Origin of the sequence: Pseudomonas sp. TMW22091 (assembly GCF_022496705.1) — a bacterium.
GTDB lineage: Bacteria > Pseudomonadota > Gammaproteobacteria > Pseudomonadales > Pseudomonadaceae > Aquipseudomonas > Aquipseudomonas saxonica.
The window spans coordinates 575,211-690,179 of the sequence record NZ_SCFI01000001.1; the positions used below are offsets into that span (position 1 = coordinate 575,211).

The following is a 114,969-nucleotide window of genomic DNA, read 5'->3' on the forward strand; positions in this document are numbered from 1 at the left end:
CTGCTCAACGATTTGGCCCGCAAGGGCGCCGACCTGAATGCCGAAGATGCCGTGGGCAATACTGCCGCCCGGCTGGCGAATGGCGAAATACGCATGCCGGCATCGCACTGATCACAAGCAGGTGGGCTATCATCGCGTTTTTTCCGTGGAGTTCAGATGGCCAAGCCAAAGCGCATATACGGCTGCACCGAGTGCGGCGCAACCTTTCCCAAATGGGCCGGGCAATGCGGCGAATGCGGCGTTTGGAACACCTTGGTCGAAACGGTTGTAGAAAGCGGCGCCGCCGCGCCACCCAGTGGCCGCACCGGCTGGACGGGACAGCCGGCGCAGCTCAAAACACTGGCCGAAGTCAGCATCGAAGAGCTGCCACGCTTCTCCACCGCTTCCGGCGAGCTGGATCGAGTGCTCGGTGGCGGTCTGGTTGATGGCTCGGTGGTACTGATCGGCGGCGACCCCGGCATCGGTAAGTCGACCATTCTCCTGCAAACCTTGTGTCATATGGCCGCCCGCATGCCAGCGCTGTACGTGACAGGGGAAGAATCTCAACAGCAAGTGGCCATGCGTGCCCGGCGTCTGGGTTTGCCACAAGACAAACTCAAGGTCATGACCGAGACCTGTATCGAAAGCATTATCGCCACGGCCAAGCTGGAAAAGCCCAAGGTCATGGTGATCGACTCGATTCAAACCATCTTCACCGAACAACTGCAATCGGCACCCGGTGGCGTATCGCAAGTGCGTGAAAGTGCGGCACTGCTGGTGCGCTACGCCAAGTCCAGCGGCACAGCCATTTTCCTGGTGGGTCACGTGACCAAAGAAGGCGCACTGGCCGGACCACGCGTACTGGAGCACATGGTCGATACCGTGCTGTATTTCGAAGGCGAGTCTGACGGTCGTTTGCGTTTGCTGCGGGCGGTGAAAAACCGCTTCGGCGCCGTCAATGAACTCGGCGTGTTCGGCATGACCGACAAAGGCTTGAAGGAAGTCTCCAACCCTTCCGCAATCTTTCTGACTCGCGCTCAGGAAGAGGTGCCGGGCAGCGTGGTCATGGCCACATGGGAAGGCACGCGGCCCATGCTGGTGGAAGTGCAGGCGCTGGTCGATGACAGCCATATGTCCAACCCGCGCCGCGTGACCTTGGGCCTGGATCAAAATCGTCTGGCCATGCTGCTGGCCGTATTACACCGTCACGGCGGCATTCCGACCCACGATCAGGATGTATTCCTTAACGTGGTGGGGGGCGTAAAGGTGCTCGAAACTGCCTCTGACCTGGCCTTGATGGCGGCGGTGATGTCCAGTTTGCGTAACAAGCCTCTGCCACATGATCTGCTGGTGTTTGGCGAAGTCGGGCTTTCGGGTGAAGTGCGGCCCGTGCCTAGCGGGCAGGAGCGCTTGAAGGAAGCGGCAAAGCATGGCTTCAAACGCGCCATCGTGCCTAAAGGTAACGCTCCCAAAGAATCGCCGCCGGGCCTTAAAGTCATTGGAGTGACGCGTTTGGAGCAGGCGCTGGATGCGTTGTTCGAATAACGGTTGAAAAGTGCAGCGCCGCCTACCGAAAATCTGCAAAAGAAGGCTCTAGACCAACCTCAGGGGGTGGTCTTTAGTGCTGAGAGCGCTAAACTCCAGAGGCAATCCTTCTTGTCCAACTGGCCGGAATATAAAAATGAATAATAAAAATAGCTTGCTCCGCCACATCCCGTGGCTGGTGCTGGCAATTGTGGGAGCCTGCGCCCTTGGCGTAGTGGCATTACGCCGGGGCGAGGCAATTAACGCTTTATGGATCGTGGTGGCAGCCGTTGCCATCTATCTGGTCGCTTATCGTTATTACAGCCTGTTTATCGCCACCAAAGTGATGCAGCTGGACCCTTTGCGCGCAACGCCAGCCGTCGTTAATAACGACGGCCTGGACTATGTGCCAACCAACAAACACATTCTTTTCGGTCACCACTTTGCGGCAATCGCCGGAGCCGGGCCTTTGGTCGGGCCGGTATTGGCCGCGCAAATGGGCTACCTGCCTGGCACGCTCTGGCTGATCGCCGGTGTGGTACTGGCCGGGGCCGTGCAGGACTTCATGGTGCTGTTCATGTCCACCCGCCGCAACGGTCGCTCCCTGGGCGACATGGTGCGCGAGGAAATGGGCAAGATTCCAGGCACCATTGCACTATTCGGTTGCTTCCTGATCATGATCATCATCCTCGCGGTGCTCGCGCTGATTGTGGTCAAGGCACTGGCTGAAAGCCCGTGGGGCATGTTCACGGTGATGGCTACCATCCCGATCGCCATGTTCATGGGCATTTACATGCGTTACATCCGCCCGGGCCGCATTGGTGAAATCTCGGTTCTCGGCGTGCTGTTGCTGCTGGGTTCCATTTGGCTGGGGGGCCAGATTGCAGCCAGCCCGGACTGGGCCCATGTGTTCACCTTCACCGGTACACAAATCACCTGGATGCTGATCGGCTATGGCTTTGTGGCCGCAGTACTGCCCGTATGGCTGGTACTGGCACCACGTGACTACCTGTCAACGTTCCTGAAAATCGGCACCATTGTTGCGCTGGCCATCGGTATTCTGGTCACCATGCCCGAGCTGAAAATGCCGGCACTGACCCAATTCATTGATGGCTCTGGCCCCGTGTGGAAAGGCGGCCTGTTCCCCTTCCTGTTCATCACCATTGCCTGTGGCGCAGTGTCGGGCTTCCATGCCCTGATCGCCTCGGGCACCACACCCAAACTGCTGGATAACGAAACCAACGCCCGTTACATCGGTTACGGCGGCATGTTGATGGAGTCGTTCGTGGCCATCATGGCAATGGTTGCTGCTTCGGTGATCGAGCCGGGTGTGTACTTCGCCATGAACAGCCCTGCCGCAATTGTCGGCGGTGATGTGGTGACCGTGGCTCAAACGGTGAGCAGCTGGGGCTTTGCAATTACCCCGGATGCCCTGACAGCGCTGGCTCATGACATTGGTGAAACCACCGTTCTGGCACGTGCCGGCGGCGCTCCGACCCTGGCGGTGGGTATCGCTCAGATCCTGCACAACGTGTTGCCGGGCGAAAACACTATGGCGTTCTGGTATCACTTCGCCATTTTGTTTGAAGCCTTGTTTATCCTGACTGCGGTTGATGCGGGCACCCGTGCCGGGCGCTTTATGCTGCAAGACCTGTTGGGCAGTTTTGTTCCTGCTCTCAAGCGCACCGAGTCGTGGCCTGCCAACCTGCTGGCGACGGGCCTGTGTGTCGCCATGTGGGGTTACCTGCTGTACCAGGGCGTGATCGATCCATTGGGTGGCATCAACACCTTGTGGCCGTTGTTCGGTATCTCCAACCAGATGCTCGCGGGCATCGCGCTGATGCTGGCCACGGTTGTACTGATCAAAATGAAGCGCCAACGCTATATCTGGGTGACCTTGGTGCCTGCGGTCTGGCTGCTGATCTGCACCACGGTAGCGGGCTTTATCAAACTGTTCGACGCCAACCCTGCGGTGGGCTTCCTGGCCCTGGCCAAAAAGTACAGTACCGCGCTCGACGCTGGCCAAGTGATTGCCCCGGCGAAAAACATCGACCAGATGCAACACGTGATTATCAACGCCTACACGAACGCCGGTTTGACCGTGCTGTTTCTGTTCGTGGTGTTCAGCATTCTGTTCTTTGCGATCAAAGTGGGTGTTGCCTCCTGGGGCACCAAAGAGCGTACGGATAAAGAAGCCCCGTACCACACAATTCCGGACGCTTGAACATGTTCAATGACCTGAGTCGCCTCGGTAAATACCTCGGTCAGGCTGCCCGCCTGATGGTCGGCATGCCTGACTACGACAACTACGTCGAGCACATGAAAACCAAGCACCCGGACAAACCGGTGATGAGCTACGAGGCATTCTTTCGAGAGCGTCAGGAAGCGCGTTATGGCGGCAAGGGTGGGCCAAAATGTTGTTAGCCCGCTAATCCGCGTTGCATGACATCAGTGGGAGCAGCCAGTCTGCTCCCCTTTTTATTTCTGCTGTTCGGGAGACTTCAGCATGTCTGCGCCAATCCCCGTTACCATCCTCAGCGGTTTTTTGGGAGCTGGTAAAACCACCCTGCTGCGTCATTTGCTCAAGGCCGAACACGGGCTGAAAATCGCCGTGATCGAAAATGAATTCAGCGACGCAGGCATCGACACCCAATTGCTGGGCGACGAGCCTGTGCAAGTCATGACCCTGTCCAATGGCTGTGTGTGCTGCACCATTTACACCGACCTGACCAAAGCCCTGTACTTGCTGCTTGAGCGACTGGACAGTGGCGAGATCGCCTTTGATCGACTGGTCATTGAGTGCACCGGGCTGGCCGATCCGGCCCCTGTTGCACAAACCTTCTTTATTGATGAAGAGCTGCGCGAACGTTACCTGCTGGACGGCATTATTACCTTGGTGGACGCCGCCCATGCCGATGTCCATCTGGCGCAAACCATCGCCCAGGCGCAGATTGGCTTTGCAGACCGGTTACTGGTGAGCAAGCGCGACCTGGTGGATGACGCCACCTATGAAGCGCTGTGCGAGCGCCTGACGCGGATTAATCGCCGGGCACCGATTCGTGTGGTTGATCATGGTTGTATTGATCTGGCTGAACTGCTGGATGTGCGCGGATTTAACCTAAACGCAGATGTGGGCGGCGGGCTGAACTTGCGCCCGGTGCAGCCGATGAAAACGGCAGATCGCATTTCAAGTTTGGTACTGCGAACAGAGACGCCCCTGGATATCGACAGCCTTAGCGCGTTTATGAACGAGCTGCTGGAGGAGCATGGGCCGCAATTGTTGCGTTACAAGGGCGTGCTGAACATTGCTGGTGAGGATAGGCGCTTGGTATTTCAGGGCGTGCTCAAGCTTTACGGCTTTGACTGGGACACCGAATGGGCCGAGGGTGAGCCGCGTGAAAGCGTGATGGTATTTATTGCCGATGACTTGCCAGAGGCCAAGATCCGCGAGGGGTTTGCACGGCTGGAGGGCTGAGTCGCGGCCTGCCCTCACCCCAACCCTCTCCCGGAGGGAGAGGGGGCTGATTTGAGTTGTTGCGCAAATCGGGTTTGGGCTTGAGTCCCTTCTCCCTCAGGGAGAGGGAGCTGAAGTGTGGAGTTGCGCAACACCGCTTGTACTTTTAGTCCCCTCTCCCCCTGAGAGAGGGCTAGGGTGAGGGGCTGCGCAACACCGCTTGCGCTTTTCGTCCCCTCTCCCTCTGGGAGAGGGCTAGGGTGAGGGGCTCTTGACTGAAATAGAGGTCAGTGGCTCTTCATGCCCGCCGCGGTCATGAACAGCCGGATCAGCATGGCAAATACAAACAGACTCGCCACACTGGCCGTCCAGATCAGTACCAACCAGCCAATGCGTTGCCACAGTGGCTTTTTCTCGGCCTCTTGCACCTCGTTCAGATAATCCTTGCCAGCCATGTTCAGGCCTCCTCTTGGGCAAAGGCTGCGGCCCTCAGGCCGCAGCGGCATTGACGTCTAGTGGTAACCGTCTTCGTGAGTCACTTTGCCCCGGAACACGTAGTAGCTCCAGAAGGTGTAACCCAGGATGAATGGAATGATGAACAAGGTGCCCACCAGCATAAAGCCCTGACTCTGCGGTGGTGCAGCTGCATCCCAGATCGAGATCGACGGCGGAATGATGTGTGGCCACAGGCTGATGCCCAAACCGCTGTACCCCAGAAAGACCAATACCAGCGTCAGCACGAACGGTGTGTAGTGAGCATTGCGGGCAATCGCCTTGATCAGTCCGTAAAAGGTGACCAATACCAAAATCGGCACCGGCAGGAACCAGAACAGGTTAGGCAAGGTGAACCAGCGGGCGGCAATGTCCGTATGGGTCAGCGGTGTCCACAGGCTGACAACCCCCATGATCACCAACAACGCCAGCGCCAGAGGTTTGCCCAACTTGTGCATGCTTGCTTGCAGCGGCCCTTCGGTCTTCATGATCAACCAGGTGCAACCGAGCAAGGCATACGCCACGATCAGCGCAAGCCCGCAGAACACGGAGAACGGCGTTAACCAGTCCAGCCCGCCGCCCGCATACTGGCGATTGACTACCGGAATACCATCAATGAAGGCCCCCAGTGCCACGCCCTGAAAGAACGTGGCAACCAGCGAACCGCCAATGAATGACATGTCCCAGATATGACGTTTCTCGGGGCGCGCCTTAAAGCGGAACTCAAAGGCCACACCGCGAAAGATCAAACCCATCAGCATCAAAATCAACGGCAAGTACAACGCCGACAAGATGACCGAATAGGCCAGCGGGAAGGCGCCAAACAGCGCGGCGCCGCCCAGAACCAACCAGGTTTCGTTGCCGTCCCAGACAGGCGCAACGGTGTTCATCATCACGTCACGGTCTTTCTCGCCCTTGATAAAAGGAAAGAGGATGCCGATCCCGAGATCGAAACCATCCATGACCACATACATCATGACGCCGAAGATGATGATGATTGCCCAGATAAGTGGCAGATCAATTCCCATGACTCAATTCCCCTTAGGCAGGCTGTCGCTATGGCCTTCTTCTGTACCCTCATGGGCAGCAGAAAGAGGACGTGCAGGCGTGCGCGGCTGACCTGGCCCACCTTCGTTATGTTCGTCACCTTCATGGGTAACAGGGCCTTTGCGCACCAGACGCATCATGTACCCCAGACCCACACCGAACAGCGAGAAATACACCAGCACAAACAGGATCAGAGTGACGCTCATCTGCGTAACGCTATGGTTGGACGAGGCATCTGCGGTACGCATCAGCCCGTACACCACCCACGGCTGACGGCCGATTTCAGTGGTGAACCAGCCTGCCAGAATGGCGATCAGGCCCGAAGGTCCCATCCACAGCACCAACCGCAAGAAGTGACGGTTGTCGTACAGCGTGCCGCGTTTACGCAACCACAGGCTCCACAGGCCGATAAAGATCATCAACATGCCCAAGGCAACCATGATGCGGAAGCTGAAGAACACGATGGTCGAGTTCGGACGGTCCGCAGCCGGGAAGTCTTTCATGGCCGGGATTTGTTCATCCAGACTGTGGGTCAGGATCAGACTGCCCAAATAAGGCACTTCGATCTTGTAGTCAGTGGTTTCGGTTTTCATGTTCGGGATGCCGAACAGGATCAGCGGGCTAGGCTCTCCGGGTTTGTTTTCCCAGTGACCTTCGATGGCGGCAATTTTCACCGGCTGATATTTCAGTGTGTTCAAACCGTGAGCATCACCGATGAAGGCTTGCACAGGGGCAACCACCAGAGCCATCCACATGGCCATCGAAAACATGCGGCGAATCGCTGGGGTATTACGCCCGCGCAACAAGTGCCAGGCCCCCGACGCACCCACAAAGAAGGCAGTCGCTACAAAGGCTGCTGTTGCCATGTGCGCCAGGCGGTACGGGAAGGAAGGGTTGAACACCACCGCCAGCCAGTCCACCGGAATCACTCGACCATCGATAATTTCGAAGCCCTGAGGGGTCTGCATCCAGCTGTTGGACGCCAGAATCCAGAAGGTCGAGATCAGCGTGCCGACAGCGACCATGATGGTCGAGAAGAAGTGCATGCCACGACCAACCCGGTTCCAGCCAAACAGCATAACGCCCAGAAAACCGGCTTCAAGGAAGAATGCGGTGAGTACTTCGTAGGTCAACAAAGGCCCGGTTACAGCTCCCGCAAAGTCAGAGAAGCGTGACCAGTTCGTGCCGAACTGATACGCCATGACCAAGCCGGACACCACGCCCATCCCAAAGTTGACTGCAAATATCTTCGACCAAAAGTGGTACAGATCACGGTAGGTATCGTCACGGGTTTTCAGCCACATGCCTTCGAGCACCATGAGATAACTGGCGAGACCGATGGTAATGGCGGGAAAAATAATGTGAAACGACACGGTAAACGCGAACTGAATTCGGGCGAGATCGAGAGCCTCCAAACCGAACATATGTCTTCCTCTATCAGGTATCAGGTCGTTCAGAACTCCGGCAGGACACCGGAATCCAACTGCCCAGCGGGCGATGGTTTTGGCGAATCAGGCTTCGCTCTCATAAACCAATACTCAAAGGGATCTGGCCGTCTGGCCACTCCAGTAAGCCTTTAAACGCTTTGATCTGGATCAAGCATTGAAGCAAGAGTAGTCCAATATCGGCATGACGCTAATGTGGTTTGTTGTCGCGTGACAGGTTGCCCCAGGCCTTGAAATAGACCGTTGCCAGAACTGTAAGAGCGCCAAAAGGACGCACTTTTTCATCGCCCTGACGACCCGTTTATACACGCGGCCAATCAAGTCATTGTTTGTTACATAAAAATGATAATCTCGGCATACCCCGCCCCTTGCCACGATGTCCTCAATGACCAGCCAGCCTCTTTTGCTCCGTCACCACCGGCCGTTTGTGGCCTTTTGGTTTGCCCGTATCTTCACTGCCAGCGCCTTTCAAATGCTGACCGTGGCGATTGGCTGGAACCTTTACCAACTGACTGGCAGTGTGATGGACCTTGGCTGGGTCGGTTTGATCGAATTCGCGCCACGCCTTCTCTTTATGCTGCACACCGGGCATGTGGCCGATCGCTATGACCGGCGCAAAGTGGCGGCCCTGTGTCAGTCCTTGCAAGCCATGATCGCGTTGACCTTGGCGATCAGCAGTGCAACTGACCACATCACCCGTGAAATGATCTTTGCGCTGGCCTTTGCACTGGGCGCGGCACGCTCTTTCGAGATGCCCGCAACCCAGGCATTACTGCCCTCGATCGTACCGGCCGAACTGTTCCCGCGTGCCGTCGCGGCGGCGCAGGCCGCACAACAGTCGGCCACTATTGTTGCGCCCGCGGTGGGCGGGTTGCTGTATGCGTTTGGCAGCGTGTGGGTGTATGGCCCCAGCGTGGCGCTGTACCTGATTGCGGCCCTGCTGATGAGCACCCTGCCCGCCCGCCAGTTACCGCTCACTAAAGCCAAGGCCACGCTGGACTCGCTGTTGGCGGGCATTCGCTTTATTCGCAGCCGTCCGGACGTACTTGGCGCGATCTCTCTTGATTTGTTTGCGGTGCTGCTGGGCGGCGCGACGGCATTGTTGCCGGTATTTGCCAAAGACATCCTGCTCACCGGCCCTTGGGGGCTGGGCATGTTGCGCTCGGCTCCGGCAGTCGGCGCTTTGCTGATGTCCTTATGGCTGGCCCGCTTCCCGGTGTACCGCAAGGTGGGGCGCGTCATGTTTACCGCCGTGGGCATATTCGGAGTCGCCACCATCGCCTTCGGGCTGTCGACGTCGTTCTGGTTTTCACTGGCCGTATTGGTGGTACTGGGCGCCGCAGACATGATCAGCATGGTGATCCGCGCTTCTTTTGTGCAGCTCGAAACCCCGGATGAAATGCGCGGCCGCGTCAGCGCCGTCAACGGGGTATTTATCGGTGCGTCCAATCAACTGGGCGAGTTTGAATCCGGTGTGACAGCGCATTGGCTGGGCACTGTGCCCGCTGTGGTGCTGGGTGGGGTCGGCACGCTGGTCGTCACGGGGCTGTGGATAAAACTGTTCCCTGGGCTGGCCAACCGCGACCGGATGGTGGAACCCGCTAAAAAGTAGCCCCCTCTCGAAGCAGCTGCCGAAGGCTGCGTCCGATTGCGAAGCGATCGCACACGTTGTTGACTTTACGACGACTGCGTCGCTGATCGCAGCCTTCGGCAGCGGCTACAGGTTTGTCAGGGCATTACGGCGGGCCTTGCCGCACAGTTGCTCCACCAGCGTCAGGGCAAAGGCCAGTGCCGCCGTCGAGCCTTGCGCCGTGATGCAGTTGCCATCGACTACCACGGGTTGATCAACGTAGTTGCACCCCGAGAGTTGATCGCTCACCGATTCAATGCAGGTCATGCGCCGTCCTTTAAGCACCCCGTATGCCTGCAACACCAACACGGGGGCCTGCGCAATGGCGGCATAAAAGCGACCCGCCCGTGCGTGTTCCTTAACCATTTGCATCAAGGGCTGATGCGCCGCCAAATGCTCACACCCCACCACGCCACCCGGCAATACGATCAAGTCAAACGGCTGCGCCAGCAGGTCGACCAGCATGCCGTCGGCCGTCAGTCGGGTGCCTCGGGCGCAGGTCAACATGCGCCGCCCTTCAACACTGGCGACCACCACTTCTATGTCGGCGCGACGCAGCACATCGATCAGGGTCACGGTTTGCAGGTCATCAACACCTTCGGCTACAGGTATCAGGGCTCTATAGGTCATAAGCGTTCTCACACAGAGGTTCTGTGAGCTTAGGCCAGCTTCACTTTATAAACAGCCGCGCACCCAACCGAGTGTGCGGCGGCACCAGTGAGGTGTTACTGAACTCAAACCAACCTTCGTTTTTGTTACCCAGATCGAAGGTATACAGGTAACCCGTGGTGGTTCCACCCCGCTGACAGTCATCCAGCCCAGTGCCCCGGTTGCAAACAGGGGCACGAACACCGTCGATTTTCTGGCCATTGAGCGTCACATTCGGCTGGCCGCCATAGCCCCGTTCAAGCACATACACCTTGATATTCGGGCCATTGTGATCGCATCGGGTTTGCTCCCGAGCGTCGGAAACATCCTCTACGGCGCAGGTTCGCGACACCACCTTGAGAATTTCAACAGCACTCAACGGCATGGCCGGCGCAGCGTGCAACATGCCACTGGCCAGCAGCCCGAAAAAGACAAAAAAACCTGTGAGCGTACGCTTCATAAATCCCCCCAAAACTTGGCACGCAGTATGCCTGTGCCCTCCTCGTTACAAAACATCGCCCGCTGGGGTAACCAAGGCAGCCAGACGCCCACGCTGCTGGTATGATGCGCGGCTTTTTCCGAGCGACAGATAATCTTCAGATCCAAGAGGTCTGTGCTTTGCTGTTGAAAACGTTTTAATTACGGCGCATTGGGCGCCACGGGGACTGGCATGCTGGAAAGGCTGTTTCAACTCAAGGCACACAATACCAACGTGCGCACCGAGATACTTGCGGGTATCACCACGTTTCTGGCGATGGCCTACATCCTGTTTGTGAACCCGAGCATTCTGGGTGAAACAGGCATGGATAAAGGCGCGGTCTTTGTGGCCACCTGTCTGGCGGCCGCTATTGGCTCCGCCGTCATGGGCCTGATCGCCAACTACCCGATTGCCCTCGCGCCGGGTATGGGCCTGAATGCCTTTTTCACCTACACCGTGGTGCTGCACATGGGCCACACCTGGCAAGTGGCGTTGGGTGCGGTGTTTATTTCGGCGGTGCTGTTCTTCCTGTTGTCGATCTTCCGTATCCGCGAATGGATCATCAACAGCATCCCGCTGCCGCTGCGCTCGGCGATTGCGGCCGGTATCGGTCTGTTCCTGGCACTGATCGCCTTGCATAACGCCGGTATCGTTGTTGCCAACAACGCCACATTGGTGGGCATGGGCGATCTGACCCAGCCTAAAGTGGTTCTCGCGTCCCTCGGCTTTGCCCTGATCGTCGCCCTTGAAGCCCTGAAAATGCGCGGTGCCGTGCTGATCGGCATTCTGGCCGTGACCATTGTTTCGATTCTGATGGGCGTGACCGAGTTTGGTGGCGTGGTGTCGATGCCGCCGTCTCTGGCGCCGACCTTCCTGCAACTGGACATTAAAGGTGCGCTGGACATTGGCTTGATCAGCGTGATCTTCGCCTTCCTGTTCGTTGACCTGTTCGACAACTCGGGCACCCTGATTGGTGTTGCCAAGCGCGCAGGCCTGATGGGCAAAGACGGCCACATGCCAAAAATGGGCCGTGCCCTTATTGCTGACAGCACCGCGGCCATGGCCGGTTCGCTGCTGGGCACCTCGACCACCACCAGCTACATCGAGTCGGCAGCAGGCGTGAGCGCCGGTGGCCGTACCGGTCTGACCGCTATCGTGGTTGGCATCATGTTCTTGCTGGCCTTGTTCTTCTCGCCACTGGCTGCCAGCGTTCCTGCCTTTGCTACTGCCCCGGCGTTGATGTTTGTGGCCGTGCTGATGATGAGTGGCCTGGCTGAAATCGACTGGGAAGACATCACCGTTGCCGCGCCGGTGGTCATCACCGCACTGGCCATGCCGTTCACCTACTCCATCGCCAGCGGCATCGCCTTCGGCTTTATTTCCTGGACGGTGATCAAGTTGCTGTCGGGCCGCGCCCGCGAGCTGAACGCGCCGTTGATCATTCTGTCGATTCTGTTTGTGGTCAAGCTAGGTTGGTTCCCCGCATGAGTGCTTTGCCGTTTGATGCTGCTACCTACGCCGTTGAGCTAGAGGCCAAGGCCAATCGTCTGCGCGAGTTGTTGGCGCCCTTTGATGCCCCCGAGCCTTTGGTGTTCGACTCGCCCCTCAAGCACTTTCGCCTGCGCGCCGAATTCCGTCTGTGGCGCGAAGGCGGCGAGCGTCACTATGCGATGTTCGCCCAGGACGACAAACGTACGCCGATCCTGATCGAAGACTTCCCGATTGCCAGCCTGCGCATCAATCAATTGATGCCGCAGCTCAAAGCCGCTTGGCAAGCCAGCGCGGCCCTGAGCCACAAGCTGTTTCAGGTGGAGTTTCAGACCACGCTGGCGGGCGATGCGATGGTCACGCTGTGCTATCACCGCCCGCTGGACGAGCACTGGCACAAGGCTGCCGAGCAATTGGCCAAAGACCTGGACATCAGCGTGATTGGTCGTTCCAAAGGCAAGCGCACGGTGATTGGTCGCGATTACGTGGTCGAGAAGCTGGACGTGGCGGGTCGCACCTTCACTTATCAACAGCCTGAAGGCGCGTTTACCCAGCCCAACGGCACGGTCAACCAGAAGATGCTCAATTGGGCGTATGAAGCACTGGGCGAACGTTCGGATGATTTGCTGGAGCTGTATTGCGGCAATGGCAACTTCACCCTGCCGCTGGCGACCCGGGTGCGCAACGTACTGGCGACTGAAATCAGCAAGACCTCAGTGAATGCCGCGCTCAATAACCTGCGCGATAACGCTGTGGATAACGTCACACTGGTGCGGTTGTCGGCAGAGGAATTGACCGAAGCGTTGAATGACGTGCGTCCGTTCCGTCGCTTGCAGGGGGTAGACCTGAAGGGCTACGAATTTGGCAGCGTGTTCGTTGACCCGCCGCGTGCGGGCATGGACCCGGACACCTGCGAGCTGACCCGTCGTTTTGACAACATTCTGTATATCTCGTGCAATCCGCTGACATTGGCCGAGAACATTGCCCAACTGCACGATACGCATCGTATCGAGCGTTGCGCCGTGTTTGATCAGTTCCCGTGGACTCACCACATGGAGTCGGGTGTGTTGCTGGTTCGTCGGTAAGGCACCGCTACCCTCACCCCAACCCTCTCCCAGAGGGAGAGGGGGCTAATGTGTGGTGATTTTAAAGCCGCGTGCGGTCTGCTTTCAGTCCCCTCTCCCTCTGGGAGAGGGCTAGGGTGAGGGTTTGCTTTTAAGCTTTTAGATAGCGCAACACCGAATCACAGATCATCTCCCGATGACGCTGTTTGATCTGATCATCCGACAAGTCGATCTGGAATATCTCACCCAGCGTGTAGCGGTTCGACACCCGATAAAAACAGAACGAACTGACCAGCAGGTGAACGTCCAGTGCATTGAGCCCTGCCCGAAAAACACCCTGCTCAACGCCTCTGCGTAATATCCCGTCAAGCGCCTGCACAATCGTGTCGTTGGTCGCCTTGATCCCTTCCGAGCGCTTGATGTACTCGCCCTTGTGAATGTTTTCGACACTGACCATCCGCACAAAATCAACATGCTGGTCGTGATGATCGAAGGTGAACTCCACCAGCCGATGAATCGCCTGCACCGGCTCAAGCTCGTCGAGAGGCATCTGACTCTCAATGCCCCTGATGTCCCCGTATAACTTCTCCAGAACCTCAACGTAGAGCTGCTCTTTACTGGTGAAGTAGTAATAGATCATGCGCTTGGAGGTACGCGTGCGCTCGGCGATGGCGTCCACCCGCGCACCGGACAAGCCTTGCTGGACAAACTCCACCAAGGCTTCCTGAAGGATATTTTCCCGAGTCTTTTGCGGGTTGTTCTTACGGCTTTTACGCGGTTCGGCAGCCGCAGCCTGCGCGTCGGCTTCTGGTTTCAAAGTCATTGGAGGCTCACGGCCATCGAAAGATGGCGGCGATTATGGGCCGCCCCGACCTGCGAGGGAAGACGCCCATCGTATGAGTCCATGCCTTTACAGCTTGGCCTGGCGAACAGCGCCGCTGCGTGATTTGGCCATAGCCGCCAAACGCACCGCCACGTTAGCCGCACCATAACCGGCATAGCCATTTTTGCGCTGTAGCAGCTCGAAAAAGAATCGCCCTTCAAATGGCTCGGTGTACACATGGAACAACTCGCCACCCTTGGCGTCACGGTCATACAGCACGTTGTAATAGGCCAGTTCGCTCAAAAACTCATCATCAAAATCAAAACGGGCCGCCAAGTCATCGTAGTAGTTGAGCGGGATGTCGAGTAACGGTACGCCCGCCTCTTTGGCGCGGCTGACTTCAGCAAACAGGTCGTCGCATTCAAACGCAATGTGGTGCACGCCCGAGCCGCGATAACTCGACAAGGCATGGGAAATGGCTGTGTTTCTGTTTTCGGAAATATTGAGCGGTAAACGGATTGAGCTGCATCGGCTGCGCAGCGCACGGCTTTTAACCAGACCGTAAGGGTCGGGCAACACCACTTCATCGTCGGCCTCGAAATCGAGCACGCTTTTGTAAAACAGCACCCAACTGTCCAGGCTATCCGCCGGCAACGCCATCGCCATATGGTCGATGCGCTTGAGCCCAGCCTGCGGTGTAGTGGCAGCACTCAAGTTGAAGTCCGACTCGTACAACGGTTTACCGGCAGCGTCTTTGTCTACCAGGTAAATCAGGCTGCCATCGGGCGCACGCACGGCCGCCAGCTCCAGCTCATTGGGCCCGACCAACCCACGGTAGGGCTGGCCCTTGTACGCCACCGCCCGCGCCAACGCGCTGGCACTGTCTTGCACCCGAATCGCCGTGGCACACAACGAAGGGCCGTGGGCTTCAAAGAAGTTATGGGCAAATGAATAGGGCTCGGCATTGAGGATCAGATTGATGTCGCCCTGGCGCAGCAAACTGACATTTTTCGAGCGGTGCTGCCCCACTTTGCTGAACCCCAAGCGCTCCAGCCAGTGGGTCAGTTTGGCGCCCTGACTTTCATCCACCGCGAATTCGAGGAACTCGACACCGTCGTAGTCGCTGGCCTTGGGCGGCGCAAACAACGGCTCCAGGACGGGCGCCGGAGCGGCCTGTTCAATGAGCCGCTCGCGGGTTTTCTCTTCGAGATAGAGCAACGAACGGAACCCGTCGGCCGCATTGGCACGGGTCGGCGCGGCGCGAAAACCGTCGTTGAAGATTTCCAGCGATAACGGCCCGGTGTAGCCAGTTTCAATGATCGGCGCCAAAAAGCCCGGCAAGTCGAACTCGCCCTGCCCCGGAAAACAGCGGAAATGGCGACTCCACTCCAGCACATCCATCGCCAGAATCGGCGCGTCGGCCATTTGCACAAAGAAGATTTTGTCACCGGGGATCTGTGCAATCCCAGACGGATCACCCTTGAGCGACAAGGTGTGGAAGCTGTCGAGCAACACGCCCAGATTCGGGTGGTCGATCTGGCGAACCAGGTCCCAGACCTGTTGCCAGGTGTTGACGTGTCGCCCCCACGCCAGCGCTTCGTAGCCAATGCGCAGGTCGCGCGCGCCAGCACGCTCGGCCAGCAGGCTCAGGTCATCCAGCAGAATCTGCCGGTCGCCCACTGAGTCGGCGGCCGCGTTACTGCACACCAGCACCAGATCAGTGCCCAACTCCTGCATCAAATCGAACTTGCGCTCGGCGCGATCCAGGTTGCGTGCCAGCCGATCACGGCGGCAGCCTTCAAAGTCACGAAAGGGCTGGAACAGGCTGATGGTCAGCCCCAGATCGGCACACATCTGGCGTATTTCACGCGGGCTGCCGTCGTAATACAGCAGGTCATTCTCGAAGATTTCGACCCCGTCAAAACCCGCCGCCGCGATGGCGTCCAGCTTTTCCGGCAGGGTGCCGCTCAAGGAAACAGTGGCAATCGAGCGCTTCATTTATAACTCCCCGGCAATGGCATGGCCGCTAGACGACGGCAATTCTTGATAGCCTGATTATTAAGGGCACTCTATTATTGAGCAATCACTGTGTACCAACCAGTTAGTTTTATGTGCGATTATCGAACACTATGCCCTGTGGTGAATTGACGGTTTTTTATCCAGTCGCCACCATCAAACCCGTATGACTTGCTGCACATGTGCCACACCAAAACAACAATTCCAAGAAACGGGTAAACACCTCATGGTCCCTTCTCAGACTGCACGTACCACGCCTGCCCAGAGCGTTCCGCACCCTGGCATCGGGGGCAAGATCCGCGGTGCCATGGCGAGCGGCAAGACCCGCTGGGGAATGCTCGCGCTGGTCTTTTTCGCCACCACGCTGAACTTCATCGATCGCGCCGCACTGGGTGTGATGCAACCGGTTCTGGCCAAAGAGATGAGCTGGACGGCGATGGATTACGCCAACATCAACTTCTGGTTTCAGGTCGGCTATGCCATTGGCTTCGTCCTCCAGGGCCGCTTGATTGACCGCATCGGCGTCAAGCGTGTGTTCTTCTGCGCCGTGCTGCTATGGAGCCTGGCCACCGGCGCGCACGGTCTGGCCACCTCAGCCGTCGGGTTCATGATCTGCCGCTTCATTCTCGGAGTGACCGAAGCCGCCAACTACCCGGCCTGTGTAAAAACCACGCGCCTGTGGTTCCCGGCTCAGGAACGTGCGGTGGCCAGCGGTATCTTCAACGCCGGGACTAACGTGGGCGCCATGTTTACCCCCATGATGCTGCCGCTGGTGCTGCATGTCTGGGGCTGGCAGGCCGCGTTTCTGTGCATGTCTGCGCTGGGCGGTATCTGGCTGATCTTCTGGGGCCTGAAGTACTTCAACCCCGAAGACCACCCGACCGTTTCCAAGGAGGAACTGGCGTATATCCAGCAAGAAAAAGAGCCAGAGCAAACCACCGTTTCGTTCTCCACCATCCTGAAGATGCGCGGTACGTGGGCCTTTGCACTGTCCTACGCCATGACCGCGCCGGTGTTCTGGTTTTACCTGTATTGGTTGCCACCCTTCCTCAATCAGCAATACAACCTGGGCATCAGTGTCACGCAGATGGGCATACCGCTGATCATCATCTACATCACCGCCGACTTCGGCAGTGTGGGTGGCGGCATCTTGTCTTCGGTCTTGATCAAACGGGGTATGGCGGCAGTCAAGGCGCGACTGGTGTCGATGGCAATGTGCGCCGTTGCGATTATTGGCGTGGTCTTGGCCGCCGGCTCCAGCAACCTCTGGATGGCCGTGGGTGCCATCGCGCTGGCGCTGGGCGCGCACCAGGCCTGGACGGCCAACGTGTGGAGCATGGTGATGGACTACACGCCTAAGCACATGATGGGCACGGTGTTCGGCTTTGGCGGCATGTGCGCCGCCATCGGCGGTATGTTTATGACCCAGTTTGTCGGCTATGTGCTGACCGTCACAAACAACAACTACACCGTGTTGTTCACCATGATTCCAGCCATGTATTTTATTGCGCTGGTCTGGATGTACTTTATGGCTCCGCGAAAAATCCCGCAGGTCTGATACGCGAGTTCAATCGAACCTCTTGTGAGCGTTGGGCTAAGCCCGACGCTCGGCACGCCATCCTTCAATAGAGGTGCTCGATGACACTGCCCACGCCACTTTCAGGTGTTAACCACCCTCTGAAAGGGATTCTGCTGATTGTCACAGCCACTGCGCTGTTCTCCAGCCATGACGCACTGTCCAAATACCTCAGTGGGATCTACCCCGTGGTGATGGTGGTGTGGGCGCGTTATCTGGTGCACACCGTATTGATGGCGGGGATTTTTCTGCCCCAGTCCGGGCTGAGCGTATTGCGCAGCACTCGGCCGCTGCTGCAAGTGCTGCGTGCCATCTGCCTGCTGGGTTCGGGGTTGTTCTTCACCTACGGCTTGCTGTTTATTCCTCTGGCGGAAAACACCGCCGTGAACTTTATCGCCCCGTTGCTGGTGGCGGCATTGTCCGGCCCGTTGTTAGGCGAAAAGGTCTCGAAGGGCCAGTGGCTGGCGGTGGTGTGCGGGTTTATCGGCGTGGTGGTGATCATCCATCCCGGCGGCGCGCTGTTCACGCCCGCGGTTTTGCTGCCGATGGCTGCGGCGCTTTGCTTCTGCTGTTACCAGATCCTGACGCGCAAACTCAGTGCCTACGACAGCCCGACCACCAGCAACTTCTTTGCCGGGCTGTTCAATGCAATCGTGATGAGCGCGCTGGTGCCCTTTTTTTGGCAGACCCCCACGTTTATTAACGGCCTGGCCATGCTGGCGCTGGGCACCTTGGGCATGACCGCGCACTTGCTGCTCACGCAGTCTTTCAGGGTGGCTGCACCGGCGCTGCTGGCGCCGTTCAGCTATTGCCAGATTGTGTTCTCCGGCCTATTGGGGTGGTTTCTTTTTGGCCACATGCCCGACCTGTCAGCCCGCATCGGCATCGCCATTATTTGCCTGAGCGGGCTGGCCGCGGCGTGGCAGCAACGTCGCGCACGTGGCTAAGCGTTAAAAATCGAAAAACACCGTTTCGCCCGCACCCTGAATATAAATGTCAAAGCGATAAGCCGGTTTGCCATTCACTTCGCAGCGCTGTGCGATCAAGGTTTCACGCCGTTGCGGCTGCTCAATCAGGTTGAGCACCGGGCACTTTGCGTTGGCCTCTGGCTCATCACTAAAGTACAGGCGCGTCTGTAAATGGATGTTGATGCCACGGGCAAACAGCGACACGTTGATATGCGGCGCCATCGGCACACCGCCAGCCGTGTTTACCACGCCCGGCTTGATGGTGTTCAACGTCCACTCACCGGCATCAAACGTGGTGGCAGTGCGGCCAAAACTGTTGAACGACTTTTCCGAATCAAACACTTCGTCGTAGCGCCCTTCATGGTTGGCTTGCCACAGCTCCAGAAAAGAGTCGCGCACCAGATGGCCATTACCGTCATAGACATTACCCAGCAGCACAATGTGCTCACCCGGTGCGTCGGGCTTGGCCATTTCGTTCCAGACCTCCTCGGGGCGCGGCGGATTACCGGCAGCGGACAGCGCCAGACCGATATGGACGTAAGGGCCAGCCGTTTGCGAAGGCGTTTCCGGTAGCAGTTCGATAGGCATGATCTAGCTCCTCAGCGATTTTCGAAGTGAGTCTGACGCTGGCCGCGCAGCACGATATCAAAGCGGTACGCCAGGCAATCCATCGGATTGGCGGCCCCCATGTCCAGACGGGCGATCAGGCTTTGCACCGCTTCGGGGTTGGCAATCGACTTAACAATCGGGCACATCGCAATCAATGGATCGCCTTCGAAATACAACTGGGTGATCAAGCGTGTGGCAATCGACGGGCCACTGACCGAGACGTGAATATGCGCCGGACGCCAGTCATTAGGGCCATTGCGCCACGGGTAGGGGCCGGGTTTGACCGTACGAAAGCTGTAATAGCCCTGGCTGTCGGTCAAGGTACGGCCCACACCGCCAAAATTAGGATCGAGCGGAGCCAGGTAGCGGTCATTCTTGTGGCGATAACGGCCACCGGCGTTGGCTTGCCACATCTCCACCAGGGTGTTGGGAATCGGCTTGCCGTACTGATCGCAGACGCGACCCGAGACCAGAATCCGCTCGCCTATCGGCAACCCGCCATTGTTGAAATTGAGCAGCAGGTCATTGTCGAATTGGCCGAATTTCAGATGGGAAAAATCAGGCCCGCTGGTTTCGCTGACCGATTGAGGGATGCTCACCAACGCCTGGCGCGGGGAGCGGGCGATGGAGGTTTTGTAATCCGGGGTCAAGGCTTTGGGGTGCCAATTGCGGTCACGAATGACAAAGCGCCGGCTGTCTGCATCAGACATGTCGATCTCCTGTTGTTTTTATAGGCTGCACGGTAAGCCAGCAGTTTAAACAACAGGCGAACAAGGACTACTGAAAAGGCCCGCCCCATCCATAACCATTCAGTTATGGATAAACCCCTGCGGCATACGCCTGCCCCAGCTCACGGAGCACCTCGATGCACCCTTGCGCAGCCAACGACACCGGCACATGGGCGTTGCGACAAATGCCGATAGAACCGCCCGGCTCACGCTGCCCCACGTCCAGTTCGTAAAACTCGCCACTGGCCAGATCCATGCGCACCGCATCCAGTGGCGCGATCCAGACGGCGTCGTTACACAGCACATAACGGCGGCTCAAGGTGACGGACAAGGTTTCCAGGCGCTGGCGGGACGGGTTGATGCCGCATTGCACAAACAAGCTGTCGGCGTACGCGCGTATGGTCGTATTGGCGAGCGGCAACACCAACGGGTAATGTTCCAGCAGGCTTCGATCCAGCGGCTCGCGGGTCAACGGGTGTCCGGCTCGAACCACCAACGTCATGGACTCGCTGTACAGATGTTCGAAATTCATTCCCTGAATTTCCGGGCTGTCGGTCATTCGCCCCACCACCAGATCCACATCCCCTACCCGCAATTGCGAGAGCAAATAAGCGCTGGGCCCCGTCACCACACTCACCACCAATGAGGAATACTGACGATGCAGACGGCGCACCAGTTCAGGAATCAACACGCTCTCCACGGTCGACAGCACGCCAAGGCGCACCACCCCGCCCGCATATTCGCCGCCGCGCAGCGCATTGACCCCTTCGCGTAACGCTTGCACCGATGGTGTCGCGTAACGCAGGAAGGCTACCCCGGCCTCAGTCAGGCTTATTCCGCTTTTACTGCGTACAAACAGACTGACCGTCAGTAAGGCTTCCAACTCCTTGAGGGTCTTGGACATGGCCGGCTGACTCACCGCCAACACATCCGCCGCCCGCGCCAGACTGCCTTGGCGTGCCATTTCCAGAAAGCACACCAGATGACGGTATTTGATGCGGGTATCTATATTCACAGGGATAACAACTCCGGGCGCGATCTGCGGTTCAGGCGCTATTCAACCACTTGAGCCGGAGGTCTGGAACTGTCATAACCCCTTTGAGTCTTTTTAAAGGACTCCACCCAAGAAACGTCTGACAGCCGGGCTGGCGCAGTCAGGTCTCAGCAACAACACTTATAGACACGATTTATCAGAGGATTCCTCCATGCTTTGGAAAAAAGGCCGTCGTAGCGACAACGTTGAAGATGTGCGCGATCAAAGCACTGGCGGCGGCGGTGGAGGCATGCGTTTCGGGGGAGGCAAAGGCCTGAGCTTGATGGCGGTGGTGGTGATTGTCGGCTTCGGCCTGCTGACCGGCCAGGACCCCATGCAGATTCTCGGGCAATTAAGCGGCCAGCTGACCGAGCAATCCGCCCCCCAAGTGACTCAGCAAGCTGGGCATGCGCCGCCGGCCAATGACGAACAAGCCGATTTTGTACGCGCCGTACTGGGCGATACCGAGGACACATGGGCACAGGTTTTTCAGCAGTCGGGTCGCAACTATAAAAACCCGACACTGGTGTTGTTTCGTGGGCAGGTCGGTTCGGCCTGCGGCTATGCCACAGCAGCCAGCGGCCCGTTCTATTGCCCGGCTGACCAGAAGGTCTACCTGGACATGAGCTTCTTCCAGGAAATGGCGCAACGCTTCAAAGCCTCGGGCGACTTCGCGCAAGCCTATGTGATTGCCCATGAAGTGGGCCATCACGTGCAAACCTTGCTGGGCATCTCCTCAAAAATGCAGATGGCTCGCCAGCAAGGCCAGCGCATGGAAGGTGACGGCGGGTTGTTGGTGCGTCAGGAACTGCAAGCCGACTGCCTTGCCGGGGTGTGGGCCAATCTGGCGCAAAAGCGCCATAACTGGCTGGAGGCTGGCGACATTGAGTCGGCGCTGAACGCCGCCAATGCCATTGGTGATGACCGCCTGCAACAACAAAGCCGCGGCCGCGTAGTGCCGGACTCGTTCACCCACGGCACCTCGGCGCAGCGGGTCAAGTGGTTCAAGACCGGGTTTGCTCAAGGCAATATCAATCAATGCGACACCTTCTCGGCAAGGGCCCTGTAAATGGCACTGCGCGTGATCGCTTCGCTGATGGGCGTGCTGATGGTGAGCGCGATGGTTCATGCTGCCGAGCATGGGGTTAAGGTATTAAGCCCCGAGCACATGAACATCGGCCCCGGCGAGTTGAGTGTCGGCGTCAGCCAGGACTGGAAACAACCACTGCCCGGCGTGCAACGGGCGCTGATTGTCATTCACGGGCGCTTGCGCAATGCCCAGACCTACTTGCACAGCGCTGAACAGGCAGCGACTCAGGCCGGGCAGTTATCCACAACCCTGATCATCGCGCCGCAGTTTCTGAATCAAACCGATATTAACCGTCACGCTCTGCCGGACGCCGTGTTGCGCTGGCAGGGTAACGACTGGATGGCCGGGGCTCCCGCCCTTGGGCCGCAACCCCTCAGTTCGTATGCGGCGCTTGATCACATTCTTGAGCGACTTGGCGACCGCAAACGCTTCCCGGAGTTACGCGAAGTGGTGATTGCCGGGCATTCAGGCGGTGCCCAAGTGGTGCAACGCTACGCCCTGACAACTCAGGCCGATACGGCGTTGAAAGCCAAAGGCATCAAGGTGCGTTACGTGGTTGCCAATCCGTCGTCCTACGCTTATTTCACGGCGCAGCGGCCCGTTCCAACCTTTGATCAGGCCAGTTGCCCAGGCTTCAATACGTGGAAATACGGGCTTATAGACCTGCCCGCGTATGCCAAAGGGCGGAAGCAGCAGGCGCTTGAACAGGCCTACGTTGAGCGCGACATCACCTACTTGTTAGGCGCTAAAGACACTGACCCCAATCATCCGGCGCTGGATAAAAGCTGTGAGGCCGAGGCACAGGGTGCATTCAGATTGGTACGCGGCAAGAATTACGTTGAATACCTGACTCAACGCCATCCACAGGGGCTCAATCAACGATTGGTTGAAGTGCCCGGCGTTGGGCACAACGGCGACCAGATGTTCACCTCACCCAAGGGGCAGAAGGCGTTGTTCGGGCACTGAGCCGGACGCCGTAGCAGTTGCCGCAGGCGACGTCCGATTGCGCAGCAATCGTAAATTCAGACGCCTGAGTGTCCCAGTAAGATCCGGGGCTTAATTATTACGATCGCTGCGCAATCGGACGCAGCCTTCGGCAGCTGCTACGGGGATGTAACCAACGCATGGAGCTCGATGCAGTCCTGCACATGCCAGTCCGTCAGCTCCGGCCAAGGATTGACCGGCACGTTGACCAGCACGGTTTTACAGCCCGCCGCGCGCCCGCAGTCCAGGTCAAAACGGTAATCGCCCACCATCACCATCCGGGCAGGCTCCACCTGCCATGCTCGCGCCAGTTTCAGCAGGCCGTCCGGGTCAGGTTTATGCATCGCACACTCACGCCCCAGCACATCTTCAGGCTTAAAGCAGTCGGCCAAGCCAATGGCCTGCAGGGTGATCAGCGCCAGCTCCCGCGCATTGCGCGTCAATATCCCAAGGCGATAACCCCGCCCAGCCAGATCGCGCACCAGTTCAACCGCGCCGGGTGCAGCTTTGGATGCCTTGGCCAGCTCACGCTCATGCTCAAGCAACCACGCGTGTTTGGCTGCGGCTTGCTGCGCTGGCAAGGCATTGAGATGAGTCAAAATATCCTCATCCGCCGGGATACCCAACGCCCGGCGAATCTCGGCAAAGTCATGCACAGCAACGGTCAGGGTGCCATCCATGTCAAACACCCAATGGCTGATGTCTTTGAGCGTCATGCCCAGTCCTTGCGATGGCGAATCAGGCCTTCCTGCGTCACCGATGCGACCAACTGGCCCGCACGGTTATAAACGCTGCCACGGGAGAATCCCCGCGAGTTGCCCGCCCAAGGGCTGTCCATCGCGTAGAGCAGCCAGTCATCGGCACGCAAGTCGGCATGAAACCATAGCGCGTGGTCGAGGCTGGCAACCTGCATGTCTTTTTGCCACACGCCTTTGCCGTGGGGCAGCAACGAGGTGGTCAGCAAGCCGAAGTCCGAAGCATAGGCCAGCAGGTATTTGTGCAGGGCCGGGGTGTCGGGCAGCGTGCCGTCGGCACGAAACCACACGTATTTGATGGGGTCAGAGACCGCAGGGTTGAACGGGTCTTCGCCAACGACCGGGCGAAACTCGATCGGTTTTGCGCACAGCAATTTTTCGCGCATCGACTCCGGGATCAGGTGCGCACGCTGGCGAATCATCTCCAGCTCGGACGGCAGGTTTTCCGGGCCAACCACATCGGGCATTGCTGTCTGATGCTCAAACCCCACTTCGTCGTACTGGAACGAAGCGCTGCTGGTGAAAATCGGCTGGCCCTTCTGAATGGCCGTTACCCGGCGGGTGCTGAAACTGCCGCCGTCGCGCACGCGGTCAACCTGATAAACCACGGGCAGGCTGGCATCGCCGGGGCGCAAAAAATAACCGTGCATTGAATGCACGTGGCGGGCGTCTTCAACCGTCTGGCTCATGGCCGACAGCGATTGCCCAAGTACCTGACCGCCGAACAACTGGCGAAAGCCCAAGTCCTGACTGCTGCCACGAAAGAGGTTTTCTTCGATCGGCTCCAGCGTCAGCAAATTGACCAGATCATCCAACACTTGGCTCATTCCGATTCTCCTCACACAAAGCAGTAGCGCCGTACATCGGAGGACGGCGCTCAACAAAATTTCGACTTGCGTCGCTCTACATCGACCTAGCCGTGCAGGGTTTCCAGCCATTGTGCCCGCGAAATGCGGTACAGCACATGCGACCTTAATGGATGCCCTTGCGCCAGGCGCGGGTGTTCAAAATCACCTTCGCGGTCGTGGTGCATACCAATCGCTTGCATGACCTTTTGTGACGGCAGATTCGCTTCACTGGTGAATGACACCACCTGATCCAGCGCCAAACGATCAAACCCGCAGCGCAAGGCCGCCCAGGCAGCCTCGCTGGCGTACCCCAACCCCCAGTGCTCTCGCGCCAGCCGCCAGCCTATTTCAACCGCCGGGGTAAACGCAGCGGCAAAACTGACATTCGCCAGCCCGGTGAAGCCAATGAACTCGCCGGAGTCCTTGCGTTGCAGCGCCCAAAAACCGTAGCCGTGCTCAGCAAAATGGCCGCGTATGCGGCCTATCAAGGCGGCACTTTCGAGGCGGCTCAAGTGCTCAGGGAAATAGCGCATCACCTGAGGGTCAGCACACATCGCAGCAAACTCGGGCAAATCAGTGTCGCGCCAGGGGCGCAACAACAAACGAGGGCTTTCGAGTTCTTTGATCTGCTCCATCAGGCCTCTCCGATTGGTGACCGGGCTTTTCAACTGTTGAGCAGTGTACAGCGCTGTTAATATTCCGCGCTCGCTCAGACGTGAATTCCCTATGCCTGTACCGCTGATATACCACGATGATTACAGCCCTGAATTCCCGGCAGAGCATCGCTTTCCGATGGACAAGTTCCGTTTGTTGCGCGATCACCTGATCGACACCGGGTTGACCCGTGATGCCGAGCTGTTGCGCCCCGAACTGTGCCCTGTGGATATCCTCGCGCTGGCCCATGACCGCGCCTACATCGAGCGCTATATGGCCGGGGAGTTGGCGCGTGAGGATCAACGTCGCCTGGGCCTGCCGTGGAGCGAAGCCCTGGCGCGTCGCACTATTCGCGCTGTAGGCGGCTCACTATTGGCCGCCGAACAGGCCCTTGAGCATGGGCTGGCCTGCCACTTGGCCGGCGGCACTCACCATGCGCATTACGACCACCCGGCGGGGTTTTGCATTTTCAATGATCTGGCGGTCATCAGCCACTACCTGCTGGAAAGCGGCCGGGTCAATCGGGTGCTTATTTTTGACTGCGACGTGCATCAAGGTGACGGTACAGCGCGCATTCTTGAACATACGCCAGACGCCATTACGGTTTCCCTGCACTGCGAAAAGAACTTTCCGGCGCGCAAGGCGCAAAGCGACTGGGACATCGGCTTGCCAATGGGTATGGGCGATGCTGAATACTTACAAGTGGTCGATGAGGCACTGAACTATTTGTTGCCGTTGTACCAGCCGGATCTGGTGCTGTATGACGCCGGCGTCGACGTGCACAAAGACGATGCCCTGGGTTATCTGAAACTGACGGATGCGGGCGTCGCCGAGCGCGATGAGCGCGTGATGCGTCATTGCCTGGGCCGCGATATTCCGGTGGTCGGCGTGATTGGCGGTGGTTACAGCAAAGACCGCAAAGCCTTGGCACGGCGCCATGGAATCTTGCATCACAGTGCACAAAAGGTCTGGCTGTCATCAGGTTGTCATTGAGGCGTGATTTTTTACCCACAATGCCTGTGGAACTGCCTGTGGATAACCTGAGTGAAAGCCCTTGCAGGCCACAGACCATATAGCCTGCACAGCACTGTATGTTTTTCGTACAGCTGCACACACCTATCCTCGTAGCAGCTGCCGAAGGCTGCGTCCGGCTGCGCAGCAGTCGTATAAACCGCGAGCTTTGACTGAGCGACCGCTGCGCGCTCGGACGCAGCCTTCGGCAGCTGCTACGGGAGATCTGCGACCTGCTCAGGTAGAATGCCCGACTTATTTCGCCGATTTGCAGCCTTGTCATGACTCAGCCTACCTCCTCTGCTTCCCGTCACGTCGCCATTATTGGCGGGGGCCCTGCCGGTTTAATGGCCGCCGAAGTGTTGAGTCAGGCAGGCGTACACGTGGACCTCTACGACAGCATGCCGTCCGTGGGCCGCAAGTTTTTGCTGGCTGGCGTGGGCGGCATGAACATCACCCACTCCGAAGCCTACCCGGCCTTCCTGTCCCGCTATGCCGAACGTGCGCCGCAGATGGCCCCGCTGCTGCGGGCATTCGACGCTGATGCCTTGTGTCAGTGGATTCACGACTTGGGTATTGAAACTTTCGTCGGCAGCTCAGGCCGTGTCTTCCCCACCGACATGAAAGCCGCCCCGCTACTGCGCGCCTGGCTCAAGCGTTTGCGCGACAGCGGTGTGGTTATCCACACCCGCCATCGCTGGCTGGGCTGGGATGCCGAGGGTCAGTTGCGCATCGACAGCCCCGACGGCGAAAAGCGCTGCAAACCCGATGCGGTCATTCTGGCGCTGGGCGGCGGCAGTTGGGCCAGACTGGGTTCCGATGGTGCGTGGATGCCGCTGTTGGCTGAGCACAAGGTCGAGCTGGCCCCATTGCAGCCGAGCAACTGTGGCTTTGATGTACAAGGTTGGAGTGAGGTGCTGCGCACTAAATTCGCCGGGGCACCGCTGAAAAACATCGCCATCGCACTGGAGCACAGTACCCCGCGCTTGGGCGAGTGCGTGATTACCGCCAGCGGGATTGAAGGCAGTTTGATTTACGCCTGGTCAGCACCGATTCGAGAGGCTATCAACCAACAGGGCAGCGCAACGATCCTGATCGACCTGCTGCCGGGCAAGGCTGTGGATAAAGTAGCCGCCGCACTGGCCAAGCCTCGCGGCTCGCGCTCGATGAGCAAGCATATGCACAGCCAGTTGGGACTTGATGGTGTAAAAGCGGCGCTGTTGCGTGAACTGGCCTACGCTGAAGACTTCAACGACCCGGCACGACTGGCCAAAGCGATCAAAGCGCTGCCCCTCAAACTGGTGAAGGCGCGCCCACTGGACGAGGCCATCAGCAGTGCGGGAGGCGTGCGATTTGAGGCGCTGGATAAAAACCTGATGCTCAAGCCATTACCCGGCGTCTTCTGCGCAGGCGAAATGCTCGATTGGGAAGCCCCCACCGGCGGCTATTTGCTCACGGGCTGTTTTGCCAGTGGCCGCGCCGCCGGGTTGGGGGTTTTAAGCTGGCTTAACGCTTAACGCTTAACGCTTAACGCTTAAGGCTTAAGGCTTAAGGCTTGCGCTTGCGCGGGCCGGTGTTGAACACAGGCACTTTGCGCACCGGCTTGACCGATGGCTCGGACGGCGCAGCTTCACCGCTGTCGACCCACTTGCCCAGGTTGCGCTTACCACCACCGCCCGAGGTTTTCGGCTTCTTGGGCTTCTTCGGCTTTTTGATCACCTGCCCGCTGGCATCGGTTTCGGGCACACGGTGCTCAGGCTCAAAGTCCTGCTGCTCATGGCGTGGCAAGGTCTGGCGGGTCAGCATTTCAATGGCCGACAGCATGTTCACTTCATCGGCGCACACAAACGAAATGGCTTCGCCCTTCTGCCCCGCACGGCCAGTGCGGCCGATACGGTGAATGTAGTCTTCGGCCACAATTGGCATGTCGAAGTTGATCACCAACGGCAAGTCTTCGATGTCCAGACCACGGGCTGCCACATCGGTCGCCACCAGAATCTGTACTTCGCTGGCCTTGAAACGATCCAGCGCACGCTGGCGCGTCGCTTGAGGCTTGTCGCCGTGAATGCCATCCGCATTGATACCCAGCGCTTGCAGCTTGCCGACCAGTTCGTCCACGCCGTTACGGGTCTTGGCGAATACCAGCACCTGTTTCCAGTGCTGGGTGCGCAGCAGGTGCAAAAACAGCTCCGGCTTACGCTTTTTATCCACCGGAATGATCCACTGCTTAACGCTGCTGGCCGCCACGTTACGCGGGCTGACTTCGATGCTCAGCGGGTTGTCGAGCATCTGCTCGGCCAACAAGCGAATCGGGTCTGAGAACGTCGCCGAGAACAGCAGGGTCTGACGCTTTTTCGGCAGTACGCGGTAAATGTCCTTCAGCTCTTCAGTAAAGCCGAGGTCGAGCATGCGGTCTGCTTCATCAAGAATCAGCGTTTGCAGTTGAGTGAACTTGATGGCTTTTTGACGGTAAAGATCGAGCAGACGTCCCGGTGTAGCCACCAGCACATCTACGCCTTTGCGCATTTTCATCATTTGCGGGTTGATGCTGACGCCGCCGTACACCGCATAGGTGCTCAACGGCAGGTGTTCAGCGTACTGGCGAATGCTCTCGTGCACCTGCTCGGCCAATTCGCGGGTCGGTACCAGCACCAGTGCACGCACCATGTTACTGGCGACTTTCGGCCCTTCCATGGTCAGCGACTGCAACAACGGCAGGGCAAAACCCGCGGTTTTGCCGGTGCCGGTCTGGGCTGCGGCCATCAGGTCACGGCCTGCCAGCACTGCGGGGATCGCTTGGGCCTGAACCGGGGTTGGGGTCTTGTAGCCGAGCGCCTCAAGGGCGCGCAGCAAGGGCTCGATGAGGCCAAGGGTGGCGAATGTCATGGGAATACCGTCGAAAAAGGTCAGCGCAGAGGTGCAATGGCGCGCAGTTTACCCTAATTCAGGCGGGATTCTTCTTACGCCACTGCGGCAACCCGATCAACACCACAGCGCTGATGATGACCGCCATCGCCAGGCACTCTTCTACACCGATGGTTTCGCCGGCGAAGGCAATGCCCAACATAACCGCCACGGCCGGGTTGACGTAGGCGTAGCTGGTGGCAGCGGCCGGGCGCACGTTTTTCAACAGGTACATATACGCACTGAAAGCGATGATCGAGCCGAAGAACACCAGATAGAGCAGCGCGCCCCAGCCAGCAGCGGTGGGCATATGGGTCATGCGCTCGCCACTGAGCAGGCTGGCCGCCAGCAGCATGGCACCTGCCGCAAGCATTTCAGCCGCGCTGGCCATCGGTCCGACGGGCAGCGGCAAGTGTCGGCTCCACACCGAGCCAAATGCCCACGCGGCGGCGGCAAAAATCACCATCGCGGCGCCTATCGGACTGGCTTGCAGGTTGGAGCCCAGATTGAGCATGCCGATGCCGATCAATCCGAGAATGATGCCGGCCCATTCCAGACGGGTATTGCGCGCGCCCCAGAAGTAACCGAACAGCAGGGTAAACAAAGGCACGGTGGCCACGGCCAACGCGGCGACGCCTGACGCCACGCCGGAGTGTTCGGCCAACGTGACGCCGCCGTTGCCGCAGGCCAGCAGCAGAAAGCCGATCATGGCTGCCGAACGCCACTGGATGGCCGTCGGCGAAGGCGCCCCGCGCCAGCGCATATAGGCGTACATCAAGCTGCCTGCAATGAGAAAACGCACGCCGGCCATCATCAACGGCGGCCAGGATTCAATACCGATGCGGATGGCGAGATAGGTCGAGCCCCAGATAACGTACAAGGCGAAAAAAGCACCGATCAGTTGAAGCGGAAAACGGCGTGCGGCAGGCATGAAGGCAGCTCAAAGGCAGAGGCAGGGGACTGGGGAGTTTAGACAACGAAGGAAGAAATAATAAGTAACAGAACGCACCAAAAGTGACCGTACACTTTTCTTTCAAAATCAAAAGCGCCCTCACCCTAGCCCTCTCCCGGAGGGAGAGGGGACTAAAGGCAAAAGCAGATCCGTGCAACACCCCACATCAGCCTCTCTCCCTTAAATGCAGTGGGAGTTAAAGGCAAAAGCAGATCTGCGCAACACCGCCAATCAGCCTCTCTCCCTTGAGTGCAGTGGAAGTTAAAGGCAAAAACAGATCTGCGCAACACCGCCAATCAGCCTCTCTCCCTTGAATGCAGTGGGAGTTAAAGTCGAAAGCAGATCTGCGCAACACCGCCAATCAGCCTCTCTCCCTTGAATGCAGTGGGAGTTAAAGGCAAAAGCAGATCTGCGCAACACCGCCAATCAGCCTCTCTCCCTTGAATGCAGTGGGAGTTAAAGGCAAAAGCAGATCTGAGCAACACCGCCAATCAGCCTCTCTCCCTTGAGTGCAGTGGGAGTTAAAGGCAAAAGCAGATCTGCGCAACACCGCCAATCAGCCTCTCTCCCTTGAGTGCAGTGGGAGTTAAAGGCAAAAGCAGATCTGCACAACACCGCCAATCAGCCCCCTCTCCCTCTGGGAGAGGGTTGGGGTGAGGGTGCTGTTAAAAACCGCGATAACGCTTCAGGTGTTCCGTCACTTTCGCCGCCGGGACTTTCTGCAAGCCGCGCAACAGTTCGTGATTCAACTCACGCACACCATGTTGCTGGCGCAATCGCACAGCCAGGTGAGTGGTCAGGTTAGCGGCCATTTCAGCGTCGGCCATGGCCCGGTGAGCCTGACCCGTGTGAGGCAAGTTAGCGAACGTGGTCAACGTCCCCAGCTTGTGATTGGGAGCTTCAGGCATCAAGCGGCGCGCCAAAAGCAAAGAGCAGGCAAAATTCTGCAAGCGGGTGCGCTTGATGCGCCCCATCTCGAAATCCCAGAACTTTTGGTCGAAGGCCGCGTTGTGCGCCAGCAGTGGCGTGATACCGACGAATTCATTGACCTCATTCATCACCTGCTCAGCCGATGGCGCCGTACGCAACATGGCGTTGCTGATACCCGTGAGCTGCTCGATAAACCCCGGCACTCGCACGCCGGCATTCATCAGGCTTTGATAACGCTCAACAATACGTCCCTGCTCAAGAATCACCACGGCAATTTCAGTCGCCCGGCAACTGCTGCTCGGAGAGATGCCGGTGGTTTCAAAGTCAATTACCGCAATGCGTTCCAAAGCTGATCAATCCTGTAAAAATGGGGCGTTATTTCAGCAGCAAGCTGCCTTCAATCGGCACATAGCGCGTAGCAGCGCGAATCAATGAGTTGGCGGTAAGGCCAGGCACACCATAGGCCACGGTTTCGACCCCGTGTTTGCTGGCGATACGCTCAAGCAACAGGTCGAAGTCACCATCACCCGAAGCCAGCACCACTTCATCGACATTGGCCGCCGAGTCCATGATGTCGATGGTGATCCCTACGTCCCAATCGCCCTTGGCCGAACCATCGCTGCGCTGGATGTAAGGTTTGAGTTTCACCGTGAAACCGAGGTTGCGCAGTATTTGCTGAAATTGCTGCTGTTTGCTGTCACCCCGATCAATCGCATAGGCATACGCCTCGACGATTTCACCGCGTTTGCTGATATCAGCCCAGAGCGCGGCGTAATTGAAATGGCAGCCATAAGCTTGGCGAACCGTGTAATAAAGGTTCTGCACATCCGCAAAGACCGCAATTTTTTTCACCGGCAAACCTCTGGGAGCCCGGACTTTCGGGCAATGAGCTAAATAACAAGGCAGCAGTATGCCAGCCTGCCGAACCTTTGCGCGGATAAACCGCTCAGCTGTAGGTTCATGCTGATCCTGAGCAACATTTGCTTAAAGTTGTAAATTCATCGGTTAAAGTGACACACCGCTTTTGACTGCCGATACCCAACCATGAACCCGATGACTGTTCTTCGCGACGCCCTTTACTTCACCCAGCGTAATCTGGGCCAGATCGTCATGCTGTGCTTGCCGCTGATTGTTCTTGAAACGATCATCACGCAGATGGTCAGCAGCGCTTCGGGGCCGGATGCGTCACCCGGTTATGACCTGCTGGTCGGCTTGCTGGTGTACCCGCTGTATACGGGCGCCCTGATTCTGTTTCTGGATGCTCGCAGCCGTGGCGAATCGCCCCGTAATAGTGACCTGCTGGCGCGCGCGCTGTCCCTCTGGCCCAACTTCGCCTTGTTATCCGCCATCAGCACGCTGGCCATTGTGCTAGGGCTATCGATATTGGTTCTGCCCGGTATTTTCATGACCATCGTCTTTGCATTTTCCGAGTACCGACTGGTATTACGCGGTGAAGGGCCACTGGCAGCGTTAAAGTCCAGCGTGCTGATGAGCCGAGGGCATTTCTGGCAGATATTTACGTGCGTGGCGGCCGTACTGGCACCGCTGATGCTGTTAAAAGAACTGACCTTTTCAGCGTTCCCAAAGGATGAAAACCTGTTCTTGTCACTGGCGCTTGATAGCCTCTACAGCTTCTTGCAGCTGTTTCTGACAGTCGTTGTATTCCGCCTGTTTATGCTAATCAGCGAATCGTTTGACAGCAAATGAGCACGATTCCTTATTGATCGCTCCTTGGGTGTCGAACGGTCGTCCGGTATGCTCGCCAATTCCTTGCTACGTCATAAGCCGAGCCCATGCCCCGTTTCCTGCGCCACATCCTGTTAGGTTTGCTGCTGCTCGCAGGGGTGCTGGCGAGCTTGATCTACAGCCTGACGTGGCGCCCCGAGGCCAAAGAGGTGCTGGCGCTTTCGTGCCCGACCACCGCCCCGGTACTCACGCAGGGGCAAGCGCTGAAGGTCATGACCTGGAACGTTCAGTATCTGGCGGGCAAGCGCTACGTCTTCTGGTACAACCTGGCGGACGGCAGCGGCCCCGACACACAGCCCACCCGCGAAGACATGGCTTACAGCCTGGATGAAGTGTCGCGGGTCATACGTGATGAGCGGCCCGACCTGGTGCTGCTGCAAGAAGTCGATGAAAACGCCAAGGCCAGCGATTACCAGGATCAACTGGCGCTGCTGCAAGAACGTTTGGTTGACCTGTATCCGTGCAGCAGCCAGGCCTTTACCTGGAAAGCCGACTTCGTGCCCGACCGGCATATTTTCGGCAGCGTGGGCCGCAAACTTGTCACCCTGAGCCGCTTTCAGATCGAACACGCCGAACGCTTGCAACTGCCCGTGGCCGATGCCAACTTCATCAGCCGCCAGTTCCAGCCCAAGCCTGCACTGTTGCTGAGCTATCTGCCGTTGAATGATGGCGGTCAGTTGATCGCCATCAACACTCAATTCGATGCTCCGTCTCACGACAACAGCACTGTGCAGCGGCAAGTACAAGCCACGGCTGCCGTGCTCGACAAGTTTGAAAGTCAGGGCACGCCGTGGTTGATTGGCGGCGATTTCAACTTGCTGCCCATAGGCCAGTTTCTGCGCTTGCCTCCCCCTTTGCGCCAACACTACTCGCCTGACAGCGAACTGCACTTTCTGTGGGAACGGTATCCGATGATCCCGAGTAACCCGGATGCCACGGGAATAAATCGCGAGCTATGGTTGACCCACTTCCCCAACGACCCACAGGTTGATGGCCCGGATCGCACCCTCGATTACCTGTTCTACAGTCCAAAACTGCAGCGCCTTGATGGCTATGTTCGCCAGGAAGATACCTTGACCATTTCCGATCACTTGCCGGTCATGGGCCAATTTTTGATGCCTTCCGATTAACCCTCGTCAGGTCTATCAGGTTTTGCGCGGCTTGATCCTCGCCGTAGGCTCAGCGATCAACGGGTCATCAGGCCAATAGTGTTTGGGGTAGCGCCCCTTCAAATCCTTCTTTACCTCTGCATAGGTGCTACGCCAGAAGTTGGCCAGATCTTGTGTCACTTGCACCGGACGCCGGGCTGGCGACAGCAAATGCAGTTTCACCACATGGCGCCCACCTGCAATTCGCGGCGTATCGGCCAGGCCGAAGAGTTCTTGCAAGCGCACGGCCAGTATCGGTGGGTGCTCGCTGTAGTCCAGACGCACTGATGAGCCCGAAGGTACTTTGATGTGATGCGGAGCCAGCTCATCAAGACGCTGCCCCAAAGGCCACTTCAACACGTTATGCACAATGCTCGACAGGTCGAGGCTGGCAAAGTGACTTAACCGCGATACCCGCCCCAGATAAGGTGCCAGCCACTCTTCCAGAGTGGCCAGTAAAGCGGCATCGCTGACATCCGGCCATTCGCTTTGCCCCTGCCCCTCTAGATCGAGCTGACGCAACAACGTGACTCTGGCCTGCCACTGCCGCAGCTCGGGCGTCCACGGCAACAGCTCAAGGCCTTTGCGCCGCACCAGATTGACCAATGCCTGGGTGCGTGCTGTTTCATCGAGACCGGTCAACGGTTCTCGGCTCAGTACCAATTCGCCCACTTTGCGCTGGCGTTCAGCGCGCAGTACGCCTTCGCGTTCGTCCCAGTCGAGTTGATCTACCACGCTGACCTGCTCGCTCAGCACCCCGTCCAGCAAGGCAGGATCAAATTCGGCGGCCAGATAAATGCGCTCTTCACGCTGGCCCTGGCGACTTCCCAAGTCAGCAATCACCAACCAAGGCTGTTTCATCAAGCCGTCAACTTCGCCGAACAGTGCTGCGCGACCATTGGCCAGCCGATATTCCGCACCACCCGGTTTGCGCTGCTGAGCAACGCGGTCGGGGTAGGCCAGCGCCAGCAAGGCGCCCAGCCAGCGCGGATGCTCTGGATCGGCCACCGGCTGCGTGGCTTGGCCCCGTAACATGCCCCGATACTGGCGGGCCAGTTGCTTGGCCCGCTGCACACCGCCCTGCCCGCCGCGTACTGCACGGCTTTCGCCAGACAGCAAGGCGAGACGGCTGTGAACATCAGCCCCGGCGCCCCGCAGAATATCGCGCTCACCCAACAAGGCCGCGACGTCACACGCCATGTCAGCCAACCCGAGCGCTTGCCCACGCAACAACAAATGAGCGATGCGCGGATGTGCCGGCAATTCGGCCATTGCTTCACCGTGGGGCGTCAGTGTGCCGTTGCGCAGCGCGCCCAAGCGCTCCAGCAATTGCTGAGCCTGTGCATAACTGGCGGTGGGCGGCACATCGAGCCACACCAGTTCATGCGGGGCCACGCCCCAGCGCGCCAGTTGCAACGCCAACCCGGCGAGATCGGCCTGCAGAATTTCTGCGCTGCCATAAGCCGCCAATTGTGCATGCTGGTCTTGCGACCACAGGCGATAACATACACCCGGCTCCAGGCGCCCGGCCCGGCCCGCGCGCTGGGTAGCACTGGCTCGGGAGATGCGCTGTGTGTCGAGGCGGGTCATGCCGCTGCCCGGATCGAAGCGCGGCACCCGCGCCAGCCCGGCATCGATCACGACCCGAACACCATCAATGGTCAGGCTGGTCTCCGCGATATTGGTCGCCAACACCACCTTGCGCGCACCGCTGGCCGCAGGCTCGATGGCGGCGCGTTGGGCGGCCAGGTCCAATTCACCATGCAAAGGGCAAAGCAGGATGTCACTGCGCGAGCCCAGCGCCTCAGCCAGCTGTTGATTGACTCGACGAATTTCCGCCTGACCGGGCAGGAACACCAACAGGCTACCGCTTTCGTCGTTGATGGCATCCAGGACGGTTTGCACCACGCGCGGCTCGATAAATTCACCCGGTACAAACGGTCGCCCCCAGCGCAGGGCCACCGGGTACATGCGGCCTTCACTGCTTACAACCGGGGCATTGTCCAGCAAACTGGACAACCGCTCGCCTTCCAGAGTGGCGGACATCAGCAAGATTTTGAGTGGCTGCTCATCGCGAAACAGCTCACGCCCATTGAGGCTCAAAGCCAACGCAAGATCCGCATCCAGACTACGCTCATGGAACTCGTCAAAAATCAGCAAGCCCACGCCCTCCAGGGCCGGGTCGTGCTGCAAGCGGCGGGTCAGGATGCCTTCGGTGACGACTTCGATACGGGTATTGGGCCCAACTTTACTGTCCAGTCGAATCCGATAGCCCACGGTTTCGCCGACCTTTTCGCCCAACTCACTGGCCAAACGTTCAGCCGCCGCTCTGGCTGCAAGGCGCCGGGGCTCGAGCATCACAATCTTCTGCCCGGCGAGCCACGGCTCATTCAACAGGGCAAGCGGCACCCGCGTGGTTTTACCGGCGCCGGGCGGGGCTTCGAGCACCGCTTCGTGGCGTTCACGCAAGGCCTGACGCAGCGCAGGTAAAACTTCATCAATCGGCAAACAAATCATGGTGGCTCCAGAACAGTGCGACGAGTATAACGGCGAACAGTTCGGCATTAAGCACGGTCTTAATGTTGAGTCCGATTCTTTAAGCTCCTTCGAGGTCTTGTGTATGCGTATCCCTTCTCGTGTGATTGGCGGCGTTGTAGTGGCCGCTTTGCTGACCCAGTTGACCGCGTGCGGGAGTATTTTCTTCCCTGACCGGCGCGGTCAGATCGACGGCAAGATTGACCCGATGATCGTGGTACTGGATGCCGTGGGCCTGCTGTTTTATGTGATCCCGGGCCTGATTGCGTTCGGCGTCGACTTCGCAACCGGGGCGATTTACTACCCGCCGGGCAAGACCGCCTACATCGCACCGGAAAAACTGCGCGAAGCCGTCAGCACCGATGGCAAAGTCGACAACAGTAAGCTTCAGGCAATTCTTGAAAGTGAACTGGGCCATAGCTTCCCACTGAACGACCCACGTCTGATTCAACACAAAGGCAGTACCCAACAGTTGGCCCTTTACGGTTTGATTCCAGCCGCCTGACTCAAGGACGCTCTATGACCAGCAGCGCGGAACACGCTCGCCTTTTACGCTTGGCCACCCGTGCGTCAGTGGCGGTGGCAAGCCTGTTGATCGTGACCAAGGCCATCGCCTGGTGGCTCAGTGGTTCGATCAGCATGCTCGCCGGCTTGACCGATTCGTTGCTCGATGGTGTCACCTCGTTTCTTAACTTGCTGGCCGTCCATTACGCGCTGCGCCCGGCAGACGATGATCACCGTTACGGCCACGGCAAGGCCGAGTCATTGGCCGGGATGGCGCAAGCCCTGTTTATTGGCGTGAGTGCGGTGCTGATTGCGTTTCAGGCCGTCGAACGGCTGCAACACCCGGAGCCCGTCGGAGCGCCGTGGATCGGGATTGGCGTGATCATCTTTTCGCTGGTCATGACCGTCGGGCTGCTGGTGTTACAACATCGCGTGGTCAAGGCCACAGGTTCCAATGCGGTACGCGCCGACTCGCTGCACTACCGATCAGACTTGATGCTCAATGGCAGTATTTTGGTGGCGTTGGTGCTGGCCAGCGTGGGCTTCCCGCAACTGGACGCCTGGTTCGGCCTGGGGATTGCGGTGTATATCCTCTGGAGCGCGTACCAGATCGCCCGTGAGAGTTTTTCGGTGCTGATGGACGAAGAATTACCCACCGATGTCAGTGACAACATGCTGGCCTTAGCGTGCAGCGTGCCCGGCGTATTAGGTGCGCATGATCTGCGCACTCGCATTTCCGGCAATGTCTGGTTTGTTCAGTTGCACCTTGAATTGCCAGGCGAACTGACACTGTCCCAAGCCCACAGCATCAGTGACAACGCGGCACACGCCATTACCCAGGCTTATCCACAGGCCGAGGTGCTGGTGCACGCCGACCCGCAGGAAGTCGTTAAACCTCAAGCCACTTCACTTAATAATTGACCTGATAGCCACGGCTGCCCAGACAATTGCCTTGAGCCTGCCGGTAGGTTTGCACCACGGCAGGCGAAGGGGCATAGGTCACTTTGGCCGGGTCAAAGCCACTTTGGTCAACCGCCCAGCGATAACAGTCGTAGCGGTCCTGATCGACTTGCGCAGCGCTCTGGCCATTGGCCGGGTAGGCCACCACGTCATAACCGTTGCCTTGAGGCTGCGCGATGGCGGTCGGCGGCTGTACCACGATGTAATCCTGAGTGGCCGGTTGGTAGGCGTAATAAGCGCCTGCGGCGAGGAACAACAACGACCCCCCGATCAAAACTTCTCGCGCGTAGTCTGGTAAATACCCTACGCGAATCCCGTAAGGCGGTTGCACGACGACGTAACGAGGCCCTTGGGGTCGATACCAGTAGCCGCCGGAAAAGAAGTAGTTCTGCCCACGATACGGCACCTGCCAATGGCGATCAGGGAAGCGGTCAACTATATAACCGGGACGGTATTGTGGCCCCGGCCCCCAGCCGTTGCCGTGCCCATTTGGTCGGCCCGGCCAGCGATTATCGTCAGGTCGACCGTTATGGGCACCCGGATTGTAGTCAGGCCTTGAGTGGTCACCGCCTTGCCAATGGGGGGAGTTGCCTTGCGGTCGGGGCGCGGTTTGCCAATTACCGCTGGGCGGACGCGGGTTTTGCTGCACCGTGTCGGGACGCGGCTGGATCACAAGGTTATTACCCGGCTGACCGGGTCGGCCTGAAGGCTGATGGTTGTCAGGACTCGGTTGATTGCCTTGATGCTGATTCCACTGCTGACCCTGCGGACGGCCCTGCCCCTGCCCTTGCTCCGGGCGGGCGTGATTATTGCCTCCCTGCCCTTGCTGGCCATGTTGCTGACCATGCTGTTGCCCACCATCCGGGCGACTTTGATGCTGAGGGGGTCCATCACCTCGCTCTTCGGCCAACGCCTGACTGCCGACACTCAAGCAGATCAGACCAGCAGTAGCCAAACGCCAGATGCGCGATTTCATGGTGTTCCTCATGAGGGGGTGGGGCGTAATCATAAGACTGATAAACCGCAATCCGGTTCTGCGGGAGACTAACAGGTGCGCACTTTATTTTCGGGCACAAAAAAAGGCGACCCGTCGGTCGCCTTTTGAATTTTTCGGTCCTGGCTCAACACTCGTGATGTTGGCTCACCTCACGCCGTCTTGTGGACAGTGTGTAGCCCGGGGGCCGGGGCAACCCGGTGGGGTTGGCGGCCGCGGCTGGCCTGATTCGGCGGGCCGCAGTGGACTCTATGTCCGGGCAGTGATTCTGGTGTTAAGAATAGGCTTTGGACGGCAGCAGAGGATTGCGAAGATTGCTGAATAAAACATTACTTGCGCAATTTTTGACTTAAGGTGGATACTTTCACGCAATAGTTATGGCAAAGGGTGTCTTCGTGAGCAAACTCGACCGATACGATCTGAGTATTTTGGCGGAATTACAGCGTGATGCGCGCATCTCTAATCAGGAACTGGCCGAACGTATTGGCCTGTCGCCGTCCCCGTGCTCTCGCCGGGTCAAGCAATTGGAGGACGACGGGTATATCTCGCGTCAGGTCGCGTTGCTGGACCGCAAGCTGCTGGGCTTGACGTTGACCGCCTATGTATTGATCGGCATGGATCGCCACACCCCAGAGCGCTTCGAGAATTTTGAAGCAGAGATCCGCACGTTACCGCAGGTACTGGAATGCAGCCTGGTGACCGGTATAGACGCGGACTATCAATTGAAAGTCGTGGTGCCGGACATGGACCACTATCAAAAACTGTTGCTGGGTCACCTGACCCGCATCGACGGCGTAACCAGCGTGCGCTCCAGTTTTGTGCTCAATCAGGTACTCAACAGTACCGAGTTGCCGTTGACCCATTTGCGCACGTGATGCCTGCTCATTTTCGTAGCAGCTGCCGGAGGCTGCGTCCGATGGCGAAGCCGTCGTAAAATCATGCACCTGGGCGTACCTGCAAGCCCGGGACTCTGCATTTACGATCGCTACGCAATCGGACGCAGCCTTCGGCAGCTGCTACGAGACCCGGCTTTCATGTTCCATAGCACTGGAGAACACCGATGGACCCGGCCCTGCTTGAAGAATGGATGATGACGATTCTGGTCAGCGTCCTGATTGTTTTTATGGCCTTTATCGTCTGGGATCTGGCGAAAAAGTCCAAGGCCGGGCGTTTTGGGTCATTTATCCTGTTTTTCGTGCTGGGCCTGGGCGTGGTGGCGTTCATCATCAAAAGCGTGGTGATCGGCCTGATCGAGTCGGGCGCGCTATAGCCGCGCCGGCACTTCCTTGTATTGGCCCTGATCCAGCCCCTCGATCGTCCAGTCGCCTATGCGCACCCGCACCAGTCGCAAGGTCGGCAAGCCGACCGCAGCCGTCATGCGCCGCACCTGGCGATTACGACCCTCGCGGATCACCAGTTCCAGCCATGATGTCGGCACGCTCTTGCGAAACCGCACAGGCGGGTTACGCGGCCATAGCTGGGGCTCTTCAAGGGCGCGCGCTTCGGCGGGCAAAGTCTTGCCATCATTGAGTTCGACACCATCACGCAGTTGTTGCAACTGCTCAGGCGTCGGTTCGCCCTCTACTTGCACCCAATACGTCTTGGGCAGTTTGTGCTTGGGGTCGGCAATACGAGCCTGTAACTGGCCATCATTGGTCAGCAACAACAAACCTTCACTGTCGCGGTCCAGGCGTCCGGCCGGGTAAATACCGGGGATGGGGATAAAATCCTTGAGCGTCGCCCGCCCGCCTTCATCGCTGAACTGGGTGAGTACATCGAACGGTTTGTTAAACAGAAATAACTTGGGATCAGACGGTGGGGCTTTGGCCACGCGGCGACCCACTGCACTCGCAGCAGGTTTTTTGGGCGCCGGACGGCGTGCAGGGGGATGGGCAGGACGGGACATGACAAAAGGACATCTAGCGATCAGGGCTCAATATGCTAGTGCCCTGATCGCCAAATGACCATCGTCTATCAGCGGAACGGTGGTTCGTCGAAACTACGCAGTTTGCGCGAATGCAGCGATGCCAGTTGCTTGCGCATCAATTCCACGGCAGCGATGCCGATTTTCAAATGCTGGTTCACCGCCCGCTCATAGAAAGCGTTGGCCGAACCCGGCAGTTTGATTTCACTGTGCAAGGGTTTGTCCGACACACACAACAACGTGCCATAAGGCACCCGCAAACGATAACCCTGCGCGGCAATGGTGCCGCTTTCCATGTCCACGGCCACTGCGCGGGACAGGTTGATCAGCGGTCGCTCCTGAGCCCAGCGCAGCTCCCAGTTGCGGTCGTCATAGGTCAGCACGGTACCGGTGCGCAGGCGTTTTTTCAGTTCATCGCCATGTTCGCCAGTGACTTGCGCCGCGGCTTCTTGCAGCGCCAGCTGAACTTCAGCCAAAGCCGGGATTGGAATGTTGGGCGGTACAACCCGGTCCAGAATCCCGTCGCGTCGCATGTAAGCGTGGGCCAATACGTAGTCGCCAATGGTCTGCGACTGACGCAGACCGCCACAGTGACCGATCATCAGCCAGCAATGCGGGCGCAATACCGCAAGGTGATCGGTGATGTTTTTCGCGTTGGACGGGCCGACGCCAATATTCACCAGCGTCACCCCATGACCATCGCTGGCCTGCAAGTGGTAAGCGGGCATTTGGTAACGGTGCCACACCACGCCGGCCGCAATCGCTTGGGCTTCGCCATAATCCATGGCCTTTTCGATCATCACATTGCCCGGCAATACCATGCGCACAAAACGCGGGTTATCGCGCAATTGCTCAAGGCCGTGCACGATGAACTGATCGACATAGCGGTGGTAGTTGGTCAGCAGAATCCACGGCTGAACATGGCGCCAGTCGCTGCCGGTGTAATGCACCAGACGACGTAGCGAAAAGTCGACGCGGGCCGCATCAAACAGCGCCAAGGGTAGCGGGTCGGTGTTTTCCCAATCGTACAGACCATCGGCAATGCCATCGGTGGCGGCCGACAAATCAGTACTGGGGAATACCCGCGCCAGCGCAGCGGCGGTCACACCTGAGCCGGCCAGCTCATCGCCCTGCTCGACCACGTAGGGATATGGAATGTCTTGCTGACTGACCCCCACTTCTACCTCGACGGTAAAATCGCGCATCAAGGGCACCAGCTGTTCCAGTAAATAATTACGGAAGGCCGCCGGATGTGTGACGGTTACGCTGTAGGTGCCGGGCAGTTGAACCTTGGCATAGGCGCGAGTCGTCGTCGGGACTTCGCCATTGATGCGGTAGGTTAGGCGCAGTTCCGGATAGCGAAACTGTGCGCGCTCCTCGGCGGTGGGCTCAAGCCGGTCTTTGAGATAACGCTTGAGCGCCTGGCTCAACGCCGTGGTTGCACGTTCGTGGAGGGCTGCGAGGCGATCGACGGCCTCTTCAGCGGTTGCAACGACAATAAAATCTTCAGTCACGATAAGCATCCTGTCTTCAGAACGGGCTGACCTTTATCTTGCCTGCATCGTTGCGCAAAGCACAGAGCGGTCTGGCGCGGGATTATCAAAACACCTGCGGTGTTGAGCGGGCAACGATAGCGGAGATATTCAGGCCACGGGGCAACAAGCCATACACCCGGCCGCTGCCGTGCAACCGGCTGGCAATGAACGCGTCACTGATATCGCTGTTGCCCGCTTCCAGCAATAATTTTGCCTGCAAGCCCAATGCGATGTCCTCGGTCAATTGCCGCGCACGGTACTGAACATCCTCAGTGTCTTTAAAGGCTTGCTTCAAGGTGCGGATATGTTTGGCCAAACGTACATCGCCATGGCCATCCCCCAACTCGGCAAACAAGGCGTCAAGCACACCGGGTTCTTTGGACAAGGCCCGCAATACGTCAAGGCACTGCACATTGCCAGAACCCTCCCAGGTCGAGTTGACCGGCGCCTCGCGATAAAGACGCGGCAGAATGCTGTCTTCCACATACCCCGCGCCACCCATGCACTCGGCGGCTTCATTGATCATGGCCGGAGCCCGTTTGCAGATCCAGTATTTGCCCACGGCCGTTACCAGCCGCGCGAACTTGGCCTCTTGGGCGTCATCCAAATGATCCAGCGCTCGCCCCATACGCAGACTCAAGGCCAGGGCAGCTTCGCTTTCAAGGGCCAGATCGGCGATCACGTTTTGCATCAACGGCTGCTCAGCCAGCACCCGGCCGCCGACCAGGCGATGAGCGCAGTGATGGCTGGCCTGGGTCAGCGCCTGACGCATCAAGGCGCTGGAACCCACCATGCAATCGAAGCGGGTCATGGCGACCATTTCAATAATCGTCGGTACTCCGCGTCCTTCTTCGCCCATCATCCACGCCAGCGCCCCACGAAACTCGACCTCACTGGAAGCGTTTGAGCTGTTGCCCAGCTTGTTTTTCAGTCGCTGGATGTAGAACTCGTTACGGCTGCCATCTGGACGATGGCGCGGCAGCAAGAAACAGCTCAGGCCTTTATCGGTCTGCGCCAACGTCAGAAATCCATCGCACATGGGGGCCGAACAAAACCACTTGTGCCCCAGCAACTCATACGCCTGCCCCGGCCCGCTGGCACCCACAGGGTAGGCACGCGTGGTATTGGCCCGCACATCCGTACCGCCTTGTTTTTCGGTCATGGCCATGCCCAGGGTCACACCGGCTTTTTGACTGATGTCGACGTTGCGCGGGTCGTACTGGGTCGCCAGCACTTTAGGCAGCCACAGTTGGGCAATGTCTGGTTGCAACCGCAGGGCCGGAACGCTGGCAAAGGTCATGGTCAGGGGGCAGCCACTGCCAGCCTCGGCCTGCGAGTGCAAATAGGTCATGCAGGCACGGGCCACATGGGCGCCGGGTTTAGGGTCGACCCAGGGCAAGGACGGTAAACCGTGCTCAATCGCCGTACGCATCAACTCGTGATAGGCCGGATGAAACTCCACCAGATCAATGCGATGGCCAAAACGGTCATGGCTGACAAAAACGGGCTTGTTTTCATTGGCCAGAAACCCCGCAGCCATCAAGGGCCCGCCTGCCAATGCGCCGTAGTGATCAATGCGGGCCTGCGCCCAACCTGCCCCGAAATGCTGGCCCCACTGCTGCAAGGGCAGGTCGATGCGGTACAGGTTGGCACCGTCCAGAGACGGCGGTTGATTGGTGACCTGATGGGTTTCGGCGAATTGATGCAGGTTCATGGCGCTGGCTCCTGAGTTCAATGAACCCAGTGAAGCACGCGTGGCCGCCACCACAAGGGGCATAAGCGCCTAACGTTAGGCGCTTATGCCATCCTGCCCCATCAATAACCGCTGCTCAAGCGTACGCTGGACCTCTTCAAAACGCAGGGGCTTGATCCAGTAGTCGCTAATGCCATCGACCTGTTCGCGCACCTGCTGTGCGTGCGCCTGAGAGTCAAATATCGCCATCACAGGCAGCTGCGCGCAGTCTGCCAAGCTAAATAGCTGCCTGCCTCCCGACGTCTGCGCAACAGGATTAACCGGGCAGCCGACGATCACGGCATCAACGTGTTCGCGACGTAAAGCAGTCACTGCCGCCTCGCCGCTGTCGACGTTAATCAGTCGATAGCCCAATTTGAGCAGCATGCCACGCAGTACCCTGCAATCGGCGCTGTTATCTTCCACCAGTAAAATCACACAATCTTGCGGGTCTCTTGTCGCGACCTCGCTCGGCAGCTCGACAGGCGAATCCAGTAGCAGCAGCAGTTGGAACTCAGACCCCTTGCTCGGCTGTGATTGATGCGTGAGCTGGCCGCCCAACAACTCCACCAAACGTCGACAAATCGCCAGACCGATTCCCAACCCGCCGTAGCTTCGGGTCATGGAACCATCGACCTGAAAGAAGTGCTGATACAGCTCACCCTGCTCCTGATGAACAAAACCAATGCCGCTGTCGATCACATTAAAGGTCAGCGCCCAGCGACCGGCCTCTTCAGAGGTCTTGCCCGTCACCCGCAAAATCACATCACCTACGCTGGTGAATTTAATCGCGTTCTCCAACAGACACTCCAGGCATTGACGAATCTTGTCTGAATCCCCTACCCATTGATCAGGCAGGTTGCTCGCGACTTCATACGAAAATTCCAGCCCTTTAGTGTGTGCCAATGGGGCGAACTGAATGTTCAAACTCTGCACCAGACTCTTCAAACTAAAAGGCTGAGAGCGCACGATCAGCCGCCCGGCCTGCAGCTCGGTCAGGGACAGAATGCCATTGACCATGTGCATCATTTCTCGGGCCGAGCCTTCAGCCGTTTGCGTATAGAGCTCCAGCTCCGGGGTTAAATCCAGGGTCTTGATCAACTCTATTGACCCCAGCACGCCATTCATGGGCGTACGCAATTCATGGGTCACCGTGGACAGGAATTCGTCCTTGAGCTTGTTGGTACGCGCCAACTGCTGGTTCATGGCGGCCAGCTGTTGCCCGGACTCTTGCAGCGTACGCGCCTGCAAGTCGCGCATCGCATTGATCCGGTCAGCCAGCGCCAACGACAGTAAGCCCACTTCAATGGCTGCGCCGATCTGGCTGGAGTACATGGTCAAGAACACGTTAGGCAGGTAGCCGAGCACCATGAGTGTGTTGATCAACCCACCCAGCAAGAAAGCCGACCAGGCAATCACAAAATAACGAGCCACCCGCAGGCCGCGTGCCCAGGCAACGATACCTGCGGTAAAGATAGTGACGATAAAGGCCAGCGCCAGCCCGGTGGCCAAACGTAACGACACGGCATAGCTCGTCGACAATGCGAGCACCATCACTAGCACCCCCACCGCCATCAGGGCCTTCAATGCCCAATCAAGCTTGCGGCTATGGGTGGCCGTTTGCAAAAACGTGCGGGCAAACTGGCAACCAAAAAAGGCTGCCGAACCGATCAGAAACGGCGTGGACGCATTGGCCCACCACGGATTGTTCGGCCAGAAATACTGCACTGCGGCGCCATTGACCGACAGTTGGTACAACCCGAAAGAGGCGATATAAAAGATGTAATAGAGGTAGCTGGTGTCACGTACGCTGAGGTAAATAAACAGGTTGTAAACCAACATCCCCAGCAACACGCCGTAAATCAGACCCAATATATAAATCCTGACGGGCTGATTTTCGAGGTAGGCCTGTGCCGACCACAAGGTAATCGGCGCCTGTATCGACCCTTGGCTGGCCAGCCGCAAATACACCGTCTGAGGCTGCCCCGGGATGAAGTTAAGCTCGAACAGGTAGTTGTTTTCTTTGATGTCGCGGCTGTCGAAAGGCAGGGAGTCGCCCGTTCGGGCAGCCAGCCGATAATTGCCAGATGCGTCCGGGGTATACAGATCAATTTGGTCCATTGGCGGGTACGCCAACTCCAGCAACCAAGTGCGATGAGTGTCTGGATTCTGCGGCTGATAACGCAAATCCAGCTTGATCCAGAAGGCCGAGTGGGAATAACCGGCATTCAAGGTGTCTTTATCAAGAGGCTTGAAGAGCTCGTCGTGGCCGATGACATCTGCCAGCTTCGCCGTACCACCCGAATCTTCAAAGACTTGCATCAGTCGGCCCAAGGGCAGGCTCTGTGTGGTTTCGTCAAAATCCACTGCGCTGGCCAGCATCGGCAGCCAGCCCAACAACATCATCAGCAAATAGCGCATACAGCCCCAACGTGGCAGCCTGGCAGTATGGGTAATCCGCTCATTCCCTTTGAGACCCACTTACCAGACAACCTGTTATTAATTTGCGGTCACTTTAACATAGCCGGTAGTGGCAAATATGCATCACTCTAATATTCTCCTCAAAGGCTCTAGATCGGGCATTGCAGCGAGATTTAAGCGCATACCGCATAGTGGCAAAATGCCCACGAACGAATGCTCACGCGCGGCACTTCAGCCATCGGGGAACGCGCCCGAAAAAACCGTTTGGTGGTAAGCTCGCGCACCATGAATATCTACAGTTCTCGCCCCGTTGTCCTCTGTCTCTCCGGCCATGACCCCAGTGGGGGTGCCGGCTTGCAGGCAGATATCGAAGCCTTGCTGGCTCAAGGCTGTCACGCCGCTCCGGTAATAACCGCCCTGACTGTGCAAAACACGGTCAATGTCAGCGATTTCCGCGTGCTGGATCGCGAGTGGGTATTGGCGCAAGCCGATGCCGTACTCACCGACTCCTGCGTTGCGGCCGTCAAGCTGGGCATGCTCGGCTCACTGGAAATGGTCGACACTGTCGTCCAATTGCTGCAGGCCAACCCGCATCTGCCGATGGTCTGCGACCCGGTACTGCGCGCAGGCGGCGGAGGACGCCTGGGCAAGGACGAAGTGGGTTTCGCCATGCGCGAGCGCCTGCTGCCCTTGGCCACTATTGCCACCCCCAATTTGCCCGAAGCCCGCATCCTCGCCGAACTGCCCGACGGCAGTGCCGATGAGTGCGCTGAAAAGCTCCTGCCTTTTTGCCAACATCTATTGATCACCGGCGGCCACGGTGACGAACACGAAGTTCACAACCGCTTGTACAGCCGCGACGGCAGTCGCCACACGTTCACCTGCTATCGCTTGCCCGGCAGTTACCACGGCTCAGGTTGCACACTGGCCAGTACGTTGGCCGGCCGGCTGGCCATCGGTGAGAACTTGGTCAGCGCCGTCGAAACAGCGCTCAACTACACGTGGCGCACCTTGCGCGATGCCGAGCAACTGGGCCAAGGACAATTTGTGCCCCGTCGCTTGCCACTGGATTTCTGTTCGTAACGCGAGAGGCTCGATCTATGACCTTGCGAGGCCTGTACGCAATCACTGATAGCCAGCTGCTTGCTGGCAAACTGCTTGCCTATGTCGAGGCGGCCCTTGATGGCGGTCTAACCCTGTTGCAGTACCGCGATAAAAGCAGCGATGACGCCCGTCGACTCCGCGAAGCTGAGGCTCTGCGCGATTTGTGCGCGCGTTACAACACCCGGCTGATCATCAATGATGATGCCGAGCTGGCAGCCCGGCTGGGCGTCGGCGTGCACCTTGGCCAGACAGATGGCCCGTTGACCCCTGCCCGCGCACTGCTTGGCCCAAAAGCGATCATCGGTTCGACCTGTCACAGTCAGGTTGATCTGGCCGAGCAAGCTGCCAAAGAAGGGGCAAGCTATGTCGCCTTTGGGCGCTTCTTTAATTCCAGCACCAAACCCGGCGCCCCGACCGCGACCCTGGACGTGCTCGACCAGGCTCGATCGCAGCTTAAACTGCCAATTTGTGTGATCGGCGGTATCACCCTCGAAAATGCCGCGCCACTGGTCGCCCACGGCGCCGATTTACTGGCCGTAGTGCATGGCCTCTTTGGTGCTGACAGCGCTCAGGAAGTGACTCGCCGTGCCAAGGCATTCAACCAATTGCTGGCTATTTAATACCGAATCCTGATTCAGAGAGAGCCCATCATGTCTCGTTCCGAAACCTTGTTTGCCAATGCCCAGAAACACATCCCCGGTGGCGTCAACTCGCCCGTTCGCGCGTTTAAAAGCGTGGGTGGTACACCGCTGTTCTTCAAGCACGCCGAAGGCGCTTACGTCACCGACGAAGACGACAAACGCTATGTAGATTATGTCGGCTCATGGGGCCCGATGATTCTGGGCCACAGCCATCCGGATGTACTGGACGCTGTGCGTGCGCAACTGGAGCACGGCCTGTCGTACGGTGCTCCAACCGCCATGGAAACCGAGATGGCCGATCTGGTGTGCTCGATTGTGCCGTCCATGGAAATGGTCCGCATGGTCAGTTCCGGCACCGAAGCCACCATGAGCGCCATCCGCCTGGCACGTGGCTTTACCGGCCGCGACAACATCCTCAAGTTTGAAGGCTGCTACCACGGCCACTCCGACAGCTTGTTGGTCAAAGCCGGTTCTGGAGCGCTGACCCAGGGCGTTCCAAGCTCAGGGGGTGTACCTGCCGATTTCGCCAAACACACTTTGACCACCACCTTTAACGACCTCGACGCCGTTGAAAAACTGCTGAATGAAGTGGGCGACACCGTGGCCTGCATCATCGTTGAGCCGGTCGCGGGCAACATGAATTGCGTACCGCCAGCACCGGGCTTTCTGCAAGGCCTGCGCAGCCTCTGCGACAAACATGGCGCGGTACTGATTTTTGACGAAGTGATGACGGGCTTCCGTGTCGCACTGGGCGGTGCTCAAGCGCACTACGGTGTGACACCTGACCTGAGCACATTTGGCAAAATCATCGGCGGCGGCATGCCAGTCGGCTGCTTCGGCGGTAAACGCGAAATCATGCAGCACATCGCTCCGCTGGGCCCGGTTTATCAGGCAGGCACCCTCTCTGGTAACCCACTGGCCATGGCTGCCGGCCTGACCACCTTGCGCTTGATCAGCCGCCCGGGCTTTCATGCCGAGCTGAGCGACTACACCACGCGCCTGCTCGACGGCCTGCAACAACGCGCCGATGCGGCCGGCATCCCATTTGTCACCACCCAGGCCGGTGGCATGTTCGGCCTGTATTTCAGCGGCGCCGATGACATCGTCACCTTTGACGATGTCATGGCCAGCGATGCAGACCTGTTCAAGCGCTTCTTCCACCTGATGCTGGAAGGCGGCGTGTACTTGGCGCCTAGCGCCTTTGAAGCGGGTTTCACCTCAATTGCCCACGGTGACACCGAGCTGAAACTGACTCTCGACGCTGCCGAGCGTGCCTTCGCCGCGCTGAAATAAGTCATGAAACCGGCAAGGGCTTACGTCCTTGCCGGCTTTTTAGGCAGGTAATGGCTGATTCAATTACGCCACCCGTCCAAAATCGTCTTAAATCAACGGATATCGCGGTCAGGCAGCAGAAAAACGAGTAAAGACTTTGTAAGGTTGCCTCTGCTTATTTCATAATGCGCGCCTATAGACCCCTTGGTTGTACTTGCCCATCTTTCAGAGGTACGTCGAATCTCATGAACCGCACCGGCCGCGCCCTTGCACTGGGCTGCCTGTTGCTCCTGCAGCCGCTGCTTGTCCAGGCTGGCGGTAACTCGTTGTTGATTCCGGCAATGGGTCGCTGCACCCTCGATACACAGCCAGAAAACCTGGCTGAGGCGCTTGCCGCCTGCGAAGCAGCCGCCAAAACCGGGGATGCAGAAGCTGAATACGAGTTGGGCGAGTTCTATTACGACGGCAAAAATACTCCTCGCGACCTCAATAAAGCATTGAGCTACTTCGAGCAGGCTTCCCTGCAGGGTCACGCCATGGCCCAGTACCAGCTCGGCACCATGTTCTTCAAGGGCGAAGGTGTACCGGCCAATAACATTCAGGCGTATATCGTATTGAAGATGGCGGCCGTCAATGGCGCCGAAGAGGCACTGGACACAGCCGATCAGGTGGCAGAGCAAATGCCCCGCGACCAGCTCGAAACCGCGACCCAGGTGCTGGGACAGATTTTCCGCAAATACCTGCTGGAACTGCAATCAGCCGACGGACGCTCGCCGTTTTCGCCGCTGCCTTGAGCCACCACTAGGCCGCGCCACCGCTTGCAACTGCGCTATTTCTCCGGCATCGGAAACGGAAACGGCATCACATTGCTGACGCCGCGGGCTTCGCTGATTTTCGGAGTGCCCAGCCGCTCCACTTCGTCGATGCGCACAATCGAGTGCATCGGCACAAAACTGCGTACCACGCCTTCAAATTGAGCTTTGAGCTTTTCTTCGCTCGGGTCGACGACCATTTGCGTGCGCTCACCGAAGACGAATTCCTCCACTTCCAGAAACCCCCACAGATCACTTTGATAGATCTGCTTGGCGTACATCTCGAACACCTGGCCCTGATTAAGGAAAATCACCTTGTAGATTGGAGCGTCACGTTTGGTCATGGTGGGCGGGTAAACATCTGAGGATATAAAAGAGGGCGCGAACTATAGCATAGCCACCAGACGCACAACGCTAGGAAGCAAAGGCCATGCCCCCTATAATGCGCGGTTCTTTGAATCACTTGATGAACACCCATGGCCAAGAAGCTTTACATCGAAACCCACGGCTGCCAGATGAACGAGTACGACAGCTCACGCATGGTCGACCTGCTGGGTGAACATCAAGCCCTGGAAGTCACGGCGCGCGCTGAAGACGCGGATGTCATCCTGCTTAATACCTGCTCAATCCGCGAACGTGCGCAAGACCGTGTGTATTCGCAATTGGGTCGCTGGCGCGAACTGAAACTGGCCAATCCGGACATGGTCATTGCCGTTGGCGGTTGTGTTGCCAGTCAGGAAGGCGCCGCCATCCGCGACCGCGCACCCTACGTTGACGTGGTATTCGGCCCGCAAACCCTGCACCGCCTGCCCGAAATGATCGACGCGGCCCGTATCACCAAGCTGCCGCAAGTCGACGTCTCGTTCCCTGAAATCGAAAAATTCGACCACCTGCCAGAACCTCGCATCGACGGCCCTAGTGCTTACGTCTCAGTGATGGAAGGGTGCAGCAAGTACTGCACGTTCTGCGTCGTACCGTATACGCGAGGCGAAGAAGTCAGCCGCCCATTCGACGACGTGCTGGCAGAAGTGTTTCACCTGGCTGAAAACGGTGTACGTGAAGTCACGTTGCTGGGACAGAACGTCAACGGCTATCGCGGCCTGACCGAAGACGGTCGTTTGGCCGATCTGGCCGAATTGATTCGCGTGGTGGCGGCCATCGACGGGATCGAGCGCATTCGTTACACCACCTCACACCCGCTGGAGTTCTCCGACAGCCTGATCCAGGCACACGCCGAGGTGCCTGAGCTGGTGAAGCACCTGCATTTGCCGGTGCAGTCCGGGTCGGATCGCATTTTGTCGGCCATGAAGCGCAACCACACAGCCCTGGAGTACAAATCCAAGCTGCGCAAACTGCGTGCGGCCGTGCCGGGTATTTGCATCAGTTCTGACTTTATTGTCGGCTTCCCGGGCGAGACTGAAAAAGACTTCGAGCAGACCATGAAGCTGATTGAAGACGTCGGTTTCGACTTCTCCTATTCATTTGTGTACAGCCAGCGGCCGGGCACGCCCGCTGCCGACCTGGCAGACGACACCCCGGAAGAGCGCAAGAAAGAACGCCTCAACGCGCTGCAACACCGTCTCAATCAGCAAGGCTTTGAGATCAGCCGACAAATGGTGGGCTCCACTCAGCGGATTCTGGTCACCGATTACTCGAAAAAAGACCCGGGCGAATTGCAAGGTCGAACCGAAAACAACCGCATCGTCAACTTCCGCTGCGACAACCCGCAGTTGATCGGCCAGTTTGCCGACGTGCACATCGATGCGGCGCAACCGCACTCGTTGCGGGGTTCATTGCTCAATTGACCTGTTGGCGCTGGCGAAGGCTGCGATAAGATCCGCCAGCATCTTCGGCCCTGAAAAGCGTGCGTCCACTGCGTGGACGTTCGCAGCCTGCGGCAGCGACTACAGGTTTTACGTCGCCTCAGTAAGTCCTTTCGCCCATGACCTGCTAGCGTTATCCTTCAATTCATCTTAATTGCCTAAGGGCGGCTAAATACGACCTTGAACGCACCCATCGAACCACATCGTTTTCTTCTCGAGCCGTTTGAGGCTCGCCGTTTCGCCAATCTGTGCGGGCAATTCGACGAGCACTTACGCCTGATCGAACAACGCCTGACGATCGTAATCCGCAATCGCGGTAATCAATTCGAGCTCATTGGCGACCCCAAACTAACGTCTTCCGCAGAAATCCTGCTGCGCCGTCTGTACCGCGAAACACAAGCTTCTGAGCTTTCGCCGGACATGGTGCACCTGTTCCTGCAAGAATCTGCCGTAGAAGACCTCGCCAGTAACCCGGTGGCTGAAGCCAGCGTGTCGTTGCGTACCAAAAAGGGCATGATTCGCCCTCGCGGTATTAATCAGCAGCGCTACGTCAAAGAAATTCTGGGTAACGACATCAACTTCGGCATTGGCCCAGCCGGTACGGGTAAAACCTATCTGGCCGTGGCCTGCGCCGTCGATGCCCTGGAGCGCGAGCAAATCCGCCGCATCCTGCTGGTGCGTCCTGCGGTTGAAGCGGGCGAGAAGCTGGGGTTTCTTCCGGGTGACCTGTCGCAAAAAATCGATCCGTACCTGCGCCCGCTATACGACGCCTTGTACGAAATGCTGGGCTTCGAGTATGTCGCCAAGCTGATCGAGCGCCAGATCATCGAAGTGGCACCGCTGGCCTATATGCGCGGGCGCACATTGAACAACAGCTTCATTATTCTCGACGAAAGCCAGAACACCACCGTCGAGCAAATGAAGATGTTCCTGACCCGTATCGGGTTTGGTTCTACAGCCGTGATTACAGGTGACATCACCCAGGTCGACCTGCCAAAGGGCACAAAATCAGGGCTTAATCACGTCATCGAAGTGTTGAAGGATGTGCCCGGCATCAGTTTCACCCACTTCCAGTCCAAAGACGTCGTGCGTCACCCATTGGTGCAACGCATCGTAGAAGCCTACGGGCGCTATGAACAGGAAGCCGCAGACAAGCTCGCTGCACTGCCTGCTGCCAAGGATTACCGCAAAGATGCTTGAGCTTGACCTGCAACTGGCGACAGACGCCACTGCCCCCACCGAAGCCCAGTTCCGCCAATGGTGTGAACTGGCCTTGCGCCAGCGCACGGCTGATTCAGAAATGACCATTCGTCTAGTAGACGAAGCTGAAGGCCGTGAGCTAAATCACACGTGGCGGCAGAAAGATTACGCCACCAACGTGCTGTCCTTCCCGGCTGACGTGCCTGATGAATTTCTCGATATCCCGTTATTGGGCGATCTGGTGATTTGCGTGGCCGTGGTCGAACGCGAGGCAGCCGAACAGGGCAAAGCACTGGACGCTCACTGGGCTCACCTGGTGATCCACGGTTGCTTGCATCTTCTGGGTTACGACCATATAGAAGATGAAGAAGCCGAAGAGATGGAAGCGCTGGAACGAACGTTGCTTGCCGAATTGGGTCATCCAGACCCGTACGCTGACGACGACATTTAATAACACCCACTGAAACAACCAAGGGATACGAGTAAATCGCTATGAGCGAAGACCGATCGAGCAACGGGCAAAAGTCATGGTTAGGTAAGCTGACCCAGGCCTTTGCCCATGAGCCGAAAAACCGCCAGGAGCTGCTTGAGCTGCTGCGCGAAGCACATCAGAACAAACTGTTGGACAGCGAAGCGCTGGCCATCGTCGAAGGCGCCATTCAAGTGGCTGACCTGCAAGTACGGGACATCATGGTTCCGCGCTCGCAGATGATCAGCATCAAGGCGACCCAGACACCCCGCGAATTCCTCCCGGCGATCATCGATGCTGCGCACTCGCGCTATCCGGTGATCGGGGAAAGTCATGATGACGTCCTGGGCGTCCTCTTGGCGAAAGACCTGTTGCCGCTGATCCTTCAAGAGAACGGCGACAAATTCAACATCAAGGACTTGCTGCGTCCGGCTACTTTCGTCCCTGAATCCAAGCGCCTGAATGTGTTGCTGCGTGAGTTTCGTGCCAACCACAACCACATGGCCATCGTGATCGACGAATACGGCGGCGTGGCCGGGCTGGTGACCATCGAAGACGTTCTTGAACAGATCGTCGGCGATATCGAAGACGAACACGACGTTGAAGAAGACAGCTACATCAAGCCGCTGCCCAGCGGAGATTTCCTGATCAAAGCCCTGACCCCTATCGAGAACTTCAACGAGTTCTTCGACAGTGAATTCTCCGACGATGAGTTCGATACCGTTGGCGGTCTGGTCATGAGCGCGTTCGGGCACCTGCCAAAGCGCAACGAAGTCACTGAAATCGGGCCTTATCGCTTCCGCATCCTCAATGCTGACAGCCGCCGAATTCACTTGATTCGACTGACGCCTATTACCCGCTGAACCTCTCAACACCAAGGAATGAAATGCGCTGGATAACCTCCCCCGGCTGGCCCGGTAACCTGCTGGCCGTGGTAGCCGGCGCACTGACTACCTTGGCGTTGGCGCCTTTCGATATATGGCCACTGGCACTGGTTGCCTTGGCCATGTTCTACCTGGGGTTGCGCGAACTGTCGCCAAAGCAGGCGCTGGGCCGGGGCTGGTGCTTCGGCTTTGGCCTGTTCGGTGCCGGTACCAGTTGGATTTACTACAGCATCCATAATTTTGGCGGCGCCTCCGTGCTCTTGGCCGGTTTGTTGATGCTGGCCTTCACCGCAGCAATCGCCTGGTTCTTTGCCCTGCCCGCCTGGGTCTGGGCGCGCTGGATTCGGCGCAACGAAGCCCCCCTGGCAGACACATTGGCGTTTGCGGCTCTGTGGGTCGCTCAGGAGATGTTCCGAGGTTGGTTCCTCACGGGTTTCCCTTGGCTTTACTCGGGTTACAGCCAGCTTGACGGCCCCCTGGCCGGTCTCGCACCGCTGGGCGGCATGTGGCTGATTTCGTTCACCCTCGCATTGACCGCAGCCCTGCTGTGTAACCTGCCTCGCTTGATCAAGGCCAAACGCAAAGCCTTTATATTCGCAAGCGCGGTGTTACTGATTGGCCCTTGGTGCGTCGGCATGGCCCTCAAGCACCACGCATGGACTAGCCCTTCGGGCGATCCTCTGAGCGTGGCCGCTATTCAGGGCAACATTGAACAAAGCATGAAATGGGACCCGGCGCAGCTCAATGCTCAGTTGGCGCTGTACCGCGACATGACATTGAGCTCCAAGCGCGTCGACCTGATCATCTGGCCAGAGACCGCGATTCCGATACTGAAAGAAAATGCTGAAGGGTTTCTGAGCATGATGAGCCGGTTTGCGGCTGATCGAAACTCAGCGTTGATTACCGGCGTGCCGATACGCCAGGACGTGCACCATGTGTCGCGCTACTTCAACGGCATCACGGCGGTCGGTGAGGCGGATGGCAATTACCTTAAACAGAAACTGGTGCCATTTGGCGAGTACGTGCCCTTGCAGGATGTGTTGCGGGGACTGATCGCGTTCTTTGACCTGCCCATGTCAGACTTTGCCCGCGGGCCGGCTGACCAGGCCATGTTGCAAGCCAAGGGCTATCAGATTGCCCCGCTGATTTGTTATGAGGTGGTCTACCCCGACTTCGTGGCCGGCCTTGCGGCTCAGAGCGATATTTTGCTGACCATCAGTAACGACACCTGGTTTGGCACTTCGATTGGCCCGTTGCAACACTTGCAGATGGCGCAGATGCGCGCACTGGAAGCGGGACGCTGGATGATCCGGGCAACCAACAACGGCGTTACGGCGCTGATTGATCCCTATGGGCAGATCACCACGCAAATACCGCAGTTCGAACGCGCGATCATGTATGGCGAAGTGGTGCCCATGCATGAGCTGACACCGTACCTGCAATGGCGGTCTTGGCCTCTGGCCATTCTGTGCTGCTTGTTGATCGGTTGGGCGCTGGTGACCAGCCGGATTGCCAAGACGCTTTAGCTGTGTGAGCCAAATGCCCTCACCCCAACCCTCTCCCAGAGGGAGAGGGCGTTTAATTGCGGTGATTCTGAATCCATGTACGGTCAGTCCTCTCTCCCCGAGAGAGAGGAGCAGATTGGCGGTGATGCTTGGACTTGCCCACCGACAGTCCCCTCTCCCTCCGGGAGAGGGGTAGGGTGAGGGGCTTTTGATTCTCAATTCATCGGTAAATAAACCGATAAGCTACCTGCCCAACAGCCTCATTAAGCAACAGACCCGACTGCCAGATCGCCGAATATTCCGGCATCCAGCCTCCAAACGGTCGCGCGTTGTCTGCGCTCAAAAAACCCACTGGCGCAGGCACCACTTCGAATCCAGCCTGTTGGAAGCTCCACACCGAGCGCGGCATATGCCAGGCCTGGGTGACCACGACCACACGCCTGATCCCCTGAGGCACTAGCACCCCAGCCGTCATTTGTGCGTTTTCCCAAGTCGTGCGGCTTTGCTCTTCCTTCCAGCGCACGGTCACGCCAAAGTCATCACGCAGCGAATCGGACATGATTTGGGCCTCGCTCGGCGGTGCGCCATGGTCCAGACCACCGCTGGTCAACACCGGCAGTCCCGATGCCTTTGCCAATCTGGCCGCATAACGCAAGCGCTCCAGTCCGAGCGTCGTGGGCTGATCGCTGCCCCACGCCGGATCAACCCGTTCGCGCCCCGCCCCCAACACTACAATCGCATCCGCGCGCGCAGCCAGCGTTGACCATTCACTTTGCGCTAGCGCGGGTTCGCGCTCGATTGAGCGGGCTGCCCACTGCACCACCACCGGCAAACACATGAGCCATAAACAACCCACAGCTGCCGCAAACAGGGCACAGGCTATACGTGGCCGCGAATCCTTCAGCCACCAGGCAAGTGCCAGTAGCAGCAAAAAAAGGCCAGGCGGCAAGAGAAGGTGTTTAACAACATATCGAATAGGCATCGAGCATCTCCATAGATGCCCGAAGCCTAAGGGGGCTGACTGGACTCATCAACAGGGCAGGCCACAATTGAACCCTCACGCCTGTTGCATCAACCCGGGAAGTACACGCTGGTGTACGATTTTGAACAAGGGTGCGATTTGAATGGTCACTCACCCTTACTTTCCCTGCACCCTGTCTTTCAGCCAGATGACCTTGGCCTTATAGGGGGTTTGTTGCGCACTCACACTGCTTTTGGGGCGTACATCAGCCTCACGCCCCATCCGGTTCAAATACACATTGATCAACTCTAACTCGGCACGACTCAAACCACGCAATTCCAAATCGACAGGCTGCTCATTACGCAATTGCACTGCCGTACTTGCTGAATCAAGAGCCACACTCAAACGATCAATCAGCCGCTCGTACACCTGGGTTTTTATAACGGTTCGTTGCGTTTCTGGCATCCGTCCACCTCACTCTAAGAAACTGTATCCTCCCCCCCAGATAGCTTAGCTGTGGTTCTAAAACCGGTCAGGTACTGCGACCAACGGAGTCATGAGGTAATCAAGGTTTCCCTCGATAGAGTGGGGTCATGTATGCTACGGGACTTCCTGTAACCCCTGCTCCAACCTGACCGGGCGCGCAAACGCCTGAGTATGTTGAAGAGGATTAGGCCACCCTTTATTCAGTACAAGTAGCCATGCACGAACAATATCAGCCCCGTGAAATAGAAGCCGCCGCCCAATCATTCTGGGACAACCAAAAGTCCTTCGAAGTCAGCGAAGATCCAGGCAAAGAAACCTATTACTGCCTATCGATGTTCCCGTACCCAAGCGGCAAGCTACACATGGGGCATGTGCGCAACTACACCATTGGCGACGTGATCTCCCGCTACCAGCGCATGCTCGGTAAAAACGTTCTGCAACCCATGGGTTGGGATGCGTTCGGCATGCCGGCAGAAAACGCCGCAATGAAAAACAAGGTCGCCCCTGCCAAGTGGACCTACGAAAACATCGCCTACATGAAAACCCAACTGCGCAGCCTCGGGCTGGCCGTTGACTGGTCGCGTGAAGTCACCACCTGCAAGCCGGATTACTACCGCTGGGAACAATGGCTGTTCACTCGCCTGTTCGAAAAAGGCGTGATCTACCGCAAGAACGGCACGGTGAACTGGGACCCGGTTGACCAGACCGTTCTGGCCAACGAACAAGTGATCGACGGTCGCGGCTGGCGTTCGGGCGCAGTGATCGAAAAGCGCGAAATTCCGATGTACTACTTCAAGATCACTGCTTACGCAGATGAATTGCTTGAAGGCCTCGACGACATGCCCGGCTGGCCGGAGCAGGTCAAGACCATGCAGCGCAACTGGATTGGCAAATCCCGCGGCATGGAAGTGCAATTCCCTTACGATCAAGCCTCGATCGGTGAAGCCGGTGCACTCAAGGTGTTCACCACCCGTCCCGACACGCTGATGGGCGCGACCTACGTTGCCGTGGCTGCCGAGCACCCACTGGCCACACTGGCGGCGCAAGGCAACCCTGAGCTGCAAGCTTTTATCGCTGAATGCAAAGGCGGCAGCGTTGCAGAAGCCGATATGGCGACCCAAGAGAAAAAGGGCCTGCCTACACCGTTGTTCGTACTTCACCCGTTGACCGGCGAAAAGCTTCCGGTATGGGTCGCCAACTACGTGTTGATGCATTACGGCGATGGCGCCGTCATGGCAGTACCGGCACACGACGAACGCGATTTCGAATTTGCCACAAAGTACGACTTGCCTGTCAAAACCGTCGTACGCACCAGTGCTGGCGACGAAACCCCGGCCCCGTGGCAAGACGCTTATAACGAACATGGCGTGCTGATCAATTCCGGCGAGTTTGACGGTCTGGACTTCCAGGCGGCTTTCGACGCCATCGAAGCCGCTCTGACTGCCAAAGGCCTTGGTCAGTCGCGCACCCAGTTCCGCCTGCGCGACTGGGGCATCAGCCGTCAGCGCTACTGGGGTTGCCCGATCCCGATCGTACACTGCGATACCTGCGGTGACGTTCCGGTGCCGGAAGACCAATTGCCTGTCGTGCTGCCAGAAGATGTCGTACCCGACGGCGCTGGTTCGCCATTGGCTCGCATGCCTGAGTTCTACGAATGCAGCTGCCCTAAATGTGGCGCCCCGGCCAAACGCGAAACCGACACGATGGACACCTTCGTCGAGTCCTCGTGGTACTACGCCCGTTACGCCTCGCCGCACTATGAAGGCGGCCTGGTTGAAAAATCGGCGGCTGACCACTGGTTGCCGGTTGATCAATACATCGGCGGCATTGAACACGCGATCCTGCACCTGCTGTACGCGCGCTTCTTCCATAAACTGATGCGCGACGAAGGCCTGGTCAGCTCCAATGAGCCGTTCAAGAACCTGCTCACTCAGGGCATGGTGATTGCCGAGACGTACTTCCGCACGCTGGACAACGGCGGCAAGGATTACTTCAACCCGGACGACGTTGAAATCGAACGTGATGCCAAGGCCAAAATCATCGGCGCCAAGCTGAAGAGTGACGGCCTGCCTGTCGAAATCGGCGGCACGCAGAAGATGTCCAAGTCGCTGAATAACGGCGTCGACCCGCAATACATGATTGAACAATACGGCGCTGACACCTGCCGCCTGTTCATGATGTTTGCTTCGCCACCTGACGCGAGCCTGGAATGGTCCGACTCAGGGGTTGAAGGCTCGCACCGCTTCCTCAAGCGCGTATGGCGTCTGGCTTACAACCACGTTGGCCAGGGCCTGCCCGGCGCACTGGACATCGCCAGCCTCAATGACGAGCAAAAAGTTGTTCGCCGTGCAATCCATCATGCAATCAAGCAAGCCAGCCAGGACGTCGGCCTTCATCACAAATTCAACACGGCCGTTGCTCAGGTCATGACCGTGATGAACGTGCTCGAAAAAGCCCCGCAGGCCACCGAGCAGGATCGCGCCTTGTTGCAAGAAGGCCTGGAGACCGTTGCACTGATTCTGGCGCCGATCACGCCGCACATCAGCCATGACCTGTGGAACCAGTTGGGCCATGCCGGTGCCATCATCGACGCAGCGTGGCCAACACTCGACGAAAGCGCGCTGGTTCAAGACACCCTGCAACTGGTTATTCAAGTCAACGGCAAACTGCGCGGTCAGATCGACATGCCAGCCGGTGCCAGCCGTGAAGAGATTGAAGCGGCTGCCCGCATCAATGAAAACGTGCTCCGGTTTACCGAAGGCCTGACGATTCGCAAAGTGATCGTGGTGCCGGGCAAACTGGTCAACATCGTCGCCAGCTAAACAGGAACAGGCACCTGCAATGAATGCAGGTGCCCATTAAAGCCTTCAGGGCCGCATCGTCGGCCTATCCGGTTTCAAGGGGAGCTACACATGATCAAACGCAATTTGCTGGTGATGGGTCTCGCTGTTCTGTTGAGCGCCTGCGGCTTTCAGCTGCGCGGTACCGGCACCAATCAACTGAGCATCACCGAGCTTGATGTGACTGCGCGCAATGCCTACGGCGATACCGTTCGCCAACTGCGTCAGGTATTGGAAAATAGCGGCGTCAAAATCACCGCCAGCGCACCTTACAAACTGGTACTGACCAGCGAGCAGGAATCCCAGCGCGCGGCCACTTACACAGGCGTCGGCGGCACAGTTGAGTATCAATTGACCAACGTCTTGAACTACGAGATCGAAGGCCAGAACCACCTGCCTTTGCTCAGCAACAAAATCGAAGTTCATAAAATGTACTTGCAGGACACCAGCAACATCACAGGTTCTGATCAAGAAGCGGCCATGGCCAAGCAGGAAATGCGTCGCGAAGTCGTACAGCAGATGGTGCTGCGCCTTGAACAGCTGACGCCTGAGAAACTGGCCGAACTGCAAAAACTGGCTGATGAACGGGCTCAAGCCGAAGCTGCCGCTATTGAAGCGGCCCGCAAGGCTCAAGAAGAAACCCCTCAGCAGTCGCCACTCGAACTGCAAGACCAGTAAGGCATACGGGGCGCGCAAGCGCCCCGTCATCTATCAAGCCCCTATGAAACTCGCCCCCGCCCAACTTGCCAAACATCTGCAAGGCAGCCTTGCTCCGGTTTACATCGTCAGCGGTGATGATCCGTTGCTCTGCCAGGAAGCTGCAGATGCCATACGCAGCGCTGCCCGCCAACAGGGTTTCGATGAACGCCAGGTATTCAGTGCCGACGCCAGTTTTGACTGGGGTTCACTGTTGCAAGCTGGCGCGAGCATGTCGCTGTTTGCCGAAAAACGCCTGCTGGAACTGCGCCTGCCGTCGGGCAAGCCTGGTGACAAAGGTGCTGCGGCACTGATCGAGTATTGCTCGCGTCCGGCCGAAGACACCCTGCTGTTGATCAGCCTCCCCAAGCTTGACGGCAGCGCCCAAAAAACCAAATGGGGCAAAGCACTGGTTGAAGGCTCACATACCCAGTTCATTCAGATCTGGCCAGTGGACGCCAACCAGTTGCCGCAATGGATTCGCCAGCGCTTGTCACAGGCCGGCCTGACAGCCAGCCATGATGCCGTCGAGTTGATTGCTGCCCGGGTTGAAGGCAATTTGCTGGCCGCCGCACAAGAAGTCGAAAAGCTCAAACTGATGGCCGAAGAAGGCCAGATCACGGTTGAAACCGTGCAAGCGGCGGTGGCCGACAGTGCGCGCTTTGATGTGTTCGGCCTGGTCGATGCGGTGCTCAACGGTGAGGCCGCGCACGCTCTGCGTATGCTCGAAGGCCTGCGAGGTGAAGGGGTCGAACCGCCGGTCATCTTGTGGGCGCTGGCACGAGAACTACGGGTACTGGCCAATATTGCACTGCAATACAGTCAGGGCATCCCGCTGGACAAAGCGTTCAGCCAGGCCAGACCGCCGGTATGGGACAAGCGCAAACCGTTGATGAGCAAAGCCTTGCAGCGCTATTCGGCGCAGCGCTGGGCCCAATTGCTAATGGATGCACAGCGTATTGATGCCCAAATCAAAGGGCAGGCGGCGGGTTCCGCCTGGAGCAGTCTGAGCCGATTGACCTTATTAATGTGTGGGCAACGCCTGAACCTGCCAGCAGAGTGACCTTAAGCCGCGCCTAACCTGACACTGGACAACCCAAAAAAACTGGCCGATGATTTGCGCTTGTTCAAACCATGCGAGAGTCACTGCCATGAGCAAACGCCCCAACAAGGCCAAATCCATCGTCGCACAGCCCTTGTTCCGCAGCCGCCAGGAACGCCCCGCCAAAGGCAAAGGCAGCTATCGCCGCGAAGCCTTCCAGTCGAGAGACCGGGAGGCTTTTTACTTTCTGGCTGCCTGACAGCGGGAATGATAAGGTCTGTACCTGATTTGCATTACCTGGACCTGAGCATGCCCTTAAGCCATAAACGTGGTTGGCCGATGCGCCAACTGATTGCATCATTCAGCGCCATTCTTTTAGTCGCCTGCGCCGAAAAACCGACCGCGGCCGATGCTCAACCGTTGCCTGTAACGCCTGCCGCACCAGTGGTTACCACAGGTACACCCAACACAGACATGCCTGTCATTACGCCCGAGCAGAGCTTTAGCGAGTGGCAAGCCAAGTTCCGCGTACAGGCGCTTAACGCTGGTATCACCCCGCAGGTATTCGACAGCGCCTTTGCCGGCATTACCCCCGACATGAGCGTGATCAAGGCTGACCGCAGCCAGCCCGAGTTCAGCCGCCCAGTCTGGGAATACCTAGACGGCGCCCTTTCGCCTTTACGTGTACGAAATGGCAAACGCTTGCTGGAAGAAAACGCTGAGCTGCTGACCCGAATCGAGCAACGTTATGGCGTTGACCGTCAGGCGCTGGTCTCGGTCTGGGGCATGGAAAGCAACTTCGGGACCTTCCAGGGCAACAATTCGGTCATCCGCTCTTTGGCGACGCTGGCTTATGAAGGTCGTCGTCCGGAGTTCGCGCAGAGCCAATTGATTGCAGCGCTGAAGATCATTCAGGAAGGCGACGTAACGCCCGAGAAAATGCGCGGTTCCTGGGCCGGCGCGATGGGCCAGACCCAATTCATACCCACGACCTATGAAACCCACGCCGTGGATTTTGATGGTGATGGCCGCCGGGATATCTGGAACAGCTCGGCAGACGCTCTGGCCTCCACTGCTCACTACTTGCAGAGTTCTGGCTGGAAGCAAGGACAGCCGTGGGGCTTTGAAGTCACATTGCCTGAAGGCTTTGACTATGTTCTGGCCGATGGTGCCGTGCGTAAAAGTGTCAGTGAATGGCAGAAACTGGGCGTAACACTGCCTGCAGGCAAAACTCTACCTGATGGAACTGAAGCGCTGACGGCCACCTTACTGCTGCCGGCCGGTTACCGGGGGCCAGCGTTTTTGGTGCTGGATAACTTCCGCGCCATCCTTCGATACAACAATTCATCGTCCTACGCACTGGCGGTAGGTTTGTTGTCTGAGCGTTTTGGGGGTGGTGGTACTATTTTGGGCGACTGGCCCAAAGATGATCGCCCGCTAAGTCGTACTGAACGCGTTGAGTTGCAAACCCTGCTGAACCAACGCAACTACGATGCCGGCAACCCGGACGGCATAATCGGCGCCAATACCCGTAAAGCGATTCGCAGTGCGCAGCAGGCATTAGGGTGGCCGGCAGACGGTTATCCGTCACATAAGCTGCTGGAAAGTTTGCGCAGTCAGTAAGCACCCTCACCCCAGCCCTCTCCCAAAGGGAGAGGGAGCTCGATGGGTGGCGTCGCGCAAATTTGCTTTTGCTTTTGCTTTTAGTCCCCTCTCCCTCTGGGAGAGGGTTAGGGAGAGGGGCTTTTGATTCTGGCGGTATCAACCACCGCCTGCTCAAGCATCAGTTGCTGTTCATCCGCATCCAGGCGCACCAGAGCACCCATCGGCAACGTCAGGTTGGGATCACAGTGCCCGCTGCGCCAGCCAGACAAAATCGGAACGCCCAACGGCCCCAATTCCTGTGTGAGCAAACGCTCCAGCGCCAACCCATCAACCCCGGCAACATCCCCAACCAATACCCCACGAACCCGTTCGAGTTTGCCGGCCAATCGTAACTGCGTGAGCAACCGATCAACCCGGTACAGCGGCTCGTTCACATCTTCGATAAACAGGATGATGTCGTCCGAATCCAGCTCAAATGCCGTGCCCATAGCGGCACATATCATCGACAGATTGCCGCCCAGCAGTCGGCCACTGGCCGAACCCGGTGCCAGGGTAGTCAGCGGATACGCGCAAGGGTGCTCCAACACTGCACCTTGCTGCCCCGTGAGCATACGCAGCAGTGAAGATTGAGTCGGCTCTTGTTTACCACCCAACAGATCCGCATTCAGCATTGCCCCGTGAAAGGTCACAAAGCCTGCGTAACGGGTGATCGCCAGATGCAGTGCGGTGATGTCGCTGTAGCCCACAAAAGGCTTGGGATGGCGGCGTAGAAGCTCAAAATCGATACCGTCCAGCAAGCGAGGACTGCCGTAGCCGCCGCGCAGGCAAAAGATGGCATCAATGCTGTCGTCGGCAAAGGCCGCGTGCAGATCACGCAAACGCACGGCGTCTGAACCGGCCAGATAGCCGTCTTTCTCCCACACACCGTCAAACACCCGCAGCGAGTAGCCGTGGGCGTTCACCCATTGGGTGGCGCGTTCAAGATCAAGTTCAGCGGGACCTGCCGGGGCAATCAGGCCGATCACCCCGCCAGCGGGAAGCGCGGGTACCGCGCTGTGAACCTTGTACGTCACGGGCGCGGTAAGCCGGCTGTTCATCGTATCAGGCACCTACCAGCATGTTTTTGACCAGTTTGGCCTGCTCATCGGCGTGGTAAGAAGAACGTACCAGCGGGCCCGACGCTACGTTTTTGAAGCCCATTTTGTAGCCTTCTTCGGCAAACCAGGCAAAGGTGTCCGGGTGCACAAAACGTTGAACCGGCAAGTGGCTGCGCGACGGTTGCAGGTATTGACCCAGTGTCAGCATGTCGATGTCGTGTTCACGCATGCGCTTCATCACTTCAATGACTTCTTCGTCTGTCTCGCCCAGGCCCAGCATCAAGCCGGATTTGGTCGGGATATGCGGCATCATTTGCTTGAAGCGCTGCAACAACGTCAGCGACCACTGGTAGTCGGAACCCGGACGCGCAGCCTTGTACAGACGCGGAACGGTTTCGAGGTTGTGGTTGAATACGTCAGGTGGCTCGGCAGCGGTGATTTCCAGCGCTACATCCATACGGCCGCGGTAATCCGGCACCAGCGTTTCGAGCAGCACGTTCGGCGACAGTTTGCGAATTTCACGAATGCAGTCAGCAAAGTGCTGAGCACCGCCATCACGCAGATCGTCTCGGTCCACCGAGGTGATCACCACGTACTTCAAGCCCAGGTCAGCAATGGCAATCGCCAGGCTTTCTGGCTCGTTGACGTCCAAAGGCTTGGGACGACCGTGGCCCACGTCGCAGAACGGGCAACGACGGGTGCAGATGTCACCCATGATCATGAACGTCGCCGTACCGCCCGAGAAGCACTCGCCCAGGTTCGGGCAGGAGGCCTCTTCGCACACGCTGTGCAGCTTGTGCTTACGCAGCAAGGCCTTGATACGGTCGACCTCAGGCGAAACCGGAATGCGCACACGAATCCAGTCCGGCTTCTTCGGCAGTTCTGTCGTCGGGATGATTTTTACCGGGATACGCGCAACCTTCTCGGCACCGCGCAATTTGACGCCGGTCTCAACCTTGGAACGGGCCTCGTTCGCACGGGCCACACGTTCGGAGATATCCAGCGTAGGGATCAGGGTTTGAACAGCGTCTTGCGCAGTAGTCATATCAATCGATTCCGCCCGTAAGGGTCGTCTGCTCAGCATAGTCGAGGTGTTTGACGAGTTGCGCACGCAGCCTCGCAACGACCTCGGCAAATTGAATCGGCCCTGCACGGTCACGCAACTGGGTCATCGCCAGCCCCGCGTAGCCACAGGGGTTAATCCGTCGAAACGGTTCCAGGTCCATGTCCACATTCAGGGCCAGACCATGGAAAGAGCAGCCATTGCGAATCCGCAGGCCCAAGGAGGCAATCTTGTCGCCCTCCACGTACACACCCGGAGCATCAGCCTTGGCCGCCGCACTCACGCCATAGCTGGCGAGCAGGTCAATCAGGCAAATTTCCATCCGGCTGACCAGCTCTCGCACACCAAAGCCCAAACGGCGTACATCCAGCAACAGGTAAGCCACAAGTTGGCCAGGGCCATGATACGTCACCTGACCACCGCGGTCCGACTTGACGACCGGAATATCGCCCGGCAACAACAGGTGTTCGGCCTTGCCTGCCTGACCTTGGGTAAACACCGGCGGATGCTGCACCAGCCAGACTTCGTCTTGCGTGTCCGGCTTGAGCTTGCGCTCGTCGGTGAACCGCTGCATCGCTTGCCAGGTCGGCTCATAGTCAGCCAGGCCCAGCTCGCGAAACCCCAAGACCTGCGACATCACAGCACCATGTGCACGAAGCCGGTGGCACGCAATTCGCTGTTGATGTTGTAAAGCTGGTCTTGATCAGTCGCAACAATGTGCAACTGGATCGTGGTGTATTTGCCGTTGGTGCTCTGGCGTTCGTCCACACGCTCATCGTTGACCGTCGCGTGCTTTCGCATGATTTCGATGATTTTGTCCTTGTTGCCCACACCCGTGTCGCTGATGACCTTAACCGGATAATCAGTCACTGGGAATTCGATCTTTGGCGCCTTTACTTCGGTATCGCTCATGGCGTATTGGCCTCGTAAGCCGAGAACTACAGAGATAACCCCGCGCCGTGTCAGCGCGAGGTCATACAGGTGGCTGTAATCAGTTGAACAGCCCATAGAAGAATAGACGGATGCTATCCCACACGCGTCGGAAAATACCACCTTCCTCAACGGGTTCAAGGGCGATCAGGTCTGCACTGTGCACAACCTTGTCGTCCAGTTTGACTTCTACCTTGCCGATCACGTCACCTTTGGCAATTGGTGCCATCAGTTGCGGGTTCATGGTCATGCTGGCAGCCAGTTTTTTCAATTGGCCTTTAGGCATGGTCATGGTCAAGTCTTCTGCCAAACCGGCTTTGACCTGATTAGTCGTACCTTTCCAGACAGGTGCCTGAGCCAGCTCAACACCCTTCTGGTAGAAGGTCTGGGTTTCGAAGAAACGGAAACCGTAGGTCAGCAGCTTTTGTGTTTCGGCAGCACGAGCCACTTCGCTGTTGGTGCCGAACACCACAGCAATCAGGCGTTGGCCATCACGAACAGCCGAGGACACCATGCAGTAACCGGCTTCGTCAGTGTGACCCGTTTTCAGACCGTCTACGGTCTTGTCACGCCACAGCAACAGGTTGCGGTTAGGCTGCTTGATACCGTTCCAGAAGAACTCTTTCTGCGAGTAGATCGCGTAATGAGTCGGGTCTTCGTGAATGATTGCCCGCGCCAGCAACGCCATGTCGTGTGCCGACGAATAGTGCTCTGGGTTTGGCAGGCCGGTCGGGTTCATGAAGTGGCTGTTGCTCATGCCCAGTTCGCCAGCGGTTTTGTTCATCATGTCGGCGAAGGCGTCTTCGCTGCCGGCGATGTGCTCGGACAGCGCAACGCTGGCGTCGTTACCCGACTGGATGATGATGCCGTGCAACAGGTCGCTGACCGACACTTGAGTGCCGACCTTGATGAACATCCGCGAACCGCCGGTACGCCAAGCGTTTTCGCTGACCGTTACCGGGTCGTTTTCGCCGATCTGACCGCGACGGATTTCCAGTGTCGCTATATAGGCTGTCATCAGCTTGGTCAGGCTGGCCGGTGGCAGGCGCTGGTCGCCGTTGTTCTCAACCAGTACGTTACCGCTGCTGGCATCCATCAAAACGTAGGCTTTGGCTGCAAGCTGGGGTGCTGAAGGCATCATCTCGACGGCCCAGGCAGCAGGCGTGATGATCAGCGGGACAAGCAGACACAGGCGTTTGGCAAAGGTGGTGATGTTCATCCGTCTCTCGAAATTGTTAATAAAACTTACCCTCACGGGCAAACCGGGTGTGGCAGCCGTTTGACAGGCTGTCGCGTGTTCAGTTGCAGGTCAGCCGTTTAAAGGCTTTTTATTTTAGAGCCTGCCAACTGCGTCGAGCCTTCACGCATGAATGCCCGACGCTTTAATCAGTGTTACTGATCTGTCACAACGCTCGGCTGGCCCAGGTTGGCCAATCGCACGCTGTTTTGTGTCTGCTGCACTTCATTGACCGAACCGATCGGCCCCATGCGAACGCGGTGCAAGGTTTGCTGGTTACGCACCACCGAGCTTATGAACACCGGGGCGCTGACCATGCCACTGAGCTTGGAGCGAAGCAACTCTGCCGCGTCAGGATTGGCGAATGCACCCACTTGCAAGTAGGTGCCCTGCCCTTTCTGGGCGGTCTGTAACGGAATCACATCCGTAGCGTGCTGCTGTGCGGGCGGTGTCCATTGCTCGACCTTGCCGGTATTGACCGTCGGCCCCGGTGCGGACTGGGCCACTTTTGGCTCGTTGAGCATCAAAGGCGCCGGCTGCCCACGTTGGGCCCACCAGGCTTGCGGGTCAATGCCTTCAACCTTGACCCGGGCAGTCCCGGTCTCGGCGTAGCCCAGCTTCTTGGCGGCGGCGTATGACAGGTCAATGATGCGGTCCGAATAAAACGGGCCACGGTCGTTTACCCGCAGAATCACGGCTTTGCCGTTGTCCAGGTTGGTCACTTTGACATAGCTGGGCAGTGGCAGGGTTTTGTGTGCGGCACTCATGCCGTACAGGTCGTACACCTCGCCATTGGCCGTGTTTTGACCGTGAAACTTGGTGCCGTACCAGGACGCGGTGCCCGAGGCCACGTAAGTTTTGGACTCTTGCATCGGGAAATAGGTCTTGCCCAGCACGGTATACGGGTTGGCCTTGTAGGCCCCGGTGTGCAGGGTCGGGGTGGCATCCGGGATACGCGAAACATCGACGTCCCACCACGGCGCGCCATCTTTGTGCGCACGGTTGATGTCCAGCCCCGGTTTGGCAGCAACGGCCACGGTAGTCTTTTGCGGGGTGCCAGGGCGGCTGCTGGAGCAGCTCACCACCACCAGCGCAATCGATGCGCAGGCTACGAGTTTCAAAGGTGTGCGGATCGCTAAAAACGGCATTACTTGTTGCCCCGGGCTTGAACCAGCAGGTCGGACAGTTGGTGCACTGCCATGGCGTACATCACGCTACGGTTATAGCGCGTGATGGCATAAAAGTTCTTCAGGCCCATCCAGTATTCAGGGCCATTGGCGCCTTCCAGACGGAACGCCGTGACGGGCATTTCGTCACGCAGCGCATCATGACTCGACCAGCCCAGCGCTCGCAACTCCCCGACGGTTTTGATCGGCTCGATTCCCTGGGTCAAACCTTCGTCTGCGCGATCACCCTGCACCTGAGCGCGGGCCACGACGGGCTCACCGGCGACCCAGCCATGACGCTTGAAGTAGCTGGCGACACTGCCAATGGCATCGTCCGGATTGCTCCAGATATTGATGTGGCCATCGTTGTCGAAATCCACGGCGTAGGCGCGAAAACTGCTGGGCATGAATTGCGGCAAGCCCATGGCTCCGGCGTATGAGCCCTTGAGGGTCAACGGGTCGACCTGCTCTTCACGGCTCAGCAGCAGGAACTCACGCAATTCCTTGCGGAAAAACTCGGCGCGCGGCGGATAGTCAAAGCCCAACGTCGACAGGGCATCAATCACTCGGTAATTACCGGTGTTGCGGCCATAAAAGGTTTCAACACCAATGATCGACACGATCACTTGCGCAGGCACCCCATATTCCTGCTCGGCGCGAGCCAGCACAGCTTCATGTTCACGCCAGAAATCCACACCCCTGGCCACGCGGGCGTCGGAAATAAAGATAGGACGGTACTCTTTCCATTGCTTGACGCGTTCTGCCGGGCGCGAAATGGCATCGAGGATGCTCTGCTTGCGATTCGCCTCACGGAACACTGCCATCAGCTGCTCGCCGGCAAAGCCGTAATCGCGGGTCATTTCGCCGACGAACTCTGCCACTTGGGGCGAGCCTTCATAGTCGCCGGCTACCGCGCTTTGCGCTGCCCCGAACAGGCCAACAAAGCCCATCCATGGCGCAAATCGAGCGGCCCAGCCGCGCATTACTTGCATTGAATAATTCACCTTAATCAAACTTGTGCGATCCATTTGCGATGTGTGTGGATCGACATCAAAACCCCGAACGCTGACAGCAGCGTCACGAGCGAAGTACCGCCGTAACTGATAAACGGCAAGGGCACACCCACCACCGGCAACAAGCCACTGACCATACCGATGTTGACGAAGACATACACAAAAAAGGTCATCGTCAGGCTGCCTGCCAGCAATTTGCCAAACAGGGTCTGCGCCTGGGCGGTGATCACCAGGCCGCGACCAATCAACAACAGGTAGATCAGCAGCAGCGCGCAAATACCGACCAGACCGAACTCTTCACCCATCACCGCAATAATGAAGTCAGTGTGGCTTTCAGGCAAAAAGTCCAGATGCGACTGTGTACCCAGTAGCCAACCCTTGCCAAACACCCCGCCCGAACCGATCGCAGCCTTGGACTGAATAATGTTCCAGCCAGTGCCCAGCGGATCGCTTTCAGGGTCGAGAAAGGTCAATACGCGCTGTTTCTGGTAGTCGTGCATGATGAAATACCACATGGCCACGGCCACGGGCACGGCAGCAGCCAGCACGCTGATAATCCAGCGCCAGCGCAAGCCCCCCATAAACAGCACGAATGCACCGCCGGCCAGCACCAGCAGTGCGGTGCCAAGGTCTGGCTGGCGAACGATCAGGCCAAAGGGAATGCCGATAAGCAATAAACTCACGGCAACGTGCTTGAGCTGCGGCGGTAACGTGCGTTTGGACAAATACCAGGCAATGGTTGCCGGCATCAGAATCTTCATGAATTCCGACGGCTGGAAGCGAATAACCCCTGGAATGTTAATCCAGCGCGTCGCACCCATGGCGTTGTGGCCCATGACATCCACCACCACCAGCAGCAATACGCCCATCAGATAACCGATGGGCACCCAGCGCGCCATGAAACGCGGCTCCAGTTGGGCGATGATAAACATCGACACCAGCCCGATACCGAATGAGGTTGCCTGTTTGGCCAGCAAATCCCAGCTTTTGCCGCTGGCTGAATACAGCACGAACAAACTGCCTGCCGCCAGGGTCAGGAGCAGAATCAGCAAAGGGCCATCAATGTGCAAACGCTGAAGCAGCGTGGCACGCCGACGCATCACATCCTCGCTGGAGAGGATGCGGTCAAAATTACTCATCATTGCCCGTAACCTCTGTCTTCAAAGGACCGGCGTACTCAGGTTTGAGCTTGCCATCGGCGTCCAGCAGCCAGGCATCCATAACCTTGCGCACAACGGGCGATGCCACCCGGCTGCCGGCTTCGCCGTTTTCAATCATCACCGAGACGGCAATCTGCGGGTTGTTGGCTGGCGCAAAGCCAACGAACAACGCGTGGTCGCGGTGACGCTCCTGTACTTTGGAGCGATCGTATTTCTCACCCTGCTTGATCGCCACTACCTGCGCCGTACCGCTCTTGCCCGCAATCAAATATTGCGCACCCACGCCCGCTACCCGGGCCGTACCGCGGGCACCATGCACTACCTGCTGCATGCCGTGGTTGACCTTGGCCCAGTTGGACGGGTCTCGCAGCACAATATCGGGCATCGGGTTCGGATCAACCGGCGGTACACCCTCAATGGTTTTGGCCAGATGCGGACGTATCCATTTGCCCTTGCTGGCGATCAACGCGGTGGCCTGAGCCAGTTGCAACGGGGTGGACTGCATATAGCCCTGGCCAATCCCCAAAATCAGGGTTTCGCCCGGGAACCAGGCTTGGCGTCGGGTGGCACGCTTCCAGTCACGGGACGGCATCAGCCCTGCCGACTCTTCGAACATGTCGAGGGAGACTTTTTGACCAATGCCGAATTGGTTCATGTACGAGGACAGACGATCTATCCCCAGCTTGTGCGCCAGGTCATAGAAGTAGGTGTCGTTGGAACGCATGATCGCCGTGTCCAGATCGACATAACCATCGCCTGTGCGGTTCCAGTTACGGTACTTGTGATCATAATTGGGCAACTGGTAATAACCGGGGTCGTAGACCCGTGACCCGGCGGTGATTACGCCACTGTCCAGACCGGCAATAGCCACCGCTGGCTTGATGGTCGAACCCGGCGGGTACAGACCACGCAGAATGCGGTTGAACAGTGGTCGATCAATCGAATCGCGCAACTCGGCATACGCCTTGAAGCTGATGCCGGTCACAAACAGATTGGGGTCAAAACTGGGTTGGCTGACCATCGCCAGCACTTCACCGGTCATCGGGTTCAGTGCTACCACCGCGCCTCGGCGCCCTGCCAGTGCTTCCTCGGCCGCCTCTTGCAGCTTGATATCAAGGCTAAGCACGATGTCTTTGCCCGGGATCGGATCGGTGCGTTTAAGCACCCGCAACACCCGGCCCCTTGCATTGGTTTCGACTTCTTCGTAACCCACCTGACCATGCAACTCGGCTTCGTAAAAACGCTCGATACCGGTTTTGCCGATGTGATGGGTGCCGCTGTAATTCACCGGATCGAGGGTTTTAAGCTCTTTCTCGTTGATTCGCCCCATATAGCCCACAGAATGCGCAAAGTGCGCGCCCTGCGGGTAATGGCGAACCAATTGCGCCACCACCTCAACCCCGGGCAAGCGGAACTGATTCACAGCGATGCGGGCGATTTGCTCTTCATTGAGCTCAAACAGAATGGGCACCGGCTCAAACGGCCGCCGCCCCTGCTTCATGCGCTTTTCGAAGAGAGCACGGTCATCCGGGGTGAGTTCCAGCACCTGAACGATGGTGTCGAGCACTTGGGACCAATCACCGGAACGTTCGCGCGTCATGCTCAGGCTGAAGCTGGGACGGTTGTCCGCGATCACCACACCATTGCGGTCGAAGATCAGACCCCGTGTCGGTGGGATCGGCTGAACGTGCACCCGGTTATTTTCTGACAGCGTCGAGTGATACTCGTACTGCACCACTTGCAGAAAATACAGACGTGCGATCAGCACACAAATCAGTGCCACCACCACGCATGCGCCGACCACGACACGTCGGCGCACAAGGCGGGCGTCTTTCTCGTGATCTTTTAGGCGAATCGGCTGAGACATTCGGGACGCTGACTATTTGTGATAAGGGTGCCCGGACAACACCGTCCAGGCGCGATACAACTGCTCACCAATCAGAATCCGTACTAACGGGTGCGGCAACGTCAGCGGCGACAGCGACCAGCGCTGATCGGCGCGGGCGCAGACTTCCGGCGCCAGCCCTTCGGGGCCGCCCACCATGAAGTTCACCGTGCGCGAGTCCAGGCGCCAGCGGTCGAGCTCGACCGCCAGCTGCTCAGTGCTCCAGGGCTTACCGTGCACCTCAAGGGTGACGATCCGCTCGCCCGGGCCGACCTTGGCCAGCATGGCCTCGCCTTCCTGACGGATAAAACGGGCCACGTCAGCATTCTTGCCACGGGTATTGAGCGGTATTTCCACCAGTTCAAGGGCCAGCTCGGATGGCAGACGCTTGGCATATTCATGCCAGCCTTCTTCCACCCACTTGGGCATACGCGAACCGACAGCAATCAGGCGCAGGCGCACAACGAACCCTTACTCTTGGTCTTTGTTGAGCTTGGCGAAATGCTCATGGGTGTTTTCCGGGCTGTGGTGAGCAGCGCTTTCAGCACGGCTCTGTGCAGCACCGGCCCACAGGCGTTCCAGGTCGTAGAACTGACGGGCGCTGGCGGTCATCATGTGCACGATCACGTCGTCCATGTCCAACAGTACCCAATCGCTGTCGCCCTTGCCTTCTTCACCCAATGGCTTGATGCCCAAGGCTTTGACGGCTTCACGGACCTTGTCCAGCATCGCGCCGATCTGACGGTTCGAAGTACCGGTGGCGATGATCATGAAGTCAGTGATGCTGTGCTTGTCACGTACGTCGATGATCTGAATGTCCTGGCCCTTTACGTCTTCCAGCGCGGCGACTGCAACCTTGACCAGCGCGTCGCCTTTCAGAGGCTCGGCAGAGAAGGTTTTTTCTGGCAGTGGAGCGCTTTTGAAGGTGCCTTTACGCTTTACTTTGCTTACATCTTTGTCAGTCATATAAAACTCGTTTTGCTCGTATGTTCGGGGGGTTCATTACACGTTAGATCGTGCTATGAACCACGCCTTTCAGTTCGACGCACGGTAAAGCCCGTGCGCATCGATATAGGCCAGGACCGCGTCGGGCACCAGGTAACGTACCGACTTACCGCTGGCCAGCAGTTGACGGATCTGGGTGGCGGATACCGCGAGCGGTGTCTGCCAGACGAATGCAATCTGTCCGCTCGACCCTTTCAGGGCCAGCGGGTCGCTTACCGAGCGCGCTGCCAGCAGGTTGCGCAAGGCATCCGGCGGTTCGCTGTCGGCATCCGGGCGCTGTAGCACCAGGATATGGCAATGCTGGAGCAACTCTTCCCAGCGATGCCACGTGGGCAGGCCGCAAAAAGCGTCCCAGCCCAGCAATAAAAACAACTGGTCATCAGCAGCCAGCTCGGCCCGCATCAGTTCCAGGGTGTCAATAGTGTAGGACGGCGTGTCCCGATGCAGCTCCCGAGGGTCTACCTTCAGCGTAGGCACTCCGGCAACCGCACACTCAACCATCGCCAGACGATCGAGCGCCGACACTCTTGGCGTATCTCGATGGGGCGGCCTGGCATTGGGGATCAGACGCAGCTCATCGAGCGTCATCATTTCCGCCACTTCAAGCGCACCGCGCAAATGGCCGATGTGCACCGGGTCGAAGGTGCCGCCCAGCATACCAATGCGCAACGGTGCCGCTTCGATGACCGGTTCTGCCGCTATCGGGATAAGGTCGACCAAGTCAGACTGGCTCCTGACCGCGTAACTGGCCGTCACCGACCACAATGTACTTCTCGCAGGTCAGACCCTCGAGACCTACCGGACCGCGGGCGTGCAGCTTATCAGTAGAAATGCCAATCTCGGCACCCAATCCGTATTCAAATCCATCGGCAAAGCAGGTTGGCGTGTTGAGCATCACCGAACTGGAGTCGACTTCAGCCATAAAACGCCGGGCGTCGCCCTGATGCTCGGTCACAATCGAGTCCGTGTGATGGGAACCATAGTGATTGATATGCTCAATCGCTTGATCCAGCCCATCGACCACGCGAATCGACAAAATCGCGTCCAGGTACTCGGTGTGCCAGTCTTCTTCGGTGGCGGGTTTCACGTCAATAAGCGCCTGGGTGCGCTCACAACCGCGCAATTCGACACCTTTAGCACGGAACTGCTCAGCCATTGCAGGCAAAAACTGCGCCGCGACTGACTGGTCCACCAGCAAGGTTTCCATCGCGCCGCAAATGCCATAACGGTAGGTTTTGGCGTTGAACGCGATGCGCTGCGCCTTCACCAGATCGGCCTGAGCACTCACGTACACATGGCAAATGCCGTCCAGATGCTTGATGACCGGCACCTTGGCGTCACGGCTGACGCGCTCGATCAAGCCTTTACCGCCACGGGGCACGATGACATCCACGTACTCGGGCATGGTGATCAACGCCCCAACAGCAGCGCGGTCGGTAACTTCAACCACTTGCACCACCGCCGGCGGCAGCCCGGCCTCGGCCAGACCTCGCTGGATACAGGCAGCAATCGCCCGGTTGGAGTGAATGGCCTCAGAGCCACCGCGCAGAATCGTCGCGTTGCCTGATTTAAGGCACAGACTGGCGGCATCAATGGTCACGTTCGGACGCGACTCATAAATGATACCGACCACCCCCAGCGGCACGCGCATTTTGCCGACCTGAATCCCCGAAGGGCGGTAACTCATGTCGCGAATGGCCCCTACCGGGTCCGGCAAACTGGCCACCTGGCGCAAACCGACGATCATGCCGTCGATACGCGCCGGGGTCAGCGCCAGACGCTCCAGCATGGCGGGCTCAAGACCATTGGCCCGGCCAGCGGCCAGATCCAGCTCATTGGCAGCCGTCAGTTCGGGTCGCGCGGCATCCAGTGCGGCAGCCGCCGCCATCAAGGCACGGTTTTTTTGCCCGGTACTGGCACGGCCAATCACTCGGGAAGCTTCACGAGCAGCGCGACCCAAGCGGGTCATGTAGTCAAGAACGGACTCAGTCATGGTCTCAAGGGTCTTGGCAGGGAGGAAAGCGGCCGATTATAGCTGTCGCGTAGCCTCAATCACAGCAGTGGCTGGCGGATGGTCGAAATGGGCTGCGAATTCAGCGTGTTCAGCAAGGATTAAGCATGAGTTGCTATGATCTGCGCTTTTTCAGCCATTCACTGACCGCCCTGAACATGCCCATCGTGCTGCCGGACTCATTTTTTGACCGTGACGCCCAGTTACTGGCGCGCGAACTGCTGGGCAAAGTGATTCGTCATCGGGTCGACGGCCTGTGGCTCAGCGCCCGCATCATAGAAACCGAGGCTTATTACTGCGCTGAAAAAGGCAGCCACGCCTCGCTGGGCTACACCGAAAAGCGCAAAGCACTGTTTATGGATGGCGGGCACATCTACATGTACTACGCGCGCGGAGGTGATTCGCTGAACTTCAGCGCTCACGGGCCGGGTAATGCCGTGCTGATCAAATCGGCTTATCCGTGGCTGGATGAGCTGTCCGGCCCGGCCAGCCTGGCCCGGATGCAACTGAACAATCCCGATGCCCAAGGCAACCCGCGCCCCGCGCAAAAGCTCTGTGCAGGGCAAACACTGCTGTGCAAGGCACTTGGGCTGAAAGTCCGCGAATGGGATGCAAAATGTTTCGACCCAGAACGTTTATGGGTCGATGACGTCGGAGCAAAACCGGCGCAGATCATTCAGACCACACGGCTAGGTATCCCTCACGGGCGAGACGAACACCTGATGTACCGCTTTGTTGACGCTGACTACGCTGCGTACTGCACGCGTAATCCGTTGCGCCGCGGGCAAGTTGAAGGGCGCGATTATTTGGTCGTTGAACCGCTGCCCTCACCCCAACCCTCTCCCGGAGGGAGAGGGAGCTGAGCGGAGGCGTAATACATATTTGCTTTCGCCTTTAGTCCCTTCGCCCTCAGGGAGAGTGGGCTGATCGGCGGCGTAACACATATTTGCTTTCACCTTTAGTCCCTTCGCCCTCAGGGAGAGGGAGCTGAGCGGAGGCGTAATACATATTTGCTTTCGCCTTTAGTCCCCTCTCCCTCTGGGAGAGGGTTAGGGTGAGGGGCTTTTGATCCAATACAAATAAGGACATGAACATGGGCCCATGGCTCGACAGCATCACCGGCTGGCTCACCGCGAACCCACAATGGCTGGGCCTGGCGGTATTTATTGTGGCGTGCGTGGAATGCCTGGCAATTGCCGGGATCATTGTTCCCGGCACGGTCTTGCTATTCGCCATTGCCGTCATGGCCGGCAGCGGGGCACTGTCTTTAGGCGAAACCCTGCTATTGGGCTTCCTCGGCGGCTTGCTCGGCGATGCGGTGTCTTACTTCCTGGGCAGACGCTTCCACCAGAACATCCGGCGCTTGCCACTGCTGCGCACCCACCCCGAGTGGATGAACGGTGCCGAGAGCTACTTCCATAAGTACGGCATCGTCAGCCTGTTGGTGGGCCGTTTTATTGGCCCGCTGCGGCCTATGCTGCCCATGGTCGCCGGCATGTGTGACATGCCCATCCCTCGTTTTATCGGCGTCAGCTTGCTGGCAGGCGCAGGGTGGTCCGTGGCTTATCTGCTGCCGGGCTGGGCCACCGGCGCGGCCATTCGCCTGCCACTGCCCGAAGGCTTCTGGCCGCAAGCTGCCATCGTTGCTGTAGGCCTGTGCGCACTGCTGGGGCTAAGCATCAATGCCAGCATTCGCCGCCAACCCAAAGCCACGCTGCTGATTGGCGCATTAAGCCTGACCTTGCTACTGGCTGTATTCATTGGCTACCCGTACATGACGGCGTTCGATCAGGGCATCAACGCGCTGGTGCAAGAGCATCGAAGCAGCGCCATGGACACCGCTGCGGTACTGGTGACACTAATCGGTAACTTCCGCACGCAATTTCTAGCAGCCGCGCTGGTATGTGTGATTTTGATGTTCACCCGGCAATGGAGAGCGATGTGGTTTTTTGGTGGGGTGACACTGGTGACCGCGCTGACCAACACCGCCACCAAGCTCTTCTTTGCGCGGGTGCGCCCCGAAGTGCTGATAGATCCCTTAACCAGTTACAGCATGCCAAGCGGGCACAGCTCGGGAGCCTTTGCATTTTTTGTCGCGCTGGCCATTCTGGCAGGACGTAATCAGCCGCAACGCATGCGCGTGACCTGGGTGCTATTGGGATGCTTGATGGCGATCACGATTGCGATGTCCCGAGTGTACCTAGGTGCACACTGGCCGACCGACATCACTGCCGGAGCGCTACTGGCCATCACCGTCAACGCCTTCGCATTGGCCCTGAGCCAGCGGTTTATGCCGCTGGAGCCCGTCCCGCAAAAAATCTGGTGGCTGATCTTGCCGTCAGTGACCGCGCTCTACGGCTTTTTTATACTGGGGCACCTGTCCAAAGAACTGCTGCGTTACGCCTATTAACGTGCTGCAAGGCGCTCATCAATTGAGCATTTCGCCCTGCATTTCATCGAGCAGGACCTGAATGCCGTCCAGACGCTGCTGCGGGTCATTGACCAGCAGCAGCTCCAGCTTGTCCTCTTCGGTAAAGGGCAATAGATACGCCAACTGATTGGCCAACGATTGCTGCCCCGCCACTTCCGTGTTCATGTTCAAGGCAGCCACCATAGGATGCTCGGCCAGCGCCTTGAGCAACGCCAGCAAGTCCTGGTCTTCTTCGGACAGAGGCTGCTCGGGGCTCTCATCCAGCCACTCAACCTCTGCCACCATGAGCTGGTCGCGCTGAAGTTCGGTGTCCAGCACCTCAAAACGGCGCCCCCCTTCGACCCGAATCCCCAGCAGGCCATTGTCCTGACGCTGAAAATCACGGACCAACGCCTCACAGCCGACCCGGGCAATGCCTTGCGGCGCATCGCCAACTTCTTCACCTTCCAGAATGCACACCACACCAAAGCCCGTGCCCTGCTTCATGCAGCGAGCAATCATGTCCAGATAACGCGCTTCGAAGATCTGCAAGTCCAGTACGCAGCCCGGAAACAACACCGTATTCAAAGGAAACAACGGCAACTTCATAATTTTTGTTCCTACGCTATAAGGGAGACAGCCAACGGCAAAAATACGGCGGTTGCCACTCCCATCAAACTCATCGCCAGCGCCGCAAATGCGCCGCACTCTTCGCCTTCGTGCAAGGCCACCGAAGTGCCCACCGCATGCGCGGTCATACCCAGCGCCATGCCGCGCGCTTCCGGGCTGTGAACCCGTAAAAGTCGTAACAGACCGGGGCCGGCAATGGCTCCGATCACGCCAGTAATGAGCACAAATACCGCAGCCAGCGCAGCAACGCCACCGATTTGCTCGGCAACCAGCATGGCAATCGGAGAGGTGACTGACTTGGGCGCCAATGTCATCAACATCATATGCTCGGCACCGAACCACTGCCCCAGCAGCACCACTGACGCTGTCGCCACTACGCCTCCAATCACCAGCGTAGTAAAGATGGGCCAGAACAGCTGACGAATCCGCCGCAGGTTCAAGTAAAGCGGCACGGCCAGCGCCACGGTCGCCGGGCCTAGCAGAATGCTCAGAATCTCGGTGCTTTTACGGTACTCCACATAACTCAAACCGCAACTGAGCAACACGCCAATGACCAGCATCATGGAAGCCAACACCGGCTGCAGGAAGATCCAGCGGGTCTTTTCGTAAGTCGCAAGCACCAATTGATAGGCACCCAAGGTAATACCGATACCAAACAAGGGGTGATGAATCACCGACTGCCAGGCGTCGTGCCATTGAAGGTTCATGGCCGCTCCTCAGGATGAGCGTGGCCTTTAAGCAAGCGCTGCATCAGTACCCCGACAAACGCCATTGAGATCAGCAATGACAGCACCAACGCCCCGGCAATCGCCCAAAAATCGGCCGCGATGTCAGCGGCATAGACCATCACCCCTACAGCAGGCGGCACCAGCAACAAGGGCAGATAGCGCAACAAACCGCTGGCTGCCTGGCTTAAAGGCTCGCTCACCTGACCGCGCACTATCAAGAACACCAACAGCAGTAACAGGCCGATGATAGGCCCCGGCAATACCGGGACGAACAAGTGATTGAGGGCCGTGCCGAGTAATTGAAACAGCACCAGCCAAGTCAAACCCCGTAACAACATTTCACCTCTCCAGCGATTATTATTTTTGGCCCGGCATTATAAGCACGTCCCTTCTCGACCCGGCATCGGCTGCTCCCCGAATAAGTGCGCATGTTTCATGCGGGCCTATAGAGCCGCTTGGGTTGCTGCGGCATACTCGCAGGCCTAACTTTGCGGATCTTGCCATGCGCTCACTTGCCCCCCTTGCTTTGACATTGCTGCTGACTGCCTGCGGTGAGGGAGAGTCGCTGTTGCCCCCCGACGCACGCCTGCCTGATGGCGGACGTTATCGCGGCGAGGTGGTCAATGGGCTGTTGCAAGGCCAGGGCCGCATCGATTACCCGAACGGCAGTTGGTACGCCGGCGAATTCAAAAATGGCTTGTGGCATGGCCAGGGCGAATGGCACGCCAGCAATGGCGACGTCTATCGCGGCGGCTTCGAGCAGGGTCTGTATAGCGGCCAAGGCAGTCTGACCACCCACGACAGCACCTATGTCGGCGGTTTCAAGCAAGGCCGACGCGAAGGCGAAGGCACCCTCAAACAGGGCGAAATGACCTATCGCGGTGAATTCAAGGACGACCAATTCTCGGGCATCGGCCACCTTGAGCTCGAAGACGGTAGCCAGTACCAGGGCCAGTTCGCCCACGGCAAACCCCACGGCGAAGGCAAGCGCAGTGATGCCAGTGGCAATGAGTTCAGCGGCCAGTTCGTGAATGGCGATCTTGAAGGCAATGGCATCTTTAACAGCGCAGAGGGCGACCAATACGAAGGTGCCTTCAAAGACAACCAGTTGAATGGCAAAGGCCGCTATGAAAATGCCGACGGCGATGTATGGATCGGTGAGTTCAAGGATGGCGCCCTGACCGGTCAGGGCGAACTCATCGGGATCGACGGTTCCCACTATCGCGGCCAGTTCAATGAATGGCGTTTTAACGGCCCCGGCCATCTGAGCATGCCCGATGGCAGCACCTATGTCGGTGAGTTTGCCGCCGACACCTATCAGGGCCACGGCACCCTGACCTTGAGTGATGGCACCGTACTGAGTGGCGAGTGGGTAAACGGCCAGCGGGTACGCGATGCCAAAGGCGCCGTGCTGCCCGACCCGCTGGAGCTGGGGCTGCTCAATCAAGGCACCTTGCTTAATCAAGCACTGGACGCCGTTGCCCCCTCGACCCCTGCCGTCGAGCTGTACAGCCTGGTGCTGGCCGGCGATGGCAAGCAAAGCGTGTTCAAGCGCGAAGCCGAGTACGTGAACAACATGCTGGCCAGCCGCTTTGGCAGCCGTGGCCAGATCAGCCTGATCAACCATCGCGATCATCTCCTGGACCGGCCAATGGCCACCCGAGAAAATCTCTACCGCGCGGCTAAAACATTGGCTGAGCGCACTGGCCCAGAAGATCTGGTGTTTATCTACCTCACCAGCCACGGCACCGCCGAGCACCAATTGGTGCTGGAACAGCCGCGCATGGAACTTGCAGACCTGGCCGCTGACGAACTTGCAGCGGCACTGGCGCCATTGAAAAACCGCGACAAGATCATCGTCATTTCGTCCTGCTACTCGGGCGGGTTTATTCCGGCCCTCAAAGATGAAAAGACCCTGATCATGACCGCATCCAGCGCTGGTAATGTTTCATTCGGTTGTTCGGAAGAAGCCGACTTCACCTATTTCGGCAATGCGCTGTTTGCCCAGGCGCTAAACCAGACGGACGACCTGCAAAAAGCTTTCAAGTTGGCCACTCAATCCATCGCAGAACGAGAACAGGCTGAGGGTTATGAGCCTTCTGAACCCCAAATATGGGCGCCAAAAGGCGTTCTGACCCACTGGCAACGCTTACGTCAACAACAAGCAAAACAGGCTCTGCAATAAGCAAAGCCCCCTGAGCTGACTAAGCTGAATGCATCAAGGGAGACACACCATGCATTTGACACCTTCCAACATTCTGCTGGCGGGAGCGTCCGGCCTTACCGGCGAACACTTGCTTGACCGTTTGCTGAACGAGCCCACCATCAACCGTGTGCTGGCCCCGTCGCGCAAACCGTTGGCCCCCCATCCGCACCTCGAAAACCCTGTGGGCGATCCCGCCGTGTTCCTGCCCCAACTGAGCGGCAAAGTCGATGTGGCGTTTTGTTGCCTGGGTACCACGATCAAAATAGCCGGTTCTGAAGCAGCCTTCCGGGCGGTTGACCATGACATGGTGGTGGCATTTGCCAAACGCGCTCTGGAAATGGGCGCACGGCACCTGGTGGTGATCAGCGCCATTGGCGCCGACCCGGAGTCGTCGGTGTTTTACAACCGGGTCAAAGGCGAGATGGAGCAGTCGCTGCGTGCTCAAGGCTGGCCACAACTGACCATTGCCCGCCCCTCGATACTGATTGGCGATCGCCTTGAACCGCGACTGGCCGAGCAAATTGCCGGGCCGCTGTCCAAGCTGATTCCGGGCAAGTACCAAGGGATCGAGGCTTGCCACCTCGCACGGGCACTGTGGCGCTTGGCCCTGGAGGAACAAGACGGTACGCGGGTTATTGAGTCCGATGAACTGAGGCGCCTGGGCAAATAATCTCGCCCCACCTCGCGTAGTCGCTGCCCATCGCAGCCTCGCACCTCGTCAGCGACTACAAAAGATGCACCGATTACAACCCGCCGGTTGCCTGAAAGCCGACGCCCAGCACCGTCAGCACTGACAACGGCAGCAGCACCGTATCAAGCAACGCGCTGGCGGGCAGATCCAGGCCGGGATAGCGCGGCGCATCTGCGCCAAAGCGCTCTTTTGCACAACACCCGCCTTGCAGCGCATACATGTCCAGCCGTGTGCCGGAATACACAACCGGGGCGCCCGGTTTGGCCGCGTCCAGCGTGCGAACACTGGCGCAACCACCGATATGCAAGGTCATCAACAACGCCAGCAGCGCCTTACTCATCGCCGCCGACATGGTGCTCACCCCAGCGCGGGAGCATGTCTTGCGGGATATTCAGCAGATTGAGAATCCTGGCCACGACAAAATCCACCAGATCATCGATGGTCTGCGGCTGGTGATAAAAGCCCGGTGAAGCCGGTAGTATCACCGCCCCCATGTTCGACAGCTTGAGCATGTTTTCCAGATGGATACTGGAATACGGCGCCTCACGCGGCACAAGAATCAACTGCCGTCGCTCTTTAAGTGTGACATCGGCCGCTCGCTCAACCAGATTGTTGCACGCGCCTGTGGCAATCGCCGACAAGGTGCCGGTGGAGCACGGCACGACCACCATCGCAGCAGGCGCGCCTGAGCCGGAGGCCACCGGCGACATCCAGTCTTCCTTGCCGTACACCCGAATCTGCCCGGCAGCCGCGCCGGTGTACTCGGTCAGAAAGGTTTGCATGGCCTGTGGTTTGGGAGGCAATAGCACATCGGTTTCAGTGGCCATCACCAATTGTGCGGCCTTGGAAATCAGGAAGTGCACCTCGCGGTCTTCACGCACCAGACAATCGAGCAGGCGCAAGGCGTATTGCATGCCCGAGGCTCCGGTGACTGCCAGGGTAATGCGCTCAGGGCCGCTCATCGCAGGGCGTCCGCCAATTTACCGTGCAGGCCACCAAAGCCGCCGTTGCTCATGATCACGACATGAGTACCGGGCGTGACCTTCGATTTGACCTCGGCAATGATGGCCTCCAGCGAATCGCAGACCCTTGTCGGCACAGGGCTGCAACCCACAGTGCCCGCAAGGTCCCAGCCCAGGTTGGCCGGTGCGTACCAGACCACATGGTCGGCTTGCACGACACTGTGTGGCAAACCTTCGCGGTGCGCGCCCAATTTCATGGAATTGGAACGTGGCTCAATCACTGCAATCAGCGGGGCATCACCGATATGCTTGCGCAGGCCATCCAGGGTCGTGGCAATGGCTGTGGGGTGATGGGCAAAGTCGTCATAAATGGTGACGCCGTGCACTTGCGCGACTTTCTCCATGCGCCGTTTCACGCTTTTGAATGCATTCAAACCGGCGATTGCCAAGCTAGGGACTACCCCCACATGACGCGCCGCAGCCAGCGTTGCCAAGGCATTCGCCACGTTATGTTGACCCGTCATGTCCCACTCAACCGTGCCTTGAACGTCGCCTTCAAACAGCACGGCAAACCGCGAGCCGTCGTCGCTGAGCAAGCGGGCTTGCCATTGCCCCCCTTCGCCTGTGGTTTGTACCGGCGTCCAGCAACCCATCTCGATCACGCGCTGCAATGCGGGCTCGGTGGTCGGGTGAATCACCAGACCTTCACTCGGGATGGTGCGCACCAAGTGATGGAATTGACGCTCAATAGCCGGCAGATCGGGGAAGATATCTGCGTGATCGAACTCAAGGTTATTCAGGATCGCGGTGCGTGGACGGTAGTGAACGAATTTTGAGCGTTTGTCGAAGAACGCACTGTCGTACTCGTCGGCTTCAACGACAAAGAACGGGGTATCACCCAGGCGGGCCGACACGGCAAAGTTCTGCGGCACACCGCCAATCAGGAACCCCGGCGCCATGCCCGCATGCTCCAGCACCCACGCCAGCATGCTGCTGGTGGTGGTTTTGCCGTGGGTGCCCGCGACGGCCAGCACCCAGCGACCTTGCAACACATGGTCGGCCAGCCATTGTGGGCCTGAAACATAGGGCAGGCCTTTGTTCAGTACGTACTCCACCGCCGGGTTGCCGCGTGACAGGGCATTGCCAATCACTACCACATCGGGTGCGGGGTCGAGTTGGGCCGGGTCGTAGCCCTGCGTTAATTCAATGCCTTGAGCTTGCAGCTGGGTGCTCATTGGCGGATAGACGTTAGCGTCGGAACCGGTAACGTGATGGCCCAGTTCTTTGGCCAACACCGCCAGAGAGCCCATGAAAGTGCCGCAAATACCAAGAATATGAATGTGCATAGTCGACCTCGTAAAACATCGGCGAAGGGTAGCGTAGGAGGGTTATTTTCGCACCTGATGATTATTGTTGAATGCTCCAGCCCTCACCCTAGCCCTCTCCCAAAGGGAGAGGGGACTGACCGTATGCACTTTCACAATCAGCACCAATCTGCCCCCTCTCCCTCTGGGAGAGGGTTGGGGTGAGGGTGCTTCAGGATTCAACGCGCTATCCCATGCCTGCGCAGCTTGCGGTAGAGCGTGTTGCGGCTGACCCCCAACTGCTCCGCCGTCTGCGTCATATGCCAGCGGTGCTGTTCAAGCACCCCCAACAAGGCCAACTTTTCTGCATCCTCAAGCGGATGCTCAGACAGCCTGGCAGGCGGGGCCGCGGCCTGACGAATGGCAGCCGGCAAATCTTCCACTTCAATCACTGCGCTGTCACACAATGCAGCCATCGCGCGCAGCACGGTGCGCATTTGCCGCACATTGCCCGGCCACTCAAAGTCCAGCAACGCTACACGCGCGCAAGGGCTGATGGTGATGCGCTGTTCCCCCGCCTCCCGGGCCAACAAAAAGTCCAGCAACTGTGCTTTATCCGTGCGATCTCGCAAGGCCGGCAAGCCGATTTCCAAGCCATTTAACCGGTAATACAAATCTTCACGAAAAGTGCCCGCCGCCACATGCTCCTGCAAGTTGCGGTGGGTGGCACTGATGATGCGCACATTGACCGCCAGCGGCTCACCCCCAATGGGCACCACCAAGCGGTCTTCCAGCACTCTTAATAGACGGGTTTGCAGCGCCAGCGGCATATCGCCAATTTCATCCAGAAACAGCGTGCCACCATCGGCCTGCTGCAGCTTGCCCGGCATCCCCTCTTTGCGTGCGCCGGTAAAACTGCCACCGCGATAACCGAACAGCTCGCTTTCAATCAGGTTCTCGGGAATCGACGCGCAATTGAGCGCTACAAAAGGTTGGCTGCTGCGCGAGCTGGCTTGATGCACGGCCTTGGCAAACACCTCTTTGCCTGAACCCGTTTCGCCATTGACCAACAACGGCACATCCCGCTCGAACACCCGCAGCGCCCGTCGAAAATGGTGTTGCAGGCCCTCGTCCCCCAAACAGATAGCGTTCAGGTGCGGGGCAGCTTCAGGCAGCGCTTGAACATTGACCGGCGTCGGCACGCTGCGCGGCTGCCCTCGCACGACGGCAAACAGGGTGCGACCGTCGTGTGTGCGTAATGGCCAGCACTGACTGGCCTGTGCGCTGGCCCGGGAGAACAGTTCGTCACGCGGGCAGTCGAATACGCTTTCAACCCCTTGTCCGAGCAAGCCTGCGCGGCCGTTGCCCAGCAAATTCAAGGCACTTTGGTTAATGGCCACAATCACCCCGTCGCCATCAAACGCCAGCATCCCTTCACTGAAGAGCCCCACCGCCTGCGCTTGAACATTAAAGCGCAGCAGCCACTGATGCTCGTAGTGGCGCTGGAAGTAGCTGTTTTCGATGAGCTTGGCCGAGAGATTGATCAGCGCCATGGTGTGAAACTGACTCTGGCGTGAAACCTCATGGCGGGCCGAGGACACGTCCAACACCGCCAGCAACTCGCCATGGGGATCGAACACCGGGCTTGCCGAACAGGTCAGGCCGGTGTGACGCCCCCGAAAGTGTTCGTCCTGATGAATCGTCAACGCCTGGCGCTCCACCAGGCATGTGCCGATACCGTTGGTCCCCTCGCGCGACTCGCTCCAGTCAGCGCCCAGCCACAGGCCCGCCCGCTCAAATACCTTGCGCTCAGTCGACGCCGTGACGCAGTTCAGAATGACCCCGCGAGCATCCGTCAGCAGCACCGCATGCCCGGCACCCGAAAGCTGCTGGTGCAAGCTGTTCATTTCATGCCCGGCAAATTGCAGCACCTGCTGCAAACGCTCGCGCCCCTCCAGAATTCGGCCGTGTTCAAGCACCGTCGGGGCGATGGTCTGTGCCGGATCAAGGTGGTAGTCGTCCAGGCAGCGTTGCCAGGAACGAATAATAGAGGGGTCGCAACCCAACGGACGGCCTCGGGTGACATCCAAGACTTGCCGCGCATGACGGCTTAAATCGGTGCTGTGCATTGTTATTGTTCTCCTTGCTGTCTCGGCGGTCTTGCGCTCGTCAGAGGCAAAGCTCCTCAGCGGCAACACAGATCCAGTTCAAACCGAATCCCCAGCATCCTCCGGGCACCCGAGCATTGCAATCACGAACTGACTCACCGGTCGTCGACTGTGTCACCTGTGGCACACAGTGTCACAGCGAGCGTGTCACCGTTGGCACAGCACCCGTTACTCCCGCCCACACTAAAACCTGCCAAGCCCCGGCCCGCCTGAGTCTCAGCACTATGGCCCAGCCTTTGCTGCTGAATTGGCCAGCGCCACAGCGCATCCTCCCAATAAGCACAATAAAGCCAGGAGACACTCACCATGCGTTACGCACAACCCGGTACTGAAGGCTCGATCGTCTCGTTCAAGAGCCGTTACGGTAACTACATCGGCGGCGAATTCGTGGCACCGGTCAAAGGCCAGTACTTCACCAACACCTCGCCGGTTAACGGCAAAGCCATTGCCGAATTCCCGCGCTCGACCGCAGAAGACATCGACAAAGCCCTCGATGCTGCCCACGCAGCCGCAGATGCCTGGGGCGCGACCTCGGTGCAGGCCCGTTCTTTGGTCTTGCTCAAAATTGCTGACCGCATCGAACAAAACCTCGAACTGCTGGCCATCACCGAAACCTGGGACAACGGCAAAGCGGTGCGTGAAACCCTGAATGCCGATGTGCCATTGGCTGCTGATCATTTCCGTTACTACGCAGGCTGCATCCGCGCCCAAGAAGGCAGCGCCGCAGAAATCGACGGCAATACCGTGGCTTACCACATCCACGAACCGTTGGGCGTGGTCGGGCAGATCATTCCGTGGAACTTCCCGCTGCTGATGGCCGCCTGGAAGCTCGCCCCGGCGTTGGCGGCCGGTAACTGCATCGTGCTCAAACCGGCTGAACAAACGCCACTGAGCATCACCGTGTTTATGGAACTGATCGGCGACCTGTTGCCGCCGGGCGTGCTCAACGTGGTGCAAGGGTTCGGCAAAGAAGCAGGCGAGGCGTTGGCCACCAGCAAGCGCATTGCCAAAATCGCCTTCACCGGCTCCACCCCGGTGGGCTCGCACATCATGAAATGCGCCGCCGAAAACATCATCCCGTCGACCGTAGAACTGGGCGGCAAGTCCCCCAACATCTTCTTCGAAGACATCATGCAGGCCGAACCGGCGTTCATTGAGAAAGCGGCCGAAGGTCTGGTGCTGGCCTTCTTCAACCAGGGTGAAGTGTGCACCTGCCCGTCGCGGGCACTGGTTCAGGAATCCATCTACGACGACTTCATGAAAGTGGTTATGCGCAAAGTCGAAGCGATCAAGCGCGGTGACCCGCTGGACACCGACACCATGGTTGGCGCTCAAGCATCCGAGCAACAGTTCGACAAAATCCTGTCCTACCTGGAGATTGCCAAAAACGAAGGGGCTGAACTGCTGACCGGCGGCGCTGTAGCCAAGCTCGAAGGCGACCTGGCCACCGGCTACTACATCCAGCCGACGCTGCTCAAAGGCACCAATAAAATGCGTGTCTTCCAGGAAGAAATCTTTGGCCCTGTGGTCAGCATCACCACCTTCAAGGACGAAGCCGAAGCGCTGGCCATTGCCAACGACACCGAGTTCGGCCTGGGTGCCGGCCTGTGGACCCGCGACATCAACCGCGCTTACCGCATGGGCCGCGCCATCAAGGCCGGTCGCGTCTGGACCAACTGCTACCACCTCTACCCGGCACACGCCGCGTTCGGCGGTTACAAAAAATCCGGTGTCGGCCGTGAAACCCACAAAATGATGCTCGACCACTACCAGCAGACCAAAAACCTGCTGGTGAGCTACGACATCAATCCGCTGGGTTTCTTCTAACCCATCGCCCCGTAGCCGCTGCCGAAGACAGCGGCTACAGAGCCTTCTGGCTCATCTTTTGCTTTACACCCTGTCAAATTTTTCAAACGATAAAGCACAGGTGACTGCACATGCCTAGCGAACCGATTGCCGCAACAGCGGCCCCGACCTCCGTGGATTTCGAAAAGGTCGGCTCTGAATATTTCCAACAACGCGAACTGAAAAAAGGTGCCGCCGGCTGGGTCCTGCTGGTGGGACTTGGCGTCGCCTACGTCATCTCCGGCGACTACGCCGGCTGGAACTTCGGCCTGGCCCAAGGTGGCTGGGGCGGCATGTTTATCGCCACATTGCTGATGGCCACCATGTACTTGTGCATGTGCTTTTCGCTGGCCGAACTGTCCTCCATGATCCCCACTGCGGGCGGCGGCTATGGCTTTGCCCGCAGTGCATTCGGGCCGTGGGGCGGCTTCCTCACCGGCACCGCCATCCTGATTGAATACGCCATTGCGCCCGCCGCCATCGCGGTGTTTATCGGTGCTTATTGCGAGTCGCTGTTCGGCATTGGCGGCTGGATGATCTATCTGGCGTTCTACATCATCTTTATCGGCATCCACATATTCGGGGTCGGCGAAGCGCTCAAGTTGATGTTCATCATCACCGCCGTCGCCGCTATCGCCCTGGGTGTGTTTCTGGTGTCGATGGTGCCGCACTTCAGCATCAACAACCTGCTCGACATTCCAGTGACTCAAGCCAAGGGCGCCAGTGCTTTCCTGCCCTTCGGTTATGTCGGGGTGTGGGCTGCCATCCCGTATGCCATCTGGTTTTTCCTCGCGGTCGAAGGCGTGCCCCTGGCCGCCGAAGAAACCAAAAACCCCAAGCGCGACCTGCCCCGCGGCCTGATTGGCGCCATGCTGGTGCTCGTCACCTTCGCTCTGCTGATCCTGATCATTGGCCCCGGCGGTGCGGGCGCCCATCACTTGATGGCCTCCGGCAACCCGCTGGTTGAAGCCCTGAGCAAGGCCTATGGCGGCTCGACCTGGATGGGCGGCTTTGTGAATCTGGTGGGCCTGGCGGGCTTGATCGCCAGCTTCTTCTCGATCATTTACGCCTACTCACGTCAGATCTTCGCCTTATCGCGCGCGGGCTATTTGCCGCGAAAACTGTCGCAAACCAACAAAAGCAAAGCCCCCGTGCTGGCCTTGATCATTCCCGGCATTATCGGTTTTGGCCTGTCATTGACCGGTCAGGGTGATTTGCTGATTCTGGTGGCCGTGTTTGGCGCAACGATTTCCTACGTGCTGATGATGGCTGCGCACATCACCCTGCGCATTCGACGCCCCAAAATGGAGCGTCCTTATCGCACTCCGGGCGGTATATTCACCTCAGGCATCGCATTGGTGCTGGCCTGCGTTGCGGTTGTCGCCGGTTTTCTGGTGGACCCGCGCGTGGTAATTGGCGCGGCGGTGATCTATGGCGTATTAATCGCGTACTTCGCGTTCTACAGTCGACATCACTTGGTCGCCGGTACGCCGGAAGAGGAATTCGCGGCCATTCAACAGGCCGAAAAAGCCCTGCACTAACCGCCGAGCGTCACGTCAGGCGCATGGCGCCTGACGTTAAGGAGCATTTGAATGGCAACTTTTTCTCACGCGGTCGGCACTCAGACTTACCGTTTTGATAGCCTCAAAGACCTGATGGCCAAAGCCAGTCCGGCGCGTTCAGGGGACTTTCTGGCTGGCGTGGCCGCGCAGAACGACGGTGAACGCGTCGCTGCACAAATGGCACTGGCCGACACTCCCCTCGCCTATTTCCTGCAAGAAGCGCTGATTCCCTACGAAACCGACGAAGTCACCCGGCTCATTCTCGACAGCCATGACCGGCTCGCCTTTGCACCGGTCAGCCATCTGACTGTCGGAGGTTTTCGCGACTGGCTGCTCAGCGACGCCGCCGACGAACACAGCCTGCGGGCATTGGCGCCCGGCCTGACCCCGGAAATGGCCGCCGCCGTCTCGAAGATCATGCGCGTTCAGGACTTGGTACTGGTGGCGCAGAAGATCCGTGTCATCACCCGGTTTCGCGGCACGATGGGCCAGCGCGGGCGGCTTTCGACCCGCCTGCAACCCAATCACCCGACCGACGACCCGGCCGGTATTGCGGCCAGCATTCTAGATGGCCTGTTGTACGGCAACGGTGATGCCATGATCGGCATCAACCCGGCCACAGACAGCATCGCCTCTATCTGCGACTTGCTGAACATGCTCGACGCAATCATTCAGCGCTACGAGATACCCACTCAATCGTGTGTACTTACTCACGTAACCACCTCAATTGAAGCTATTAATAGAGGTGTGCCACTGGATTTGGTGTTCCAGTCGATTGCCGGCACTGAAGCCGCGAATGCCAGTTTCGGGATCAATCTGAATGTGTTGCAGGAAGGCTACGAAGCCGGTTTGAGCCTCAATCGCGGCACATTGGGCAACAACCTGATGTATTTCGAAACGGGCCAAGGCAGCGCATTGTCGGCCAACGCGCATTTTGGCGTTGACCAGCAAACCTGCGAAACCCGCGCTTACGCCGTCGCCCGGCATTTCAAACCGTTTCTGGTCAATACCGTGGTGGGTTTTATCGGCCCCGAGTATTTGTACAACGGTAAGCAAATCATCCGCGCCGGGCTTGAAGACCACTTCTGCGGCAAGTTGCTGGGCGTGCCGATGGGCTGCGACATCTGTTACACCAACCACGCCGAAGCCGATCAGGACGACATGGACACCCTGCTCACGCTGCTGGGGGTGGCCGGGATCAACTTCATCATGGGCATTCCCGGGTCGGACGACATCATGCTCAACTATCAGACCACCTCGTTCCATGACGCCCTTTATGCGCGCAAAACCTTGGGACTCAAGCCTGCCCCTGAGTTCGAGCAGTGGCTGAGCAAGGTCGGAATATTTACCCAGACCGATGGCCGGATTGAGTTCGGCCATCAGTTACCGCCGGCATTTCGTCAGGCGCTGGCTCATTTGGGAGGTCGATGAGCATGACTGACACTCTTAACCCGTGGCTTGAACTGCGCCGCCTGACGCCAGCCAGAATTGCCCTGGGCCGTACAGGCACCAGCTTGCCCACCCATGCCCAGCTGGATTTTCAGTACGCCCATGCGCAAGCGCGGGACGCCGTGCATCTACCGTTTGATCATGCAGGCCTCAGCGAACAACTGGCCGAGCGCGGTCAAACTACCCTGCTGCTTCACAGTGCCGCCCCGGACCGTAACAGCTACCTGCAACGTCCCGATCTGGGGCGCAAGCTCGATGAGGGTTCTGCACAACAATTACGTGAGCACGCGCGAGCCAACCCCGGTGGCATCGACCTGGCCATCGTGGTGGCAGACGGCTTGTCGGCGCTGGCCGTTCATCGCCACACCCTGCCTTTTTTGAACCGGATGCAAGAACATATCGCCCAAGCGGCATGGAGCCAGTCGCCGGTGATTCTGGTGGAACAGGGCCGAGTGGCCGTGGCGGATGAGATTGGCGAACTGTTGGGCGCCCGCATGGTGGTGATGTTGATTGGCGAGCGTCCCGGCCTGAGCTCACCGGACAGCCTGGGGCTGTATTTCACCTACGCGCCTAAAGTCGGGCTGACCGATGCCTACCGTAATTGCATCTCCAACGTCCGGCTTGAAGGGCTGAGCTACAGCATGGCCGCCCATCGGTTGGCGTACTTGATGAATGAAGCCTGCCGTCGGCAACTGTCGGGGGTTAACTTGAAAGACGAAGCGCAACTGAACACCCTTGAATCCGAAGCCCCCCGCGAAAACTTTTTGCTAAAGGGCGACTGAATCCCTGTAGCCGCTGCCGTAGGAACGAGGCTGCGTTCGGCGGAGAAGCCGTCGTAAATCATTCAGCCGGGTGATTTCAGATACATCGCGATCAAATAACTTGCGACGATTGCATCGTCGAACGCAGCCTCGCACTACTCGTCAGCTGCTACGGGGCTTTGCGTTCCCCGTTCAACCTGCAACAAAATATCTACGAGACTTTCATGCCAAATACACGCTTCGCTACAAACTCGATCAGCAGAATTCGCATCACACCGTATAATCCAACTCGTCAAAATTGTACGAAATTACTACTTAGCTTGTAGTTAAATACCCTCTCCCCCCGCACAGGCCTGCTGAGTCGGGTCATCAACACAGGTGCTTCACATGGATTTCAACCCGCTCGACATTATCTTGCACCTCGATGTGTACCTCGATTTGCTGGTAAACAATTACGGGCCGTGGATCTACGCCATCCTGTTTCTGGTGATCTTTTGCGAAACCGGTCTGGTGGTCATGCCGTTTTTGCCGGGTGATTCGCTGCTCTTTATTGCTGGCGCGGTCGCGGCTGGCGGTGGCATGGACCCGGTATTGCTGGCGGGCTTGTTGATGGTTGCGGCGATTTTGGGCGACAGCACCAATTACGTCATCGGACGAACGGCAGGCGAACGCCTGTTCAGTAATCCCAACTCGAAAATTTTCCGCCGCGATTATCTGGAAAAAACCCACGACTTCTACGAACGTCATGGTGGCAAAACCGTGACCATGGCGCGCTTCCTGCCGATCTTCCGCACGTTCGCGCCATTCGTTGCCGGCGTCGCGCACATGTTCTATCCGCGCTTCCTGATGTTCAGCGTGATCGGCACCATCCTGTGGGTGGGCGGTCTGGTCACGCTGGGTTACTTCTTCGGCAACGTACCGTTCATCAAGACCAACCTGTCCTTACTGGTGGTGGGCATCATTCTGCTGTCGCTGGTGCCGATGATTATTGGTGTCGTACGCAGCCGCATGGGTCGTACACCTGTAAAAGCCAAAGCTTGATCGAGGCCGTACCTGATGTGGTCTCTTCATGAATGGCGGCGCCAGCGAATTCTGGCGCAACACCCGGTAGCCCCCGATGTGTGGCACAACGTTCGTCAGCACCTGAGCATTCTCGACGGCCTGAATGACGCGCAATACCAATGGCTGCGCGAGAGCAGCGTGTTGTTCCTGCAAGAAAAACACCTGACCGCCATGCCGGGCGTCGAACTGAATGAAGAAGGCCAGTTGTTGCTGGCCGCGCAGGCACAACTGCCGTTGCTCAACCTTGGTGATCTGGACTGGTATCAGGGTTTTCACGAAATTGTCCTGTACCCCGATGACTTCATCAGCCCCCAACGCCATCGTGATTCAAGTGGCGTGGAACACGAATGGGAAGGCCACCACAGCGGCGAAGCCTGGCAACATGGCCCCGTCGTACTGGCGTGGCCCGGCGTACTGGCCAGCGGTGGTTGGGAAGGTTACAACCTGGTCATTCACGAACTGGCGCACAAGCTGGACATGCTTAACGGCGCGGCGAACGGCATGCCACCCTTGCACAGCCACATGGTCGTCAGTGACTGGACGCAAGCCATGCAGCACGCCTACGACCACCTCAACAGCATCCTTGATCATCACCCCGATCACGCGCCCATAGACCCGTATGCGGGTGAAAACCCGGCTGAATTCTTTGCCGTTACCAGCGAATACTTTTTCAGCGCGCCCGACCTCCTGAACCGTGCCTACCCGAAGGTGTATCAACAACTCGGTCTGTTTTATCGGCAGGACCCGCTGGCCCGCCTGCTCACCCTGCAAAGCGAACACCCCGAATACCGTGCGCAGCCCCTGCACGGCCAGACGTGACGGCGTTATACGAATACGCCTATAATCGCCGCCACTTTTTGGTCAAATTGGCCAAGTAAATTCGCCTATACACGGGGGCACCGCCCAATGAGCTACAGCAAGATTCCGGCTGGCAAAGACCTGCCGAATGACATCTACGTCGCCATCGAGATTCCGGCCAACCACGCGCCGATCAAATATGAAATCGACAAAGACAGCGATTGCCTGTTCGTTGACCGCTTCATGGCGACCCCAATGTTCTACCCGGCCAACTACGGCTTTATCCCTAACACCCTGGCTGACGACGGTGACCCCCTCGACGTGCTGGTTGTGACCCCTTACCCGGTAGCGCCAGGTTCGGTTATCCGTGCACGTCCGGTTGGCATTCTGCACATGACCGACGACGGTGGTGGCGATGCCAAAGTCGTTGCAGTGCCTCACGACAAGCTGTCCCAGCTGTACGTTGACGTAAAAGAGTACACCGACCTGCCACCGCTGCTGATTCAACAAATCCAGCACTTCTTCGAGAACTACAAAGATCTCGAAAAAGGCAAATGGGTGAAAATCGAAGGTTGGGGCGACGCAGAAGCTGCCCGCGCCGAGATCACCAAATCGGTTGCAGCCTACAAAGGCTAAGTGAAGTCGGTCATGCCTTAGTGGCATTTCTACTTCCTGAAAAACCTCGGTTCGCCGAGGTTTTTTTATGCCTGAAACATCGCCACCAAACGGTCTGTTCAAGAGGTTTAACGATTAAGCCGGGCAACTGTAGGAATTTACATAAAAAGCTTCAGAAACTTCTTCAGGCGATAGGGATTTATCCTATTTCATGCCTGCTTTATTGAACGCTTGGTTTATTTAAACGGACAGGGGTTGCCCGTAAACTCCCTATTCATGAATACATCCGGTGATCGCCTCAAGTCACTCCTGCGGGAGTGCCATTTATCCGCTTCGGACTTCGCCGCCAACCGCCGCGTTACGCCGCAGCACGTCAACAACTGGTTCAAACGCGGTATACCTATGGCCCGTCTGGACGAAATTGCCGAACTGCTGTGCGTCAACAGCCGCTGGTTACGTACGGGGGAAGGCATGAAACACCCCTCAGCCCCTGGACTGCCCCCCAATGCCCCTAAAACAGCCACTGCCACCTCCCACGCTGTCGACGCCGCGGCCAACGACATCGCCGTACCCTTCTACAACGAAGTCCTTAGCCCCAACGATTCGGGCAAGACCCACGTGGTTGAAATACCGGGCTGCCGAGTGCGATTGAGCCTTGCCTGTCTGCACGCCATGGACGTCAACCCGGACCTGGCCATTTGCGCGCCCATGATCGGCAACAGCATGAGCTGCCGGATACAAGACGGCTCGACGGTCGCCATTGACCGCAGCCTGACCCACATCGTCGATGGCGAGATATACGCCCTCGAACATGACGGCATGTTGCGCATCAAATACGCCTACCGGCTACCCAACAGCGGCCTGCGCCTGCGCAGCCACAACCCGGGCGAGTACCCGGACGAAGTCTTCAGTGAGTTACAAGTAGAGCAGCAAAACATACGCATTCTGGGCTGGGTATTCTGGTGGTCGACCCTGAACACACGGCGCCCGCTAGTGCCTTACGCACTGAGTGAATAACAACAGCTGGGCTTTTTTCTGGGAAAAGCGTTTCAACCTCAGTATGATTGCCGCACTTACGCATCCCCCTCGCTCACCGCGAGCCGGCATGCAGGGTCGGCAACGCAAGGTTGCCCCGCCCCACTCCCAGTTTGAAGGTGAGTACGGTTTACCAAAAATAAACCAGACCCACCCCCGAGAAGCCGGCCACAAGCCGGCTTTTTAATGCCTGTCATAAAACTATCCGCTTCGAGATATCTACATTCTTATGGATAAGATGTTCATAGAAACCTTCTTCGTTAACGTAGCGCCTTACAGTCGCCCCGATTGCCTTCCGCTTTTTTTGGCCCGTGCGCAAGAAAGTTGCGAATGGCTGGAAAGCCGTGGGCTGAAGGTCAAAGGCCGTATTCCGTACTACCGGGAGGTCATCAAGAACTATGACGCTGTCCGTGGTTCATACGGCCCGAAGATGTTTGAGTTCTTGCATGCAGTGTCTGAAATGCATCACGTGGTGAAATGCAGTGAGCAACTTAAAGAACAGCAGGCCTCGACCCAATTCAATAAGACATTACATGCTGCCATGTACGGCATTAACTTCAGCCATGAAAATGACACGCCGGGCAAGGATCAAGATCGCAACTATATGTTCGAGCTGGGCATTGCCTCCAGCTATGCCGCGCAGGCCCACCGTATCGACGTGTCGAAGCGTACCGACATCATCGTCACCGACTTGGCGCTGGCCATTGAATGCAAGCGCATTCAGTCGCCGGAGTTACTGGTGCGGCGTTTTAAAAAGGCCATCGAACAGTTACAAAAACAGGAAGCCGGTGAAGCCGCCAATGGGGTGGTGTATATCGATGTGACAGAGATACTGGACGTTAAGCATACGGCCTATATTCACGATCAGGCCGGGGTGCGGCCGTATCTCAAGCCGCCTCCCGATGAAGATGAGGTCGCGGAAAATCTCTACAGACAAATAGAGGCGGATATCGCCGAGACGATTGAAGACAAGATGACTTTGCTCAAACCTCACTTAACCGATGAGGTGTCTTGCGTGGTTTTAAACTTCAACTTTTGCGGGTTTGAAATCAATATGATCCGTGAGTTTGCGATTGTAGGTCGATGCAGTTTTATTCTCGACAATGCCAAGGTTGACCCGGCTGTTGCACAGCGCGTACGGGCCACGTTGGGTCGACAATTTATGTAGTCGACTCAACCTCCGCGCTGGACGGTTTTGCGGCCGCTGCGCGGCCGAACGCGGCCTCGTGTTACTCGTCCGCTGCTACGGAGGGGGGTGTTTCACGCCTTTAAAATCAGCCGTTTCGTACGACGTTTCCCTTTCAATCACGTGAAACATCCGAGAAAATCCCGTTCCCTTGCGCCCGCTCATTTCGGGGAATAGTCTCGGCCCATCGCTGCACAATCAGCGATCGGGTTTAGTCGCCCGATGCAGTACTCGGCGCAAGGCGCCACCTCCGCGAGGCGCTTTTTTTCGGCCCCGCGTTATGGTGGCCGTGCGTAGGGCGCCTTCGGGCGCGCCGGGTTCCGAGTGCACCGGTCGACTAACCTGCGTACGGCTGCCACCCCTTCGTTTAGTCGCGACAGGTAACAGCTCCTAAAAGTGCCTCGGATTAATCGCCATGAAAAGAATCACCCCAGATCCGCCCTCCTTCACCCTGCACGATGCTGCTCAGTGCGATGCACAGTCGTTGGACCGCGCTGCCGCCGATCGCGCGCTCGATTATTACTTGCTCGACCACAGACCTCCACGGCCGGTAAGCACGGTGACGTATGCCATCCCGGACAGTGTCAATTTAGAAGCGGCTTTGGCCCAAGCGTCAGACTTGTTGCGCTGTGCGGGTGCTTCAGCGTGTGAGGCGGGGAATGGTTTGAGCGGGTTGCCGCGCGACCTGGTGTTGTCGGTTGTGCACTTGGTGGAGCTGGCCAAGGCGTATGTCGACAAGTCGCTGGACGGTTTAACGATGCACTAAGCAGCACGCGCCTGAGTGCAAGCAGGCGCGTCATAGTTCCCTATCGCAGCATCTGTTCAGCGTTTAGGTGGCGCCAGCAAGGGTGAACGGCCTATTTGTACCCGCCCACTTTCCGGAGATCTGGGCCCTGAAAAACCCGCATCTGTAATGGCCGTGTCCAGCCCTCGCAAATGGGGGGCGGCACGCGAACTGCGTAGCGACTCCATCCCGTCGTTCCAGGCATGCACCATGTGCTTGGCTACATCACGCCATGCGGGTTCGTTTTTCGCCGCTTCGATCACTTCCTTGCCTACAACAATTGCTGACTCGCACAGTTGCTCGACCATGGCCGAGTACTGACGGGGCGAGATACCCAGACGACTATTGAAAAAGGTTTCAAGCGTGCGTCCCGGCGTCCAGATTTGCCGCCCGCCCACGGATAATCCCGGTGGGTTACTGGCAAAGCGCGGGTAGGCTTGGGTAGTTACCAAATCGAAGATCGGAGTAAATCCTACATCTGCTCGCGAGGTGTAATAGAGCGCGATGTTTTTGGCATGACAGTCAGCATTGCGCACGACGTAGTTGGCCAGCAGATGCCACCCTAAATGCACTCGCTGCTGACGAAGTGACTCTGCAGGCAGATAGGCCCGAGTGGCGTTCCAAACTCGCTCCGTGGTAGTCGCGTATTTCTCATGGGGAGGCAAGCCCAATAGTCCGCAAGCGTCTTCAAGACCGCAACGTGGTAAACCCTGCTCATCGACATCGAACCGATCCACCACCAGCACTCGGCCATCCTCGGACATCCGGCTGGTTGCTACCGGCACGACGTTCAGCCGCTCCAGCACACGCAGCGTATAAAACTCGTTGAAGCCCAGGTAGGGCGTCGTTTCATCGGATCCTTTGATGATGTGCAAGTCGGTTCGCAGGGTCGGCTTACCCAAAGGCAGTGCTGTTTTGCTGGCATCCCGCGCAATGAACTTGGGCACTACACCAGAAATTGCTGCACGTGCGTAACGGCGTACCAAGGTCGCAAAGTGTTCATCCGTGTTTTCTGCAGTCAGCAGGTGCCCTATCTCCAGTGGTTCAGTTTCAATGCCGGGAACCTGCCCCTCAGGTGTAATTGTCACCCGCCCAATACCCGAGCCACCGATCACGGCTAGCAGGGATAAGTCAGTGCCATCCAGTAATGCCCCGAACTCTTCGCGGATAACCCCAAGCAAATATCCTTCAGGCAAATTCTGCCGAAAGAAGGGAAAAAGATCGCGCGGCCAACGCCATGGTTCGTCTCGAACAGGCAACGTCAAGCTGACAAAATCTTGCGCTGTGGCAGCGGGGAGGTATTTCAGCACATAGTCATCACGCTCGCGATAAAGCTGGGCGACAGTAGTGCCACTGACCTGCACATCAAGAATCATGGCCTGTATATTCCAGATCGCTGCTCAGCCAAGATGTCCTCGACTGTTCGCTCATGGCCGGCTTTAATCAGTTTCAAGTCATAGCCCGCCGCCTCCAGTAAACGAACCAGAGCCGAAACGCTCATATCGCCCTTGGCAAGGGTTTCCATGCGCGCCACTGTCGAGCGGGATACGCCTGCACGGCTGGCCAATGCGTGTTGGCTCAAGCCTGATTCGGCACGGGCCTCTTTCAACATTTCAGCCACATCATACAAGGTGCTCATTTGTAGCCCTCAAGCATCAATAACTCCTGAATATGTTATTAATGTAGCCCTAAGGACACAACATTGCCAGAGCTGTTCAGCTTTGATCTTGCTCATGTGAAGGCAACACTTGTAGCCCAGAAGCATCAAAAAACCTTTTATAACTACTTTTTGTAGCCTGTAAGCATCAATCGCCAAGCAGCACGCGCCTGAGTGCAAGCAGGCGCGTTATTTGTGTCTTATCCCTTAACGGAACACCATCCCGCCATCAATCAAGGGGGCTTGACCGGTCATGTAGTCCGCGTCCGGGCTGGCCAGGTAGGAAACAAATGCCGCAACGTCTTCCGGCGTTTCCGCACGCCCCAGCAGTATGCCGCTGACGAATTTTTCGTAGGTCGCGCCAATCGGGGCGCCCGTCACTTCGGCCATGCGTTTGTCGATTTCCACCCACATGTCAGTCCCTACGACGCCCGGACAGTAGGCGTTGACGGTGATGCCGTGCATCGCCAGTTCCTTGGCCGCCGCTTGGGTCAAGGCGCGTACGGCAAATTTGGTGGAGGAGTAAACCCCCAGCAGGGCATAACCTTCATGACCGGCAATGGAGCAGGCGTTGATGATTTTGCCTTTGCGTTTAAGCGCCTGAAATTTTTCTGCCGCGGCCTGTATGCCCCACAAGGTGCCCTGCACGTTGATGCGGTAGATGTGCTCAATGTCTTGCTGGGTGACGTCCATCAGGGGTTTGACCTGACAGATGCCCGCATTGTTGACCATGATGTCCAGCCCGCCGAGCTGGTTGTGGGCGTAGTCAACCGCCGAAAATACTTGATCGCGATCACCCACATCGGCCGCAAATACGGTGTAGTTGCGCCCTAATGCTTTGATTTCTTCGGCGACCTGGCCAAGTTTTTCAAGGTTAAGGTCGACCAGCGCAATATCGGCGCCATCCTTGGCAAGGCGCAGTGCAATACCACGACCAATGCCCTGTGCCGCACCTGTGACTAATGCAATCTTTCCTGAAAGCTTCATGTGTTGGCTCCTTTCAACGAGGGGGGTCTGCGTCCAGCGGCCTTAACCATAGACCACTGCGCACAATGCCCATTGATGCAAGGCACTCCCCGGGTCTAACCGGGCCACCAACAAGGTGTTTGCCGGGCGGCGACGACCGCGCGCAATTGGGCAGCACTGACGGTGCGTTTAGCCGGGTCGAAGGTGAGGCCTTTACGCACTGCACGCCACACGCGGGCTGGCAGGCGCTTGGGTTTTTTGAGGCGCAGCGCAGGCCGCTGGTCGCGGACCTTAGTCGATAACATGCGGTTGAACGGGTGTTTACCACTCGCCAGTTCGTAGATGACGCAAGCCATTGCGTACACGTCTGCTGTGCGGGTCAGGGCGCTACCTTCGAGGATTTCCGGCGCGGCGTAGCCGGGTGTCCAGGCATTCATGCGCTGACGACTGATCGCGGCCAAACCGTCCAGCCGCCCCGCTTCAGCCTGCCCAAGGCCGAAGTCGAACAGGCGCACGCCCTCTTCGCTGAGCAAAATATTGCTGGGCTTTATGTCGCCATGAAGGATGCCCGACGCGTGGCTATGCGCCAGCGCGTCGAGCAGTGGCAGGGCGATTTCGCGCAGTTCCTGCCAAGGCAAACCCAGAGGCCGCTCACACAGTAATCGGTCAAGGGTGGGGCCCTGTAACAGCTCCATGACGATGAAGACTCGCTGGTGTGCGGTGTCTACATTGAAGCTGTACATGCGCAGGATATTGGGATGACGCAAGTGGCGGATCAGCGCGTATTCGTTGAACAGCACAGCACTGGCGTCGGGGGATTGGCTGAGGTCGTCGCTGAGGATTTTCAGGGCCACACAGGGGTGTGGATCAGCGAACTGTTCATGCAGCAGGTCACGGGCACGGTAAACCGTGCTCATGCCTCCCGCGCCCAATAACCGTTCAATCCGATAACGCCCGCTCAATACCTCGGGCAAGGACGCTGTCATTGACGAATCACCACGGCACTCACGTTGTCACGTGCCGCCCCGCTCAAGGCGCCGTCGAGTAATCGCGCAAGCGCCGCCTGGGGTGAAATGAGGCTGAGTGCGTTGCCCATTTCACGATGGCTCAACTCTTGATAGAGACCATCGCTGCACAGCAAAAACACATCGTTTGGCTGCACTTCCAGTTCCAGCACGCCCAGGCGCAGTCGCTCGCACGCACCAATTGCCCGGGTCAAAGCCCGGGAACCCGGCTGGGCCAGCGCTTGCTCCTGGGTCATGTGCTGTTCGTCCATCAATTGCTGCTGCAATGAATGGTCGCGCGACAAGGTGTACAGCTGTTGCCGACGCCACAGGTAACACCGGCTATCACCCGCCCAGACACAGGCAGCGCGGTTGCCTTCAAGCAACAAAGCGACCACGGTGCTGCCCATGATGTTGTCGCCGTTCTGATCGCTGACCGTCAGCTCCTGACTAAAACGGCGGTTAAGCCAGTGCAGGCATTTGCGCACGGCCAGTAGCCGTTGATCAAAGGTCTGCGGCTGGTTCAACTCAGCCAGGCTGTTGACGATCATCTGGCTGGCAATGTCGCCCGCCCGATGACCGCCCATACCATCGGCCACCGCCCATAACCCAAGCTGCGGGCAATCAAGGGTGGCGTCTTCGTTTCGGGTACGCACCTTGCCCGGATCGGTGCCCGCAGCGCTGCGCCATTGCGCGTTTTCGCCCATTACAGTTGCTCGGGCAAACGGAAACTACGCAACACGCTCAGGTCAAACGGGTTAGGCGTGCGTTGACTCATTAGCAGGTAGTTGGCCCGCATGCCGCCCACGTCCGCTTTGAGCACCATCACATCGCGACCGCTGAGGTACTCAACGGTCATCAAGTCCAGCAAGCGAAATAACGACCACGGCCCGGTGCTTTTTTCGATGCCGACCGGGCGGCCGGACATTTTGTCGAGTACCAGACTGCTGCGACCGTTTTCAGCCTCCGTGGGCCATTGCAAGGTGATGGGCACTATTGGCCCGTGGCGGTAATCAAGCGACTGGTTGCCAAAACGCAACTCCGCACGGCTGACGGCGGGGTCAAGGCTGTAAGGCTCAAGGGTAAATTGTACGAGGGGTTCTGCCGGGTTCTGGGCGAAGAAGCCCTGGCGTATGACTTGCGCGGCGGCCACTTGATCAAAGTAAGCCTTGGACACTGGCAAACTCCGCCCATCAATGCTGCGCAGCCGGTAGTTACCCGCCTCACCGCTGACGAACGGGCGCATGTAGCTGTCAAAAAAACGCTCGCTAAGCCCTTGGGCCCGAAAAAACTCGCGGAAGTCATTCAGGGCCACATCGCTGCTGCTGTGGGCACTGAAGGGATAGCGCTGCTTGATTGCACGGTCGTAAAAACTGTACAGCTCACGTTGATACCGCTGGTTGATGAAGTGGTAGGCGTTGTCCAGTTCCAGGCTCCAGGTGTCTTCAGCGACACCCTCGAACCAGCCGCTGAGCGGACGCGGCAGTCGTTGTGCGGCCTGACGCAAATGACTCAGCGCGTCGCGCTGACCGCCCATGCGCAATTTGGCCATGTCGAAGGCCGCCTGATCGGGTGCGCTGGCGCGGGCCAGACTGGCCAGTTGCTGCTGCACGTCGTTGAGCCCTTGCAGGGCTGCCGTGAGGGTGGCAGTCGGTGCATTGTTTTCGTCAAGCAAACGGTGCAGCGGTTCGAACCGTCGTTGCAGGGCTTGCTTGGCGTTATCCGGCAGCTTAGCGGCCAAGGTATCCGCCGCTTTGGCTATGGTTGCGGTTGCGGTACCCGCCAGTGCGCCGAGTTTTTTAGCGGCCCCCGTTTCGTCGCCCTCGGTGGGTACCGGTAGCTCATCAATGAAGCTTGGGAAGCGAGTATTTTCACGCACTTCGATCAGCAATTGCACGATGGCCGAATTGGCAGAGGTCAGCGCTGCAAGCTGATCGGCGCCTTCGCTCGCTGCCGTGAAAGGCTGCAGGGTCAGTTGCCCGATGGCTTCGCCCCACTGTGTGGCGTAGTCACGGAAGTACAGTTGTTCCAGCTCAACCATCAGCTTGCGCATGTCCATGGCGCTGAGGGTGTTGCCCTCGCCCAGCACCCAGTTGTCCCGCAGGATGTCACTGACCAGGGCGGCGCCCTTAACCGAAAAGTACTGTTGATAACCTTGCTGGGTATAGAACCCCGGAATCACGTAGTCGGCGCCATCAAATACCTGACTTTGCGGGCCAAGGTGTTGATCGAAGCTATAGGGCGCCAGCCCGTCTGCCTGTTCGCGCAACATTCGGTAAACGACCGAGGCCAGTGATTCGCTACGCAGCACCTGACGGGCCTTGGCAATCAGGGGTTGGTTGAGCGGATAGTTGAATGGCAGAGCCAGCAGGCGGTCGAAGTGCTGGCTCAAACCGTTCTGCACCGACGTGTTGCCGGGGTAGCGGGCTGACCAGTCAGTGGCCACCCAGGTCTTGAGCCAGGCGTTGTCGCGACGATCAGCCTCGCCCAACATCAGGTAGGCGCGCAGGCTGTTCAGCAACCGTGCTCGATCCCCTAAATTAGCGCGGATCTGGCTCTCCAGCTGTTGAGCGACCCGTGGTAATAACTGGGCTTGCAGTTGGTGTTGGTAGGCCTGTTCAAGCAGAGGGTTGCTGGCGCCGCCCTGATACAAGCCGGTGCGTTCGAACAGCCCCACATCCAGTGTTGAGGGAAATACCTGCGAGGCCGCAAATTGGGTGTCGAGCATGCTCAGCACCGCGGCACTGTCGTCACGCGGGCTCAGCAACGAACGCTGTTTATTAAGCTGCTGAGCCAGCTCGCGCAGTGTATCCAGACGCTCATGATTGGCCGCAAAGCTCTGCGCCCACACCAGCCCCATCACCCCCAGCACTGACAAGGCACCCACGTACATTGAGCGCTGTGTCCACTGAATACGTCGACGCTCACGCTTGTCCAGACTGGCCAATTGGGCTTCCGGGAAAATCACTCGACTCAGCAGGTGATGGATAAAGTGCGAGCGACCGCTGTGCAGCACCGGCAAGGCGTGTGCCTTGATCCCTAAAGACTCGCTCAGCTTCTTGGTTTCGGGCTGCGCCTCTCGTTTTACATGGGGGGCGCTGGTGAGGTAAAAGCCGCGCAACGGGCTGGCGCGCTGATAACGATTACCGGTAAATGCAGTGTCGACAAAGACACAAAGGCGCTCGCCAATGGCCCCCAACTGATGAGGGAAATCGAGAATGCGCGCTCGACGGTGAGTGTCGCGCTCCTGATGCATACGCGAGATGACCTGCCCCGTAAGCCGGCCCAACAGCGCGTCAAACTCGGTGCGCAAAATGGATACGTCGGAGCCGGTCTGGTCTTTGCCAAAACTGGCACCGAACACCTGATCACTCTCTTCACGGGTCATCTGGTCAAAAAATTCACTGAAGCCGATCAAACTGTCGGCCTTGCTCAACACCAGATACACCGGCACATCAACATGCAGAATTTGATGAATCTCTTGCAGGCGGTTGCGCACCACATCGCCCAGTCCTGACATGATCGTTTCATTGACCGGAAACAGGCACTCGACCGGCACCGTGACCAACACACCGTTCAACGGCCGCGCTCGTCGGCGGCTACGCAATAGCTCCAGCAAGGTGCGCCAGTTGCTGGCGTCAATGTCGGGTTCATTTTGCTCCAGATAGCGCCCGGCAGTGTCTATCAGCACGCCATGCTCGCCAAAGTACCAGTCACAATGCGCAGTACCGTTCATGTCGCGGGTGAGTTTGCGGTCGATCTTGTTCAGCGGAAAATCCAGGCCCGAGAAGTCCAGCAAGCTGGTTTTACCGCTGGAAGTCGGGCCGATCACCAAGTACCAGGGCAACTCATCTCGCCAGCGTTCACTGCGCCCGCGGTACACGCTGGAGGTGCTGAGCGTGCGCAGGGCCTCTTTGAAACGTTGCCGCAGTTCTTTCTGCGTGGTCTCCAGCTTCGCGTCTTTAAGCTCACGGGCTTTACCCAGTTCACTGTCTTCGCGCTCTTTTTTGCGTACCCCCGCGCGCCAGCTGACGAAGACCATCATCAGGCCCCATATAAGGCACAGCGCACTGATACTCAGCAGCCGGGCATTGGAATCGGCCCAGAATTTATGGTCGTTGACCGCCAATAGCGGGCCGACCCACCACACCAGCAGAGCAATGGTCAGCAGCAGCGCCAGGGTCCAGACCCAGGTTTGACGCATAAAGGCAGCCACTTTTTTTAAACTGTTTTTCATCACATATCCCTTTTACGACTGCGGCTGAACAACCGAAGATTCGAGCTGCTCATACGGTCGCAACACCGCCTCGCGTTGCTCACCCAGCACCCAGGCAAAGCCTGAGAACATCACCAACAGGCATCCCACCGTGAGAGTGCCCAGCACCCAGCCGGGCACACTGCGGATAAACCGGTGACGTCGATCAGTGAGCCCTTGCCAATGGGGCGAAAGCTCTCGAGGCACATCGCCGCGCAAGTGACGAATTTGTCGGTACAGGGCATCACGAATGGAGTCGAGCTCGGAGGTGCCGTGATTGACCACTCGGTATTTGCCCTGAAACCCCAGCGACAGGCACAGGTAGATCAGCTCCAGCAGCGAGAGGTTGACGACCGGGTTACGGCACAGTTGCTCCAGTACGTGAAAGACCTTTTCCCCCCCAAAGGTTTCGTTGTGCAGGCTGCTGAGCAGGGTGTGCTGTGACCATTCGCTTTCGTAACCCCACGGGGTGGTCACGACCGTTTCATCAAGCACCGTGCTCATCACATACCGGGCTTTCATGGTCAGGTCGTAGTCCACACCGTTGTAGAGGGCCTCTTGTACAAATGCGTTGAGGTCATTAATAAGCTGCTCACGCAGCTCCGGGATGCCGGGCGCTACTTCGCTGTGCTTGAGGCCGACCACGCAAGACAACAAGCCACTGGCCGCGGCCACCAGCGGATTGAGGCTCACATTGAAGGTGCCCGCAGCCTGCAAACGGGCGGAAAAGATCATTCGGTCTTCAAGCTTTTCAATGGTCGGTGGCGGTGATTGATCAGTCAGAACGGGCCCGTCGATCATGGCCGGTTGCTTGGCCAGCGTGTCCGCACCAGGACGGTGTTTGGCCGCCAGTACCGTTTTTTCATCTTCCATGGGGGTATCTTTGCTCATGGCGATTAATTCCTGATGGACCAGAATTGCAGTTCAAGCTCTGAAAACTCGCCCGACACATGGAACGCAAAACCACCGGAGCGCTCCATCTGCGTCACGTCATCGGCGCTGAGTTCAAGGCTGAAGTAGGTTTTGGCGGAGTTGAACGGGATTTGCCGGGGGGCCACCGCCAAGGGTTTTACCTTGAAGCCCGGCAGGTGCAGGTTGACCAACTGACGGATGCCTTCGACCGGCCCGACTTTGAGATGCGCCGGCAAGCGGTGGCGCAGTTCTTCGCTGTCACAATTGGCTTTTGCCACCAGCACATAGGTGGTGAGCGCGAGGGCGTTGTGGTCACTCATTTGCGAGACGAGAATGCCGTATTGACGTGCTTCCAGTTTCAGCTCGTTGGCATGTTGCTCAAGCACCATCGACAGCACCTGGCGAATGGCCTCCATCAACTCGCGAAAGCTTTCACCCTGATTGCTGTGCTGATATTTGCTCGCAAGTTGCGGTCGCTTGCTGTCATTGGCAAAGGTGGCCAACTCCCCCAGCATCGCCAGCAAGGCGCAATACAACTCTTCCGGGTGCAGTTGTTCCAGATCCAGATAATGCAGAAGCACCAACTCCGTTCGGTTGATCAGTTGCAGCATCATGAAGTCACCGACTTCAGCCCCGCCGACCTTGCCATTTGAGCGAATACGCGCCGCCAGCGTGTCACCCCGCAGGCTCAGCATGCCGATGACTTCTTTCAAACAAGACAGTACGTAACTCGACGCATGGCTGTGGATAAAGGTCGGGACGAATTGAGCGTCAAGGCTGATGGCGCCGTCGCTGTTGGTGCCTAAAATTCGACACAGTTGCAATTTGACGCAGGCCTGATCGCTTTGCTGCTCACCCAGCAGCAAGCGAAAGTCAGGACGGGCGCAACTGACTTGGCTGTTGGCGTTTTCGCCTGCGTTGGAGTCGCTGACTTCGGTTTCATACGCGACATAACGCGCCAGTACGTCGACCTGGTCCTTGCGCCGCGCTTCGATGTGGTTACCGGTAACCAGCGGCAGTGCCAGGTAAACGGCGGTTTTACCCGTATTAGGCGGTATATCCAGAGCCAGAAGTTCGGAGCTGCCGCCCAGGTCGAACAAGCTGCCATCAGGCAGCACGCCTGACGCTTGGCTAACGACCAGCTTACCCATATTGAGAAACTGCTCGTCGACCTCCAGACTCAAGAACCCCCAGGTGTAACGGCCCAATAATCGGGTTCGCGTTTTCATTTGTTGATCGTAATAACGATCGCTGTGCTGAAAGTGTTGGGGGCGCAACAACATGCCTTCCAGCCACAGCACTTTATGAGTCGTCATGCTCAGTTACCTCCCTGCTCATGGGCGGGGTCGGCACTGCGAATCCCGGTCTGGTCGAGCACCAGATTCGATTCAGTCAGGGCCATCGCAGTGAGCGGTACGACATAGCGCCATTGGCTTTGAGGCAGGTCGCGGTAAGCGGCCAGTACGCCGACATAGCGACTGCCGGGCTCAACACTGAGTTTGAGCTGCACTGTTTGCCCAGGGCGTAGCTCCAGCTCTTCACTGGTCACCAGGTCGGGGGCCAGTGACTCTTTAGCGCGCTCATAAAGGCTGAAGAAGTCGGCATTCTCGAAGGCGACCGGGTGTTTGAGCTCGAACAACCGAACCACCACCGGTGACGGGCGCCCATTGAGGTCAGGGTTGACCTGATCGCTTGCGCTTAAACCGAGGTTGAGTTTGGTCACACTGGAGTAAGGCGACAGCGCCGTGCAGCCAGTGAGCAGCAGTACGGCAAAAGCCAGCATGGCCTTGAGATAAAGAGGTGGGCATGGCATGCGCATCATCCTTGAGTGTCGTTGTGAAGGGTCGTAATCAGCCGCACCTGTTCTTCGTAGGCTTGCGCAAAATCGCGGGCCAACATGCGTTCACACCAGTCGTCGTCTTGTTGCAATGCCTGGTGATAACGACTGAATGCGCGCCAGCGGCTGCCAGAGGTGGCGAACCAGGGCTGATGCCCGTCGCGCTCCTGACGCAAGGTCAGTTGTTGGGGCGAGAAATGTTCAAGGCTGGCGCGCACCGCTGCGCGGCTGGCACTGAGCAGCGCGACCTGATGCGCCTGCAGGTCACGGAATGCGCGCCAGACCACTTGTTCAGCCGAGAGTTGATGAGCCTTGTGCGGCGCCAGCAGCAGGTCTAAGGCTTCGCCTGCGTCATGGGTCGACGTAAGCGGGTTGTGCCGGGTACCGGGAATAACCGTACGGGCCAACCGAAGCTGATTTTTCAGCTCGCTGCGGGTCCACAGACTTTGCTGTAAACCGGCAACCGTTTGTTTAAGCACAGTGGCGGCTTTAATGGCCAGTGCTTCTCGCCCGGCTTGCTCCATTGCCAGTACATCAACACCCAGTGCGGCTCCGAAATCGGACCAGAAGCCATCCATGTCAGGGGCTTGCGGTTCACATTCAGGCTGCGGGGTGGGTGCCTGAGTAGCGTCTACCAATTGCGGTACGCTGAGATTTTCGAAATCCAGAGGCGCGCGATCGGTGAACTGAAGGTCCATTGACGCCGGAGTGTTGTCGCTCTGCGTGACATCGAACACTGAGTAATTCAGTACCTCAGGCTCTAGCGGATCAAGCAAGGTGCCGCCCATAAACGCATCGTCCGGGATTTTTATGCCCGCGGGTTGGGGCTCCTTGGCGAGCAGTAATGCACGTTGCAACTCTTGTGGCAGGTCAGCTCGGATGACGAACCGGTCAAGAGAGTAGCGGGTGCCGTGCCCAATTCGCTCGGGCTTGTCACGGACCAGGTAGGTTCCCGTTCCATTGACCTCGACACCGTTGGTACTGGTGTCGGTGATAAAGAACGCACCGTCCAGATAGCTGATTGTGACGTGGTATTTGGATACTTTTTGCTCGCCATCGACCACCTGCCAGGTGCAATCGGCATTGCGTCCTATCACCCCGCCCTTCTCGTCAAAGCGTTTGCGCATCTCCTGCGTGGCAGTGAGTGACGGATGGCTCAGCAGCTCAAAAATCAATTCCATGTTCAGACTCCTTGCGGTCATTTGCCGCGATTGACCGCCTGCGGATCACCCAATGGGCGATAGCTGTTGTCGTTGAATTTGTAATTGCCACCACAGCCGCTCGCACCACACAGCACGGCGAGGGTCAGCAGGACGGCGTACCAGTGACGAGCAGTCATAGGGGAAGTCTCCAGGGGGTGATCAGGGCCTCGGCTTGACCCGTCGAGGGCCTTGCGGGCAAAGGCATAAAGCAGTCAGAGGGCATCACGAGGCCATCGCCTTAAAGTCATCCGGCACGATGTTCAGGCGCTCCAGTCGATACAGCAGCGTGCGTCGCGCCACGCCCAGTTCGTGAGCGGCGCGGGTCTGGTTGCCGGCGTGCTTGCGCAAACAGTCGAGTAACAGCCCGCGCTCCACGTGCTCCATCCGCGCTCGCAGGCTCAAGTGGAGGGGGACAGGGCTGACATCTCTGCGCAATGAGAAATGCTCTGCCTGTAACTCGCTGCCGTCACACAGCAGAACAGCCCGCTCAACCAGCCCTTTAAGCTCGCGAACGTTGCCGGGAAAGGCGTAGCCCGCCAGCAGGGCCAGCGCCGCATCACTCCAGAGCACAGGCTTGCGTTGCAAAAACTGACACGCCTTGTCAGCGAAGTGCCGGGCCAGCTCAAGGAGGTCGCCCTCACGCTCACGCAAGGCGGGCAATTCGATAGGGAACTGCGCAAGGCGGTAGTAAAGGTCTTCGCGAAACTGGCCTTGGCTGACCATCTCGGTCAGGTTGCGGTGGGTCGCCGCGATGATGCGTACATCGATCTTGTGCGATTCGTTGGAACCCAAGGGCCTGATTTCACCCTCCTGCAACACCCGCAGTAACTTGGCTTGCAGCGACAACGGCATGTCACCAATTTCGTCCAGCAGCAAGGTGCCACCGCTGGCCGCGTCAAATAGTCCGACACGGTCACGGTCTGCACCGGTAAACGCGCCCTTGCGGTAACCAAACAGCTCACTTTCGAGCAGGTTTTCAGGGAATGCTGCGCAGTTCTGCACAACAAAGGGCTGACTGCGGCGGGTGCTGCTGTCGTGAATCGTGCGCGCAATCACTTCTTTGCCGGTGCCGGTTTCGCCCAATAGCAACACGGTGTACGGGCTGTGGATCACTTTGTTGATCAGGCCATAGGTGCGGCGCATCACTGCACTTTTGCCCACCAGCCCGGTTGACGTAATGCTCCGTTCAGGTGGCAAGAGGACCTTTACACCCTGTTGCAGCACGCGGTGTTGCATCACGGCAAACGCCCCCAGCGCGCCTAACGATGGCGCATATCCCTGAAGCTCGACCGCCTCGTGACTGGCCGCCAACAACAGGCCTTCAACCGCGTGGTGAGCGTTCACCAGGGGTATACACAGCAGTGAGCGCCAAGGCTGGGTTTGCTGGGGTAAAAAGCCGAGGTCGTAGACCCCCGCGTTCAGATCACCGATACACACCACCCGGTTTTGGCACAGGGCAAATTGCAGCAGTTGCTCGCCGGTGTAATCAACCGGTACACCGGCGCCCTGCCGTGGTTGAGCGCTGCCTTGCCCCTGACAACACTCGGCCAGGCGTTCCAGACACTTATGAGAAGCATCGAGCACATACAGTTGGCCCAGTTCACACCCGGTAAGCGGTGCGATGGCACGCACACACGCCGAGGCCGCTGTCGCAGCGTCGCCGGCTCTGGCCACACAGGCAAACTGTTGCAACAGCAACTCGGCATAAGCCAGCGGCTGTGCAACGTGCGCGAACATCTGCGCCACCTTATGCAAACTCACACTGCACAGAGGCCATGGCGTCCAGGGTTACGTGCACGCGGGTCAAGGTTTGAGCATTGGCCATGGCTTCCAGCAAGCGATCAGCAATCAACGGCAGGACATGGGCGTCGAGCAGGTAATCGATAAGGCGCGCACCGCTGTCACTTTGCGTGCAACGTTCAGCCAGATGGTCGACCAGCCCCTGGCAATGACTGAACTGCAAGTGACGCCGCTGTAAGCGCTCGCCCAGGCGCTGGAGCTTGATTTCAACCAGCTCGCGCAGCACAGGCCCACTGACCGGGTAATAAGGCACCACGCGCATTCGGGCCAGCAACGCTGGTTTGAAATGGTTGTTGAGCACTGGGCGGATGCTTTGTTCCAGGGTTTCGGCGCTCGGCCGGGCGCCGTTTTCACACAGGGTGTTGATGCGCTCACTGGCCAGATTGGAGGTCATCAGGATCAGCGTGTTGCGAAAATCAATTTCCCGGCCCTCGCCATCATTGGCCACGCCTTTGTCGAAGATTTGATAGAACAGGTTGAGTACATCGGGATCGGCTTTTTCGACCTCATCGAGCAGCACCACGGAGTAAGGCTTCTGGCGCACGGCCTCGGTGAGCATGCCGCCCTCGCCATAACCCACGTATCCGGGGGGCGCGCCGATCAACCGCGACACGGTGTGTTTTTCCTGAAATTCGGACATGTTGATGGTGGTGATAAACCGCTCGCCGCCGTACAGCAGGTCGGCCAACGCCAGCGCGGTTTCGGTCTTGCCGACCCCGCTGGGGCCGACCAGCAGGAACACCCCGACCGGGGCATCCGGTTTATTGAGGCCCGCGGCCGTGGCGCGCATTGAGCGGTCCAGCGCCTGCACGGCCTGCTCCTGCCCCCGAATACGGTTGCGCAAGTCGCTACCAAAGCTGGCGACCTTGCTGCTGTGTTCCCGCGCCAATTGGCTGAGCGGCACACCGGTCCAGGCGCTGATGACCTCGGCGACCAGACGCGGGCACACTTCGAAGCTCACCAGCCGATCGATACTGTGGGCGTCGCTCAGCGCACGGTGAGTTTCGTTAAGCTCGGTTTCGAGGCCTGCAAGGGTTTCGCAGGCTTCTATTTGCGACGCGTCGCGGGCCTCGGCCACTTTCTGACGCAAGCTCAGAAGCCTTTGCGCCAGCGTGCGCTGTTCGTCCCAACGCACTTCTAGCGCGGCACGCTCGCTCTCAGCCTCGTCCAGCCGCTCTACCAACGCAGCCAATACTGTCTGGTCGATGAGCAACCCCGCGTCGGCATCACGTTGCATGGCCTGTTGCTGCCGACCGCCCTCGGCCAGTTCACCGCGTAAGCGTTCCAGGCGTTCCGGGGCGGCCGCCAGGCTGATTCGCACTCGGGCGCAGGCGGTGTCGAGCACGTCCACAGCTTTGTCGGGCAGTTGACGACCTGCCAGATAGCGCGCAGACAACTCGGCGGCCGCGACCACGGCGTCATCACGCAGATAGATGCCGTGGCTCTTTTCGTAAACTTGCGCCAGACCTCGCAGAATGGTCACGGCCTCACCGACTGTCGGCTCATGCAGTTGCACTGGCTGAAAACGCCGGGCCAGTGCCGGGTCTTTTTCGAAGTATTTTTTGTACTCGCCCCACGTCGTGGCTGCGATCGTGCGCAACTCGCCGCGCGCCAGCGCCGGCTTGAGCAGGTTGGCGGCATCCGAGCCGCCCACGTTGCCCCCGGCACCAATCAGGGTGTGGGCTTCGTCGATAAACAGAATGATGGGTTTGGGCGAAGCCTTGACCTCGTCGATCACGCCTTTGAGGCGACGCTCAAACTCCCCTTTGACGCTGGCCCCGGCTTGCAGCAAGCCCATGTCCAGGGAGAGTAATTCAACGCCTTGCAGCACAGCAGGCACTTCACCCGCGGCAATACGAGAAGCCAGGCCTTCGACAATCGCGGTTTTACCCACGCCCGCCTCGCCCACCACAATCGGGTTGTTTTTACGCCGACGGGCCAGTATGTCGATCATCTGGCGAATCGCATCGTCACGACACAGCACCGGGTCAAGCTGGCCTGCCCGCGCCTGTTCGGTGAGATTGTGGGTAAAACGAGCGAGCAACGATTCACCCGCAGCAGCCGGCTTGCCGTTGGCCGGCGTGTCTTGCTGTGACAGCGCAAAGCCTTTCAACCGTTCGATATCCAGCTTCGCCAGCAGCACTTGATAGCGGCTGCCTGCGTAGCGCAAAGGGTTGCGTAACAACGCCAAAATCAGTGCTGCCTGATCAACCTGACTTTGGCCCAGCTCAAGGCTGGCCACCAGCAAGGCGTCCTGTAACCACTGCACCAACTCCGGGGCGAATACCGGGTTGCGTGACGGATTGCTCTCTGCGTCCGACTGCAACGCTGCGCTCAACTGACCGGCATCAATATCGGCATCCAGCATTGCCCTTGCCAGCAGCCCTTGCGGGCGTTCGAGCAACGCCAGCAGAAGGTCTTCCACCAGAATTTTATTGGCACCCCGGGCAACACAACGTTCGGCGCAGCCTTCCAGATCACGCCGGGTTGGTGCGTCCAGTGCCTGTATCAGTTGTTGCAGGTCTACATTGATCATGGCCATGGTTCCTTAATGAATTTTGCTGGCAAGGGTGACGACGCCGTCGGCCTGTTCACGGCCCAGCC

Annotated in this window: 108 protein-coding genes (2 of these 108 running past the window's edge); 48 read left to right on the plus strand and 60 right to left on the minus strand. The window is 58.2% G+C overall.

The features are described from left to right. The 5 genes from EQV93_RS02645 to yjiA all read left to right on the plus strand — a co-directional run. On the plus strand, positions 1-111 hold the 3' portion of the coding sequence (locus EQV93_RS02645; RefSeq protein ID WP_240890824.1) for an ankyrin repeat domain-containing protein. The gene continues 420 nt to the left of window position 1, outside the view; 111 of the gene's 531 nt are visible here — the last part of the coding sequence; the start codon falls outside the window, past its left edge; it ends in the stop codon at positions 109-111. 45 nt (positions 112-156) lie between these two features. Next, entirely contained in the window at positions 157-1,524 is a 1,368-nt protein-coding gene (radA, locus tag EQV93_RS02650) for a DNA repair protein RadA (RefSeq protein WP_240890825.1), read from the plus strand. Positions 1,525-1,660: 136 nt separating this feature from the next. Next, on the plus strand, positions 1,661-3,727 hold the full coding sequence (locus EQV93_RS02655) for a carbon starvation CstA family protein (protein ID WP_122785868.1): 2,067 nt from the start codon (positions 1,661-1,663) through the stop codon (positions 3,725-3,727). Positions 3,728-3,729: 2 nt separating this feature from the next. Next, on the plus strand, positions 3,730-3,927 hold the full coding sequence (locus tag EQV93_RS02660; RefSeq protein WP_122785869.1) for a YbdD/YjiX family protein: 198 nt from the start codon (positions 3,730-3,732) through the stop codon (positions 3,925-3,927). A gap of 82 nt (positions 3,928-4,009) precedes the next feature. After that, the gene (gene yjiA / locus EQV93_RS02665) at positions 4,010-4,978 is read left to right on the plus strand and encodes a GTPase (protein ID WP_122785870.1); all 969 of its coding nucleotides are present in this window, start codon (positions 4,010-4,012) and stop codon (positions 4,976-4,978) included. 266 nt (positions 4,979-5,244) lie between these two features. On the opposite strand, the gene EQV93_RS02670 is transcribed toward yjiA, so the two are convergent. The 3 genes from EQV93_RS02670 to EQV93_RS02680 are packed head-to-tail and all read right to left on the minus strand — an operon-like array spanning position 5,245 to position 7,920. Further along, positions 5,245-5,412, minus strand: coding sequence for a DUF2474 domain-containing protein (locus tag EQV93_RS02670; protein WP_122782260.1), 168 nt, complete (start codon positions 5,410-5,412; stop codon positions 5,245-5,247). Between the two features lie 57 nt (positions 5,413-5,469). Continuing rightward, entirely contained in the window at positions 5,470-6,477 is a 1,008-nt protein-coding gene (cydB, locus tag EQV93_RS02675; RefSeq protein WP_146384368.1) for a cytochrome d ubiquinol oxidase subunit II, read from the minus strand. A gap of 3 nt (positions 6,478-6,480) precedes the next feature. Further along, a complete protein-coding gene (locus tag EQV93_RS02680) occupies positions 6,481-7,920 on the minus strand; it encodes a cytochrome ubiquinol oxidase subunit I (protein ID WP_122782258.1) in 1,440 nt (479 codons plus the stop codon). A gap of 406 nt (positions 7,921-8,326) precedes the next feature. On the opposite strand from EQV93_RS02680, the gene EQV93_RS02685 reads away from it, so the two are divergent. Next, positions 8,327-9,553, plus strand: coding sequence for an MFS transporter (locus EQV93_RS02685; RefSeq protein ID WP_146384370.1), 1,227 nt, complete (start codon positions 8,327-8,329; stop codon positions 9,551-9,553). A gap of 105 nt (positions 9,554-9,658) precedes the next feature. Here the strand turns inward: EQV93_RS02685 and EQV93_RS02690 are convergent, their stop codons facing one another. Both EQV93_RS02690 and EQV93_RS02695 read right to left on the minus strand, forming a co-directional pair. After that, the gene (locus EQV93_RS02690) at positions 9,659-10,201 is read right to left on the minus strand and encodes a DJ-1 family glyoxalase III (RefSeq protein WP_122782256.1); all 543 of its coding nucleotides are present in this window, start codon (positions 10,199-10,201) and stop codon (positions 9,659-9,661) included. 40 nt (positions 10,202-10,241) lie between these two features. Further along, a complete protein-coding gene (locus EQV93_RS02695; protein ID WP_442968869.1) occupies positions 10,242-10,679 on the minus strand; it encodes a DUF4879 domain-containing protein in 438 nt (145 codons plus the stop codon). A 210-nt stretch (positions 10,680-10,889) separates the two neighbouring features. Here EQV93_RS02695 and EQV93_RS02700 point away from each other — a divergent pair, with 210 nt between their 5' ends. Together EQV93_RS02700 and trmA are read left to right on the plus strand one after the other, a co-directional pair. Next, entirely contained in the window at positions 10,890-12,185 is a 1,296-nt protein-coding gene (locus tag EQV93_RS02700) for an NCS2 family permease (protein ID WP_122782254.1), read from the plus strand. Continuing rightward, entirely contained in the window at positions 12,182-13,270 is a 1,089-nt protein-coding gene (gene trmA, locus EQV93_RS02705; protein WP_240890826.1) for a tRNA (uridine(54)-C5)-methyltransferase TrmA, read from the plus strand. Before EQV93_RS02700 ends, trmA begins: the two co-directional genes overlap by 4 nt. Before the next feature lie 130 nt (positions 13,271-13,400). Here the strand turns inward: trmA and EQV93_RS02710 are convergent, their stop codons facing one another. Both EQV93_RS02710 and quiC read right to left on the minus strand, forming a co-directional pair. Next, entirely contained in the window at positions 13,401-14,072 is a 672-nt protein-coding gene (locus tag EQV93_RS02710) for a TetR/AcrR family transcriptional regulator (RefSeq protein WP_146425455.1), read from the minus strand. An 87-nt stretch (positions 14,073-14,159) separates the two neighbouring features. Then, positions 14,160-16,070, minus strand: a complete 1,911-nt coding sequence (quiC, locus tag EQV93_RS02715; RefSeq protein ID WP_146425453.1) for a 3-dehydroshikimate dehydratase QuiC — start codon at positions 16,068-16,070, stop codon at positions 14,160-14,162. Between the two features lie 244 nt (positions 16,071-16,314). Here quiC and EQV93_RS02720 point away from each other — a divergent pair, with 244 nt between their 5' ends. After that, positions 16,315-17,646, plus strand: coding sequence for an MFS transporter (locus EQV93_RS02720; protein ID WP_122782250.1), 1,332 nt, complete (start codon positions 16,315-16,317; stop codon positions 17,644-17,646). A gap of 80 nt (positions 17,647-17,726) precedes the next feature. Further along, complete coding sequence (locus EQV93_RS02725; protein WP_122782249.1) at positions 17,727-18,611, plus strand: DMT family transporter; 885 nt, start codon at positions 17,727-17,729, stop codon at positions 18,609-18,611. 3 nt (positions 18,612-18,614) lie between these two features. Here EQV93_RS02725 and pcaG read toward each other — a convergent pair whose 3' ends face one another. The 3 genes from pcaG to pcaQ form a co-directional block, all read right to left on the minus strand. Further along, positions 18,615-19,220, minus strand: a complete 606-nt coding sequence (gene pcaG / locus EQV93_RS02730; RefSeq protein WP_240890827.1) for a protocatechuate 3,4-dioxygenase subunit alpha — start codon at positions 19,218-19,220, stop codon at positions 18,615-18,617. 11 nt (positions 19,221-19,231) lie between these two features. Beyond that, entirely contained in the window at positions 19,232-19,951 is a 720-nt protein-coding gene (pcaH, locus tag EQV93_RS02735) for a protocatechuate 3,4-dioxygenase subunit beta (RefSeq protein WP_122782247.1), read from the minus strand. Between the two features lie 103 nt (positions 19,952-20,054). Continuing rightward, a complete protein-coding gene (gene pcaQ, locus EQV93_RS02740; RefSeq protein WP_122782246.1) occupies positions 20,055-20,984 on the minus strand; it encodes a pca operon transcription factor PcaQ in 930 nt (309 codons plus the stop codon). 190 nt (positions 20,985-21,174) lie between these two features. Here pcaQ and ypfJ point away from each other — a divergent pair, with 190 nt between their 5' ends. Then, positions 21,175-22,071, plus strand: coding sequence for a KPN_02809 family neutral zinc metallopeptidase (ypfJ, locus tag EQV93_RS02745; protein ID WP_122782245.1), 897 nt, complete (start codon positions 21,175-21,177; stop codon positions 22,069-22,071). After that, entirely contained in the window at positions 22,072-23,058 is a 987-nt protein-coding gene (locus EQV93_RS02750; protein ID WP_240890828.1) for an alpha/beta hydrolase, read from the plus strand. It abuts the gene before it with no gap. Positions 23,059-23,195: 137 nt separating this feature from the next. Here the strand turns inward: EQV93_RS02750 and EQV93_RS02755 are convergent, their stop codons facing one another. The 3 genes from EQV93_RS02755 to EQV93_RS02765 all read right to left on the minus strand — a co-directional run bounded on the left by EQV93_RS02755 (position 23,196) and on the right by EQV93_RS02765 (position 25,314). Further along, a complete protein-coding gene (locus EQV93_RS02755) occupies positions 23,196-23,792 on the minus strand; it encodes an HAD family hydrolase (RefSeq protein WP_122782243.1) in 597 nt (198 codons plus the stop codon). Then, entirely contained in the window at positions 23,789-24,658 is an 870-nt protein-coding gene (gene tesB, locus EQV93_RS02760) for an acyl-CoA thioesterase II (RefSeq protein ID WP_122782242.1), read from the minus strand. Before tesB ends, EQV93_RS02755 begins: the two co-directional genes overlap by 4 nt. Positions 24,659-24,744: 86 nt before the next feature. Further along, entirely contained in the window at positions 24,745-25,314 is a 570-nt protein-coding gene (locus tag EQV93_RS02765) for a GNAT family N-acetyltransferase (protein ID WP_122782241.1), read from the minus strand. A 91-nt stretch (positions 25,315-25,405) separates the two neighbouring features. Between EQV93_RS02765 and EQV93_RS02770 the strand changes: the two genes are divergently transcribed. Further along, complete coding sequence (locus EQV93_RS02770) at positions 25,406-26,326, plus strand: histone deacetylase family protein (RefSeq protein WP_146425441.1); 921 nt, start codon at positions 25,406-25,408, stop codon at positions 26,324-26,326. A 299-nt stretch (positions 26,327-26,625) separates the two neighbouring features. After that, positions 26,626-27,861, plus strand: a complete 1,236-nt coding sequence (locus tag EQV93_RS02775; protein WP_240890829.1) for a TIGR03862 family flavoprotein — start codon at positions 26,626-26,628, stop codon at positions 27,859-27,861. A gap of 31 nt (positions 27,862-27,892) precedes the next feature. Here EQV93_RS02775 and EQV93_RS02780 read toward each other — a convergent pair whose 3' ends face one another. The 4 genes from EQV93_RS02780 to EQV93_RS02795 form a co-directional block, all read right to left on the minus strand. Then, on the minus strand, positions 27,893-29,230 hold the full coding sequence (locus EQV93_RS02780) for a DEAD/DEAH box helicase (RefSeq protein ID WP_122782238.1): 1,338 nt from the start codon (positions 29,228-29,230) through the stop codon (positions 27,893-27,895). Between the two features lie 58 nt (positions 29,231-29,288). After that, positions 29,289-30,179, minus strand: a complete 891-nt coding sequence (gene yedA / locus EQV93_RS02785) for a drug/metabolite exporter YedA (RefSeq protein WP_122782237.1) — start codon at positions 30,177-30,179, stop codon at positions 29,289-29,291. Positions 30,180-30,865: 686 nt separating this feature from the next. Further along, positions 30,866-31,477: a 3'-5' exonuclease gene (locus EQV93_RS02790; RefSeq protein WP_146384397.1), complete on the minus strand. Its 612-nt coding sequence runs from the start codon at positions 31,475-31,477 to the stop codon at positions 30,866-30,868. 28 nt (positions 31,478-31,505) lie between these two features. Further along, entirely contained in the window at positions 31,506-31,982 is a 477-nt protein-coding gene (locus EQV93_RS02795) for an NYN domain-containing protein (protein ID WP_122783196.1), read from the minus strand. 192 nt (positions 31,983-32,174) lie between these two features. Between EQV93_RS02795 and EQV93_RS02800 the strand changes: the two genes are divergently transcribed. Both EQV93_RS02800 and EQV93_RS02805 read left to right on the plus strand, forming a co-directional pair. Beyond that, the gene (locus EQV93_RS02800) at positions 32,175-32,837 is read left to right on the plus strand and encodes a YciC family protein (RefSeq protein WP_146384399.1); all 663 of its coding nucleotides are present in this window, start codon (positions 32,175-32,177) and stop codon (positions 32,835-32,837) included. A gap of 86 nt (positions 32,838-32,923) precedes the next feature. Continuing rightward, on the plus strand, positions 32,924-34,006 hold the full coding sequence (locus tag EQV93_RS02805) for an endonuclease/exonuclease/phosphatase family protein (RefSeq protein WP_146425437.1): 1,083 nt from the start codon (positions 32,924-32,926) through the stop codon (positions 34,004-34,006). Between the two features lie 15 nt (positions 34,007-34,021). Here EQV93_RS02805 and hrpB read toward each other — a convergent pair whose 3' ends face one another. Further along, entirely contained in the window at positions 34,022-36,541 is a 2,520-nt protein-coding gene (gene hrpB, locus EQV93_RS02810; RefSeq protein ID WP_240890830.1) for an ATP-dependent helicase HrpB, read from the minus strand. A gap of 103 nt (positions 36,542-36,644) precedes the next feature. Between hrpB and EQV93_RS02815 the strand changes: the two genes are divergently transcribed. Both EQV93_RS02815 and EQV93_RS02820 read left to right on the plus strand, forming a co-directional pair. Beyond that, positions 36,645-37,064, plus strand: coding sequence for a polyribonucleotide nucleotidyltransferase (locus tag EQV93_RS02815; protein ID WP_122783242.1), 420 nt, complete (start codon positions 36,645-36,647; stop codon positions 37,062-37,064). Positions 37,065-37,078: 14 nt separating this feature from the next. Then, a complete protein-coding gene (locus tag EQV93_RS02820) occupies positions 37,079-37,984 on the plus strand; it encodes a cation diffusion facilitator family transporter (RefSeq protein ID WP_146384404.1) in 906 nt (301 codons plus the stop codon). On the opposite strand, the gene EQV93_RS02825 is transcribed toward EQV93_RS02820, so the two are convergent. Beyond that, the gene (locus EQV93_RS02825; RefSeq protein WP_240890831.1) at positions 37,974-38,999 is read right to left on the minus strand and encodes a DUF6515 family protein; all 1,026 of its coding nucleotides are present in this window, start codon (positions 38,997-38,999) and stop codon (positions 37,974-37,976) included. The two genes, EQV93_RS02820 and EQV93_RS02825, sit on opposite strands and share 11 nt — an antisense overlap. A 413-nt stretch (positions 39,000-39,412) precedes the next feature. On the opposite strand from EQV93_RS02825, the gene EQV93_RS02830 reads away from it, so the two are divergent. Together EQV93_RS02830 and EQV93_RS02835 are read left to right on the plus strand one after the other, a co-directional pair. After that, a complete protein-coding gene (locus EQV93_RS02830) occupies positions 39,413-39,892 on the plus strand; it encodes an Lrp/AsnC family transcriptional regulator (protein WP_122783243.1) in 480 nt (159 codons plus the stop codon). 185 nt (positions 39,893-40,077) lie between these two features. After that, a complete protein-coding gene (locus tag EQV93_RS02835; protein ID WP_240890832.1) occupies positions 40,078-40,287 on the plus strand; it encodes a DUF2788 domain-containing protein in 210 nt (69 codons plus the stop codon). Here the strand turns inward: EQV93_RS02835 and EQV93_RS02840 are convergent. From EQV93_RS02840 to EQV93_RS02855, 4 genes are all read right to left on the minus strand, one after another. Beyond that, a complete protein-coding gene (locus EQV93_RS02840) occupies positions 40,282-40,848 on the minus strand; it encodes a pseudouridine synthase (protein WP_167654247.1) in 567 nt (188 codons plus the stop codon). The genes EQV93_RS02835 and EQV93_RS02840 overlap by 6 nt on opposite strands. A 143-nt stretch (positions 40,849-40,991) precedes the next feature. Continuing rightward, positions 40,992-42,464 carry an AMP nucleosidase gene (gene amn, locus EQV93_RS02845; protein ID WP_167654232.1) on the minus strand — a complete coding sequence of 491 codons (1,473 nt, stop codon included), beginning with the start codon at positions 42,462-42,464 and terminating at the stop codon, positions 40,992-40,994. A gap of 76 nt (positions 42,465-42,540) precedes the next feature. Then, on the minus strand, positions 42,541-44,190 hold the full coding sequence (locus EQV93_RS02850) for an acyl-CoA dehydrogenase family protein (RefSeq protein WP_240890833.1): 1,650 nt from the start codon (positions 44,188-44,190) through the stop codon (positions 42,541-42,543). A 75-nt stretch (positions 44,191-44,265) separates the two neighbouring features. Then, the gene (locus EQV93_RS02855) at positions 44,266-46,629 is read right to left on the minus strand and encodes a hybrid sensor histidine kinase/response regulator (RefSeq protein ID WP_240890834.1); all 2,364 of its coding nucleotides are present in this window, start codon (positions 46,627-46,629) and stop codon (positions 44,266-44,268) included. Between the two features lie 285 nt (positions 46,630-46,914). Here EQV93_RS02855 and EQV93_RS02860 point away from each other — a divergent pair, with 285 nt between their 5' ends. The 4 genes from EQV93_RS02860 (at position 46,915) to EQV93_RS02875 (ending at position 50,440) form a co-directional block, all read left to right on the plus strand. Next, complete coding sequence (locus EQV93_RS02860; RefSeq protein ID WP_240890835.1) at positions 46,915-47,712, plus strand: hydroxymethylpyrimidine/phosphomethylpyrimidine kinase; 798 nt, start codon at positions 46,915-46,917, stop codon at positions 47,710-47,712. Between the two features lie 17 nt (positions 47,713-47,729). Beyond that, positions 47,730-48,353, plus strand: a complete 624-nt coding sequence (gene thiE / locus EQV93_RS02865) for a thiamine phosphate synthase (protein WP_122783207.1) — start codon at positions 47,730-47,732, stop codon at positions 48,351-48,353. 30 nt (positions 48,354-48,383) lie between these two features. Next, entirely contained in the window at positions 48,384-49,667 is a 1,284-nt protein-coding gene (hemL, locus tag EQV93_RS02870; protein ID WP_122783208.1) for a glutamate-1-semialdehyde 2,1-aminomutase, read from the plus strand. Between the two features lie 224 nt (positions 49,668-49,891). Continuing rightward, positions 49,892-50,440 carry a tetratricopeptide repeat protein gene (locus EQV93_RS02875; RefSeq protein ID WP_146384414.1) on the plus strand — a complete coding sequence of 183 codons (549 nt, stop codon included), beginning with the start codon at positions 49,892-49,894 and terminating at the stop codon, positions 50,438-50,440. A gap of 35 nt (positions 50,441-50,475) precedes the next feature. On the opposite strand, the gene EQV93_RS02880 is transcribed toward EQV93_RS02875, so the two are convergent. Continuing rightward, positions 50,476-50,802: a DUF1820 family protein gene (locus EQV93_RS02880; protein ID WP_122783210.1), complete on the minus strand. Its 327-nt coding sequence runs from the start codon at positions 50,800-50,802 to the stop codon at positions 50,476-50,478. Between the two features lie 132 nt (positions 50,803-50,934). On the opposite strand from EQV93_RS02880, the gene miaB reads away from it, so the two are divergent. From miaB to lnt, 5 genes are all read left to right on the plus strand, one after another. After that, positions 50,935-52,263 carry a tRNA (N6-isopentenyl adenosine(37)-C2)-methylthiotransferase MiaB gene (gene miaB / locus EQV93_RS02885; RefSeq protein WP_122783211.1) on the plus strand — a complete coding sequence of 443 codons (1,329 nt, stop codon included), beginning with the start codon at positions 50,935-50,937 and terminating at the stop codon, positions 52,261-52,263. Between the two features lie 198 nt (positions 52,264-52,461). Continuing rightward, positions 52,462-53,481, plus strand: a complete 1,020-nt coding sequence (locus tag EQV93_RS02890; RefSeq protein ID WP_122783212.1) for a PhoH family protein — start codon at positions 52,462-52,464, stop codon at positions 53,479-53,481. Further along, positions 53,474-53,932 carry an rRNA maturation RNase YbeY gene (ybeY, locus tag EQV93_RS02895; protein WP_240890836.1) on the plus strand — a complete coding sequence of 153 codons (459 nt, stop codon included), beginning with the start codon at positions 53,474-53,476 and terminating at the stop codon, positions 53,930-53,932. Before EQV93_RS02890 ends, ybeY begins: the two co-directional genes overlap by 8 nt. A 41-nt stretch (positions 53,933-53,973) precedes the next feature. Next, complete coding sequence (locus tag EQV93_RS02900; protein WP_122783214.1) at positions 53,974-54,813, plus strand: HlyC/CorC family transporter; 840 nt, start codon at positions 53,974-53,976, stop codon at positions 54,811-54,813. Positions 54,814-54,836: 23 nt separating this feature from the next. Further along, positions 54,837-56,360 (plus strand): apolipoprotein N-acyltransferase, encoded by a 1,524-nt coding sequence (gene lnt, locus EQV93_RS02905; RefSeq protein WP_240890837.1) that lies wholly within the window; start codon positions 54,837-54,839, stop codon positions 56,358-56,360. Between the two features lie 199 nt (positions 56,361-56,559). Here lnt and EQV93_RS02910 read toward each other — a convergent pair whose 3' ends face one another. Together EQV93_RS02910 and EQV93_RS02915 are read right to left on the minus strand one after the other, a co-directional pair. Further along, the gene (locus tag EQV93_RS02910) at positions 56,560-57,321 is read right to left on the minus strand and encodes a YdcF family protein (RefSeq protein WP_122783216.1); all 762 of its coding nucleotides are present in this window, start codon (positions 57,319-57,321) and stop codon (positions 56,560-56,562) included. Between the two features lie 156 nt (positions 57,322-57,477). Next, positions 57,478-57,765 (minus strand): hypothetical protein, encoded by a 288-nt coding sequence (locus EQV93_RS02915; protein WP_122783217.1) that lies wholly within the window; start codon positions 57,763-57,765, stop codon positions 57,478-57,480. 236 nt (positions 57,766-58,001) lie between these two features. Between EQV93_RS02915 and leuS the strand changes: the two genes are divergently transcribed. The 5 genes from leuS to EQV93_RS02940 all read left to right on the plus strand — a co-directional run bounded on the left by leuS (position 58,002) and on the right by EQV93_RS02940 (position 63,987). Then, positions 58,002-60,608, plus strand: coding sequence for a leucine--tRNA ligase (gene leuS / locus EQV93_RS02920; protein ID WP_240890838.1), 2,607 nt, complete (start codon positions 58,002-58,004; stop codon positions 60,606-60,608). Between the two features lie 90 nt (positions 60,609-60,698). Then, entirely contained in the window at positions 60,699-61,304 is a 606-nt protein-coding gene (locus tag EQV93_RS02925; protein WP_146384425.1) for an LPS-assembly lipoprotein LptE, read from the plus strand. Between the two features lie 43 nt (positions 61,305-61,347). Then, the gene (gene holA, locus EQV93_RS02930; RefSeq protein ID WP_122783220.1) at positions 61,348-62,385 is read left to right on the plus strand and encodes a DNA polymerase III subunit delta; all 1,038 of its coding nucleotides are present in this window, start codon (positions 61,348-61,350) and stop codon (positions 62,383-62,385) included. A gap of 88 nt (positions 62,386-62,473) precedes the next feature. Continuing rightward, the gene (gene arfA / locus EQV93_RS02935) at positions 62,474-62,623 is read left to right on the plus strand and encodes an alternative ribosome rescue factor ArfA (RefSeq protein ID WP_003444166.1); all 150 of its coding nucleotides are present in this window, start codon (positions 62,474-62,476) and stop codon (positions 62,621-62,623) included. A 50-nt stretch (positions 62,624-62,673) separates the two neighbouring features. Continuing rightward, positions 62,674-63,987 carry a lytic murein transglycosylase gene (locus EQV93_RS02940; protein ID WP_240890839.1) on the plus strand — a complete coding sequence of 438 codons (1,314 nt, stop codon included), beginning with the start codon at positions 62,674-62,676 and terminating at the stop codon, positions 63,985-63,987. Between the two features lie 107 nt (positions 63,988-64,094). On the opposite strand, the gene EQV93_RS02945 is transcribed toward EQV93_RS02940, so the two are convergent. From EQV93_RS02945 to EQV93_RS03005, 13 genes are all read right to left on the minus strand, one after another. After that, entirely contained in the window at positions 64,095-65,066 is a 972-nt protein-coding gene (locus tag EQV93_RS02945) for a S66 peptidase family protein (RefSeq protein WP_240890840.1), read from the minus strand. Positions 65,067-65,070: 4 nt separating this feature from the next. Further along, positions 65,071-66,111, minus strand: a complete 1,041-nt coding sequence (gene lipA / locus EQV93_RS02950; RefSeq protein WP_122783222.1) for a lipoyl synthase — start codon at positions 66,109-66,111, stop codon at positions 65,071-65,073. Position 66,112: 1 nt separating this feature from the next. Further along, positions 66,113-66,766, minus strand: a complete 654-nt coding sequence (gene lipB, locus EQV93_RS02955) for a lipoyl(octanoyl) transferase LipB (protein ID WP_122783223.1) — start codon at positions 66,764-66,766, stop codon at positions 66,113-66,115. After that, the gene (locus EQV93_RS02960) at positions 66,766-67,041 is read right to left on the minus strand and encodes a DUF493 domain-containing protein (RefSeq protein WP_122783224.1); all 276 of its coding nucleotides are present in this window, start codon (positions 67,039-67,041) and stop codon (positions 66,766-66,768) included. Before EQV93_RS02960 ends, lipB begins: the two co-directional genes overlap by 1 nt. 79 nt (positions 67,042-67,120) lie before the next feature. Next, positions 67,121-68,278 (minus strand): D-alanyl-D-alanine carboxypeptidase family protein, encoded by a 1,158-nt coding sequence (locus EQV93_RS02965; protein WP_122783225.1) that lies wholly within the window; start codon positions 68,276-68,278, stop codon positions 67,121-67,123. Positions 68,279-68,451: 173 nt separating this feature from the next. Then, positions 68,452-69,444, minus strand: a complete 993-nt coding sequence (locus EQV93_RS02970; protein ID WP_240890841.1) for a septal ring lytic transglycosylase RlpA family protein — start codon at positions 69,442-69,444, stop codon at positions 68,452-68,454. After that, positions 69,444-70,454 (minus strand): lytic murein transglycosylase B, encoded by a 1,011-nt coding sequence (gene mltB / locus EQV93_RS02975; RefSeq protein WP_122783227.1) that lies wholly within the window; start codon positions 70,452-70,454, stop codon positions 69,444-69,446. Before mltB ends, EQV93_RS02970 begins: the two co-directional genes overlap by 1 nt. 17 nt (positions 70,455-70,471) lie before the next feature. After that, positions 70,472-71,575, minus strand: coding sequence for a rod shape-determining protein RodA (gene rodA / locus EQV93_RS02980; RefSeq protein ID WP_167654249.1), 1,104 nt, complete (start codon positions 71,573-71,575; stop codon positions 70,472-70,474). Between the two features lie 31 nt (positions 71,576-71,606). Next, positions 71,607-73,502, minus strand: a complete 1,896-nt coding sequence (mrdA, locus tag EQV93_RS02985; RefSeq protein WP_122783229.1) for a penicillin-binding protein 2 — start codon at positions 73,500-73,502, stop codon at positions 71,607-71,609. A 12-nt stretch (positions 73,503-73,514) separates the two neighbouring features. After that, positions 73,515-73,982, minus strand: coding sequence for a 23S rRNA (pseudouridine(1915)-N(3))-methyltransferase RlmH (rlmH, locus tag EQV93_RS02990; protein WP_003444191.1), 468 nt, complete (start codon positions 73,980-73,982; stop codon positions 73,515-73,517). Positions 73,983-73,991: 9 nt separating this feature from the next. Continuing rightward, entirely contained in the window at positions 73,992-74,486 is a 495-nt protein-coding gene (rsfS, locus tag EQV93_RS02995) for a ribosome silencing factor (protein ID WP_122783230.1), read from the minus strand. Positions 74,487-74,555: 69 nt separating this feature from the next. Next, positions 74,556-75,182 (minus strand): nicotinate-nucleotide adenylyltransferase, encoded by a 627-nt coding sequence (gene nadD, locus EQV93_RS03000; protein WP_167654250.1) that lies wholly within the window; start codon positions 75,180-75,182, stop codon positions 74,556-74,558. A gap of 64 nt (positions 75,183-75,246) precedes the next feature. After that, positions 75,247-76,518, minus strand: a complete 1,272-nt coding sequence (locus EQV93_RS03005; RefSeq protein ID WP_122783232.1) for a glutamate-5-semialdehyde dehydrogenase — start codon at positions 76,516-76,518, stop codon at positions 75,247-75,249. 176 nt (positions 76,519-76,694) lie between these two features. On the opposite strand from EQV93_RS03005, the gene EQV93_RS03010 reads away from it, so the two are divergent. Together EQV93_RS03010 and EQV93_RS03015 are read left to right on the plus strand one after the other, a co-directional pair. After that, a complete protein-coding gene (locus EQV93_RS03010) occupies positions 76,695-77,399 on the plus strand; it encodes a DNA-3-methyladenine glycosylase (protein ID WP_122783246.1) in 705 nt (234 codons plus the stop codon). 230 nt (positions 77,400-77,629) lie between these two features. Beyond that, complete coding sequence (locus tag EQV93_RS03015; protein WP_122783233.1) at positions 77,630-78,946, plus strand: bifunctional DedA family/phosphatase PAP2 family protein; 1,317 nt, start codon at positions 77,630-77,632, stop codon at positions 78,944-78,946. An 18-nt stretch (positions 78,947-78,964) separates the two neighbouring features. On the opposite strand, the gene EQV93_RS03020 is transcribed toward EQV93_RS03015, so the two are convergent. From EQV93_RS03020 to EQV93_RS03030, 3 genes are read right to left on the minus strand one after another with little or no spacing between them, the layout of a single operon-like run. Next, on the minus strand, positions 78,965-79,555 hold the full coding sequence (locus EQV93_RS03020; protein WP_122783234.1) for an LON peptidase substrate-binding domain-containing protein: 591 nt from the start codon (positions 79,553-79,555) through the stop codon (positions 78,965-78,967). A gap of 11 nt (positions 79,556-79,566) precedes the next feature. Then, positions 79,567-80,283: an LrgB family protein gene (locus EQV93_RS03025; RefSeq protein ID WP_122783235.1), complete on the minus strand. Its 717-nt coding sequence runs from the start codon at positions 80,281-80,283 to the stop codon at positions 79,567-79,569. Next, positions 80,280-80,642, minus strand: a complete 363-nt coding sequence (locus EQV93_RS03030; protein WP_122783236.1) for a CidA/LrgA family protein — start codon at positions 80,640-80,642, stop codon at positions 80,280-80,282. Before EQV93_RS03030 ends, EQV93_RS03025 begins: the two co-directional genes overlap by 4 nt. Before the next feature lie 164 nt (positions 80,643-80,806). Here EQV93_RS03030 and EQV93_RS03035 point away from each other — a divergent pair, with 164 nt between their 5' ends. Further along, positions 80,807-82,489, plus strand: coding sequence for a C13 family peptidase (locus tag EQV93_RS03035; RefSeq protein WP_240890842.1), 1,683 nt, complete (start codon positions 80,807-80,809; stop codon positions 82,487-82,489). Between the two features lie 49 nt (positions 82,490-82,538). Then, positions 82,539-83,180: an oxidoreductase gene (locus tag EQV93_RS03040; protein ID WP_146384439.1), complete on the plus strand. Its 642-nt coding sequence runs from the start codon at positions 82,539-82,541 to the stop codon at positions 83,178-83,180. 73 nt (positions 83,181-83,253) lie between these two features. On the opposite strand, the gene EQV93_RS03045 is transcribed toward EQV93_RS03040, so the two are convergent. The 4 genes from EQV93_RS03045 to EQV93_RS03060 all read right to left on the minus strand — a co-directional run bounded on the left by EQV93_RS03045 (position 83,254) and on the right by EQV93_RS03060 (position 87,596). Further along, entirely contained in the window at positions 83,254-83,541 is a 288-nt protein-coding gene (locus EQV93_RS03045; protein ID WP_240890896.1) for a YceK/YidQ family lipoprotein, read from the minus strand. Continuing rightward, positions 83,534-84,163, minus strand: a complete 630-nt coding sequence (gene ubiX / locus EQV93_RS03050) for a flavin prenyltransferase UbiX (protein ID WP_122783240.1) — start codon at positions 84,161-84,163, stop codon at positions 83,534-83,536. Before ubiX ends, EQV93_RS03045 begins: the two co-directional genes overlap by 8 nt. Further along, a complete protein-coding gene (gene mpl, locus EQV93_RS03055; RefSeq protein ID WP_240890843.1) occupies positions 84,160-85,509 on the minus strand; it encodes a UDP-N-acetylmuramate:L-alanyl-gamma-D-glutamyl-meso-diaminopimelate ligase in 1,350 nt (449 codons plus the stop codon). Before mpl ends, ubiX begins: the two co-directional genes overlap by 4 nt. A 197-nt stretch (positions 85,510-85,706) precedes the next feature. Further along, positions 85,707-87,596: a sigma-54-dependent Fis family transcriptional regulator gene (locus EQV93_RS03060; protein WP_240890844.1), complete on the minus strand. Its 1,890-nt coding sequence runs from the start codon at positions 87,594-87,596 to the stop codon at positions 85,707-85,709. A 345-nt stretch (positions 87,597-87,941) separates the two neighbouring features. Here EQV93_RS03060 and exaC point away from each other — a divergent pair, with 345 nt between their 5' ends. From exaC to EQV93_RS03110, 10 genes are all read left to right on the plus strand, one after another. Then, positions 87,942-89,462, plus strand: a complete 1,521-nt coding sequence (gene exaC / locus EQV93_RS03065; protein ID WP_146384444.1) for an acetaldehyde dehydrogenase ExaC — start codon at positions 87,942-87,944, stop codon at positions 89,460-89,462. Positions 89,463-89,572: 110 nt separating this feature from the next. Then, entirely contained in the window at positions 89,573-91,021 is a 1,449-nt protein-coding gene (gene eat, locus EQV93_RS03070) for an ethanolamine permease (RefSeq protein WP_122782020.1), read from the plus strand. Between the two features lie 51 nt (positions 91,022-91,072). Then, on the plus strand, positions 91,073-92,473 hold the full coding sequence (locus EQV93_RS03075; RefSeq protein WP_122782021.1) for an ethanolamine ammonia-lyase subunit EutB: 1,401 nt from the start codon (positions 91,073-91,075) through the stop codon (positions 92,471-92,473). Continuing rightward, positions 92,470-93,273: an ethanolamine ammonia-lyase subunit EutC gene (eutC, locus tag EQV93_RS03080; RefSeq protein WP_240890845.1), complete on the plus strand. Its 804-nt coding sequence runs from the start codon at positions 92,470-92,472 to the stop codon at positions 93,271-93,273. The genes EQV93_RS03075 and eutC overlap by 4 nt, the downstream gene beginning before the upstream one ends. Before the next feature lie 366 nt (positions 93,274-93,639). Further along, entirely contained in the window at positions 93,640-94,293 is a 654-nt protein-coding gene (locus tag EQV93_RS03085; RefSeq protein ID WP_122782022.1) for a DedA family protein, read from the plus strand. A 15-nt stretch (positions 94,294-94,308) separates the two neighbouring features. Continuing rightward, complete coding sequence (locus EQV93_RS03090) at positions 94,309-95,133, plus strand: zinc-dependent peptidase (protein ID WP_240890846.1); 825 nt, start codon at positions 94,309-94,311, stop codon at positions 95,131-95,133. Positions 95,134-95,220: 87 nt separating this feature from the next. Beyond that, positions 95,221-95,748: an inorganic diphosphatase gene (ppa, locus tag EQV93_RS03095; RefSeq protein ID WP_016779241.1), complete on the plus strand. Its 528-nt coding sequence runs from the start codon at positions 95,221-95,223 to the stop codon at positions 95,746-95,748. Between the two features lie 255 nt (positions 95,749-96,003). Next, the gene (locus EQV93_RS03100; RefSeq protein ID WP_240890847.1) at positions 96,004-96,744 is read left to right on the plus strand and encodes a LexA family transcriptional regulator; all 741 of its coding nucleotides are present in this window, start codon (positions 96,004-96,006) and stop codon (positions 96,742-96,744) included. Positions 96,745-96,991: 247 nt separating this feature from the next. Next, complete coding sequence (locus tag EQV93_RS03105) at positions 96,992-97,930, plus strand: hypothetical protein (RefSeq protein WP_146384492.1); 939 nt, start codon at positions 96,992-96,994, stop codon at positions 97,928-97,930. Positions 97,931-98,363: 433 nt separating this feature from the next. Beyond that, a complete protein-coding gene (locus EQV93_RS03110) occupies positions 98,364-98,714 on the plus strand; it encodes a DUF6124 family protein (protein ID WP_122782027.1) in 351 nt (116 codons plus the stop codon). Between the two features lie 56 nt (positions 98,715-98,770). Here the strand turns inward: EQV93_RS03110 and EQV93_RS03115 are convergent, their stop codons facing one another. The 14 genes from EQV93_RS03115 to tssG all read right to left on the minus strand — a co-directional run. Continuing rightward, the gene (locus tag EQV93_RS03115; protein WP_240890848.1) at positions 98,771-100,108 is read right to left on the minus strand and encodes a type II toxin-antitoxin system HipA family toxin; all 1,338 of its coding nucleotides are present in this window, start codon (positions 100,106-100,108) and stop codon (positions 98,771-98,773) included. After that, complete coding sequence (locus EQV93_RS03120; protein WP_240890849.1) at positions 100,105-100,371, minus strand: helix-turn-helix domain-containing protein; 267 nt, start codon at positions 100,369-100,371, stop codon at positions 100,105-100,107. Before EQV93_RS03120 ends, EQV93_RS03115 begins: the two co-directional genes overlap by 4 nt. Positions 100,372-100,596: 225 nt before the next feature. After that, positions 100,597-101,376, minus strand: coding sequence for an acetoin reductase (locus tag EQV93_RS03125; RefSeq protein WP_122782028.1), 780 nt, complete (start codon positions 101,374-101,376; stop codon positions 100,597-100,599). A 95-nt stretch (positions 101,377-101,471) separates the two neighbouring features. Continuing rightward, a complete protein-coding gene (locus EQV93_RS03130) occupies positions 101,472-102,341 on the minus strand; it encodes a serine/threonine-protein kinase (RefSeq protein WP_240890850.1) in 870 nt (289 codons plus the stop codon). Beyond that, a complete protein-coding gene (locus EQV93_RS03135) occupies positions 102,338-103,066 on the minus strand; it encodes a PP2C family protein-serine/threonine phosphatase (protein ID WP_146384500.1) in 729 nt (242 codons plus the stop codon). The genes EQV93_RS03130 and EQV93_RS03135 overlap by 4 nt, the downstream gene beginning before the upstream one ends. Next, entirely contained in the window at positions 103,066-106,596 is a 3,531-nt protein-coding gene (gene tssM / locus EQV93_RS03140; RefSeq protein ID WP_240890851.1) for a type VI secretion system membrane subunit TssM, read from the minus strand. Before tssM ends, EQV93_RS03135 begins: the two co-directional genes overlap by 1 nt. Before the next feature lie 12 nt (positions 106,597-106,608). Beyond that, positions 106,609-107,505: a type IVB secretion system protein IcmH/DotU gene (icmH, locus tag EQV93_RS03145; RefSeq protein WP_240890852.1), complete on the minus strand. Its 897-nt coding sequence runs from the start codon at positions 107,503-107,505 to the stop codon at positions 106,609-106,611. Between the two features lie 5 nt (positions 107,506-107,510). Further along, the gene (gene tssK, locus EQV93_RS03150; RefSeq protein ID WP_122782031.1) at positions 107,511-108,842 is read right to left on the minus strand and encodes a type VI secretion system baseplate subunit TssK; all 1,332 of its coding nucleotides are present in this window, start codon (positions 108,840-108,842) and stop codon (positions 107,511-107,513) included. A gap of 2 nt (positions 108,843-108,844) precedes the next feature. Then, the gene (gene tssJ, locus EQV93_RS03155; RefSeq protein ID WP_442968871.1) at positions 108,845-109,348 is read right to left on the minus strand and encodes a type VI secretion system lipoprotein TssJ; all 504 of its coding nucleotides are present in this window, start codon (positions 109,346-109,348) and stop codon (positions 108,845-108,847) included. Then, a complete protein-coding gene (gene tagH, locus EQV93_RS03160) occupies positions 109,345-110,544 on the minus strand; it encodes a type VI secretion system-associated FHA domain protein TagH (protein ID WP_240890854.1) in 1,200 nt (399 codons plus the stop codon). Before tagH ends, tssJ begins: the two co-directional genes overlap by 4 nt. Positions 110,545-110,561: 17 nt before the next feature. Next, entirely contained in the window at positions 110,562-110,702 is a 141-nt protein-coding gene (locus EQV93_RS03165; RefSeq protein WP_122782034.1) for a type VI secretion protein, read from the minus strand. Between the two features lie 85 nt (positions 110,703-110,787). Then, positions 110,788-112,302, minus strand: coding sequence for a sigma-54 interaction domain-containing protein (locus tag EQV93_RS03170; RefSeq protein WP_240890855.1), 1,515 nt, complete (start codon positions 112,300-112,302; stop codon positions 110,788-110,790). 10 nt (positions 112,303-112,312) lie between these two features. Beyond that, positions 112,313-114,907 carry a type VI secretion system ATPase TssH gene (gene tssH, locus EQV93_RS03175; RefSeq protein WP_240890856.1) on the minus strand — a complete coding sequence of 865 codons (2,595 nt, stop codon included), beginning with the start codon at positions 114,905-114,907 and terminating at the stop codon, positions 112,313-112,315. A gap of 6 nt (positions 114,908-114,913) precedes the next feature. Next, on the minus strand, positions 114,914-114,969 hold the 3' end of the coding sequence (gene tssG, locus EQV93_RS03180) for a type VI secretion system baseplate subunit TssG (RefSeq protein WP_122782037.1). The gene runs 952 nt beyond the window's last position; 56 of the gene's 1,008 nt are visible here — the last part of the coding sequence; the start codon falls outside the window, past its right edge — the gene reads right to left on this strand; the stop codon is at positions 114,914-114,916.

Bases quoted from the DNA above. Each gene is read 5' to 3' on its own strand.
- thiE (WP_122783207.1), top strand. From the start codon at position 47,730: ATGACCTTGCGAGGCCTGTACGCAATCACTGATAGCCAGCTGCTTGCT.
- EQV93_RS03115 (WP_240890848.1), bottom strand. From the start codon at position 100,108: ATGATTCTTGATGTGCAGGTCAGTGGCACTACTGTCGCCCAGCTTTAT.
- arfA (WP_003444166.1), top strand. From the start codon at position 62,474: ATGAGCAAACGCCCCAACAAGGCCAAATCCATCGTCGCACAGCCCTTG.
- EQV93_RS02685 (WP_146384370.1), top strand. From the start codon at position 8,327: ATGACCAGCCAGCCTCTTTTGCTCCGTCACCACCGGCCGTTTGTGGCC.
- EQV93_RS03040 (WP_146384439.1), top strand. From the start codon at position 82,539: ATGCATTTGACACCTTCCAACATTCTGCTGGCGGGAGCGTCCGGCCTT.
- EQV93_RS02775 (WP_240890829.1), top strand. From the start codon at position 26,626: ATGACTCAGCCTACCTCCTCTGCTTCCCGTCACGTCGCCATTATTGGC.
- EQV93_RS02965 (WP_122783225.1), bottom strand. From the start codon at position 68,278: ATGAACATCACCACCTTTGCCAAACGCCTGTGTCTGCTTGTCCCGCTG.
- EQV93_RS02700 (WP_122782254.1), top strand. From the start codon at position 10,890: ATGCTGGAAAGGCTGTTTCAACTCAAGGCACACAATACCAACGTGCGC.
- EQV93_RS02765 (WP_122782241.1), bottom strand. From the start codon at position 25,314: ATGGAGCAGATCAAAGAACTCGAAAGCCCTCGTTTGTTGTTGCGCCCC.
- ppa (WP_016779241.1), top strand. From the start codon at position 95,221: ATGAGCTACAGCAAGATTCCGGCTGGCAAAGACCTGCCGAATGACATC.
- tssH (WP_240890856.1), bottom strand. From the start codon at position 114,907: ATGGCCATGATCAATGTAGACCTGCAACAACTGATACAGGCACTGGAC.
- EQV93_RS03090 (WP_240890846.1), top strand. From the start codon at position 94,309: ATGTGGTCTCTTCATGAATGGCGGCGCCAGCGAATTCTGGCGCAACAC.
- rsfS (WP_122783230.1), bottom strand. From the start codon at position 74,486: ATGACTGACAAAGATGTAAGCAAAGTAAAGCGTAAAGGCACCTTCAAA.
- EQV93_RS02940 (WP_240890839.1), top strand. From the start codon at position 62,674: ATGCCCTTAAGCCATAAACGTGGTTGGCCGATGCGCCAACTGATTGCA.
- holA (WP_122783220.1), top strand. From the start codon at position 61,348: ATGAAACTCGCCCCCGCCCAACTTGCCAAACATCTGCAAGGCAGCCTT.
- mltB (WP_122783227.1), bottom strand. From the start codon at position 70,454: ATGCAAGTAATGCGCGGCTGGGCCGCTCGATTTGCGCCATGGATGGGC.
- EQV93_RS03075 (WP_122782021.1), top strand. From the start codon at position 91,073: ATGGCAACTTTTTCTCACGCGGTCGGCACTCAGACTTACCGTTTTGAT.
- nadD (WP_167654250.1), bottom strand. From the start codon at position 75,182: ATGCTGGGCGGCACCTTCGACCCGGTGCACATCGGCCATTTGCGCGGT.
- EQV93_RS02660 (WP_122785869.1), top strand. From the start codon at position 3,730: ATGTTCAATGACCTGAGTCGCCTCGGTAAATACCTCGGTCAGGCTGCC.
- tssM (WP_240890851.1), bottom strand. From the start codon at position 106,596: ATGAAAAACAGTTTAAAAAAAGTGGCTGCCTTTATGCGTCAAACCTGG.
- EQV93_RS02780 (WP_122782238.1), bottom strand. From the start codon at position 29,230: ATGACATTCGCCACCCTTGGCCTCATCGAGCCCTTGCTGCGCGCCCTT.
- EQV93_RS03035 (WP_240890842.1), top strand. From the start codon at position 80,807: ATGCGCTCACTTGCCCCCCTTGCTTTGACATTGCTGCTGACTGCCTGC.
- EQV93_RS02670 (WP_122782260.1), bottom strand. From the start codon at position 5,412: ATGGCTGGCAAGGATTATCTGAACGAGGTGCAAGAGGCCGAGAAAAAG.
- EQV93_RS03125 (WP_122782028.1), bottom strand. From the start codon at position 101,376: ATGAAGCTTTCAGGAAAGATTGCATTAGTCACAGGTGCGGCACAGGGC.
- EQV93_RS03010 (WP_122783246.1), top strand. From the start codon at position 76,695: ATGCCCATCGTGCTGCCGGACTCATTTTTTGACCGTGACGCCCAGTTA.
- EQV93_RS02825 (WP_240890831.1), bottom strand. From the start codon at position 38,999: ATGAAATCGCGCATCTGGCGTTTGGCTACTGCTGGTCTGATCTGCTTG.
- yjiA (WP_122785870.1), top strand. From the start codon at position 4,010: ATGTCTGCGCCAATCCCCGTTACCATCCTCAGCGGTTTTTTGGGAGCT.
- lipA (WP_122783222.1), bottom strand. From the start codon at position 66,111: ATGACTACTGCGCAAGACGCTGTTCAAACCCTGATCCCTACGCTGGAT.
- cydB (WP_146384368.1), bottom strand. From the start codon at position 6,477: ATGGGAATTGATCTGCCACTTATCTGGGCAATCATCATCATCTTCGGC.
- EQV93_RS02815 (WP_122783242.1), top strand. From the start codon at position 36,645: ATGCGTATCCCTTCTCGTGTGATTGGCGGCGTTGTAGTGGCCGCTTTG.
- EQV93_RS03020 (WP_122783234.1), bottom strand. From the start codon at position 79,555: ATGAAGTTGCCGTTGTTTCCTTTGAATACGGTGTTGTTTCCGGGCTGC.
- EQV93_RS03030 (WP_122783236.1), bottom strand. From the start codon at position 80,642: ATGTTGTTACGGGGTTTGACTTGGCTGGTGCTGTTTCAATTACTCGGC.
- EQV93_RS02835 (WP_240890832.1), top strand. From the start codon at position 40,078: ATGGACCCGGCCCTGCTTGAAGAATGGATGATGACGATTCTGGTCAGC.
- icmH (WP_240890852.1), bottom strand. From the start codon at position 107,505: ATGAGCAAAGATACCCCCATGGAAGATGAAAAAACGGTACTGGCGGCC.
- eutC (WP_240890845.1), top strand. From the start codon at position 92,470: ATGAGCATGACTGACACTCTTAACCCGTGGCTTGAACTGCGCCGCCTG.
- EQV93_RS03170 (WP_240890855.1), bottom strand. From the start codon at position 112,302: ATGTTCGCGCACGTTGCACAGCCGCTGGCTTATGCCGAGTTGCTGTTG.
- EQV93_RS03110 (WP_122782027.1), top strand. From the start codon at position 98,364: ATGAAAAGAATCACCCCAGATCCGCCCTCCTTCACCCTGCACGATGCT.
- ybeY (WP_240890836.1), top strand. From the start codon at position 53,474: ATGCTTGAGCTTGACCTGCAACTGGCGACAGACGCCACTGCCCCCACC.
- mpl (WP_240890843.1), bottom strand. From the start codon at position 85,509: ATGCACATTCATATTCTTGGTATTTGCGGCACTTTCATGGGCTCTCTG.
- EQV93_RS03130 (WP_240890850.1), bottom strand. From the start codon at position 102,341: ATGACAGCGTCCTTGCCCGAGGTATTGAGCGGGCGTTATCGGATTGAA.
- amn (WP_167654232.1), bottom strand. From the start codon at position 42,464: ATGCTTATCGTGACTGAAGATTTTATTGTCGTTGCAACCGCTGAAGAG.
- EQV93_RS03165 (WP_122782034.1), bottom strand. From the start codon at position 110,702: ATGACTGCTCGTCACTGGTACGCCGTCCTGCTGACCCTCGCCGTGCTG.
- EQV93_RS02770 (WP_146425441.1), top strand. From the start codon at position 25,406: ATGCCTGTACCGCTGATATACCACGATGATTACAGCCCTGAATTCCCG.
- EQV93_RS02690 (WP_122782256.1), bottom strand. From the start codon at position 10,201: ATGACCTATAGAGCCCTGATACCTGTAGCCGAAGGTGTTGATGACCTG.
- quiC (WP_146425453.1), bottom strand. From the start codon at position 16,070: ATGAAGCGCTCGATTGCCACTGTTTCCTTGAGCGGCACCCTGCCGGAA.
- leuS (WP_240890838.1), top strand. From the start codon at position 58,002: ATGCACGAACAATATCAGCCCCGTGAAATAGAAGCCGCCGCCCAATCA.
- EQV93_RS02800 (WP_146384399.1), top strand. From the start codon at position 32,175: ATGAACCCGATGACTGTTCTTCGCGACGCCCTTTACTTCACCCAGCGT.
- tagH (WP_240890854.1), bottom strand. From the start codon at position 110,544: ATGGAATTGATTTTTGAGCTGCTGAGCCATCCGTCACTCACTGCCACG.
- eat (WP_122782020.1), top strand. From the start codon at position 89,573: ATGCCTAGCGAACCGATTGCCGCAACAGCGGCCCCGACCTCCGTGGAT.
- miaB (WP_122783211.1), top strand. From the start codon at position 50,935: ATGGCCAAGAAGCTTTACATCGAAACCCACGGCTGCCAGATGAACGAG.
- mrdA (WP_122783229.1), bottom strand. From the start codon at position 73,502: ATGTCTCAGCCGATTCGCCTAAAAGATCACGAGAAAGACGCCCGCCTT.
- EQV93_RS03085 (WP_122782022.1), top strand. From the start codon at position 93,640: ATGGATTTCAACCCGCTCGACATTATCTTGCACCTCGATGTGTACCTC.
- EQV93_RS03105 (WP_146384492.1), top strand. From the start codon at position 96,992: ATGGATAAGATGTTCATAGAAACCTTCTTCGTTAACGTAGCGCCTTAC.
- hemL (WP_122783208.1), top strand. From the start codon at position 48,384: ATGTCTCGTTCCGAAACCTTGTTTGCCAATGCCCAGAAACACATCCCC.
- hrpB (WP_240890830.1), bottom strand. From the start codon at position 36,541: ATGATTTGTTTGCCGATTGATGAAGTTTTACCTGCGCTGCGTCAGGCC.
- lnt (WP_240890837.1), top strand. From the start codon at position 54,837: ATGCGCTGGATAACCTCCCCCGGCTGGCCCGGTAACCTGCTGGCCGTG.
- EQV93_RS02710 (WP_146425455.1), bottom strand. From the start codon at position 14,072: ATGACTTTGAAACCAGAAGCCGACGCGCAGGCTGCGGCTGCCGAACCG.
- EQV93_RS02820 (WP_146384404.1), top strand. From the start codon at position 37,079: ATGACCAGCAGCGCGGAACACGCTCGCCTTTTACGCTTGGCCACCCGT.
- rodA (WP_167654249.1), bottom strand. From the start codon at position 71,575: ATGCGTCGGCGTGCCACGCTGCTTCAGCGTTTGCACATTGATGGCCCT.
- trmA (WP_240890826.1), top strand. From the start codon at position 12,182: ATGAGTGCTTTGCCGTTTGATGCTGCTACCTACGCCGTTGAGCTAGAG.
- EQV93_RS02925 (WP_146384425.1), top strand. From the start codon at position 60,699: ATGATCAAACGCAATTTGCTGGTGATGGGTCTCGCTGTTCTGTTGAGC.
- EQV93_RS02910 (WP_122783216.1), bottom strand. From the start codon at position 57,321: ATGCCTATTCGATATGTTGTTAAACACCTTCTCTTGCCGCCTGGCCTT.
- EQV93_RS02655 (WP_122785868.1), top strand. From the start codon at position 1,661: ATGAATAATAAAAATAGCTTGCTCCGCCACATCCCGTGGCTGGTGCTG.
- EQV93_RS02725 (WP_122782249.1), top strand. From the start codon at position 17,727: ATGACACTGCCCACGCCACTTTCAGGTGTTAACCACCCTCTGAAAGGG.
- lipB (WP_122783223.1), bottom strand. From the start codon at position 66,766: ATGTCGCAGGTCTTGGGGTTTCGCGAGCTGGGCCTGGCTGACTATGAG.
- EQV93_RS03060 (WP_240890844.1), bottom strand. From the start codon at position 87,596: ATGCACAGCACCGATTTAAGCCGTCATGCGCGGCAAGTCTTGGATGTC.
- tssK (WP_122782031.1), bottom strand. From the start codon at position 108,842: ATGACGACTCATAAAGTGCTGTGGCTGGAAGGCATGTTGTTGCGCCCC.
- radA (WP_240890825.1), top strand. From the start codon at position 157: ATGGCCAAGCCAAAGCGCATATACGGCTGCACCGAGTGCGGCGCAACC.
- EQV93_RS02755 (WP_122782243.1), bottom strand. From the start codon at position 23,792: ATGACGCTCAAAGACATCAGCCATTGGGTGTTTGACATGGATGGCACC.
- EQV93_RS02915 (WP_122783217.1), bottom strand. From the start codon at position 57,765: ATGCCAGAAACGCAACGAACCGTTATAAAAACCCAGGTGTACGAGCGG.
- tssJ (WP_442968871.1), bottom strand. From the start codon at position 109,348: ATGATGCGCATGCCATGCCCACCTCTTTATCTCAAGGCCATGCTGGCT.
- EQV93_RS02900 (WP_122783214.1), top strand. From the start codon at position 53,974: ATGAGCGAAGACCGATCGAGCAACGGGCAAAAGTCATGGTTAGGTAAG.
- EQV93_RS02860 (WP_240890835.1), top strand. From the start codon at position 46,915: ATGAATATCTACAGTTCTCGCCCCGTTGTCCTCTGTCTCTCCGGCCAT.
- EQV93_RS02880 (WP_122783210.1), bottom strand. From the start codon at position 50,802: ATGACCAAACGTGACGCTCCAATCTACAAGGTGATTTTCCTTAATCAG.
- ypfJ (WP_122782245.1), top strand. From the start codon at position 21,175: ATGCTTTGGAAAAAAGGCCGTCGTAGCGACAACGTTGAAGATGTGCGC.
- pcaH (WP_122782247.1), bottom strand. From the start codon at position 19,951: ATGTCTGATGCAGACAGCCGGCGCTTTGTCATTCGTGACCGCAATTGG.
- EQV93_RS02850 (WP_240890833.1), bottom strand. From the start codon at position 44,190: ATGAACCTGCATCAATTCGCCGAAACCCATCAGGTCACCAATCAACCG.
- EQV93_RS02945 (WP_240890840.1), bottom strand. From the start codon at position 65,066: ATGAACAGCCGGCTTACCGCGCCCGTGACGTACAAGGTTCACAGCGCG.
- EQV93_RS03120 (WP_240890849.1), bottom strand. From the start codon at position 100,371: ATGAGCACCTTGTATGATGTGGCTGAAATGTTGAAAGAGGCCCGTGCC.
- EQV93_RS02970 (WP_240890841.1), bottom strand. From the start codon at position 69,444: ATGCCGTTTTTAGCGATCCGCACACCTTTGAAACTCGTAGCCTGCGCA.
- yedA (WP_122782237.1), bottom strand. From the start codon at position 30,179: ATGCCTGCCGCACGCCGTTTTCCGCTTCAACTGATCGGTGCTTTTTTC.
- EQV93_RS03100 (WP_240890847.1), top strand. From the start codon at position 96,004: ATGAATACATCCGGTGATCGCCTCAAGTCACTCCTGCGGGAGTGCCAT.
- EQV93_RS02855 (WP_240890834.1), bottom strand. From the start codon at position 46,629: ATGCGCTATTTGCTGATGATGTTGTTGGGCTGGCTGCCGATGCTGGCC.
- exaC (WP_146384444.1), top strand. From the start codon at position 87,942: ATGCGTTACGCACAACCCGGTACTGAAGGCTCGATCGTCTCGTTCAAG.
- EQV93_RS02960 (WP_122783224.1), bottom strand. From the start codon at position 67,041: ATGAGCGATACCGAAGTAAAGGCGCCAAAGATCGAATTCCCAGTGACT.
- EQV93_RS02805 (WP_146425437.1), top strand. From the start codon at position 32,924: ATGCCCCGTTTCCTGCGCCACATCCTGTTAGGTTTGCTGCTGCTCGCA.
- EQV93_RS03015 (WP_122783233.1), top strand. From the start codon at position 77,630: ATGGGCCCATGGCTCGACAGCATCACCGGCTGGCTCACCGCGAACCCA.
- pcaG (WP_240890827.1), bottom strand. From the start codon at position 19,220: ATGCCTATCGAACTGCTACCGGAAACGCCTTCGCAAACGGCTGGCCCT.
- EQV93_RS02875 (WP_146384414.1), top strand. From the start codon at position 49,892: ATGAACCGCACCGGCCGCGCCCTTGCACTGGGCTGCCTGTTGCTCCTG.
- EQV93_RS03045 (WP_240890896.1), bottom strand. From the start codon at position 83,541: ATGAGTAAGGCGCTGCTGGCGTTGTTGATGACCTTGCATATCGGTGGT.
- tesB (WP_122782242.1), bottom strand. From the start codon at position 24,658: ATGAGCCAAGTGTTGGATGATCTGGTCAATTTGCTGACGCTGGAGCCG.
- ubiX (WP_122783240.1), bottom strand. From the start codon at position 84,163: ATGAGCGGCCCTGAGCGCATTACCCTGGCAGTCACCGGAGCCTCGGGC.
- EQV93_RS02695 (WP_442968869.1), bottom strand. From the start codon at position 10,679: ATGAAGCGTACGCTCACAGGTTTTTTTGTCTTTTTCGGGCTGCTGGCC.
- EQV93_RS03005 (WP_122783232.1), bottom strand. From the start codon at position 76,518: ATGACTGAGTCCGTTCTTGACTACATGACCCGCTTGGGTCGCGCTGCT.
- EQV93_RS02720 (WP_122782250.1), top strand. From the start codon at position 16,315: ATGGTCCCTTCTCAGACTGCACGTACCACGCCTGCCCAGAGCGTTCCG.
- EQV93_RS02750 (WP_240890828.1), top strand. From the start codon at position 22,072: ATGGCACTGCGCGTGATCGCTTCGCTGATGGGCGTGCTGATGGTGAGC.
- EQV93_RS02680 (WP_122782258.1), bottom strand. From the start codon at position 7,920: ATGTTCGGTTTGGAGGCTCTCGATCTCGCCCGAATTCAGTTCGCGTTT.
- EQV93_RS03025 (WP_122783235.1), bottom strand. From the start codon at position 80,283: ATGAACCTTCAATGGCACGACGCCTGGCAGTCGGTGATTCATCACCCC.
- EQV93_RS03135 (WP_146384500.1), bottom strand. From the start codon at position 103,066: ATGGGCGAAAACGCGCAATGGCGCAGCGCTGCGGGCACCGATCCGGGC.